General features: G+C 58.9%; 88 protein-coding genes and 1 pseudogene (2 of these 89 cut by a window edge). 54 read left to right on the top strand and 35 right to left on the bottom strand.

All coding sequences use genetic code 11. The features are described 5' to 3' along the window. The 5 genes from lipA to EGX79_07555 all read right to left on the bottom strand — a co-directional run. A protein-coding gene (gene lipA / locus EGX79_07575) for a lipoyl synthase (GenBank protein AYX82056.1) crosses the window boundary here: on the bottom strand, positions 1 to 542 show its 5' portion. It extends 517 nt beyond the left edge of the window; 542 of the gene's 1,059 nt are visible here — the first part of the coding sequence; it begins with the start codon at positions 540 to 542; its stop codon lies off the left edge, out of view. Between the two features lie 9 nt (positions 543 to 551). Beyond that, a complete protein-coding gene (gene lipB / locus EGX79_07570; GenBank protein AYX82055.1) occupies positions 552 to 1,355 on the bottom strand; it encodes a lipoyl(octanoyl) transferase LipB in 804 nt (267 codons plus the stop codon). Between the two features lie 152 nt (positions 1,356 to 1,507). Beyond that, entirely contained in the window at positions 1,508 to 3,133 is a 1,626-nt protein-coding gene (locus EGX79_07565) for an inorganic phosphate transporter (protein ID AYX82054.1), read from the bottom strand. Positions 3,134 to 3,702: 569 nt separating this feature from the next. Then, a complete protein-coding gene (locus EGX79_07560) occupies positions 3,703 to 5,733 on the bottom strand; it encodes a pyruvate dehydrogenase complex dihydrolipoyllysine-residue acetyltransferase (protein ID AYX82053.1) in 2,031 nt (676 codons plus the stop codon). 173 nt (positions 5,734 to 5,906) lie between these two features. Further along, entirely contained in the window at positions 5,907 to 7,445 is a 1,539-nt protein-coding gene (locus EGX79_07555; GenBank protein ID AYX82052.1) for a leucyl aminopeptidase, read from the bottom strand. Positions 7,446 to 7,667: 222 nt separating this feature from the next. Between EGX79_07555 and EGX79_07550 the strand changes: the two genes are divergently transcribed. Further along, complete coding sequence (locus tag EGX79_07550; GenBank protein AYX82051.1) at positions 7,668 to 8,783, top strand: branched-chain amino acid aminotransferase; 1,116 nt, start codon at positions 7,668 to 7,670, stop codon at positions 8,781 to 8,783. Between the two features lie 264 nt (positions 8,784 to 9,047). Beyond that, positions 9,048 to 11,150, top strand: a complete 2,103-nt coding sequence (locus tag EGX79_07545) for a VWA domain-containing protein (GenBank protein ID AYX82050.1) — start codon at positions 9,048 to 9,050, stop codon at positions 11,148 to 11,150. A 567-nt stretch (positions 11,151 to 11,717) separates the two neighbouring features. Here EGX79_07545 and EGX79_07540 read toward each other — a convergent pair. The 4 genes from EGX79_07540 to EGX79_07525 all read right to left on the bottom strand — a co-directional run bounded on the left by EGX79_07540 (position 11,718) and on the right by EGX79_07525 (position 15,105). Then, positions 11,718 to 12,590 (bottom strand): adenosylcobinamide-GDP ribazoletransferase, encoded by an 873-nt coding sequence (locus EGX79_07540; GenBank protein AYX82049.1) that lies wholly within the window; start codon positions 12,588 to 12,590, stop codon positions 11,718 to 11,720. A 5-nt stretch (positions 12,591 to 12,595) separates the two neighbouring features. Next, positions 12,596 to 13,633 (bottom strand): nicotinate-nucleotide--dimethylbenzimidazole phosphoribosyltransferase, encoded by a 1,038-nt coding sequence (gene cobT / locus EGX79_07535; protein AYX82048.1) that lies wholly within the window; start codon positions 13,631 to 13,633, stop codon positions 12,596 to 12,598. 102 nt (positions 13,634 to 13,735) lie between these two features. Beyond that, the gene (locus EGX79_07530) at positions 13,736 to 14,329 is read right to left on the bottom strand and encodes a bifunctional adenosylcobinamide kinase/adenosylcobinamide-phosphate guanylyltransferase (GenBank protein ID AYX82047.1); all 594 of its coding nucleotides are present in this window, start codon (positions 14,327 to 14,329) and stop codon (positions 13,736 to 13,738) included. 11 nt (positions 14,330 to 14,340) lie between these two features. Further along, positions 14,341 to 15,105 carry a DUF3043 domain-containing protein gene (locus EGX79_07525; protein AYX82046.1) on the bottom strand — a complete coding sequence of 255 codons (765 nt, stop codon included), beginning with the start codon at positions 15,103 to 15,105 and terminating at the stop codon, positions 14,341 to 14,343. 309 nt (positions 15,106 to 15,414) lie between these two features. Here EGX79_07525 and EGX79_07520 point away from each other — a divergent pair, with 309 nt between their 5' ends. Further along, on the top strand, positions 15,415 to 15,756 hold the full coding sequence (locus tag EGX79_07520; protein AYX82045.1) for an iron-sulfur cluster assembly accessory protein: 342 nt from the start codon (positions 15,415 to 15,417) through the stop codon (positions 15,754 to 15,756). A gap of 179 nt (positions 15,757 to 15,935) precedes the next feature. On the opposite strand, the gene asnB is transcribed toward EGX79_07520, so the two are convergent. After that, complete coding sequence (gene asnB, locus EGX79_07515; GenBank protein AYX82044.1) at positions 15,936 to 17,861, bottom strand: asparagine synthase (glutamine-hydrolyzing); 1,926 nt, start codon at positions 17,859 to 17,861, stop codon at positions 15,936 to 15,938. A gap of 500 nt (positions 17,862 to 18,361) precedes the next feature. On the opposite strand from asnB, the gene EGX79_07510 reads away from it, so the two are divergent. Together EGX79_07510 and EGX79_07505 are read left to right on the top strand one after the other, a co-directional pair. Further along, complete coding sequence (locus EGX79_07510) at positions 18,362 to 19,537, top strand: cytochrome c oxidase subunit II (protein ID AYX82043.1); 1,176 nt, start codon at positions 18,362 to 18,364, stop codon at positions 19,535 to 19,537. A 35-nt stretch (positions 19,538 to 19,572) separates the two neighbouring features. Then, positions 19,573 to 20,019, top strand: a complete 447-nt coding sequence (locus tag EGX79_07505; GenBank protein AYX82042.1) for a cytochrome C oxidase subunit IV — start codon at positions 19,573 to 19,575, stop codon at positions 20,017 to 20,019. A 159-nt stretch (positions 20,020 to 20,178) separates the two neighbouring features. Here EGX79_07505 and EGX79_07500 read toward each other — a convergent pair whose 3' ends face one another. From EGX79_07500 to EGX79_07480, 5 genes are all read right to left on the bottom strand, one after another. Beyond that, positions 20,179 to 21,906: an ABC transporter ATP-binding protein gene (locus EGX79_07500; protein ID AYX82041.1), complete on the bottom strand. Its 1,728-nt coding sequence runs from the start codon at positions 21,904 to 21,906 to the stop codon at positions 20,179 to 20,181. 166 nt (positions 21,907 to 22,072) lie between these two features. Next, positions 22,073 to 23,701, bottom strand: coding sequence for a cytochrome bc complex cytochrome b subunit (locus EGX79_07495; protein ID AYX82040.1), 1,629 nt, complete (start codon positions 23,699 to 23,701; stop codon positions 22,073 to 22,075). Beyond that, positions 23,698 to 24,909 (bottom strand): ubiquinol-cytochrome c reductase iron-sulfur subunit, encoded by a 1,212-nt coding sequence (locus tag EGX79_07490; protein AYX82039.1) that lies wholly within the window; start codon positions 24,907 to 24,909, stop codon positions 23,698 to 23,700. The genes EGX79_07495 and EGX79_07490 overlap by 4 nt, the downstream gene beginning before the upstream one ends. Next, positions 24,906 to 25,796: a cytochrome C gene (locus EGX79_07485; protein AYX82038.1), complete on the bottom strand. Its 891-nt coding sequence runs from the start codon at positions 25,794 to 25,796 to the stop codon at positions 24,906 to 24,908. The genes EGX79_07490 and EGX79_07485 overlap by 4 nt, the downstream gene beginning before the upstream one ends. A 75-nt stretch (positions 25,797 to 25,871) precedes the next feature. Further along, positions 25,872 to 26,486, bottom strand: coding sequence for a heme-copper oxidase subunit III (locus EGX79_07480; GenBank protein AYX82037.1), 615 nt, complete (start codon positions 26,484 to 26,486; stop codon positions 25,872 to 25,874). Positions 26,487 to 27,023: 537 nt separating this feature from the next. Between EGX79_07480 and trpD the strand changes: the two genes are divergently transcribed. Then, entirely contained in the window at positions 27,024 to 28,091 is a 1,068-nt protein-coding gene (gene trpD / locus EGX79_07475; protein AYX82036.1) for an anthranilate phosphoribosyltransferase, read from the top strand. Here the strand turns inward: trpD and EGX79_07470 are convergent. Beyond that, positions 28,088 to 29,677, bottom strand: coding sequence for a DNA polymerase III subunit epsilon (locus EGX79_07470; GenBank protein ID AYX82035.1), 1,590 nt, complete (start codon positions 29,675 to 29,677; stop codon positions 28,088 to 28,090). The two genes, trpD and EGX79_07470, sit on opposite strands and share 4 nt — an antisense overlap. A gap of 570 nt (positions 29,678 to 30,247) precedes the next feature. Between EGX79_07470 and EGX79_07465 the strand changes: the two genes are divergently transcribed. From EGX79_07465 to EGX79_07435, 7 genes are all read left to right on the top strand, one after another. Then, positions 30,248 to 30,826 (top strand): peptidoglycan endopeptidase, encoded by a 579-nt coding sequence (locus EGX79_07465; GenBank protein ID AYX82034.1) that lies wholly within the window; start codon positions 30,248 to 30,250, stop codon positions 30,824 to 30,826. Between the two features lie 316 nt (positions 30,827 to 31,142). Further along, positions 31,143 to 32,243: a cell wall hydrolase gene (locus EGX79_07460; GenBank protein AYX82033.1), complete on the top strand. Its 1,101-nt coding sequence runs from the start codon at positions 31,143 to 31,145 to the stop codon at positions 32,241 to 32,243. Positions 32,244 to 32,296: 53 nt separating this feature from the next. Beyond that, on the top strand, positions 32,297 to 33,451 hold the full coding sequence (locus EGX79_07455) for a glycosyltransferase family 1 protein (protein ID AYX82032.1): 1,155 nt from the start codon (positions 32,297 to 32,299) through the stop codon (positions 33,449 to 33,451). Positions 33,452 to 33,460: 9 nt separating this feature from the next. Continuing rightward, positions 33,461 to 34,474, top strand: coding sequence for an ROK family glucokinase (locus EGX79_07450; protein AYX82031.1), 1,014 nt, complete (start codon positions 33,461 to 33,463; stop codon positions 34,472 to 34,474). A 102-nt stretch (positions 34,475 to 34,576) separates the two neighbouring features. Further along, positions 34,577 to 35,368 (top strand): 1-acyl-sn-glycerol-3-phosphate acyltransferase, encoded by a 792-nt coding sequence (locus EGX79_07445; GenBank protein ID AYX82030.1) that lies wholly within the window; start codon positions 34,577 to 34,579, stop codon positions 35,366 to 35,368. A gap of 151 nt (positions 35,369 to 35,519) precedes the next feature. After that, the gene (locus EGX79_07440) at positions 35,520 to 36,011 is read left to right on the top strand and encodes a polyadenylate-specific 3'-exoribonuclease AS (GenBank protein ID AYX82029.1); all 492 of its coding nucleotides are present in this window, start codon (positions 35,520 to 35,522) and stop codon (positions 36,009 to 36,011) included. A 68-nt stretch (positions 36,012 to 36,079) separates the two neighbouring features. Next, complete coding sequence (locus EGX79_07435) at positions 36,080 to 37,465, top strand: 3-deoxy-7-phosphoheptulonate synthase class II (GenBank protein AYX82028.1); 1,386 nt, start codon at positions 36,080 to 36,082, stop codon at positions 37,463 to 37,465. A 71-nt stretch (positions 37,466 to 37,536) separates the two neighbouring features. On the opposite strand, the gene EGX79_07430 is transcribed toward EGX79_07435, so the two are convergent. After that, a complete protein-coding gene (locus EGX79_07430) occupies positions 37,537 to 39,909 on the bottom strand; it encodes a PASTA domain-containing protein (protein ID AYX82027.1) in 2,373 nt (790 codons plus the stop codon). Between the two features lie 79 nt (positions 39,910 to 39,988). Between EGX79_07430 and EGX79_07425 the strand changes: the two genes are divergently transcribed. Then, on the top strand, positions 39,989 to 40,363 hold the full coding sequence (locus EGX79_07425; GenBank protein ID AYX82026.1) for a DNA-binding protein: 375 nt from the start codon (positions 39,989 to 39,991) through the stop codon (positions 40,361 to 40,363). A gap of 30 nt (positions 40,364 to 40,393) precedes the next feature. Here the strand turns inward: EGX79_07425 and EGX79_07420 are convergent, their stop codons facing one another. The 4 genes from EGX79_07420 to EGX79_07405 form a co-directional block, all read right to left on the bottom strand. Continuing rightward, positions 40,394 to 41,374, bottom strand: a complete 981-nt coding sequence (locus EGX79_07420; GenBank protein ID AYX82767.1) for a phytoene/squalene synthase family protein — start codon at positions 41,372 to 41,374, stop codon at positions 40,394 to 40,396. Positions 41,375 to 41,380: 6 nt separating this feature from the next. Further along, complete coding sequence (locus tag EGX79_07415) at positions 41,381 to 42,997, bottom strand: alpha-(1->6)-mannopyranosyltransferase A (GenBank protein AYX82025.1); 1,617 nt, start codon at positions 42,995 to 42,997, stop codon at positions 41,381 to 41,383. Between the two features lie 86 nt (positions 42,998 to 43,083). Beyond that, on the bottom strand, positions 43,084 to 44,784 hold the full coding sequence (gene crtI / locus EGX79_07410; protein AYX82024.1) for a phytoene desaturase: 1,701 nt from the start codon (positions 44,782 to 44,784) through the stop codon (positions 43,084 to 43,086). An 18-nt stretch (positions 44,785 to 44,802) separates the two neighbouring features. Continuing rightward, positions 44,803 to 45,915 (bottom strand): polyprenyl synthetase family protein, encoded by a 1,113-nt coding sequence (locus EGX79_07405; protein AYX82023.1) that lies wholly within the window; start codon positions 45,913 to 45,915, stop codon positions 44,803 to 44,805. 78 nt (positions 45,916 to 45,993) lie between these two features. Here EGX79_07405 and metF point away from each other — a divergent pair, with 78 nt between their 5' ends. Next, a complete protein-coding gene (gene metF / locus EGX79_07400) occupies positions 45,994 to 46,968 on the top strand; it encodes a methylenetetrahydrofolate reductase [NAD(P)H] (GenBank protein AYX82022.1) in 975 nt (324 codons plus the stop codon). A 3-nt stretch (positions 46,969 to 46,971) separates the two neighbouring features. On the opposite strand, the gene EGX79_07395 is transcribed toward metF, so the two are convergent. Together EGX79_07395 and EGX79_07390 are read right to left on the bottom strand one after the other, a co-directional pair. Next, on the bottom strand, positions 46,972 to 47,556 hold the full coding sequence (locus tag EGX79_07395; protein AYX82766.1) for a DUF3153 domain-containing protein: 585 nt from the start codon (positions 47,554 to 47,556) through the stop codon (positions 46,972 to 46,974). A gap of 70 nt (positions 47,557 to 47,626) precedes the next feature. Further along, the gene (locus tag EGX79_07390; GenBank protein ID AYX82021.1) at positions 47,627 to 48,217 is read right to left on the bottom strand and encodes a GNAT family N-acetyltransferase; all 591 of its coding nucleotides are present in this window, start codon (positions 48,215 to 48,217) and stop codon (positions 47,627 to 47,629) included. Between the two features lie 206 nt (positions 48,218 to 48,423). On the opposite strand from EGX79_07390, the gene EGX79_07385 reads away from it, so the two are divergent. From EGX79_07385 to rsmH, 4 genes are all read left to right on the top strand, one after another. After that, positions 48,424 to 48,912 carry a hypothetical protein gene (locus EGX79_07385; protein ID AYX82020.1) on the top strand — a complete coding sequence of 163 codons (489 nt, stop codon included), beginning with the start codon at positions 48,424 to 48,426 and terminating at the stop codon, positions 48,910 to 48,912. A gap of 230 nt (positions 48,913 to 49,142) precedes the next feature. After that, entirely contained in the window at positions 49,143 to 49,586 is a 444-nt protein-coding gene (locus EGX79_07380; GenBank protein ID AYX82019.1) for a DUF3040 domain-containing protein, read from the top strand. A 708-nt stretch (positions 49,587 to 50,294) separates the two neighbouring features. Further along, the gene (gene mraZ, locus EGX79_07375; protein AYX82018.1) at positions 50,295 to 50,726 is read left to right on the top strand and encodes a transcriptional regulator MraZ; all 432 of its coding nucleotides are present in this window, start codon (positions 50,295 to 50,297) and stop codon (positions 50,724 to 50,726) included. 260 nt (positions 50,727 to 50,986) lie between these two features. Further along, on the top strand, positions 50,987 to 52,027 hold the full coding sequence (gene rsmH / locus EGX79_07370; GenBank protein AYX82017.1) for a 16S rRNA (cytosine(1402)-N(4))-methyltransferase RsmH: 1,041 nt from the start codon (positions 50,987 to 50,989) through the stop codon (positions 52,025 to 52,027). Between the two features lie 444 nt (positions 52,028 to 52,471). Here the strand turns inward: rsmH and EGX79_07365 are convergent, their stop codons facing one another. Next, positions 52,472 to 52,966, bottom strand: a complete 495-nt coding sequence (locus EGX79_07365) for a hypothetical protein (GenBank protein ID AYX82016.1) — start codon at positions 52,964 to 52,966, stop codon at positions 52,472 to 52,474. A 111-nt stretch (positions 52,967 to 53,077) separates the two neighbouring features. On the opposite strand from EGX79_07365, the gene EGX79_07360 reads away from it, so the two are divergent. From EGX79_07360 to EGX79_07280, 17 genes are all read left to right on the top strand, one after another. Beyond that, entirely contained in the window at positions 53,078 to 55,159 is a 2,082-nt protein-coding gene (locus EGX79_07360) for a penicillin-binding protein 2 (protein AYX82015.1), read from the top strand. A gap of 138 nt (positions 55,160 to 55,297) precedes the next feature. Next, positions 55,298 to 56,872, top strand: a complete 1,575-nt coding sequence (locus EGX79_07355; protein AYX82014.1) for a UDP-N-acetylmuramoyl-L-alanyl-D-glutamate--2,6-diaminopimelate ligase — start codon at positions 55,298 to 55,300, stop codon at positions 56,870 to 56,872. 132 nt (positions 56,873 to 57,004) lie between these two features. Further along, positions 57,005 to 58,531 carry a UDP-N-acetylmuramoyl-tripeptide--D-alanyl-D-alanine ligase gene (gene murF / locus EGX79_07350; protein AYX82013.1) on the top strand — a complete coding sequence of 509 codons (1,527 nt, stop codon included), beginning with the start codon at positions 57,005 to 57,007 and terminating at the stop codon, positions 58,529 to 58,531. Continuing rightward, the gene (locus EGX79_07345; protein AYX82012.1) at positions 58,532 to 59,638 is read left to right on the top strand and encodes a phospho-N-acetylmuramoyl-pentapeptide-transferase; all 1,107 of its coding nucleotides are present in this window, start codon (positions 58,532 to 58,534) and stop codon (positions 59,636 to 59,638) included. Then, complete coding sequence (locus tag EGX79_07340; GenBank protein AYX82011.1) at positions 59,635 to 61,113, top strand: UDP-N-acetylmuramoyl-L-alanine--D-glutamate ligase; 1,479 nt, start codon at positions 59,635 to 59,637, stop codon at positions 61,111 to 61,113. The genes EGX79_07345 and EGX79_07340 overlap by 4 nt, the downstream gene beginning before the upstream one ends. Next, complete coding sequence (gene ftsW / locus EGX79_07335; GenBank protein ID AYX82010.1) at positions 61,106 to 62,914, top strand: putative lipid II flippase FtsW; 1,809 nt, start codon at positions 61,106 to 61,108, stop codon at positions 62,912 to 62,914. The genes EGX79_07340 and ftsW overlap by 8 nt, the downstream gene beginning before the upstream one ends. Before the next feature lie 4 nt (positions 62,915 to 62,918). Then, positions 62,919 to 64,091 carry an undecaprenyldiphospho-muramoylpentapeptide beta-N-acetylglucosaminyltransferase gene (murG, locus tag EGX79_07330; GenBank protein ID AYX82009.1) on the top strand — a complete coding sequence of 391 codons (1,173 nt, stop codon included), beginning with the start codon at positions 62,919 to 62,921 and terminating at the stop codon, positions 64,089 to 64,091. 13 nt (positions 64,092 to 64,104) lie between these two features. Continuing rightward, positions 64,105 to 65,598: a UDP-N-acetylmuramate--L-alanine ligase gene (locus EGX79_07325; GenBank protein ID AYX82008.1), complete on the top strand. Its 1,494-nt coding sequence runs from the start codon at positions 64,105 to 64,107 to the stop codon at positions 65,596 to 65,598. Positions 65,599 to 65,602: 4 nt separating this feature from the next. Beyond that, positions 65,603 to 66,379: an FtsQ-type POTRA domain-containing protein gene (locus EGX79_07320; GenBank protein AYX82007.1), complete on the top strand. Its 777-nt coding sequence runs from the start codon at positions 65,603 to 65,605 to the stop codon at positions 66,377 to 66,379. Positions 66,380 to 66,647: 268 nt separating this feature from the next. After that, the gene (ftsZ, locus tag EGX79_07315; GenBank protein ID AYX82006.1) at positions 66,648 to 67,955 is read left to right on the top strand and encodes a cell division protein FtsZ; all 1,308 of its coding nucleotides are present in this window, start codon (positions 66,648 to 66,650) and stop codon (positions 67,953 to 67,955) included. 6 nt (positions 67,956 to 67,961) lie between these two features. Next, positions 67,962 to 68,684: a peptidoglycan editing factor PgeF gene (gene pgeF / locus EGX79_07310; protein ID AYX82005.1), complete on the top strand. Its 723-nt coding sequence runs from the start codon at positions 67,962 to 67,964 to the stop codon at positions 68,682 to 68,684. A 122-nt stretch (positions 68,685 to 68,806) separates the two neighbouring features. Continuing rightward, positions 68,807 to 69,328 (top strand): DUF552 domain-containing protein, encoded by a 522-nt coding sequence (locus EGX79_07305; protein ID AYX82004.1) that lies wholly within the window; start codon positions 68,807 to 68,809, stop codon positions 69,326 to 69,328. A gap of 63 nt (positions 69,329 to 69,391) precedes the next feature. Continuing rightward, the gene (locus EGX79_07300; protein ID AYX82003.1) at positions 69,392 to 69,691 is read left to right on the top strand and encodes a YggT family protein; all 300 of its coding nucleotides are present in this window, start codon (positions 69,392 to 69,394) and stop codon (positions 69,689 to 69,691) included. Between the two features lie 398 nt (positions 69,692 to 70,089). Next, entirely contained in the window at positions 70,090 to 71,103 is a 1,014-nt protein-coding gene (locus tag EGX79_07295; protein ID AYX82002.1) for a DivIVA domain-containing protein, read from the top strand. Between the two features lie 420 nt (positions 71,104 to 71,523). Next, positions 71,524 to 74,784: an isoleucine--tRNA ligase gene (locus tag EGX79_07290; GenBank protein ID AYX82001.1), complete on the top strand. Its 3,261-nt coding sequence runs from the start codon at positions 71,524 to 71,526 to the stop codon at positions 74,782 to 74,784. 15 nt (positions 74,785 to 74,799) lie between these two features. After that, complete coding sequence (locus EGX79_07285) at positions 74,800 to 76,266, top strand: DNA polymerase IV (GenBank protein AYX82000.1); 1,467 nt, start codon at positions 74,800 to 74,802, stop codon at positions 76,264 to 76,266. A gap of 66 nt (positions 76,267 to 76,332) precedes the next feature. Continuing rightward, complete coding sequence (locus EGX79_07280; GenBank protein AYX81999.1) at positions 76,333 to 76,995, top strand: sugar O-acetyltransferase; 663 nt, start codon at positions 76,333 to 76,335, stop codon at positions 76,993 to 76,995. 1 nt (position 76,996) lies between these two features. On the opposite strand, the gene EGX79_07275 is transcribed toward EGX79_07280, so the two are convergent. Beyond that, a complete protein-coding gene (locus EGX79_07275) occupies positions 76,997 to 77,983 on the bottom strand; it encodes an asparaginase (protein ID AYX81998.1) in 987 nt (328 codons plus the stop codon). 91 nt (positions 77,984 to 78,074) lie between these two features. Here EGX79_07275 and EGX79_07270 point away from each other — a divergent pair, with 91 nt between their 5' ends. Beyond that, positions 78,075 to 78,851 carry a hypothetical protein gene (locus tag EGX79_07270; GenBank protein AYX81997.1) on the top strand — a complete coding sequence of 259 codons (777 nt, stop codon included), beginning with the start codon at positions 78,075 to 78,077 and terminating at the stop codon, positions 78,849 to 78,851. Between the two features lie 178 nt (positions 78,852 to 79,029). Here EGX79_07270 and EGX79_07265 read toward each other — a convergent pair whose 3' ends face one another. After that, positions 79,030 to 80,097, bottom strand: coding sequence for a hypothetical protein (locus EGX79_07265; GenBank protein AYX81996.1), 1,068 nt, complete (start codon positions 80,095 to 80,097; stop codon positions 79,030 to 79,032). A 51-nt stretch (positions 80,098 to 80,148) separates the two neighbouring features. On the opposite strand from EGX79_07265, the gene lspA reads away from it, so the two are divergent. The 4 genes from lspA to rarD all read left to right on the top strand — a co-directional run bounded on the left by lspA (position 80,149) and on the right by rarD (position 83,512). Then, positions 80,149 to 80,718: a signal peptidase II gene (gene lspA / locus EGX79_07260; GenBank protein AYX82765.1), complete on the top strand. Its 570-nt coding sequence runs from the start codon at positions 80,149 to 80,151 to the stop codon at positions 80,716 to 80,718. 68 nt (positions 80,719 to 80,786) lie between these two features. After that, positions 80,787 to 81,698, top strand: coding sequence for an RluA family pseudouridine synthase (locus EGX79_07255; GenBank protein AYX82764.1), 912 nt, complete (start codon positions 80,787 to 80,789; stop codon positions 81,696 to 81,698). After that, positions 81,695 to 82,420 carry a hypothetical protein gene (locus EGX79_07250; GenBank protein AYX81995.1) on the top strand — a complete coding sequence of 242 codons (726 nt, stop codon included), beginning with the start codon at positions 81,695 to 81,697 and terminating at the stop codon, positions 82,418 to 82,420. The genes EGX79_07255 and EGX79_07250 overlap by 4 nt, the downstream gene beginning before the upstream one ends. A gap of 123 nt (positions 82,421 to 82,543) precedes the next feature. Further along, entirely contained in the window at positions 82,544 to 83,512 is a 969-nt protein-coding gene (gene rarD, locus EGX79_07245; GenBank protein AYX81994.1) for an EamA family transporter RarD, read from the top strand. Here rarD and EGX79_07240 read toward each other — a convergent pair. Both EGX79_07240 and EGX79_07235 read right to left on the bottom strand, forming a co-directional pair. Next, the gene (locus EGX79_07240; protein ID AYX81993.1) at positions 83,509 to 84,936 is read right to left on the bottom strand and encodes an FAD-binding protein; all 1,428 of its coding nucleotides are present in this window, start codon (positions 84,934 to 84,936) and stop codon (positions 83,509 to 83,511) included. The two genes, rarD and EGX79_07240, sit on opposite strands and share 4 nt — an antisense overlap. Continuing rightward, positions 84,933 to 86,222 (bottom strand): amino acid deaminase/aldolase, encoded by a 1,290-nt coding sequence (locus EGX79_07235; protein ID AYX81992.1) that lies wholly within the window; start codon positions 86,220 to 86,222, stop codon positions 84,933 to 84,935. The genes EGX79_07240 and EGX79_07235 overlap by 4 nt, the downstream gene beginning before the upstream one ends. Positions 86,223 to 86,711: 489 nt before the next feature. On the opposite strand from EGX79_07235, the gene EGX79_07230 reads away from it, so the two are divergent. From EGX79_07230 to EGX79_07220, 3 genes are all read left to right on the top strand, one after another. Next, entirely contained in the window at positions 86,712 to 90,269 is a 3,558-nt protein-coding gene (locus tag EGX79_07230; GenBank protein AYX81991.1) for a DNA polymerase III subunit alpha, read from the top strand. A 56-nt stretch (positions 90,270 to 90,325) separates the two neighbouring features. After that, positions 90,326 to 91,621 carry a threonine dehydratase gene (ilvA, locus tag EGX79_07225; protein ID AYX81990.1) on the top strand — a complete coding sequence of 432 codons (1,296 nt, stop codon included), beginning with the start codon at positions 90,326 to 90,328 and terminating at the stop codon, positions 91,619 to 91,621. 106 nt (positions 91,622 to 91,727) lie between these two features. After that, positions 91,728 to 95,408: a hypothetical protein gene (locus EGX79_07220; protein AYX81989.1), complete on the top strand. Its 3,681-nt coding sequence runs from the start codon at positions 91,728 to 91,730 to the stop codon at positions 95,406 to 95,408. On the opposite strand, the gene treZ is transcribed toward EGX79_07220, so the two are convergent. Then, positions 95,405 to 97,321, bottom strand: a complete 1,917-nt coding sequence (treZ, locus tag EGX79_07215; protein ID AYX81988.1) for a malto-oligosyltrehalose trehalohydrolase — start codon at positions 97,319 to 97,321, stop codon at positions 95,405 to 95,407. The genes EGX79_07220 and treZ overlap by 4 nt on opposite strands. 189 nt (positions 97,322 to 97,510) lie before the next feature. On the opposite strand from treZ, the gene EGX79_07210 reads away from it, so the two are divergent. Beyond that, positions 97,511 to 98,152: a YigZ family protein gene (locus EGX79_07210; protein ID AYX82763.1), complete on the top strand. Its 642-nt coding sequence runs from the start codon at positions 97,511 to 97,513 to the stop codon at positions 98,150 to 98,152. A gap of 6 nt (positions 98,153 to 98,158) precedes the next feature. Here EGX79_07210 and EGX79_07205 read toward each other — a convergent pair whose 3' ends face one another. After that, the gene (locus EGX79_07205; GenBank protein ID AYX81987.1) at positions 98,159 to 98,905 is read right to left on the bottom strand and encodes an IclR family transcriptional regulator; all 747 of its coding nucleotides are present in this window, start codon (positions 98,903 to 98,905) and stop codon (positions 98,159 to 98,161) included. A gap of 152 nt (positions 98,906 to 99,057) precedes the next feature. On the opposite strand from EGX79_07205, the pseudogene EGX79_07200 reads away from it, so the two are divergent. Both EGX79_07200 and EGX79_07195 read left to right on the top strand, forming a co-directional pair. Continuing rightward, a pseudogene (locus tag EGX79_07200) lies at positions 99,058 to 99,303 on the top strand (hypothetical protein). Next, complete coding sequence (locus tag EGX79_07195; GenBank protein ID AYX81986.1) at positions 99,304 to 99,696, top strand: RNA-binding S4 domain-containing protein; 393 nt, start codon at positions 99,304 to 99,306, stop codon at positions 99,694 to 99,696. Here the strand turns inward: EGX79_07195 and EGX79_07190 are convergent. The 3 genes from EGX79_07190 to EGX79_07180 all read right to left on the bottom strand — a co-directional run bounded on the left by EGX79_07190 (position 99,644) and on the right by EGX79_07180 (position 105,018). Further along, the gene (locus EGX79_07190; protein ID AYX81985.1) at positions 99,644 to 100,810 is read right to left on the bottom strand and encodes a GTP pyrophosphokinase family protein; all 1,167 of its coding nucleotides are present in this window, start codon (positions 100,808 to 100,810) and stop codon (positions 99,644 to 99,646) included. The genes EGX79_07195 and EGX79_07190 overlap by 53 nt on opposite strands. After that, positions 100,800 to 103,262, bottom strand: coding sequence for a malto-oligosyltrehalose synthase (gene treY, locus EGX79_07185; protein ID AYX81984.1), 2,463 nt, complete (start codon positions 103,260 to 103,262; stop codon positions 100,800 to 100,802). Before treY ends, EGX79_07190 begins: the two co-directional genes overlap by 11 nt. A gap of 112 nt (positions 103,263 to 103,374) precedes the next feature. Continuing rightward, positions 103,375 to 105,018 (bottom strand): DNA polymerase III subunit epsilon, encoded by a 1,644-nt coding sequence (locus tag EGX79_07180; GenBank protein ID AYX81983.1) that lies wholly within the window; start codon positions 105,016 to 105,018, stop codon positions 103,375 to 103,377. Positions 105,019 to 105,341: 323 nt separating this feature from the next. Here EGX79_07180 and higA point away from each other — a divergent pair, with 323 nt between their 5' ends. After that, on the top strand, positions 105,342 to 105,584 hold the full coding sequence (higA, locus tag EGX79_07175) for an addiction module antidote protein, HigA family (protein ID AYX81982.1): 243 nt from the start codon (positions 105,342 to 105,344) through the stop codon (positions 105,582 to 105,584). A gap of 148 nt (positions 105,585 to 105,732) precedes the next feature. On the opposite strand, the gene glgX is transcribed toward higA, so the two are convergent. Next, complete coding sequence (gene glgX, locus EGX79_07170) at positions 105,733 to 107,874, bottom strand: glycogen debranching enzyme GlgX (protein ID AYX81981.1); 2,142 nt, start codon at positions 107,872 to 107,874, stop codon at positions 105,733 to 105,735. 274 nt (positions 107,875 to 108,148) lie between these two features. On the opposite strand from glgX, the gene EGX79_07165 reads away from it, so the two are divergent. The 5 genes from EGX79_07165 to EGX79_07145 all read left to right on the top strand — a co-directional run bounded on the left by EGX79_07165 (position 108,149) and on the right by EGX79_07145 (position 113,472). After that, the gene (locus EGX79_07165; GenBank protein AYX81980.1) at positions 108,149 to 109,645 is read left to right on the top strand and encodes a methylmalonyl-CoA carboxytransferase subunit 5S; all 1,497 of its coding nucleotides are present in this window, start codon (positions 108,149 to 108,151) and stop codon (positions 109,643 to 109,645) included. Positions 109,646 to 109,668: 23 nt separating this feature from the next. Beyond that, complete coding sequence (locus EGX79_07160) at positions 109,669 to 111,282, top strand: acyl-CoA carboxylase subunit beta (protein ID AYX81979.1); 1,614 nt, start codon at positions 109,669 to 109,671, stop codon at positions 111,280 to 111,282. A gap of 50 nt (positions 111,283 to 111,332) precedes the next feature. Continuing rightward, positions 111,333 to 111,587: a hypothetical protein gene (locus EGX79_07155; GenBank protein AYX82762.1), complete on the top strand. Its 255-nt coding sequence runs from the start codon at positions 111,333 to 111,335 to the stop codon at positions 111,585 to 111,587. A gap of 71 nt (positions 111,588 to 111,658) precedes the next feature. After that, a complete protein-coding gene (locus EGX79_07150) occupies positions 111,659 to 112,018 on the top strand; it encodes a biotin/lipoyl-binding protein (GenBank protein AYX81978.1) in 360 nt (119 codons plus the stop codon). Positions 112,019 to 112,107: 89 nt separating this feature from the next. Then, complete coding sequence (locus EGX79_07145; GenBank protein AYX81977.1) at positions 112,108 to 113,472, top strand: TRAP transporter large permease subunit; 1,365 nt, start codon at positions 112,108 to 112,110, stop codon at positions 113,470 to 113,472. Between the two features lie 40 nt (positions 113,473 to 113,512). Here the strand turns inward: EGX79_07145 and EGX79_07140 are convergent, their stop codons facing one another. Continuing rightward, on the bottom strand, positions 113,513 to 114,175 hold the full coding sequence (locus EGX79_07140; protein ID AYX81976.1) for a TetR family transcriptional regulator: 663 nt from the start codon (positions 114,173 to 114,175) through the stop codon (positions 113,513 to 113,515). Between the two features lie 197 nt (positions 114,176 to 114,372). Here EGX79_07140 and bioB point away from each other — a divergent pair, with 197 nt between their 5' ends. Then, positions 114,373 to 115,343, top strand: partial view of a biotin synthase BioB gene (gene bioB / locus EGX79_07135; GenBank protein AYX81975.1) — the 5' portion only. Its footprint extends 37 nt past the window's final position; only the first 971 of its 1,008 coding nucleotides appear in the window; its start codon is at positions 114,373 to 114,375; its stop codon lies off the right edge, out of view.

Here is a 115,343-nt window from a genome sequence, read left to right as displayed (position 1 = left end):
AAGTTGTGGGCGAAAACCTCGGGCTTGGCGTCGAATACCTGCTGTGCTGCAGATTCGTCGCCACGGAAGTCATCGACAAGGAGCTCGACTCCGGTATTCGGGTTGAGTTCGTGGATCTGGCGGCAGGTCTCAGCGTAGAGCCAGGATGCACCGTCGGGCAGATCGTCGCGGGCGACACCGGTGATAGTGGCGTAACGAAGACCCATCTCGCGGACGGATTCCGCAACACGACGCGGCTCATCCTTATCCAATGGGTCGGGCTTGGCTGAGTTAATCTGGCAGAAGTCGCAGCGGCGGGTGCACTTATCGCCGCCGATGAGGAAGGTGGCCTCGCGGTCTTCCCAACATTCGTGAATGTTCGGGCAGCCAGCCTCCTGACAGACCGTGTGCAAAGAGGCACCCGAGACACGGTTTTTCATGTCCTTGTAGCTGGGGCCCGGACGAACCTGGTTGCGAATCCACCGGGGCTTGTTCTCGATAGGGGTCTCGGCATTTCGTGCCTCGACGCGCAGTAACTTACGTCCTTCTGGCTTAACAGTCACAGTTTCATCCTACTCTTTTGTTGATGAGTACTCGAATATGCCGGTGGTGGAGTTGTGCTTCACCCGGTGTGGCAGGTCCTTCGTGGGGTCGGGCGCGGAGCCGAAGGAATGGTCGGCAACGGTCAAACGGCCTTCCAAAGCATCTTGCAAATCTGCCAGAAGCGGCTCTGTCATCTCTGACACGCTAACATTTCGGTCAAGCTCCCGGGATAGGGCGGTCACTCCAGCATCGGAGATGCCACACGGGATGATGTAGTTGTAGAACTCCATAGAGTTGTCGCAGTTCAGACTGAGTCCGTGCATGGTTACACCATGGGTCACGCGGATTCCCAGTGCCGCAATCTTTCGGTCGCTCAGTCCGTTTGATGCGGGAACCCATACCCCCGAGCGGCCATCGATGCGGCCAGCAGCCGCGATGCCGGCTCGGCGAACGGTTTGAATGAGGGCTTCTTCCAGTCTGCGGACGTAGTCCACCACATCGACCGGCTGAGCGAGCTTGATGATGGGATACATCACAAGCTGGCCCGGGCCGTGCCAGGTGATGCGGCCACCGCGGTCGACATCGACGACCGGCAACCCATTGGTAGGACGGTCCTCCGGCTGGGTGCGCTTTCCTGCTGTGTAAAGACTCGGGTGCTCAAGCACGAGAACCTGATCTGGAATTAGGTCTTTCGCACGCTTGGCAGCAAGGTCTGCCTGTAGGTGCCAGGTCTCTTCGTAGTCGACAAGGCCGAGATGTTGAATCTCGATGTCGGAGCTTGATTCCCGAATGGATTTATCTGCGCGAGTAAAAGGTTTTCTTGGGGCAGTCATGGTGGCCTATAGGATACGCCGAAATTCTGTAGGCCTCAGATTACTTGTTACTTGGATAGCGCCAAACTTACTTGGATAGCGCCAGACGTAAAAATACCCCGGTGGTCACTAGAAAGTGACCGCCGGGGTAAAAGTGGCGTGCTTTTGTGGGCTTAGCCGAAGACGACGCGGAGGATGGAAACGGTGATTGCCGAGATACCTGCAGCGGCCGGAAGGGTAATAACCCAGGCCAAACCAATCGGCTTCATCAGGTTCCAGTTAGCGGCACGGTTAACGATACCGACACCGAGAACGGCACCAATCAGAATGTGGGTGGAGGAAACCGGCAGACCCAGCAGGGAAGCAATCATAACGACCACAGCAGCGGAAAGCTCTGCGGCAAAACCCGATGCTGGGTGAATCTCAGTCAGGCCGGATCCGACGGTCTTGATAACGAAGCGGCCGATAAACCACAGACCGGAGATGAGAGCGACACCCATGGTGGTCATGACTGCCAGCGGGACGCCGGACTCGGAAGAGATCTCGTTGGTACGGAGAACATCCAGAATTGCCACGAACGGGCCAAGCGCGTTAGCGATGTCGTTCGAGCCGTGGGAGAAAGCGAACGCAGCAGCGGTGAAGACCTGCATCCAGCTGAACAGCAGGAAGGTGGAACGATCCAAATCCTGACGCTTCAAAGTACGCGCGAAGATGTAAACGGCAAGCCACACTGCGGTGGCGATCATGCCCATAATCAGGAAGTTGTCCAGGCTGGAAAGCCCTAGGTGAAGGTTCTTCAGACCCTTGAACAGCATCATCGCGGAGATGACAATAGAGCCCAGGGCTGCTAGACCCGGAACCCAAGCTTCCAGCGCACGGTGAGCGCGGACATCATCAACCTTGGATTCGATGTGGACGAGCTTGCGGAAGTACTCAGACTCCAGGTCATCCGGAGTCCAGTCGTTGTCACGCATCGTCGTAGCGTCGCGAAGCATCGCGTTGGTGTACGAGATCTGATCGTGCTCAGGGAGCTTTTCGAAGTCGTCGCGGTGCTGCGCCTTGAGGTCCGCCTTTTCCTGGTGGATGGCCTGCAGCTGCTTGGAAGCCTTGTCGTTGTAGACGAGAATCGAGTTCTTAATGCCGCCGAACAGGAGGAACGCGACCAAACCGCCGAGGAGCGGAGAGAGGACCCAGGAAACGGCGATCTGACCAATCTGATCCCACTGGACCATGCTCCAGCCACCCTTGCCGGTGATGAAACCGACCGTCAGTGCGGCACCGACGATACCGCCGACGATGGAGTGGGTAGTGGAGACTGGCCAACCCATGCGGGTGGCAACGAGGAGCCACACTGCCGCGCCGAGAAGCGCGGACATCATGATGAAGGCGAACTCCATCGGGTCCAAACCGTGGATTGCGTTCAGGTCCACAATGCCGGAACGGACGGTGTCAGTAACCTCGCCACCAGCGAGGACGGCGCCCGAAACCTCAAAGACTGAAGCGACAACAAGCGCCTGCTTCATGCTCAGGGTGCCGGCACCGACTGAAGTACCGAAGGAGTTAGCAACGTCGTTACCGCCGATGTTGAACGCCATGAAGACGGCGAACGCGATGGTAATCAGAAGGATTGCCGTATTTGCCTGCGGGCCCACAAAGTCATAAGCCCAGAAGACAAAAATTACGATGTTGATTGCGAGAAGCCCGCCGAAGAAGAGGTGCCACCACTTATCTGAGGAGCTCGATTGCTCAGATGATGTGGTCCCGGTCGACGAACTAGTATTCGCTGGAGCCGAGGACATGCTCCACCTTTCTAAGTTACGTACAGAGAGCAAAAATAGGCACGCCAAAGAAGCCTGCTGTCTAATGATTTCTTAGATTGGTAAAGGCTAATTGCTAACTAGGTGACGGCGAGGTTAACAAATAATGAATTTAATTATCGCTATCTTCAGCTCTCGTCGGTGTAGCTGAAAGCGATAGCCGGAACTGTGTGCGGGGGTGTGTGGTGTTCTCGCATTTCGGCAGGACAAAAAGTATGCGCATTTGCTACTTGCAGCTTTGCTTTCGGTTCGACCCTCCCGCTGTCTGCTAATGGCTTAACGGCGCAATAACAGCACGTTAATTCTTTGTGCCGATGGAGCCTTTGCTAGCTATGTGTGGCTACGTGAAATCTGAGCACTAGCCAAGAATAGGGGGCCTGCGCATTTGAAGGAATCGCTGATTAGGTTCAACTGCGGGACGAATGCGGCAAAAGAAATACCCGCGTCAGCCGCAAAGTGCGACTAACGCGGGCAGGGAAGAGGCAGAACCTCCTGCTAGCAAGCCAGCTAGATTCCCGCGGCGCTACTACCCCAGGAGGGGAGCAAGCTGCTTAGAGCTGCAGATCCGATTCGAAGTTAGCAACCTCGAGGCGGTCAACAACGGTCGTCATGAAGCGACCTGCATCAGCGCCGTCGATCAGGCGGTGATCGTAGGTAATTGGCAGGAAGACCATGGCGCGAATACCAATGGCATCTGCCTCATTCTCGGTGACGACTACTGCGCGCTTCTTAATCGCGCCGGTGCCGACCATTGCGGCCTGCGGCGGAACCAGAATCGGAGTGTCGGTCAGAGCGCCCTCGGAGCCGATGTTGGTAATGGTGAAGGTGCCGCCGGACAGGTCGTTCGGGGTCAGCTTGTTGTTGCGAGCGCGGTCTGCGATGTCCGCAATAGCAGCAGCCAGCTCCGGCAGGGACATATCCTGAGCGTTGTGGATGACCGGGGAGAGCAAACCACGCTCGGTATCGACAGCGATACCCAGGTTGACCTGCTCGTGGTAGGTAATCTCCTTGGTCTCTTCGTTCCAGGAAGCGTTGACGTTCGGGTGGCTGACCAGAGCCTCAACGATTGCCTTTGCAAAGAATGGCAGGAAGGTCAGCTTTGCGCCGTGCTTCTTCTCGAACTCAGCCTTCTTAGTAGCGCGCAAATCCCAGATGGCAGTCATATCGGCCTCGTGGACCTGGGTCAGCTGTGCGGAAGTCTGCAGAGACTCGAGGGTCTTGGCAGCGGTGATCTCGCGGATGCGGTTGACACGCTGGGTGGTGCCGCGCAGCTCAGCGAGCTCAGGGCGAACGCCCTTGGTGGACCAGTTGGAGCCGGACTCAGCAGTAGTCTCCTGGCCGCCCTCGGCAGCGCGCAGAACATCCTGCTTACGAATGCGGCCGCCGATTCCAGAGCCCTCGACCTTAGTCAGGTCAACGCCGTGCTTGTCAGCCAGCTTGCGGACCAGCGGGGTGACGTAAGGAACGTCCTTGTTAGCGGAAGGCTTGGATTCAGCCTTCGGAGCCTCAGCCTTCGGAGTCTCCTTCTTCGGCTCTTCCTTCTTTGGCTCCGGCTTGGACTCTGCCTTTGGCTCTTCCTTCTTTGGCTCCGGCTTGGATTCAGCCTTTGGAGCTTCCTTCTTCGGTGCAGCCTTCTTTGGCTGGCCACTGCCAACGCGAGCGATGACCTCGCCGACGTCAACGGTGTCGTCTTCGTCGTAGAGGACCTCGAGCAGGGTGCCTGCGACTGGGGAAGGAATTTCGGTGTCGACCTTGTCGGTGGAAACCTCGAGCAGTGGCTCGTCGACCTCGACGGTGTCGCCGACCTTCTTCAGCCAGGTGGTGATGGTGCCTTCGGTGACGGATTCGCCGAGCTCCGGCATCTCAACGTCAGTAGCGTCGCCAGCGTCAACGTCAGTGGAGTCTTCCTCAGTCTCCTCGTTAGCCTTTACTGGCTCCTCGTCCTTCTCGACTGCGGCAGATGCCTCCTCGGCCTCTTCCTTGGCGGCCGGAGCAGCGTCTGCATCGCCAACGCGAGCGATGACTTCGCCGACGTCAACGGTGTCGTCTTCGTCGTAGAGGACCTCGAGCAGGGTGCCTGCGACTGGGGAAGGAATTTCGGTGTCGACCTTGTCGGTGGAAACCTCGAGCAACGGTTCGTCGACCTCGACGGTGTCGCCGACCTTCTTCAGCCAAGTGGTAATCGTGCCTTCGGTGACGGATTCGCCGAGCTCCGGCATCTCAACGTCAGTAGCGGAACCGGAGGCAGCCTTCGGTGCTTCCTTCTTTGGCTCTTCAGCGTCTTCCTTCGGAGCCTCTTCCTCGGTCTCCTCAGCGGAATCGTCAGCGCCTTCCGGCTCTTCGCCCGGCTCGCCGACCTTTGCGATGACCTCGCCAACATCGACGGTGTCGTCTTCTTCAAAGAGAATCTCGGTGAGAACACCGGCGACCGGAGATGGAATTTCGGTGTCGACCTTGTCGGTGGAAACCTCGAGCAACGGTTCGTCGACCTCGACGGTGTCGCCGACCTTCTTCAGCCAGGTGGTAATGGTGCCTTCGGTAACTGATTCACCGAGCTCCGGCATCTCAATAGAGGTCGCCATGTTTGTGCACTCCTCGAAAAGTTAAGAAATCTCGTTTTAAGACGGTTATTACAAATTAGCTTACAGGTTGAAAACTCTGCTTGCCCCGTGGGCTGCGCCCGCTTTCGACTGGTGCGTGGAATAGCTCATTCCAGCCAGGATTCCAGCCGGGCGGGGCGCAGTCGGATGACCGGCTACTTCGTTGCCAAATCCTCAATCACAGAGAACATCGTCCGAACCGGAACACCAGTGCCCCGCTTCGGGGTATAACCATACTCCCCGGTGGTGTTGAAGGCCGGACCGGCAACGTCGATGTGAACCCATTCAACATCCTCGCCAACGAATTCGCGCAGGTATGCAGCTGCAACACTCATACCGCCAAAGCGAGAGTTCGTGACATTCCGCAGGTCAGCCACCGGCGACTTCAGGGCCTCTGCTAGCTCAACTGGAATCGGCATTGCCCAACCATTTTCACCAATGCTCTGAGACAGCTCTGCAACACGGTCACGGAACTCGTCGTTACCCAGGACGCCCGGGGTGCGCTCGCCAAGAGCGACCAGCTGCGCACCGGTCAGGGTAGCGGTGTCAATCAGGTGAGTCGGCTTGTCTTCGCAGGCGCGGACAATGGCGTCTGCGAGTACGAGGCGGCCCTCAGCGTCGGTATTCAGAATCTCAATGGTCTTACCGCCGTACTGTGTGATGACATCGCCCGGACGGTACGCCTTACCGCCCGGCATGTTCTCCGCCATTGGAACGGTTGCGGTCACTGGGGTGGATACGCCTAGGCGAGCAGCCAGGACGACTGTGGCAATAACAGCCGCAGCGCCGCCCATATCGGAGATCATGTTCTCCATGCTGGCACCCGGCTTCAGCGAAATACCGCCAGTATCAAAGGTGATGCCCTTACCGACCAGGCCCAGCGAATTCTCTGCCGACTCATCGCCCTTCCAGATCAGGCGCACCAGGCGCGGCCCGCGCGAGGATCCACCACCCACGGCATTGAGGCCTCCGAAACCGCCGGCGCGCAGAGCGTCGTCGTCAAGCACCTCGACCTCGAGCCCCGCGTCACGGCCCAGCGCTGCAGCAGCGTCAGCAAACGTCTCGGGGTAGAGGTGCGACGATGCTGTATTGACGAAGTCACGCGCGGTGGCAACGGCATCTACAATTGCCGAAGCGCGCTTTACGACGTCGTCATCAGCGCCCAACACAACCACCTTCTGGGTGGCCTCGTTGCTTTCTTCGTCGCTCTTCTGACCGGAGTAAGCGTAAGCGCCCAGCGCAAAGCCCTCGGCTGCAGCCTGCGGATCGATGGCGCCGAGAGTGTTAAAGACCACCTTGGCCTTGGTCATACGGCGCGCAGCGGCGCCGCAGGCACGGCGGATGTCCTCGGCATCCAGGTCCTCAGAACCCACGCCAACGCCCGTGACACTGTCGACATCCAGGCCAGCAGGAGCCGGGATGGTGGTCACGGACTCGGCCTTAGCGTTGGCGGAGACTGCCTCAAAGGAGGCGAGCAGCTGCTCTGCAACCGAACCGATGGCCTCGGGTGCGACCAGCTCGAGGCCATCCTCGCCGTCGATAAGCGCGACGAGAACCGCGTCGGCGTCCGCGGGCAGAGAGTTGTCGGCAGCGATGACCACGCGAGTGCCGATAGCCGGCAGGTAATTGGACAAAACAGCGGCGTTGCGAGAGGCACCGAGCTGTGCCGAATCATTGTTAGCGGGGACTGACATGTAGTTGCATCTCCTTGTAGTCGTACTATGTGGTACACCACCGTATCCCTATTTGCCGGTTCGTGTCCTTCACCCCTGGACAGCGGACTGACGAGCCAGCGCCACGACTATTGGAATGTACCCGCGCCTAGTGCCCGCGACGCTGACATTGCCCTGACTAACACGGTCTTTCGGGGGCGAGTATTGATACGACTCGATCCTCGACGGTTTAGGATGAAAGACATGTCTGCTTTGGAATTTGCAATCGAACGTAACCCGAATCCACTCTCTGATGCCGAGCGCGAGGAGATTTTGGCCAACCCTGGTTTCGGTAAGCACTTCACCGACCACATGGTCCGAATTGACTGGACTGCAGACAAAGGCTGGCATGGCGCCAAGCTGCAGGCATACGGTTCGATTGAAATGCAGCCGTCTTCTTCGGTCCTGCATTACGGGCAGTCGATTTTTGAGGGACTGAAGGCGTATCGCATGCCGGATGGTTCCATTGTTACTTTCCGCCCGGAGCAGAACGCCCGTCGCTTCCAGCGCTCCGCTGACCGCATTGCAATGCCGCAGCTGCCGGAGGAGACCTTCCTCGAGGCAATCCGCCTGCTGGTTGAAGCCGATGCAGCATGGGTGCCGCCAGCTGGTGGCGAAGAATCCCTGTACCTGCGTCCAATCATGTTCTCCACCGAGAGCACCCTGGGCGTGCACCCGTCGAACTCTTACACCTTCCTGCTCATCGCTTCACCTGCCGGCGCGTACTTCTCCGGTGGCATTAACCCGGTGACCGTGTGGATCTCCCACGAGTACGTGCGTGCCGCGCCGGGCGGCACCGGTGCTGCGAAGTTCGCAGGTAACTACGCAGCTTCGCTGGCGGCTCAGCAGCAGGCAGAGGAAAAGGGCTGCGACCAGGTTGTGTGGCTGGACGCTGTCGAGCGCAAGTACATCGAGGAGATGGGCGGCATGAACCTGGCGTTCATCTACCCGGATGAGAATGCTGACGCTGGTGTTCGGCTGGTGACTCCAGAGCTGTCTGGTTCGCTGCTGCCGGGCATTACTCGGGCATCGCTGCTGCAGGCTGCTCAGGATCTGGGCATGAATGTCGAGGAGCGTCGCATTTCCACCGAGGAATGGAAGAATGATGCCACCTCCGGTGTTATGAGCGAGGCATTCGCCTGCGGTACTGCTGCAGTCATCACCCCGGTCGGTTTTGTGAAGTCCGCTGAGGGCGAGTTCGAGATCAACGGCGGCGAGACCGGTGAGTGGACTATGAAGCTGCGCGAGCGGCTGACCGGTATCCAGCACGGCGAGGTTGAGGATACCCACGGTTGGATTTACAAGCTCGTTGAGGCTTAGTTTCGGCGTAGGTCGGCTAAGAAAAATTTAATAGTGGTTACTAGAATTAGTACTTTCGCAGCCCCTGTTCAGTATTCGCTGTTCAGGGGCTGCGTTTTTGCTTTGCTGGCTCCCCAACGGCTGTGCGATTTTCTCATGGTTCATGAATTGTTCAGGCGGCATTTGTTTAGCCGTTAAAAACACCTCTAGCGTGACCGGGGTCACTGTGAAAAACTACCAACACGATTGATTTTTGTAGTTGGGAAAACAGTTTGAGGCGCTGTGATGGTGGTAGTTCAAGACTTTTTTAAAGATAGTTTTTCGTCAAGTAGTTCAAAGCGCCTAAGGGTAACCATCGTTGTCACTCTGTTGTTGGCTGCGTGGACGATTGGGTTTAGTGCGATTCCGGCTCCGGTGGCGGCAGCCCAAGATTCGCCTTCGCCGTCCGGGGTGGAACAGCCCGCTCCTACGGGCGAAGGGGGTACGGGCGAAGCAAAAGCAGAGCTAATCATGGATCTGTCTGGTTCGATGCTTGCCGACGACGCCGGAGGCACCCGCCTCGATGCGGCAAAGCGCGCATCCACGGAGCTGATTGACTCCCTCCCGGATGATGCGCTGCTTGGCATGCTGGTTTATGGCCAGCGCGAATCCAGTGATGAATCCAACCGCGAACGTGGTTGCCAGGACATCGAGGTGCTGTCGCCTGTCCAAAAGGTCGACAAAGAAGGCCTGAAGAGCAGGATTGCCGGGTTGGAAGCTCAGGGCTATACGCCGATCGGCAATGCACTGCGTAAGGCGGCTGATGAGCTTGGCCCAGACGGTGAGCGGTCAATTATTTTGGTCTCTGACGGTATCGACACCTGCGCGCCGCCACCGGTGTGTGAGGTTGCGAAGGAACTGGCAGGGCAGGGTGTTGGCCTGACGATTCACACAGTGGGCTTCAAGGTCGATGAAGAAGCTCGCGCTGAGCTGGAGTGTGTTGCGCAGGTATCCGGTGGACAGAGCATGACTGCGGACGATGCTACCCAGCTTGCAGACCACATGAAGTTCTTGACTCAGCGGTCAGTGCAGGGCTACGAAACCACGGGTACTCCTTTCGAGTTCTCCGAGACTAAGGAAGGCGCGAAATGGCTCGGCGAGGGCAAGTACCAGACGACGCTGGTGCCAGAGGTTGCCCAGCACGATCGCACCCCGCTCTACTACCGAATCGCAGTGCCGAAGGGACACAACGCGATTGTTACCTCAAAGGTGTTAGCGAATATCGATGCTGAGGGTAAAGGCCAGCAGGATGTCCGAACTGAAGTTGACGAAATCATCAATGAAACTGGCGGAAAATGCCAGGACGACGGTCGTATGGGGTCGCTGACTGGCGCCGAAGCTAGTGCCGATTCGTGGACTCCAACTTCGGCTGATGCAAGCATTCTTGCATGGGATAGTGACCGCATCGAATCCAGTTGCGATCAAACCAAGTGGCTCGTCGCAAATAACGTGTGGGTCTATGACGGTGATTCAGTAGCGGACTATCGTGATGAACCGGTGAAGGTCGAGGTTAGCGTCCAGTTTGAGCCAGTCCTGAAGAAGCAGGATGCTGACAAACTAAATGAGGGGCGGTCTTCTTCGACCGGCGACAAAGCCTACAAAAAGGCCACTTTTGGAGAGGCCAAGCCCGTAAACGGTGGCAATAACGCAGCCCAAGCGCCGGAAGTTAAATCTGGGGATAACATCTCTGACACAATCGTGCCCGGTGAACAGAAGTTCTACAAGATCCCTGTCGAGTGGGGTCAGCGACCAGTGATTGCTGCCCGCACTGGAAATTCGGAGCGCGATAATGCCGATTCCATGGGAGTTGCCCTGCTGAATCCGTTCGAGGTTTCCGTGGCGGATGGAACAATGCACTTTTATCAGGATTCCGAGGACCTGAACTTGTCAACAGATCGTCCGGTCGAATACAACAACCGAGAATCTAATGTTGGAGGACGACCTGTAGCCAACGCCGGCTACTACTACGCGACTGTCCGAATGGCTAACTATCGCCCGGATGAAGAGGTCAGTGGCATCGATCAGCCGTTCCAGCTCGCATTCCTCCTGGACAACAAGCCAACTAAGGGGCCTGACTGGCGACCGACTGACAAGAACGGCCCGACTCCATCCGATAAGCCGATTCTGGCCAAGGGAGAGCCGGAACAGGAATCGTCAAAGGACTCGTCAGAAGATGCGTCGAATGAATCTGACTCCTCGGATACGGATTCTCAGGCATCCGCATCCTCGTCGGACATGGAAGATGAGGGCATGAGCCCGTTGGTCATTGGCACCGTTGTAGCAGTGGTCGCCGTGTTTATCGGCATTGCCGGCGCAATCGTCTACCAGAACAAGAAGCGCAAGGAGTAGACAAACCGTAAGATCAGGAAGTTCCTGAGCAGGGGGGGGCAGGGTGGGGAAGGCAGCAAAATTGTGTCCGCTTGGCGTATCGCTGGCGGGCACATTTTTTGCTACTTAGCCGCAAGAACTGACAACTCCAAGAATTATGGGCTGCAGATGTGAAACTGTGTGAGTTTATGACACTTTCAAGCCATTTTTCGGACCATTTTTGACATAAACGCAGTCAGTAACTCGCATTGGCCCGCTGTCGCTAACATAACCGCAGTCACTAGCCCCACTGAACCCAAACCCCACTGAACCTAAACCCCGGGAGTGTCACCCCAACAAAGAAAAGCGCGTCCCGTGCATCGCTGCGGCGGGACGCGCTTTTTTAATTAGCTGGGAGGCTAGAAGGTGTGCTCGTTCTTGGCGCCCCGGCAAACGGTCGGCGCAAAATAATTTGGGCGAGCCCCGAAACGAGCCTCCTGTACTCCGCCTTCCCGGCGGTGTGCCCTCAGAATACGTCCGCGTCAAAGCGACCGTCAATAGTTCTTTTTAAAGAAAACCCCAACGGGGGCAATGCGCGCATTTTCCCTGCTAGAACCCTATGGCAAGTGCCACGGCACAGACAGCGCACGTTATCTCAATGACCGCACCAAACACGTCGCCGTTGACTCCGCCAAACCTCTTCACGCAATGCCGCGTCAGCAGCAGTGTAACGCCAAAGCTCAGTGCACAAGCGACTACGCCCACGAGCCCAACCACCCAGCCCGACACAGCGAGCAGCAGTATCCACCAGCAGGTCACCGTGACTGTGGACTGAGTACCGGCAGTCAGAGAGCCGAAGCCGCTGTTCGAAAAAGGCGGAAAGCCGCGCCAGCAGGCAGTCGTTGCTGCCGCGCGAGAGGCTACAAAAGGCAAGCACAGCGCAACCACACCAGGCCACATCTGACCAGCAGACCACTGCGACAGCACACTAGCCACAATCACGGCAAAAGCAGTCGTCGTCGTCAACATCGTCAGCACGATGGAGCCCACGCCCATTGGGCCGGTGCTCGGATCGCGCAGCACCTCCCGCGCCCCCTCCGGCGGCTTATACGAGCCGAGGGCATCCGCCACATCCGCCAGCCCATCCAGGTGCATCGCGCGGGTCAACATCTGTGCCGCCACCATAATCAGGGTGCCGCCGAGGATCGGGGTGACGTCGTAAAGCGTGGGCGTGCCTGACGACGACGTTGCGAACAGCGCCGCCGTGATGAGAACTGCACCCGCGGCAGGAACGAGCCCAGCTACTGGCAGTGCGGCGATAGCGCGACGGCCGGTGATGCGGTCGAACACGCTCGCGCCTTTGAAAGGCAGGATGGTGAGCCAGGACAGGGCAGTGGTGATGGCCTCAGCGACGGCATTGCCGTGAGCAGAGGGATCGCCGTCGAGGTTGTCCTGGCGAGACGGGCCGGCTTTGTCGGACAAGTCGATTAGTCCTTGGTGCTTACGCCTGCGTCGGCGAAAGTAGCCATGTTGCGCAGGACCGATACGCCGGACTTGACCAGCGGTAGGGCAGCGACGGCGCCGGAGCCTTCGCCAAGACGCATCCCGTATTCGAGAAGTGGTTCCTTATCCAGGTGTCGAAGGGCAAGCGCGTGCGCGGGCTCTGCCGACTTGTGGCCGGCGACCCACCAATCGCGGGCGCCCGGAGCGAGCTGGTCAGCCAGCAGAGCAGCGGATGTGACAACCACTCCGTCCAAAATCACAGGAGTGCGACGAACCGCTGCTTGCGCCAAGAACGCGGCCATCACGGTCATATCCGGCGAGGAAATACGACGGAGCACCTCAACCGGGTCATTGCGCAGGCGACGCACGCGGAACATGGCATCGCGTACGGCAGCGACCTTGAGCTTCCACCCCTCGTCATCAATGCCAGTGCCTCGGCCGACGACGACCACCGGTTCGGAGTTGGTCACGGCACCAATCAGCGCCGCGGCTGGAGTGGTGTTTCCGATGCCCAGGTCGCCGGCAATGAGCAGGTCAGCGCCTTCATCAACGGCGGCGTCGGCAATCGCGATGCCCGTGCGGATGGCCTTATCGACCTCCTCCTCACTCATCGCATCCTCGCGGTCGATAGAACCACAGCTGCGACGGATACGGTATGGCCCTTCGGCATCGTGGTCGAGGGAAATGTCCACACCGGTAACAGTGGCTCCCGCGATGTCAGCGATAGCGTTCACGCCGGCACCCTTTGCCTCGATATTGGCAAGCATCTGGATAGACACCTCGGACGGGTACGCGGACACCCCGCCCTGGGCAACACCGTGGTCACCAGCGAAGACATAAACACGACAATCGTCCAGGTCACGCGGAGGGCATTCTCCCTGACACGCCGAAATCCAAATGCCGAGTTCTTCCAACCGGCCAAGTGAGCCTGCGGGTTTAGTCAACTGCTCATGGCGCGCGCGGGCGGCCTGTTCAGTCTCTTCGTCAGGGCGTGCTACCGGTCCAAAATAATCCGCGTTCATACTCTCAAACGCTACCCGAAAACGATTTGTCTACCGACCATTGGTGCACAGCTATTCGCATTGCTAGGCAGACCGTCATAGGGGAAGCGGCGTGGAGTGAATCTAGTTCGCCGCCTTGACTTCCATGGGGCAGCCAGCCACAACTAGGACAACACGATCACAGACAGCTGCGAGCTGTTGGTTGAGAAGGCCAATTTCATCACGGAAAAGCCGCCCTGAGCGGTGTTCGGGAATGACACCGAAGCCCACTTCGGGCGACACAATGAACAGGTCGGAATCTGCGGGGAAGTTGCGCACGGCGTCGACAAGCGAGTGCGTCCACGGCGCGACGCTGCCCCTCGGCGCCTCCCACAGCCCCTGCGCGTCGATGATGTGCGTCAGCCAGGTGCCGACATCGTCCAGCAGCATGCGCCGCTCCGGCGACGCGAGAGCTTCCACCGCATCGACGTCATCAACCGTGTGCCAGGCCACTCCGTGCTCTTTTGCCTGTGCTTGACGACGAATGCGGTGCTCCTCGACCCTGGAGTGAAAATCGCTATCACCGGGCCAGGGCCGTGCTGTTGCGATGTAATGCAACACCGTTGAGGCTGCAGCATCTGAGGCACCGCCGGTTGAGGCTGCGGCGGTGGCCAGCAGCTCGTGCTCAGCCCATGAGGACTTGCCTGAGCGGGCGCCACCGAGAACCAAAGTGCGCATGGCAGATGAGGCTACTTGATTTCGTCGCCGATGTTGACCTGCGGACGCGGAGTACGCAGACGACGCGGCTGAGAAGCGCGGGAGTAAGCGTAGAAGCCCAGTCCCCAGGCCCCTTCGGTGGTCTTCGGGAAGCACTCACGCGTCAACTTGATGGCACGGCGGCCGATGTAAATGCCCTCGATAATCAGGGCGATGATGAGAACCATCGCGATGAGAGATGCGATGTTGGCCAGCTTCGGCAGGGAAGTGCCAATCATCATAATCAGCAGCAGAATCAGCGCGAACGGGAGGAACACGTTAGCGAGGAAGCGACGGGAATCAACCCAGTCGCGGACAAACTTGCGCTCAGCGCCCTGGTCGCGTGGCAGCATGTAGCGCGGATCGCCGGCGGCCATGCGCTCGTCGGCAATGCGACGCTGCTCACGTCGCTCTGCTCGCTCGCGTGCCTTGGCGGCCTTGAGCTCTTCCTTGGACATGGAAGCCTTGAGCTCCTTGCGGCGCTGGCGAGCTTCCTTAGCGGTCAGCGGCGCCTCGACCGGGCCACGGCGGATGCCGCGTTCGCGCTCAACCTCGTTGCGCTTCGGAGTGGGGCGCCCCTTCTTGGGAGTAAAAGCACCGCTGTGCTTCTTCTCGGGCTGCTGAGACTCCGAAGCGGTGCCCTTGGCCCCGCTGGATGCGGTCGCGTCGGTGGCTACGTCTCCGGCGTTGGTTGCGTCAGCGTTAGCTGCCTCAGCTGCCTTGGACTTTTTGTCATTCTTTTTCCACGGTAGATTCACGACCCCAGATTATAAGGTCTTCAAGGTGCTTCCCTAATTAGGTTGCAGGTTGAGGGGCAGGGACGGGGCAAGGGCGAGGTTTTGGGGATGACCGCCGCAGGGGCAGGCGGGAAGAGTGCGCTTGTGGCGTGGGAAGCCGTGGTGTGGTTGCGATGTGGCGGCAAAAAGAGACTTCCGAAAAAGAGAAAGAAAAAGAGAACCCAGAATTGGGAATTAAAGACTGGCCGGTAAGGTTGTGATAAATAATGACGTAGCCGACCTTGGGGTCGACTCGCATACTTAAACACTTCAACAAGGAGGACACGCGCTATGACTACTGCTCAGAGCACTGGCGTTACCCTGACCGAAGCTGCGGCTGCCAAGGCAAAGGCACTTCTGGACCAAGAAGGTGCCACCGACCTGGCACTGCGTATTTCCGTGGCTCCGGGCGGCTGTGCCGGCCTGCGCTACCAGCTCTACTTCGATGACCGCAGCCTCGACGGCGATGTCGCCGAAGTTTTCGGTGGCGTCAAGCTGGTCGTTGATCGCCAGTCGGTTCCGTACCTGTCCGGTGCCACCATCGACTTCGCTGACACCATTGAACAGCAGGGCTTCACAATCGATAACCCGAATGCCACTGGCTCCTGCGCTTGCGGTGACTCCTTCAACTAAGTCATTAGCTGAGCAGAGCTGTCAGCAGACGCTGTGAAAAGCGTCGGATAGTAAAAAGGCTCGGACCTCACTCTTGTTAACTGAGTGAGGTCCGAGCCTTTTCTATTGGTTGCCCCAGCGATGGTGACAGCCTGCCGGGGCAGGATGGGGCTGAATCGCGGGGACCGTCGTAAAGCGAGCTAGAGCTCGACGGGGTAGTCGCGCTGCTCGATGTCCGGAGTAATGCGGTCTTCGATGAAGATGCCGTGCCAGACCATGAAGGCCAGGATGGTCCAGAGGCGGCGGGAGTGGTCGCGCTCGGTTGGGTGGTGCTCGGCGAGCATCTTGAGCACGGCGTCCTTATTAATGAACTCTTCGGTCTGGGACTCGCGGATGATGTCCTCGGCCCAGCCGTGCAGTTCGTCGCCTGCCAGCCAGTGGCGAATCGGCACCGGGAAGCCCAGTTTGCGGCGGTTGAGCACGTGCTCCGGAACAATCTGCTCCATGGCGCGACGCAGTGCGTACTTGGTGGTGCCGTGAGAAACACGCATGTCCACCGGCAGCGTCTGTGCAACGTCGAAGACCACACGGTCGAGGAACGGCACGCGCAGCTCCAGGGAGTTAGCCATGGTGATCTTGTCCGCCTTGACCAGAATGTCGCCACGCAACCAGGTGAACAGATCCAAGTGCTGCATCCGAGTCACCGGGTCCCAGCCTTCAGACTGCGCGTAAATCGGCGCAGTGACATCGCTGTGGTCCCATTCCTTCTTGGCCCACGGCAGCACTTCCTGCAGCTGCTCAAAGTTAAAGGAACGAGCATTGCCGTAGTAGCGCTGTTCCAGCGGAGTAGTGCCTCGCTGCAGGAGCGACTTGCCGCGCATGCCCTCTGGCAGAGCTTCGCCGACCTTAGCCAGACCGCGCAGCAGGGGAGATGGAACCTTGTCGAACGGCTTCAGCGACAGCGGCTCCTTATAAATGGTGTAACCACCAAAGAGCTCGTCTGCGCCCTCACCGGACAGTACGACCTTAACGTGCTTACGAGCCTCTGCGGCCACGAAGTACAGCGGCACCAGTGCAGGGTCAGCTACCGGGTCATCGAGGTACCACATAATCTTCGGAATCGCCCCGGCGAACTCCTCCGGCGAGACGACCTTCACAATGTGCTCGACGCCAATGGCGGCGGCGGACTCGGCAGCCACATCGACCTCTGAGAAGCCCTCGCGCTCGAAGCCAGTGGTAAACGTCAGCAGGTTCGGGTTGTGGCGCTTAGCCAAAGTTGCAATCGCAGTGGAGTCGATACCGCCCGACAGGAACGAGCCCACCGTGACGTCGGCACGCATATGCTTCTCGACGCTGTCCTCCAGCGCACGGGCAATGCGGTCAAAAACGTCCTGCTCAGCGCCCTTAGCGACTGGCTGAATCGGGAAACTAGGCTTGAAGTAGCGGGTCTGCTTAACTTCGCCACCAGGCGTAACGATGGCAGTGCAGCCCGACTCCAGGCGGACGATGTCAGTGTGCAGAGACTCCGGTTCCGGCACGTACTGCAGGTCGACGTAGTGCTCCAGTGCACGCTTATTCAGCTTTTTCGCATCGATGCCCATCTCCGGCGCAGCTTCGAGCAGGGACTTCTTCTCAGAACCGAAAATTGTGCCACGCTCTGTGGTGGCGTAGTAGAGCGGCTTAATGCCGAACGGATCGCGCGCCAGGAAAAGCTTGCGCTCGACGCTGTCCCAAATGGCAATGCCGAACATGCCGCGCAAGTGCTTTACGACGTCCGCTCCCCAGTGGTGGAACCCAACGACGATAGGTTCACCATCGCCGGAGGTATTAAAGGCATAGCCTTTCTTCTCCAGCTGCTCGCGAAGTTCGACGAAATTGTAGATTTCGCCGTTGAAGGTCATGGAGTAACGATTCGGCTGATTCTCTGGTCCCCACTGCAGCGGTTGGTGGCTGTGGGCAATATCAATAATGGATAGGCGGTTGAAGCCGAAAACTGCGTCCTCATCGTGCCACGTGCCTGCATCGTCAGGGCCGCGGTGCCGCATGCAGGGCAGGGCCCTTTCGACAACGGGAACGAGCTCCGCTGCGTCAGAATTTGCAGCCAGGATTCCGAGAAGACCACACATGCTTCGTGCGCGCACCTTTCGCTTAGTGTCACTTAATGGATTTTCGACGGCTCCGTAGCTAGCGGCTCAGCGCGACTGGTTGTCGCCTTAACCGGTGGCCGTGAAGGACCGCCGCGTGGCTGAGTAGCTGGGTTGAACCCCAGATTGGCGCCACATAGAAATGCTGCACCTACTTTAATGCCTTTTGGGGAAAAGCGAGAATGTCTGAGTTTGCCGTGTCTAGGGCTCGGGGCAAGGTTGCGCGGGACGGTGTGTGCGTCAGCGCGTGGCACAAACACTAAAAAATTCATAGACTTAGGAGCGTCAACAGGGTGTAACTGGTGAGAATGCCACCCCCGATAGGCGGGTCTTTCTCAGTATTTTATTAGGGCAGATATACTCAAAGGCACCCCACAGCCATATTTATTGTGGAGAAAGCTTAAGAATCGACTACTCTGCTTGGGTAGGACGAAACCTTAATCGGTTATCGAAAATTGTGTGGATCAGGAAGGCAGACACACGTGAATCAGCGTAGAAAGTTCGGAGTCGCCCGTAAGCTCGGCGTCCTCGGCGTTGCCACCGGTAGCGCAGCCTTGCTTGCCGGCTGCGATGTTAATCCTCCGGAGAACGGCTTCTTCAAGCTGCTCCGCTTTGGTTGGCCGGAAGGTGTGACCCCGGAAGCACAGTCCATGGGTAACTTCTGGGTTTGGACCTGGGTTGCAGCTTGGATTATCGGCATCATCGTTTGGGGCGTTACCCTTTACTCGATGGCAAACTTCACAGCTAAGAAGGCTGAAAAGAAGGGCAAGGGCGAGTTCCCGCGCCAGACTGCATACAACGTTCCGGTTGAGTTGTCTCTGACCATTCTCCCGATTCTGATCGTGATGACTCTGTTCTTCTTCACGGTTCAGACTCAGGACAAGGTCACTGCCCTGGATAAGGATCCGGAAGTTACCGTCGACGTCACCGGTTTCCAGTGGAACTGGAAGTTCGGTTACGCCAACATTTCCGCTGACCTGATGGGCGGCGAGGAATACAACGGTCGTATTGAGAAGCCGGCTGATGAGCAGTTCTTCACCGAGGGCGGCCACGAGGTTCCGTCCGCTGAGGATCGCGCAAAGCAGAAGGAGCACCCGGTTCACGGACGCTCCAAGGAGAGCCTCGACTACCTGCACTACGACGAGATTGAGACCCTCGGTACCACCGAAGAGGTTCCGGTCCTCGTTGTTCCGGAAGACACTGCAATCCAGTTCGACCTCGCGTCCGCTGACGTGATTCACTCCTTCTGGGTTCCGGAGTTCCTCTTCAAGCGCGACGTGTTCCCGCACCCGGAGGCTAACAAGTCCAACCGTGTCTTCCAGATCGAAAAGATTGACTCGGACAAGATTGCCAACCGACCAGAGGACAACCCGAGCGACAAGGTCAAGAACGCATTCGTTGGCCGTTGTGCCGAGATGTGTGGTACCTACCACGCAATGATGAACTTCGAGATTCGTGCTGTCTCCCGTGAGGCATTCACCGAGTACATCAAGTTCCGCCAGGAGAACCCAGAAGCTACTAACGCTGATGCTCTGAAGCACATCGGTGAGCCGGCATTCGCAGTCTCCACTTCGCCGTTCAACTCCGGTCGTGTCGACACCCGCGACATGGGTGATCGTGGTGCTAACACCATTGACCTGAACGCGACCGCCAAGTAAACCCAGCAAGATTCTTACTTAAAGGAAGTTCTCAAATGAAGTCTGCAGCAAAGCTCTTCTACGGACTTACCGTGTTCCTGGGGTTCATGGCTGTCGTCTACATCTTCGGCACTCAGTACCTCCAGGACACCGGTAACGTCATCAACGAAAGCCAGGGTCGCCTCGAGTGGGCTGGCGCAACCGGCCTGGTCCTCGCAGCTCTGATGACTCTGATGCTCGGTGGATACTTCCACTTCACTGAGCGCCGCTCCGACATCACCCCGGCCGACTTCGAAGAGGCAGAGATTGCCGACGGTGCAGGTACCCTCGGTTTCTTCTCCGCTAGCTCGATTTGGCCGTTCGTGATGACCATGGGCATCCTCCTCATGGGCTACGGCATCGCATTCATGGCCTACTGGCTGATTGTCCTTGGCGCGGTAATTCTGATCGTCTCCGGCACCAAGCTCAACACTCAGTACATCACTCCGCCGGAGAAGCACTAGTCCGAGTGCAATCAGACTGAACCACAGTCGTAGATAACCGAAAAGTCTCTCCCACTAACAAGGGCGTTAGTGGGAGAGACTTTTTTGTTTGGACGAGTTGGGGATCCTAACTGGTGTTACCTCGCCGGTTAGGATCTTTAGTCAATATATGATTCCGCATCAGGCGAATTCGATGGGTTTCTGCCCCTTAGGTAGTTCGATGACCTCACCGTCAGTCACCTGCAGATGACGCGCTTCGAGCGAGTTGATCATGCGGTGATCGTGGGTAATCACAATAATTGTGCCCTCTGCAGATGCGATCGCGTCTTGGACCTGCTCGATTAGATCCACACTCAGATGGTTCGTAGGCTCGTCGAGCAGCAAGATCTCCGGTGGGTTGGCTACGACCAACGCTAACGCCACCCGTCGCTGCTGGCCGATGGAGAGGCTTCCTACCGGGCGATTGGCATCCTTGGGGCTAAGCAACCCAAAGTCGTCGAGAGGCACGCGGGCATAGGGCGCAAGGTCGTACAACTCACGGGCGGACTTCTTTGGGTTTTCCCAGTCTTGTTCCTGGGCCAGCATGGCTACTCGACAGTTCTCGCCGATACGCACCTCGCCAGCCTGCGTCTCAACTTGCCCCATGATCGTCTTAAACAAAGTAGATTTGCCGGCCCCATTAGGGCCGGTGATCACGACCTTGTCGCCGGGACGAATAGTCAGTGAACCAACCCGAATTCGATCTGGGACGACCACACCGCGCATCTTGATGTGAAAATCTTCATCGCTGCCCGAAGCAGCGCGCTTGGTCGGTAAGGGGGCGGTCAACGGGGCATCAAAGCCCAGTAGTGCCGGTGGACGCTCCACACCTTCCTCAATGAGTTCCTCCAGCCGTTGCTTAGCCGAACGCACGCGGCGGGCGATTTGCCGCTCTACACGACCGCCACGGCGGTCATAAGCCATCTTGTTATTGTCCGTCATTTCCCGACCCGGTGAGACCTCACGAGCGCCATTCTCGATGGTGTCTTCCAACCGATTGCGTTCATGCTCCTCCGAGCGCCACTGGTGCTCCCATAGCTCACGCTGGTGGCGACGGTGCTTCGCGTAGTCGGAGTAATTACCACGGAACAGCCCAATACCAGGGCGCCCCGGCACCAAGTCTCCAATTACAGTACAAACGGCATCCAGGAAGTCGCGGTCATGTGTTGCCACCACAACCACTCCAGGGTGGTTCTGGATGGTGTCAATCACGAGCTGGCGACCGCGTTCATCGAGATGGTTGGTGGGCTCGTCGAGAAGCAAAATCTCTGGCTTTCGAATGAGCGTAATTGCGAGCCCCAGCCGCGCCCGCTGCCCGCCGGAAATCTCCGTGGTTAGTTGCTCTGTCAGGGGAGCGCCGTCCGGAGCAGTACCGGTCAGGCCGAGATGGTCGAGCACAATCTCCGCATTATGCTCGGCGTTCCAGTCATCGTGAGCCATGACGTCCGAGAAGGCCTTCGAATACGCCTTCTCTGCCGCCTCAGACTCATCTGGGGTCTTTGCTAAGGCCATCGCCTCAGCTGCTTCTTCTAGCTCCGCTAAACGACGTTTCGAGGGGCCGAGGGCCTCATCGATAAGCATTTGCACCGTGGAGTCGAAAGGCGCTTCCAGCTCCTGAGAGCCGAGCACACGCGTGCCAATATGAGTCACCGTACCGCTCGTGGGCCGACGACGACCCGATAGTAGCCAAAGAAGTGTGGACTTGCCGGCTCCGTTGTCTCCAACCAGACCGAGGACATCGCCGTCGGAAAGCGTGAGCGAGACATCGCGCAGAACAGGCGTGGCCTCGTAGTCGAAGTTGACACCGTTGGCGACAAGCTGTGTGGCGTTGCTCGAAAGATCGGTGGTGGGGGAGGGACTGGTAGACATATGTCCATTTTAGTACTGGTAAACAGCAGATTTGGTATCCGACATATGTGGGGTCAAGGTGAAATCGGAAGAATCTGGGTAACAAAAACCACCCCGGTCGACATCCGAAGTGGATGCGGACCGGGGTGGTCTTATTTGAGCGCAGTAGAAAACCTACCGCGGAGTTTTACTGCTCGAGCTGGCGACGCTCTTCAGCGTTCTGAGCTTCGAGGTCACGGAACATCTGAGCCTGCTGCTCGTGGTTCTCGTGCTCGATACGAGCTGCCTCTTCGGCGAGCTCCGGGGAGTCCGGGCTGAAGAAGCTACCGCGACCCGGGCTACCAGCGGCGCCCAGTTCGTTCATGGTCTTCGGGACGTAAGCACCCTGGTACTCGAGCGGAACGGCGTGGCCGTGCTCGTCGACCGGACCCAGTGGCTGGTGGACCTCGATGAAGGAACCATCAGGCAGCTGGTTGATGATGCCCGTCTCGATGCCGTGCTCCAGGACAGCGCGGTCAGAGCGCTGCAGGCCGATGCAGATTCGGTAAGTGACGAAGTAAGCGATCGGAGGCAGGATGATCAGACCGATACGGCCAACCCAGGTCATCACGTTCAGCGAGATCTGGAAGTGGTATGCGATCAGGTCGTTACCACCGGACAGAGTCAGCAGGGTGTAGAAGACCAAAGCCATGGCACCCAGGCCGGAGCGAACCGGCACGTCGCGCGGACGCTGCAGCAGGTTGTGGTGGGCGTTGTCGCCGGTGATCTTCGCCTCGATGAACGGGTAAGCGAAGAGCAGGACAACCAGAACACCACAGAGCAGGGCGACCCAGAAGACTGCCGGGATCGTGTAAGAGCCCAAGTAGAGCTCCCACGGCGGCATGACACGGGCAGCACCGTCAGTCCACAGCATGTAGATATCCGGCTGGGAACCAGCGGAAACCTGCGCCGGGTTGTACGGGCCAAGGTTCCAAATTGCGTTGATCTGGAAGATACCAGCGAATAGCGCCAGGAAGCCGAACGTAATCAGGCCGAAGGAAACGGACTTGACTGCGAAGATCGGGAGAATACGAACGCCGACGACGTTGTTCTCGGTACGACCTGCGCCAGGGAACTGGGTGTGCTTCTGGTACCAGACCAGAGCCAGGTGAGCGGCAATCAGACCCAGCAGCAGGGCCGGGAGAATCAGCACGTGTGCAATGTACAGGCGCGGGATAATCATGTCACCCGGGAAGTCGCCGTTGAACATCATCCAGTGCAGCCAGGTGCCGATAATCGGCAGACCGATGATGATTGCGGACATAATACGCAGACCAACACCGGAAAGCAGGTCGTCCGGCAGGGAGTAACCCATGAAGCCCTCTGCCACGGACAGCAGCAGGAGGATGGAACCGATGACCCAGTTAGCCTCACGCGGCTTGCGGAATGCGCCGGTGAAGAAGATGCGGAACATGTGCGCCATGATGGACACGGCGAACAGGAGAGCACCCCAGTGGTGAATCTGGCGAATGAACAGGCCACCGCGAACCTCGAAGGAGATCTGCAGGGCGGTCTCGTAGGCGCGAGACATCTCGACACCGTTGAGCGGCGCGTAGGCACCGTCGTAAATGACCTTCGACATCGACGGGTCGAAGAACAGAGTCAGGTAAACACCCGAGAAGAGCAGGACTACGAAGGAGTAGAGTGCAATCTCGCCCAGCAGGAAGGACCAGTGGGTAGGGAATACCTTATTGAGCTGCTTACGCATGCCGCCAGACAGGGTGTAGCGGTCATCCATATTCTTAGCAGCGGTTGCTAGTTTCGTTGGATTACTCATGACTGACGCTCCCAGAATGCCGGACCGACGGGCTCAATGAAGTTGCCCTCTGCGTACATGTAGCCTTCTTCGTCAACGCTGATCGGCAGCTCTGGAAGAGCGCGAGCAGCTGGACCGAAGACCGGCTTGCCGTAGTGCAGTGCATCGAACTGCGACTGGTGGCATGGGCAGAGAATACGGTTCGTCTGCTGTTCGTACAGAGAAGTCGGGCAACCGATGTGTGTACAAATCTTCGAGTAGGCGAAGTAGTCGCCGTAGTGGAAGTCTTCCTGACCCTTGCGCAGGATTGCCTTTTCAGCGTCCTGGGAACGCAGACGGATCAGCATGACCGAGTTGCGGGAGCCGTGAATCGAGTGCATGTGTGCCTCGTAGACATCAGCATCCTTGGAGTACTTGTCGCCGTCGTTGACGTCCTCCTCCGGAAGAGGGAAGACGGTCTCCATGGAACCTGCGGACAGGTCCTCTGGGCGGAGGCGAACCAGGCGGGAAACGCCCTTAGTGGTGTAGCCGTGTACGCCCTCTTCAGCGATAGCGCCGGTGTCGCGACCCAGGTAAACCTTGTGGCCCTTCTCGACGAGAGTCCAGCCGGTGGTCCACAGGGTGCCGTCACCAGTGACGTCAACGTCGTGGCGTGGCTTCCACGGGTTCTTAATCATGCCGCCAAGCGGAAGGATCATGCCGATACCAGCCAGGACGGCGCCGGTACCAAGGAGGCCCTTGATAGCGGAGCGACGACCCAGGGTGGAGGTCTGCCAAGAATCGTTCAGCAGGGCAACGATGGTCTTCTGGTCGACCTCTTCGGACGGACCATCGTGGCGGCGCTGAACCGAAATTTCTTCCGGAATGAAGCGCTTGGTGAACTTAACTGCACCAATACCCAGGGTGACGATGCAGCCACCGATGGTGATCCCCAGCAGCGGGGTGTACATGGTGTACAACCACAGACCCTCTTCGCCGTGACCCTTGTAGTGCCACGGGTAGAACAGGTAGATGGCGACGAATGCCAGGCCAAGAATGACCGACAGTGCCAGCCAGATGGTGACACCACGAGCCGCGCGCTTTTCAGCCGGGTCGTTGGCAATCGGGAAGCGTTCCTTGCGGTAAGCAATGGTCACGTCATCGAGTTCAGCACCCAGACGAGCGAGATCCGCATTGCTCATCTTCGACAGCTCTTCGGAGCTGTACTTCTTGTTTTCGTTATTACTCATCGGCGGGATCCAATCCAAAGAGCGGCCGCTACGAGAGCGACAATGCCTACAATCCACATGACAAGGCCCTCAGCAACTGGGCCGATGCCACCAATGCCCCAACCACCCGGGGTCGGAGTTTCCTTGGCGTTCTTGATGTAGGCGATGATGTCCTTCTTCTCGTCAGCAGACAGCTGGCGGTCAGAGAACTTCGGCATATTCTGCGGGCCGGTCAGCATTGCCTGGTAGATTTCCTGCTCATTTGCAGGATCCAGGACCGGTGCGTACTTACCGCTGGACAGTGCGCCGCCACGACCGGTGAAGTTGTGGCAGGATGCACAGTTCAGGCGGAACAGCTCGGAACCGCGAGCAACGTCAGCCTTGTCAAGCTCACCGTTCGGGCCGGCGTTCTTACCGCGTAGCGACTCCATAGCGATGGAGCCGTCCTCGTCGCGGACGATGCCGGCGCCGCCGCCATTAGCCTGGACGTAGGCTGCGATAGCCAGCGTCTGCTCTTCGGAGTAACGCGGGGTCTTACGTGCTGCCTGAGCCTCGTTGCGGAGCATCGGCATACGACCGGAGTGAACCTGGAAGTAAACCGAGCCTTCGCCGACGCCGATCAGCGACTTGCCGCGGTCCTTAACGCCCTGAAGGTTGGCGCCGTGGCAAGTAATACAAGCAACGTCGTAAAGCTCCTTGCCCTGCTGAATCATTGCGGCTTCATCCTGCTGAGCAGTAGCCGTCTGTGCATCAGGGGTCAGAGCATTAGCGAGGAAGCCCGCGCCGGTGAGGGCGAGAGCCATAGCCATAATGCCGGAGGCAGTACGGCGCATCTTGCGGCGGCCCTTTGACTTCGGGACCGCAGCCAAGGACGTGGTGTCCTTGGTTTCGGAGGTAGTGTTTTCCATCTTTTTCCCTTTAATACTGTTCGTGGAAAGTGGATGGGCTGTAGGCCGTACTAAACAAAGGACGGCCAATACGGCCTACTGGATGAAGTAGATGGTGATAAACAGGCCAATCCACACGACGTCGACGAAGTGCCAGTAGTACGAGACCACGATGGCAGCAGTGGCCTGTGCCGGGGTGAACTTCGCCTTGGAGGTACGGATAAGCACCACAACGAAAGCCAGCACACCCGCGAGGACGTGGGCTGCGTGGAATCCGGTGGTGATGAAGAAGACCGAACCGTAAATGGAGTTCTGAATGGTCAGACCGTGGCTAACCAGTGTGAAGTACTCGTAAGCCTGGCCGACGAGGAAGATTGCACCCAGGGCGGTGGACAGTGCGTACCACTTACGGAGTGCGAAAACGTCGCCACGCTCGGCCGCGAACACGCCCCACTGGGCAGTGAACGAAGACGACACTAGGATCACGGTGATCAATAGTGCGTACGGGACATTGAGGTGGCCGGTACCCCAATCCCACGAATCGCCCTGGCCGTTCGCGCGTGACACGAAGTACATCGCGAACAGACCGGCGAAGAACATTAATTCCTGAGACAGGAACACAATCGTGCCGACACTGACCATATTCGGTCGGTTCAGTGTCGCAGCACGACGTGGTGCTGTCATACCTTGATTTTCAACTGCGCTCGTCACAACTAACAGTATGTACTGTTCTTAAGGAGTAGTCACGTTGCAACCCCCGTTTTTGTATAAAAATTCCTAAAATCCCAGGTCGCGAGGAAAGGTTTCTGAGAATTTCACTAATTTTTCCCCCTGTTGGGAACTTTCCGGTGTCTTTATCCGACGCGGGTGAATTCGAGGGTTTTGTTGTGCCGAGGTGCGTGGTGTCCATCCCCCTGGACTGCCAAGTTCGCCTCCGGTGAACCTGGGTTAGCGATACTGCGGCATCAGCTGTCGGTTAGTTTATCGCAGGTTCGGCTCTGTTTAATATCGTATTTTTCCAGTTGCCCCAATGGGGGTGAGATTTTCGGTGAACGCAAAAGGTGGACCTGGTGATGCGCTGGATATATGGGGGAGGTATCTTGTCTTATTACGTACATCACGGTGGGATTTTTTCAACAGCCCTGTGATGTGGTGCGCCTGGTGGGCGGGATAGCCAGCAGTACCTAGGTGCAGTTGTATTAATAAAGTACGAATACAGACTTGACTATCTAGTGGAAGGGAGTGGCGATGAGCGAGATCGGCGATAAGAGGGCGGTCGAAAACTGGCGCCATGTTCTCTCCACGATTGGCGCTGGCCGCGAAGTTTCCGGTGAGGGCATTCGATTCGCCATGGATCAGATCATGTCCGGTGCTTCCGGAGACGTGCAGACCGCAACGTTTGCTTTCGGTCTCCTCGCCAAGGGGATTACGGCTGCCGAGCTCGATGCTGCGGCTGAGGGCATGCTTTCATTTGCCCGCCCAGTTCATGATCCACAGCTCGCCGGTGTTATTGAGCGCGGTGCAGTCGATATCGTCGGCACCGGTGGTGATGGCGCAAATACCGTCAACATCTCCACGATGTCCATGATTGTTATCGCGGCCAGCGGTGTGCCGGTGCTCAAGCACGGTAACCGCGCGGCTTCTTCGAAGTCGGGCGGAGCTGACATGCTGGAGGCCTTTGGCATCGACATTGAGAACGGTCTCGTTACTTCTCCGGAACATCCGGATTTCTACGTGCGCTTCCTCTTTGCCGCTCGCTTTCATCCGGCCATGCGCTTCGCTGGACCGGTGCGTAAGGAGCTAGCGGTTCCGACAGTCTTCAACCTGTTGGGGCCGCTGACGAATCCAGCACGCCCGCAGGCGAGCTTGATTGGCTGTGCCTTCGAAGATCAGATGGAGACGATGGCGGACACCTTCGCCCGCCGTGGTCAGCGCGCTTTGGTGGTTCGCGGAAGCGATGGTCTCGACGAGATTACCGTTACTGGTCCCACCAAGGTCTTTATTGTGGAAAACGGAGAAGTTGCCGAAGATGTCATCGATCCACATGACTATGGCATGGAGTACTCCGAAATTGACGCGCTGCGTGGCGGTGACCCCGCTTACAACGCTGATGTTGCACGTCGCATTTGGGCTGGCGAACTCGAAGGTCCGATTCGCGATGCAGTCATCCTTAACTCCGCTGCCGCGATCGCCATTTCGCGTGGTCTGAGTGGCCGTCCACTAAAGGAAGCTATGGCCGACTCCATTGAAGAGGTCAAGGAAACGCTCCAGTCGGGGCTGTGCCTGGACATCCTTACCGCGGCGATGAAGGGTTAAGGTTCGCGTCGCGCTTCACGACGTGCTTGCTGCGCGTCAATTGCCCACTGAAGGTATTTTCCTGCGCCTAACCTAGGGTAGGAATACTCGCCTCCGGTGGGCTTTATTCGTACCTCCGGGCGCTGCAGCCATTTCCAGATAATACTGAGTTCATCAATCGATGCTCCTTTATATAAGGAATCATCTGGAGTGACTGTTTGGGCTGAACTCTCCATGAGCTCGATGATGTAGTTCATTTCCGCGCCACGTGGTGCGGTGCTGGCGCCGGCCAACCTGCCGTAGCGAATTTCCGCTAGATGCCAGCCGCCATTGCCATCGGGGAAAGCGGCTTGCAGAGATGGGATGGCTGCAAGCATGCTCAGGCGCTGCTGCTTGTCCAAGCTGATAATGAACTCCGCGGCGCGGTCACGTTGCACTGCCGCGCGTTGGAAGCGGTGTGCTTCGGCAAGTGCTGATATCTCTGCAATCATGTCTGCGATCTCGTCTGCGCCGGTGGTGGAGATCTGAGCGGTTGTTATCGCAAAGTCGTCGTTAAGCGCGGAGAACCTGTCGCGGATGGCAGTAGCGGTGTCGCGCGTGCGGAAAGGACCTAGGCTGCGGGCGTCGGTGACTGCCCGGCTAATCTTGGCAGGCCGACCGGGGCTAGTGGGGACGATGTACCAGCCGCGGGTTGGTTCGGTGCGTTGTCGGTTGTAGGGCGGACGGAGTGCAGAGATCAGACGAGCCTCGCGAATTTCTGCAGCGAAGCCGTGCGGGCACTCGATGATCTCGACGCGTTCGGCTAGAGAGACCATTTCCGTAATCTTGCGACGAGAATCAGTACCGTTGAAATACTGCAGAAGTCTACGTCGCAAATCGAGAGCTGTACCTATATATAAGGGGTCGTCATTTCTTGACCGAAAAACATAGACACCAGGGGTGTGCGGAGCTCCATCGGCAAGGTGCCGTTTAGCACGAACCTCTGGAGCGACGGTGGGCGAGTAGTGCACTAGCTCGGACGCTGTTTGTACTTCATCGCCAGCTAGTCTCTCCACGAGGTAGTGAAGGACGTCGACGGTTGCGATTGCGTCGTCAAGCGCCCGGTGGGTGGGGCGATTCGGAGAACCGACGTACCGTGCGAGCTGTGAGAGCTTGAAACTGCCAACTTGTGAGCGGTCGAGGACGCGACGCGCCAACGTGAGGGTGTCTACGACACTGGGGCTCGGCCAATCTAGGCCCAAATCTGTGCAAGCCTGGCGGAGGAATCCAATATCGAACTTGGCATTATGCGCAACCCAGACGCTTCCCCGGGCAAATTCGAGGAACTGAGTAATAACTGTGCCGAGCTGTGGGGCGGTTTCAACATCGGCGGTAGTGATGCCGGTCAGAGATGTGATGTGGTCAGGGATCTCCATACCGGGGTCGATGAAGCTGGAAAAGGTGCCAATTGTCTTACCGCCACGGGTTTTGATGGCCCCAATTTCAATGATGTGGTCGTTTTTGGCCTTCAATCCGGTCGTTTCCAGGTCTACGACGACAAAGGTGGTGTTGAAAAGAGAATCATCGACGGTGCCTTCGAGAGGGAAGTGCTGTTGTCCTGAATCCACGTCAATAATCCTATGCTGAGCGCTCCTAGTGGTGTTAAAACTGTGAAACTTGAGCAAATTGAGCTGTTGCAAGCTGGAGTGTGACATAAAACACGTTTTGAGCCCGCGATAAAAATGTGTCGACTTTAAGGCATTAAGTGTAAAGTTCTCGGCGGACTTCAAAATGCCAGGTAGTGACACGTTTATCAAACTGTTATTATTCCGCTATAGGGGGAGTGTCTAGTTGTAACAGCTTGGTAACGGTTTAGTTCTATCGATGGTAACAACCGGGCCTCGAGCGGTTTTCTGGGCAAACGGCTAGACAAAACTTGATGCCATTTCGTAACCTTATCGAGACATTGAAACGGGGCCACTGAGTTGGTGCCGGTCATTGATAAGAAAACACAGAGCCTTATCGAAGGTCCTGAGGGTCTAAGTAGTGAGAGCCTCAGGGGATTCGAGCCGGGGACCCACCTCGAACCATGGGGTGAATCCCAAAGGGAAATCCCGGAGGGTAGGAAGTCTTCCATTCTTCCGAACCCGTCAGCTAACCCGGTCGGCTAAACAGGAAGATTTTGGAGTTTCAAAACAATGGGCAAGCACCACCGCCGTTCTAACTTTGCACGCAACGCAGTCGCATTTGGCGCAACTGTCGCCGGCGTTACCGCTCTCGCAGTTCCGACCGCTAACGCTAACCCGCTGAACGACATCCAGGGCGCACTGAACGGCTTCGATACCCCGCAGGTTGCAGGTATGCAGGATGTTGTTGGCAAGTTCAACGACATCGCAGGTGAGGTTACCTCCGGCAGCGTTGCAAACGTTGCAGCACCGTCCACTGGTTCGGCTATCGTCTCCGCTGCACGTTCCAAGATCGGTTCCCCGTATGTGTGGGGCGCTACCGGTCCGAACTCTTTCGACTGCTCCGGTCTGACCTCCTGGGCATACCAGCAGGTCGGTAAGTCGATCCCGCGTACCTCCCAGGCGCAGGCTTCCCAGGGTACCGCGGTCTCCAGCCCGGCACTGGGTGACATCGTTTCCTTCTACTCTGGCGCTACCCACGTCGGCATCTTCTCCGGCAACGGCAACGTGATTCACGCTCCGCAGTCCGGCGATGTCGTCAAGGAAGCTCCGATGAACTACATGCCGGTTCACAACTTCGTCCGCTTCTAATCTGTTTGAACGGATGACAACCTGCGGGGCCTTGATACCCCGCAGAGCCTTGGCTCTCTTTTTACCGAGGGGGCACTGAGGCGAGCGCCCGGGTGCTGACGCTATGCGCGTCGTAAAGCACTATAGGGGCGCTCGCCTCATTTTTTGTTTTTCTACTGCGGTTACGCAATGCGTGGAGTCGAAGGGCTATCCTGGTTACTCCCTTTGGATACCCCTTTGCGCTGGCGGTTTGTCGGTGTGTTGTTCCGCGGCAAGGCTGCTACAATTTGCTCGAATGCGTCAAGTGGTTTGATGTTTTGTTTTTCGGGGAAGAAATTTGAATACACAACTTGAAAAGGGTTTGGATTTGTCGCGTCACCGTGTCTCTCGTCGTCGCCACAACTCTCGTCGCGGTGTAGTCGGGCTTACGGTCGTGACTGGGCTAACCTTTGGCGCCGTAGGTTTGGCGCCGATTGCCTCTGCACAGGATGAACAGCCAGCCCCGGATCTGGCTACTGCAGACGGCATTATTGCAGAGCTGGAGAAGATTTCTCGGGATACCGAAGCGGTTTCTGAGGAAGTTACCGAGCTGGATTCCCAGGTTCAGGCCAAGGAAGAGGAACTCCGGCACGCCGAGGGGGAGCTGAAGCACTCTGAGGATCAGGTTCTCCGAGCACAGGATGACCTCAAGGCGCTCTCTGGTGAGATTTCTTACTTCGCGAAGAAGCGGATGCGTGGTGAAATCGTCGACCCATTGTCGGCCGCCCTGGGATCTGCCAGTGCTCAGGACGCTATCGACCGTGCCGGTTACATCAACAAGATGTTCCGCGACAACGATGAAGTTGTCAGCCGTGCGGTGCAAGCCCGCAAGGATGCCGAGGATGGTAAGGCCAATGCGCTGCGTCTGCAGGACGATATCCGCAAGCAGCTCGATGACCTGGCCAAGCGCCGCGATGATTTGGACAAGCGCAGCGCCGAATTTGATGAGCGCGCCGAGCATGTCAAGTCCATGGTTGAATCGCTGAGCCCCGAACAGCGGGAAATTTGGATTTCCAAGAACAACCCAATTACCGAAGGGTTGGACAAACTGCTCGGATCTTCCGCCGCAGTTGATGCCGCTCTGTCGAAGCTGGGCTCCCCGTACTCGTGGGGAGCTGCTGGTCCCTCTGAGTTCGACTGCTCCGGCCTGATGTACTGGGCGTACCAGCAGATTGGTAAGTCCATCCCGCGGACCTCGCAGGCACAGCTCGCCGGTGGTACTCCGGTGAGCCGCGACCAGCTGCAGCCGGGCGACATCATCGGTTACTACCCGGGAATCACGCACGTGGGCATGTACATCGGCAATGGTCAGATTGTCCATGCTTCCGACTACGGTATTCCAGTCCAGGTCGTTTCCATCGACCAAGGTGGCCCGTACCAAGGCGCTGTCCGCTTCTAACTAGCGGCAGGTGACCTCGCGTCCTTTTAGTCAAGGTAGATAAACTCGGCTCCATGTCTGCGCGCGTACTGCTCATTACGAATGACTTCCCGCCTCGCGATGGTGGAATCGAGTCCTACCTGCGTGATTTCTGTGCTCGTTTGGATCCGGAGAACCTCGTAGTCCTCGCGTCCTCGCGAGCCCCCGAAGAAAAGCTCCGCGCCTACGACGAGTCGCTACCGTACCGTGTTTATCGCATGCGTGATTCCGTGCTGCTGCCACTGCCGCACGTAGCTCGTCGCGCCGCTCAGATTATTCGCACCGAACGCATTGACACCGTATGGTTTGGTGCCGCCGCGCCACTTGGTTTGCTTGCCGACGCATGCCGTCGCGCAGGTGCCACCCGCATCGTTGCTACCACTCACGGACATGAAGTGGGCTGGTCGATGCTGCCATTGGCCCGCCAGATGCTGAGGCGCATTGGTAAGAGCTCCGATGTTGTGACCTATATTTCCCGCTACACCCGTGGTCGATTTGCGGCAGCCTTTGGTCCGCAAACAGCATTTGAACGCCTGCCTTCCGGTGTCGATATCGAGCGATTTTCCCCGGACCCCGAGGCGGGACAGAAGATCCGGCAGCACCACGGAATCGGTGAGTCCCAGCCGCTTATCGTCTGTATTTCTCGGCTAGTGCGCCGAAAAGGCCAAGATATGCTGATTCGCAGCATGCCTAAGGTTCTTGAGCAGCACCCGGATGCCAGGTTGCTGATCGTGGGCGTTGGTCCGTTGAACCGAGAATTGAAAAAGCTGGCAGTAAAGCTCGGGGTCTCCGAGCAGGTTATTTTTGCCGGCAAGGTCTCTTATGATGACCTCCCCGCCTATTACAATGCGGCCAGCATTTTTGCCATGCCCGCCCGAACCCGCGGACGTGGCCTTGATGTAGAAGGCCTCGGCATTGTCTACTTGGAAGCACAGGCCTGCGGTGTCCCTGTCATAGCTGGCAAGTCTGGTGGCGCCCCGGAGACAGTTATCGATGGCGAAACTGGCATCGTTGTCGACGGGGCCTCGAAGCGCAGCGTCGCCACCGGGCTGGTTGAGATTTTGGATAATCCGGAGCGCGCGGCGGCGATGGGAGCCTGTGGTCGGGAGCATGTTGTGCAGTCGTGGACCTGGGAGGTCATGGCTGCTCGGGCTCGCCGAATTCTCCGAACCTGCGCAATCCCTTTATAATCAACTGTTATGTCCACCGATATTCCGATTCATCCGAACTCAGACGAGTCCGACGCCGCTGATCGCCCGGCTATCGGTTTTGATATTGGTGGAACAAACCTGCGCGCTGCAGTGGTCAGCGCTGATGGGCAGGTGCTGTATCGAGTTCAGACCAGTTCTGATGGCAGTGTGGATGCCATTGAACGTGGCATTGTCCAGACATCCGAGCGCTTGGTTGAACGCTTTCCAGATGTCAGCGCCATCGGTTTAGCTGTAGCTGGTTTTTTGGATTCTGACCGCCAGACGGTTCGTTTTGCCCCGCATCTGCCGTGGCGCGATGCGAACGTCGTCAAGCGTTTATCCTTGCTTCTCCCATGTCCGCTGCAGCTTGAGCACGATGCCAACTCGGCCGCCTGGGGTGAGTATCGCTTTGGTGCGGCTCGCGGTGCGGATAATTGGGTGCTGTTTGCGCTGGGTACGGGAATCGGCGGCGCGATGATGCAGGGGGGTGAGATTTACCGTGGCGCGTACGGCACGGCGCCGGAATTCGGCCACCTCACCGTTGTGCCGGATGGTCGTCCCTGCTCCTGCGGAAAGCGTGGTTGCTTGGAGCGTTACTGCTCGGGTACGGCGTTGGTTACCACCGCTCAGGAACTCTCTGAATCCGGTCGCTACTTCTCGCGGCTTACCGACGGGCTCGTGGCCGGCTCGGTAACTGGTACCGATGTCGTCTCGGCTGCTCGCCAGGGGGATGAATTGGCTCTAGCTGCGATTGATGACTTTGCTACCTGGCTGGGGCGTGGCCTGTCGATGGTGGGCGATGTCTTTGATCCGGAATTGATTGTTATCGGTGGCGGTGTTGCCTCGGCGTCTGATCTATACCTGGACAAGGCCAAGGCCGAGTTTGCCCGCAATCTCACCGGCGCTGGCTATCGTCCGGTAGCGGATGTGCGGGTCGCTGAACTAGGTGCGGATGCTGGGTTGATTGGTGCGGCGGATATTGCGCGCAGCGTTGTGGCTGCCGAGGGTGCGACATCGTCGTAAAGCGTCAATTTGGGGATTGCAGGGGAATTCGCCCGCGAAAAGGTGGGGGAATGGCTGCGGAGATGGATCGTCGGACCAACTGAACCTGTATAGTTTTAAACTGTGAATAATCGCTGGTACAAGTTCTTTAAGTACATCCTCATTGGCCCTTGGCTGCGGATCTATAATCGCCCGTACTACATCGGTGGTGAGAAGATTCCTCAGGAAGGTCCAGCGCTGATGGCGTCGAACCACCTTGCTGTGATGGATCACTTTTTCTTCCCACTGGTCTGCCGTCGTCAGCTGACGTTCCTGGCGAAGGCGGAGTACTTCACCACGCCGGGCTTTGTCGGCGGTATCCAGAAGTTCTTCTTCTCCTCGGTGGGGCAGGTGCCGATTGACCGTACCTCTGGTGATGCAGCTCGCGATGCGCTGAACGCCGGCTTGAAGGTGCTGTCACGCGGTGACCTGCTGGGCATTTCCTTGGAAGGCACCCGTAGTCCCGATGGTCGACTGTACCGCGGTAAAACCGGTGCGGCACGTGTCGCGCTGGAGGCCGGTGTGCCGGTGTTCCCAATGGCGATGATTGATACGGAGAAAGCCAACCCGATTGGTTCGTGGATTCCTCGTCCGGTGAAGGTCGGCACGATTATCGGTGATCCGATTGATCCGTCGGAGTACAAAGCCAAGTACAGCGATGAGTATGAAGCGGCCAGGGCACTGACGGATGACCTGATTAAGGAAATTCAGAAGCTTTCTGGTCAGGAATATGTCGATGCTTACGCGACTGATGTGAAGAAGTCCTTGGAGGCCGGCACCGGCTATCCAGCGGGAACCGAACCGGGTGGAGAGCTCACTACTCCGGCTCCGGGGCCGAAGCCGACCCCTCGTCGCTGGTTCCGACGCGCTCGCTAGAATAATTAGGCGCAGATAGTTTTCGCGACAGTGGGGCTGCACACTTCCTATGGCGATTCGGTGCATGGGTAAGATTTGCTCGGTAGGGCTCCACGGTCTTTTGGTCGCGAGGTAGCCGACGCGAGGCCGAGGCTGGAGAGGATTCCACACCGTGCGTTATTTTTATGACACCGAGTTTATTGAAGACGGCAAGACTATTGATCTTGTCTCCATCGGTGTCGTAGCTGAGGACGGCCGCGAATACTACGCGGTGTCTACCGAGTTCAATGAGAGCAAGGCCGGCCCGTGGGTGCGGGCCAACGTGCTCAATCAGCTGCCCAACCCCTCATCTCCGCTGTGGAAGAACCGGGACACGATCCGCGAGGAACTGCTGGCATTTTTCATCGAACCCGGTACGGGCAGCCCAGAGCTGTGGGCTTGGGTAGGCGCCTACGATCACATTGCGTTGGTGCAGCTTTGGGGTGATATGACCAAGCTGCCGCAGTTCATGCCACGTTATACCCGTGAACTCAAGCAGTACTGGGAGATGGCGGGCAAGCCACGGTTGCCGAAACAGACTGCAGGTAAGCACGACGCGCTGGCAGATGCCCAGCACAATCTGCTGAAGTTTCAAAAGATTGCACAGAAGTTGCCGCTTGATTAAGCAACGGAATTCGAATATTTGGTGACCTGACTAACACCCTTCTGGCAGGGGCACTACAATGAACTTCTGTGAGTTGGACTATTGATCTCCCTGTAGATGACCTGCCCGATCTGCCACCGCTTCCCGGAGACATGGCTGAGCGCTTTGCTGATGTCGTATCCCGCCAAGCCCTACAGCAGCCAAGCTGGGATGCCCGCGCCGCTGCAAACGTGCGTCGCATTCTCGAATCGGTGCCGCCAATTGTGGTCGCGCCTGAGGTTCGCAAGCTTCGTCAGGAGCTTGCCGACGTCGCTAATGGTAAGGCCTTCCTGTTGCAGGGCGGTGATTGTGCGGAGACCTTTGAGTCCAATACTGAGCCGCACATCCGCGCCAATGTGAAGACCTTGCTGCAGATGGCCGTTGTGCTGACCTACGGCGCATCCACTCCGGTCGTGAAGATGGCTCGTATCGCTGGTCAGTACGCCAAGCCGCGCTCGAAGGACATCGACGGCGACGGTTTGCTCAGCTACCGCGGTGACATGGTCAACGGTGTTGAGCCGACCGAAGAAGCTCGAGTTCACGACCCAGCTCGAATGGTGCGTGCCTACGCCAATGCCTCCGCGGCGATGAACCTGGTACGTGCACTGACAGGTTCGGGCACCGCTGACCTGCACCGTCTGCACGAGTGGAACCGTGAGTTCGTCAGCAACTCGCCGGCTGGCGCCCGCTACGAGGACCTGGCACGCGAGATTGATCACGCACTGCAGTTCATGGCTGCCTGTGGTGTTGCGGACTCGAACCTGCAGACCGCGCAGATTTACTGCTCGCATGAGGCGCTGGTTGTTGACTACGAGCGCGCTATGCTGCGCCTTTCTGAAAACGATGGCAGCCAGGAGCTGTTCAACCTCTCCGCGCATCAGCTGTGGATTGGTGAGCGCACCCGTGGCATTGAGGATTTCCACATCAACCTGGCTGCCATGATTGGCAACCCCGTCGGTGTGAAGATTGGCCCGACCACCACGCCGGAGGAGGCTGTCACTTACGCCGACAAGCTCGACCCGTTCTTCCAGCCTGGTCGCCTGACCCTGACTTCGCGTCTGGGCAATGACAAGGTTCGCTCCGTGCTGCCTCCCATCGTTGAGGCTGTGGAAGCTTCTGGTCACAAGGTCATTTGGCAGTGCGACCCGATGCATGGCAACACTTACTCGGCCTCCAATGGGTACAAGACCCGCCACTTCGACCGCATCGTCGACGAGGTTCAGGGCTTCTTCGAGGTGCACCGCTCGATCGGTTCACACCCGGGCGGTATCCACGTGGAGCTGACCGGCGAAGATGTCACTGAGTGCCTCGGTGGCGCGCAGGACATTTCCGATGTCGACCTGCCAGGCCGTTACGCATCCGCCTGTGACCCGCGTTTGAACACTCAGCAGTCGCTGGAGCTGGCCTTCCTGGTTGCCGAGATGCTGCGCAACTAGTTGCAACCAGCTCAGCTAGGTACAACTAGCCCAGCTGGTGCAGCGCCGCGTTCAGTGGAGCGCTGCACTTTTTACAGAGTGCTGACCGAAATGCGGTCGCCCGCCGTGGCCTTGGCGCCCGGTCGGGGTGACTGCAATACGATGCGATCCTCCTCGTTCGCAGAGACGTCGATGTCGAGCTGAAGATGCTGTTTCTCCGCTTCACGACGTGCCTGCGCAACAGTTTTACCCAGCAGCTGCGGAACCTTCACTGCTCTGGACACCGTCAGCGTGACAGTCGCATCATTGGGGTTAACCAAACGACCTGCACTCGGTGAGACTGCGTCGACACGGCCGTAGTCGCGCGAGGAGGAGGACGCGTCCTTTACTTCGCTTACCTCAATGCCCTCGCGCTGCAGAATTTGGCGAGCAGTATCCTCCGACTTGCCCACGACATTGGGCACTTCGATGCCGTTGTTAATGGTCAACGTCACAGAACTACCGCGTTCGAGGCCAGTGCCTTCCTCAGGAGACACGGAAAGAACCTCTTCCGGCTCAGCAGAGGAGGAGAACTCCGCCGATACCTCCCGGACTTCCAGCCCGGCCTTGCTCAACAGCTCACGAGCTTCATCCTCTTGAAGCCCCACGATTTTTGGCACCTTCACCGGTGCTGGCCCCTTGGAGTAATGCACAGTCACAACTGAGCCAACTTCGACGGTCTGTCCTGGAGCAGGAACCGCATATACCAAGCCGCCGGTGGAGACATCATCGGAAAAGACGGGGTCTCCGACCTCTTCTTTCAACGTCCGCTTAGCTAGGGCAGCACTGAACACTTCCTTTGAGTGGTTCGCGGGATATGCGGGCACAGTCGGGCGGCCGAGGCTGACCAGCACGCGAACATCATCACCGCGGACAACCCGCGCTCCAGCCAGGGGGTCCGAGCCAATAATCTGGGACACTGCGACATCGTTGTCGTAGCGCTCATCAACCACCGGTTCAAAGCCCGCCTCACTGATTGCGGTCATCGCCTGTGGTTGCGACAGCCCAGTGATAGAGGGCACTTCGCCGTAACGGCCAGAGCCCAGCCACCACGCGCCAAGCCCCATGCCCAACGTGGCAACCAGGGCGATAATCAGCCACAATGCACATCCACGGCGCGTCCGCTGTCGGGTAGCTCGACGGCTCTTAGGCGTCTGAGTCTGAGCAGATCGCGGCTGCGGATGCTGTGGGTGCTGTGGGCCCTGAGTGTCCGGCGGCAGCGGATATTCCGGAGCGCCTGGAACGTCGGCTGGTACGAGAGCTCCACCAGACGGCTCCGGGGATTCCCAGCCAGGGGGGTTGTACTCGTCATAGCGATCGAAAGTGCGTGTCCGCCCCGCATCCGGGTCGTCGAAATCATCGAAAACGTTTGGTGGTCCCGGTGGTCGGGAAGAAACGGGGCTACCGGGTGCGTCCGTCGAGAAGCCATAGCCGTCGTGACCGAAGCGCTCGGGTGCCGTCTCTGCGGTGCCGTGTCTGTCATCGAAATGGTCGTTGCCCGGTCGGTGGAAGTCCTCTGTGAGCCCCTCCATGGCGGCAGCGTTGGCGGCTGCTGAATTGACGGGCGACGGCACGCGGAATGGTGGCAGCGCGAGTTTGTCCGCAATGTCTTCGAGTGCGTCACCGAATTCCTCGGCCGTCTCAAACCGATCCTCCGGCCTGCGGGAACAAGCGCGGGCGACCAACTCGTCGAACTCCTCGGGAACGCCGTCGATGAACTCCGAGGGTGGCGGGACATCTTCGTTCAATCGCTTCATGGCAACGCCGAGCGAAGAATCGGCGATGAATGGCGTGGTGCCGGTAAGCAGCTCAAAGAGCAAAATACCCGCCGCATACACATCGGATGCAGGGGAGATGGATTCACCCGTGACCTGCTCCGGAGCCAGATAAGCGACGGTGCCGACGATGACCGAGTTAGAGGTCACCTTGGCATCAGCGGCCGCGCGCACTAGACCGAAGTCCGCCAGCTTCACTCGCCCGTCCGAGGCAATCAGCACATTTTCCGGCTTGATATCTCGGTGCACCATGCCGCGGGAATGCGCCACCGATAGGGCGCGCAGAACTGAGCGCATCACGACGGCAGCTGCATGCGGAGGCATCGGACCGCGCTGACGGAGCAGTTCGCGGAGGGTCCCACCGTCGACGAATTCCATAATGAGGAAAACATGCCCCGCCGGGTCCGTGCCCTGGTCGTAGACGTTGACAAGCGACTCGTCATTGAGGTGCGCGACCGCGCGGGCCTCACGTTCGAAGCGGATGCGGAAAGACTCGTCGTCGACAAAACGCGGATCCATGACCTTTGCGGCCACCCTGCGATCGAGCCGCAAATCGGTGGCGCAGTACACGGTGCTCATGCCACCGTGTGCGATGGTGGCTCCGATGCGGTAGCGACCATCGAGAATCTGCCCCTCGACAAGCTGCGACATAAACCAGCCTTCCCTGTTCCAATCAGTTGCTTCTAATAAGTATATGGGGACGTACCTACTGCAAGGCCAACGCGCTAAAGTGACCAGTGTGAGAAAGATTCCAACTTGCCACGATGTCCTGAGCGCCGACGAACCCACTCTTGCGCTGCCCGATGCCGCTGACCTCATTGGCGTCACCGTCACCCGAATTCACGCGTTGCTGCAGGAGGGTCGCCTTATTGCAGTCCACCGCGACGGCATTGCACAAATTCCCGCCCGCTTCTTTGAAGATGATGAGGTCGCGCGTTTTGTACCTGGCGCACTCGCATTGCTTGCCGACGGCGGCTACACGCGAGAAGAAACGCTGGAGTGGCTATTCACCGAAGATGAATCTCTGCCTGGACGTCCGGTGGACGCCCTGCACGGTCACCTTGCACGCGAAGTAATGCGCCGCGCACAGGCTATGGCGTTGTAAAGACCCGGACGGCGTCCTACGCCCGCCGTCCTACGCCCGCGATAGCTCCTGTCGTAATCGCCCGGCCACTGCTGTGAAAAGCAGCGGGAGGGCGATTTTTGCTTTTCGAGCGCGTCCCACTTGAGCGCGTTGCGCAAAGACGTTGTAGTTCATGCGCTCAATTTCGCCGAGAATGTCTGAGTAGAGAATCTCCGCGGCACGGATAGCCTGACGCCCTGGCACCTCTAACATGTCCACGCCGCTGCTGGCTTCGGCATAGAGTGCGCGGTTGCGAGCGATGAAGAAGGCCAATGCCTGACGTACCGCCGGGGTCGTCTGTCCCGTGGCGGCACAGTAGCCGATCTCCTCGGTACCCACTCCGAAGGCCTCCCACTCATTCAGTGGTAGGTAAATACGGCCACGGCGAAAATCCTCGGCGATGTCGCGGAGGAAATTCGTCACCTGAAAGGCTTTTCCCAGGAGCTCTGCGTAGGGAGTGGCTTCCTCGCGGGAGACCCCTGCGCGGGTGCCTAGGATGGGCATCATCTCAAGGCCGATGACTGCTGCGGAGCCCCACATATACGAGTCGAGTTGCTCCCATGTTTCAAAATGCGCAATGTGGCACGATGTGTCGGGCACGTCCATCAACATGGAGTGAACAAAGTCCGCAGAGAGCTGTGGATCGATGTCGTAGTCGCGAAAAGTCTGTGCGGCCGCCGAGATGACGGCACGGTCGCGGTCGCGGTGGACGTCGTCAAGCGAACCGATGACGACAGCTGAGTGGAAAAGCTCGCTTAAACGTGTGACCGTGGCTTCGATGTGCGTGGGGGAGCGGTCGGCGTCGGCGGGGCAGTCGACGTAGTCATCGACGATGCGTGCCCAGGCGTAGAGAGACCACACCGCACGCTGTTGGCGGGGTGCCAATAGTCGCGTGGCCAGGGAATACGTGCGACCGTGGGAGGCCATAATATCGCGGCAGAGCTCGTAGGACTGTGGCAGCGCGATGGTCGAGAGAGGCTGTGGGGTGGGCATGGACAACTATGCGACCTCGGTCGACCGCGACAGGGGCGCCACCGTGGAATCCGTGTCTGCGGCGGTTTTATCGTCACGCCACGGGTACTTCCAGCTGAATTTTCCAGTGGTCAGCCAGCCGACGGCCAGCCAGCCGAGAACGGTAATGATAACCATCCAGGGCACGTCGTAGAAGCGGTGATTGCCGCCGCCGGCGAAGGACAGCGACAGGATGAATGTGAACAACACGGTGCCTTGAACCACCCATCGTGGCGGGCGAATCGTTCCCATGGGAGTCAATAAGCTGGCGTAGTACCAGGGAAGTGCCACGGCATTAAATACGCAGGCCACCACGTAGGCGGCAATCATGCCAGCGACATTGTTACGAGGGGTGGCTCGGAAGTAGAACCAGGAGATCACGAGTCCCACCAGCATGATGATGGAGGAGACCACGCGTGTGTGGCTGACGATGACATTGAAACCGATGTCGTCGTTGAACCACGCCGTGACGCCCGAGATCACACCAGCGACCGCTGACGGTGCTGCCAGGGGGTTAATCACCTTGGTATTGCCACTGATCTCGGAAATCCAGCCCCAGCTCGAGCCGGTCAGCCACGTCACCACTGCAAGCGTGCCGACGCAAACTGCGACCAACACGATGCCCACACCGGCAATCGCCGGAATCTTGCGCAGCATCTCTTGAACCGTGGCGATGGGCTCGCGCCTGGTCAACACAATCCACACGACGAAGGGCAGCGCCAGGACAGCGGTGGCTTTCAGCGCGACGCCAATTCCGATGAGGACAGCAGCGACCAGGCCACCCCGCATGCGCTCCATGTGCAGTGCGGCGACTAGTGCCAGGCTGACCAATCCGACCATCAGTGCCTCGTTGTGCATACCCGCAATCAGATGCAGTAGCACCAGTGGATTGAGCACACCGAGCCACTGTGCGAAAGCCGGATTTGCTCCAAGCTCCCGGGCGATTCGCGGGATCGACCAGACAATGGCGGCGAAGCCCAGCAGACACACAATGCGGTAGAGAATCACGCCGACGGTGATGTTGTCGCCGACAATCCGCGTGATGACCTCGCCAATTCCCAGATGCAGCGGGCCATACGGGGTGGTGGTATTCCGCCAATCTGCGGATACTTCCAGCAGCATCGGCCCTGGATTGGCTGCAGCTCCCTCAGTGTAGGGATCAAACCCATCGCGGACCATCGCGCCCTGCATGAGATACGAATAGACATCGCGAGAGAACAGCGGTGCGGCCAGCGCGAGGGGAATTGCCCAGGCCATCAGGATTGAATTGAACCGACGCAACGTGGACTCATCGCCGCCAGCGTTCGCTGGAACCGCAGCGTCTGCTGCGTCGCCATCATGGGCAGAACCGGCCACAATGTCCCGGATGGTCCCCTTCGAGAACAGCAGTTCCCGCCCGATGCGCAGCCACGAGATAAGCAGCAGGGCGATACCTACCCAAATCACAATCTCACAGAAAATCTGACCGTGACCGTAGGTGATCCAGTCGAGTCCCAGAGCGTGGACAAGGCCGCCACGGTAGCGATTCGCACCGGAACCGTAGGAGCCCAGAGCAATGAGGATGCCACCGTAGACACCCAGCTGAGCACTCCGCGATAAATTCATGTCAACCTAAACAATCGATACATTGCTGATGCATTAATCCTAGTTGGTCAGTGACCACCGGCAGACATCCGGGAGACATTCATGAGCTAAGGCGTTTCAAACCGCTGTGCCGCAAGTCGTCCCGAAATCATGACCGTCGGCACGCCAACCCCCGGCACCGTCGTCGATCCCGCCAGCGTCAGATTCTTTGGCATCTTCGGAGAGAAGTTGCGGGGACGGAACGGCCCCGTCTGTCGGAACAGATGCGCCAGCCCAAACGGCGAGCCAACGCCCATGTCGCGTTCTTGCCACTGCTGAGGGGTATCGATCCGACCGACTCGCCACTTCGTAGAAATCCCGGTCAGTCCGCGCCGCTCCAGCTCAGCGGTTATTTTCGCAACGTAGTCCCCACCGATTCGTGACCAGATCAGATTGGCCGACTGCAAGTTGGGGCACGGCGCGAGCACACTGACGGGCTCCCACTGCACGCCGTTCGCATCTGTGACAATACGCTCCGGCGCGCTCACCGCAGGCCGGGTGACCAGCAATGATGGGTCCGACATTAGCTTTCCATGACGCGGTGACGAGATCTCCTCAAAGGTTTCGTTCCACTTTTCGCCAAACGAAATCAGGTGATGCCGCTTCGGCCACGTCGCAGTCTCCGAAACCGGAATCAGCCCGTGCGCCACCACCGCCGATGGAGAAAATCGAACTGGGAACAACCGTCGCGCTCCCGTCCGCTTTACGACGCTCCGAAGGCCTCGCCGCTTCGATGAGCTACCGGCGGCAGAGGTAGCCGCGTCGTGAAGCCAGCTCTGCACCACAGGTAAATCGGTCGTAGCGATGACGGCATCGGTGGGACGCTCGCCAGTTGCCGTGGTGATGGCGGAGACAAAGCCTGCTTCGTCAACTTTCAGCCCAGTGACATCAACGCCGAAGTCGATGGTTCCGCCAGCTCGACGGACGGCCTCGGCGAGCAACTCGCTGACGGCGCCTATACCCGAACCAAATGCGGGGGAGTGCGGATAGTAAACCCCCATCGAGGTATCCATGTGGGAAATGCAGCCGTAGACCGCACGGGCCTTAGCGGGAGGCACACCTGCGTAAAGCGCCTGGAAGCTGAAAACGCGAGCGAGATCATTATCTCCGAGGAAGGCACGAATCTTAGGTTCGAGGGCGCCGAAGGCACCGAGTCGGAGGAGCGTAGTGAGGTCGCGAAGCGCGCCGGGCCCGGTGAATAGGTCCGTAACGCGGTCAAAGCTGCGGGACATGAAGTTGTCGAAGCAGGCATTGAAGAGAGTTTGCAGCCACGTGCGAAGTTTGCGGTAACCGGCGACGGTGGAGTCAGAGGCACCGAAGCGCGCGAGTTCATCGGCCATCATGTCTTCGTTGGAAAACACGTCGAGTCCGCCGCGGGTGGCAAATTCCGCACGGTAGGTGGGCGTGATTGGGGAGGCCGAAAAACCCGGGTCGATATCGCGCGCGTAGAGGCCGACGGCGGCGAGGGCATCGTCGACAAGCGAGGGCATGGTCCATACAGTTGCGCCAGTGTCGAAGACTGCGGTGAGCGATTGCTCGTCGATATCGACTGTGATGGGTTCACTGGCGCAGCGTCCGCCGACGAAACTTCCCCGCTCGACAACGGTGACATCGTAGCCATCGGCGATGGCGTAGAGCGCGGCGGTAAGTCCGGACAGGCCTGCGCCGATGATGGTCAGTCGTGGTTTGGAGCCCTTATGAGGACGAGTGACCGCACGTCGCAGACGCGGGGAATTAATGGGGGCACGAGTGGGGGAAGCAGCGGGCATGACTACGCAACACCTGGTCTAATGCTGACGAGCGGTGGCGCGAACGCCCATAGCAATGAGGTTCTCGCGCGACGTTGCAGGCAGGTCGGCATTCTCGATAGTGGAGAAAGCGCGGCTGGTCAGGCGGTCAATTTCACGTTCGACGGCATCGGCAGCGCCGGAATCAGCGATGAGATTTCGTAGCTCATCAATATCTGCAGCAGACGAGACCGCTCCCAGGCGTTCATCGATAAAGCGGGCCTTTTCAGGTGCGGAATCGAGGTAGAGGCTTAAAGCCTGGCCGACCAGTACGGTTCGCTTGCCCTCGCGGAGGTCATCGCCGGCAGGCTTGCCCGTGACTTCGGGATCGCCGAAAACACCCAGCTGATCGTCGCGGAGCTGGAATGCCACACCGATATCGCGGCCGAAGCTGCGGTAGGCCTCAACCAATTCCGCTGGGGCGCCGGCAATCGCAGCACCAATGTGGAGCGGCCGCTCGATGGTGTAGGCGGCGGTCTTGAACAGATTGATTTTCTCAGCGGTCTCGACGCGACTGTCCCGGCTGGCTTCGGCCGTGATATCGAGCAGTTGGCCGCCAAGTACTTCAGTGCGCATCGCCCGCCAGGGGACAAGTGCGCGGGTTAGCGCCTCCGAGCTGAGGCCTGAAGAGTGCATCATGTCATCAGCCCAGGTCAGGGCGACATCGCCAATGAGAATCGCGGCGGAAATACCGAAGCGGTCGGCGGCTCCATTCCAGCTATTGGCCTCGTGCTTGGCCTCGAATACCTTGTGGATAGTCGGTGCGCCACGGCGCGTATCAGCGTCATCGATGATGTCGTCATGAATGAGTGCGCAGGCTTGAATGAGTTCCAAGGCACTCACCGCGTTCATCACAGCCAGGGAATCCTCGGCTGGGGAGAAACGGCCTTCGAGGCCGCCTGCCCCCAACCACCCCTGCCAGGCGAAGGCTGGACGCACGCGCTTGCCCCCATTGAGGACGAAGGAGTGGAGCGAATCTATGGCCTCGGTGTACACCGCATCGACCGACGCGACATCGTCGCCACGGCTTTTGAGGTAATTCTCCAGCGTTTTGGTAACAGTAGCTGGTACTTCGCGGGGCTGTAGCGCGGCCAAATCCAGTTCTTCGCTCATGTGAGCCTCTCGTCGATGACGGGTAATGCTGACTCAAGAATAGGACACCGCTTAGTATGAGTGACTATGTCCTCAACAATGCCACTGTCGCCAGGCCGCCAAGTGACAATCCGCCAGGCGCTTTCAATGCCGAGCGCGGGCAGTATTCCCTTCTCGGTCGAGTTCATGCCCCCGCGTGACGACGCGGCCGAGGAACGTCTTCTCCGAGCAGCTGAGGCTTTCCATGATCTTGGTGCCTCCTTTGCATCCGTGACCTACGGCGCCGGTGGTTCTAGCCGCGACCGCACCCTGCGAATCGCCCAGCGCGTTTCGAGGCAGCCGCTTACAACGCTTGTGCACCTGACATTGGTAGAGCACACTGTCGACGAGCTGCGGGAAATCCTGCGCTCTTATCTCAGCGCGGGGCTGACGAATCTGCTCGTTCTGCGTGGTGACCCGCCGGGAGACCCGCTTGGCCCTTGGGTGGAGACCGAGGGCGGTCTGCACTACGCCAGCGAACTGATTGAGCTAATTAAGGCCGAGCCGGAGTTCGAGAAATTTGAAATCGGCATTGCGTCGTTCCCGGAGGGACATTACCGCTCGCCGGATTTGGACCATGACACGCAGTACACGCTGGCCAAGCTGCGCGCGGGAGCCGAATACTCGATTACGCAGATGTTCTTCGATATTGAGCACTACTTGCGCCTTCGAGACCGCCTGGTGGAAGCCGACCCAGTGCACGGTGCCAAGCCCATCATTCCGGGGCTGATGCCGATTACATCGCTGCGCTCAGTGCGCAGGCAGGTTGAGCTCTCCGGGGCACAGTTGCCATCCGATTTGGAGGAACGCCTGATTAAGGCAGCAGATGGTGACGAGCAGGCCAATAAAGATGAGATTCGCAAGATTGGTATCGAGTTTTCGACCAACATGGCAGAGCGGCTCATCGCCGAAGGCGTGCCGGGGCTGCACTTTATGACTATGAACTTCGCTCGCGCCTCCCAGGAAGTTTTGCACAACCTCGGCATGGCGCCCGAATGGGGCACCGGCCAGGATATGCTGCGCGGCGGTTTTTAATTGCTAAAAGTCCTGCATGTCGCGAACTCTTCGCGCCCACAGGACACCTAGCACTGAGGCTAGGACACCGGCGGCTGTGGTCACACCGGCAAATAATAGGAATTGATTCCGCTTGGTGGATCCAGCCGGCGACGAAGCCCATACATTATGGTTCTCGCCACTGGCGAGCTGCCATTCCACCTTGTTCGGTTCGGTCTGGCGGCCATTGGAGTCAGTAACCTGCTCCGGGAACGCGACGACGAAATCAACCTTCGCGCCGGGCAGGTGAGTCAAATCCATGTGGCCGTTCATCGAAATCTTGCCGCCACCGGTACGGTCTAGGTCGATGTCTACGCGATCGTCGGAAAGCTGTCGGAGCGTATCGGTGAGTTCAATGAAGTGCAGCTCGTTGAACGAGACTTCCATCTTTCCTGTGGAGGAGTCGATTACTCCCTGCGAGACGCGGTCGGAGAGATCTTCCGGTACTTGCCACTGCTCAAATTGGGAACGGACTTCCTCCGTGGGTGTTACGTGAATTGTGCCCGAGACCCTGTCGTCGCCGGAAATGGTAATGCCAGCCTGTGCGTCAAAGCAGCCGCTGAGCGGCAAGATGGCGGCAATTCCGGCCATTGCTGTGGCAATGCGCAGAGGCGAAAGCCGTCGACGTGGTGTGGAAGGTTCACTCGGTGATGATGTCACGGGGAAGATCTACTCCTAGAACTGCGAAGGGACGAGAGTCCCCTGTGAAATAAAAGTTCCTTAAAACATCCTTGAAACCAAATTGGCGGTAGAGCTGCCATGCCCTATTGGCCTCATTCGGGTATTCCGGGGTTGACAACAGAACTCGCGTCTCCGGGCGGGAATCGACCAACTCGTGGAGCAACCGTTTACCGAGTCCCCGCCCCTGAAAGCTGGGGTGAATGTGAATCTCAGACAGTTCGGCGTAGTTGCCCAAGAGCTTGACGACGTCCGGTAGCGAGCGCCCGTCCATGAGCAGTCCATCTCTTACCTGGCGATACCACCAGTGCGTGTCCAATCCTGTACGGCAGTAGCCGATGCCGACCAACCTGCAGCGCGGGTCGCGGAGAGCGTGGGCAGGGGAGAGCTCTTCGGGGTGAGCTATGGCTGCAGCAGCCATGAAGCCGGGTTGAGTGGTTTGCTTCTGCCATTCGTGGAGACGACCGGGCAAGATCGCGGGGTTGTACTGCATCGCGGTGATGTAGAGAGCCACTGCTTCTTGCAGGCGGAGATTGAAGTCTCCTGCTGTCATCGGAACCACGCTGTATTTCACAGTGACCAGATTAGCGACTTAGACGAACTTAGTTGTGAGATTACTGCAATAACATCGAGTCGAACAGTTGTGCGAAAGTATGCCTGGCGTAGTCCGGGGTTGGGGATAGATTGCAGTCAATCCCGCTAAGGAGAAGCGGAAAATCCGTGCTCATGTGAATGCTGTGTGAAAGGAGAAGCAGGGTGGTGGCAAGGTCGAACGTGGTGGAGTTTAGGGCGATTTCGCAGTCGGGTTCGGTCGCCCCGGTCGGTGTCTCAAGGCAATCGCTGGAGCTGCTGGGGCGGGCAGAGGCTCTGCTAGCGAATGCTCGGAATGCCAGCTCTGATGAGATGTTGGAGCTTTCCTACTGTGCGGCGCTGCGTTGCGCAGGCGCGCTGTTGAATCGCGACGATGTGTCGGTGGCTGGGGGTTCTGGCTCGGGCGCTCGTTCGGGCTCGGTAGTTAAGCGTCGTCGTTCGGCAACACAGAGTGCCTGGTTGCGTTTAAAGAAAGAGCAGCCCGAATTTGATAGCTGGGTCACCAAGTTTGAGCAGTTCACCGCGCTGCGTGAGGAAGTCCGGTTGGGTATTTCGCGTCGCATTGACTCTCGGCGGGCGCAGGAGTTGTGGGATTTAAGTTGTGCATTCTTGGGGGCTGTCCGGGCTGAGCTGGGTGTTCTGCCCGCAGCTGCGTAAGCCGGTGGGGGCGTGTTAGAGCGTTGCTTTCCTAAATAAATGGGGGATTGTTCGGATTCATGGAACAATAGAGGTGGGTCGCCCGTTGAAGGGGTAAGAATGAAGCTAACGGACGCCGCGTTAGCAGCACGTGGCCTGTAATTAACTTTGTTGTATCGGCATTGTTAGTTGAGGGGTCAAGGCTCGCCAGTATCGCGGTGGGCAATGCTCAAGTAGGCGATGGAGGAATTGTGGGACTATCTGAGCACGAACAGCGGATGCTCGACGAAATCGAGTCTGCACTCTACGCTGAGGATCCTAAATTTAGTTCGACGATGGCCGGAAATGCGTTCAGCTTTCCGGAGGAAAACAGCGCACCTCGTGGGTTTTCCATCCAGGTTTTTGCGCTCATGCTCCTCGGTCTGCTGATGTTGATTGGCGGCGTCGCTCTTTTCTCTGTGAGCAATTGGTTCATTGTGTTATCGGTTGCCGGCTTTGGCCTTATGTTCGGTTCCGGCGTTTGGGCTCTGACCGGCGCCGGTAAGCAGGAGAAGGCTAGTTCTGCTTCGGGGCTGAGCTTTGGAAAGACTAAGTCCGGGGCGGCAAAGAGTCGTCGAGGGACCTCGGGTAGCCGTGGCTCCTCTGGTGATTCCACGTTGGAATCGCGTTTCCGTGGCCGCTTCGAGGGGCGTTAGGGGATAAGCCTCAAGAATTAACAAGTGAGGGCAAGCCAGCGATGGCTTGCTCTCACTTTTTTGTTTTTCTAGACGTGAATCGTCTCCACAAGATCTCACCCACTTTGCCCCACCCCGAGTCTCCACTTTCCCCCACTTAGCTATTGGGATGGAGGAATTCTTATCTGCGGTCGTTGTTGGTATCTCCGAAAGTTTGGCTCTGGCGACATAAAATTGCAGGTCAACGCGCTAAGTCTGGCGACCAGGTTGAATCTGGATGGTTTTTAGCAGGTAAGTGGTGGGTAGTGGGGCGTAAACTGCTTTCTGTTAACAATGTGGTTGGTGTGGCGTCGTTATCGGCGTGGTTGCGGGTGGGTGCCCCACTTTTTATTCGCGCTTTAATTGTCGAGGTGATTCTTTAAAAGTCCAGGTCAATTGGGTTAAAGTGGATGTCCTGGCGGCGGGGTTGCGCTGATTCTGTGACTATTTTTCTTCTTCTTGTGTTGATAGTGGCAGATAGTGGGGTAAAGTGGGGCGTGATGTTGATTGAGGTTGGTCAACATTGCAGAAGTGAATATCCGATTTGCGCTTAAAGTTTGGCGAGATTTTGGCACTGCGGTAAAGCACAGCCCTCCGGCTCTGCTTGAAGGCAACGCCTAAATCCCTGAATTCGGTAAGCGTTTGTGCGTTGACATTGAGGTTGACACGGGGATAGGAGGCCAGTGACGCATGTTTCTGGGCACCTATACGCCGAAGCTTGATGACAAAGGGCGCCTGACGTTGCCAGCGAAGTTCCGTGAGGATCTCGCAGGTGGCCTGATGGTCACTAAAGGGCAGGATCATTCTCTGGCGGTGTATCCGAAAGAGGAGTTCGTCAAATTAGCTCAGCGGGCTACTAAGGCCTCTCGTACGAATGCCAAGGCGCGAGCTTTCATCCGAAATCTTGCGGCGAGCACCGATGAGCAGCGTCCTGATGGCTCGGGGCGAATCACGTTATCGATGGATCACCGTCGGTACGCGAATCTCTCCAAGGAGTGCGTGGTTATCGGCTCTATTGACTTTCTGGAGATCTGGGACAAAGAGTCCTGGGAGGCCTACCAGGCGGAGCATGAAGCTGATTTCTCCGAAGGTGAGGATGACTCGCTGTTCGGCGTTTTATAAACCGCTTGGAATAACCGAAAAGAGGGAATGTCCGCATGGACTCTGCCTGATAGCCCCTGGTGTACTTCCCCGATACCAGGTTCTGTCAGGCGGGGCCCTGTGAACATCCCCGCTTTTTGTTTTAAGCACCGATAGCAGCATTCCCAGTAGTGCTCATGAGGTGCGGTCTGGTTGCTGGCGCGGCACTCGTCGTTAAGCAAACCGGGAATACACTCGATAGATTCTCTGACCAGTGCGAACATACCCGGTGAGGAGGGGAAATGAACGGATCGGCACCTGCGGATGATCGCAAGTCCGGCGAGTTTGGTCATGTCCCCGTTTTGCTTCATCGAGTAACTGATTTGTTGCGCCCGGGCATCGAGGCACTGGGTGACGACGCAGTAGTTGTCGACGGCACTCTTGGTGCCGGTGGACACACGGAATACCTGTTGGAGCAGTTCCCGAAGCTCTGCGTTGTTGGACTCGATCGCGATGACAATGCATTGCGAGGGGCAGAAGAACGTCTCGCGCGCTTCGGTGATCGCTTTGTAGGGTTCCGTGTGCGTTTCGATTCGCTCGCCGAGGTGCTCAGTGGTGAAATTTCTGCAGCCGCGGGTGGAAGTGGCGCGGAGGACATTCTCGCCCGCGCCGCTGAGAAGGGCATTGCAGGTGCGCTTTTCGATCTCGGTGTTTCCTCGATGCAGCTTGACCAAGTCAATCGTGGATTCGCCTACCGAGTCGACGCCCCGCTGGACATGCGCATGGATGCAAGCCAGGGGATTACCGCAGCGGATGTGCTCAATACCTATTCGCACGGTGATATCGCGCGCATCCTATCGACTTACGGCGACGAGCGCTTCGCCGGCAAGATCGCCTCGGCAGTCCTGCGTGAGCGGGAGAAGGAACCGTTTACGACCTCCGGTCGTCTGGTCGAGCTGCTCTACGAAACCATTCCGGCGGCATCTCGCCGCAAGGGCGGACACCCGGCCAAGCGTACGTTTCAGGCTCTTCGTATCGAGGTAAATCGTGAGCTTGAAGCTCTGGAAAATGTACTGCCACAGGTCTGCAATGCACTCGCAGTCGATGGGCGTGCAGTGTTCATGAGCTACCAGAGTCTGGAAGACCGCATCGTCAAGAAGGACTTTGCGGAGCGCGTGAAGTCGACAACCCCACCGGGGCTCCCGATGGAGCTTCCGGGGCATGAACCGCACTTTGCTCTCATCACGAGAGGTGCGGAGAAGGCGTCGGCAAGCGAGATCGAAGACAACCCCCGAGCCGCACCGGTGAGAGTTCGCTGTATCGAGCGGATTCGAGCCGATTGACCCAAACCTTTCAACCGCACCAAACGCACCCTTAACGATCTAAGTACTGGGAGAACTTTCGAGCATGGCAACGACAATCACGGAGCACGCCCCCACCCGGCGCACCTCCCGCGGCGCATCTGCAACCGTCGCCGGTGCCAAGACGAAGACTCGTCAGCGCGGTCGCAGCGCCCGCACGAAACAGGATCTTTATCAGCGCCGGCGGTTTGGGCGCACAGGTTCTCAGCAGGTCATCTCGGTGCGTGGGCGTCGCGTTACGACGTCCTCGAGGGATAACCACAAGTTTGCCGGTGCGGCCGTGATGATCATTCTCGTCGTTGCCGGAATCGTGGCGGCGATGTGGCTGTCGGGTATTTCGACCTCGACATCCTTGCAGCTGGATGCTGCGCAGACCAAGGAAAAGGAGCTGCGTAACCAGCTGGAGGTGCTCGAGCGGGATGTTGCTTACATGAAGTCAACCGGTGCTATCGCGCAGCGTGCTGTGGAAGAGGGCATGGTCAATCCGGAGCAGCCTGCCGTTTTGACGACCGATCCGGAAGGCAAGGTCGTGGAAGTGCGACCGGGCGATGAGAAGCAGCAGAAGATTGTCGACCTCAATAACGAGTCGCCGAATATTCCGCATGCGCCGTCGTCGAACCCGAAGGACACCGAGAATGTTCCGGGGATGCAGGCACCGGCCATTGAGGAAGCGCACCCACGTCCGAACGGGTTGCCGGCAACCGCTCCGTATGCGCCGCAGAACCATGAGCCCGCACCAGCACCTGCGCCGGCTCCGGCACCCGCGCCTGAGGCTGAAGCGCCAGCGCCAGCCCCAGAAGCGCCAGCCGCGGCGCCGGAAGCACCGGAAGCTCCGGCACCCGAGCCAGCTCCAGCACCGTAGGAACTTAGAAAACAAACTGGGCCAAACTGGCCAACTGTCCGATATTCTGGCGGTTCCACTGTTTCTGGTCAGTCGACTGTAGACTAATTAATTCAGTACTCGCGATGGCAGGGAATACCGCCTAACGTTATCGCGCGCGGGAGAATCGACTTAGTAGAAAGCACTAGCGCATGATTCGATCTGAAGACGACTACCCCAACCGTGGAGGGGGGTATGACTTCGGCGAACGTGCTTACCGAATTACATCCCGTGAGCGCAGAGGCCAAAGTCGCGTTCGGGATGGTCAGCGCAGCCGGGGGCTCGATGCTAAAACCAACCGAAGCGTGCCCCCGCGCGAAAAAATGCGCATTAGTAATAAGGACTTCATCCGACGTCGCAACTGGCTGCAGTTTATAGGCGCTATCGCAGTTGTAGTGCTGGTCTCCCGTTTGGCTTGGGTGCAGCTCGTCGCAGGTCCTGACCTGTCGGCGGCGGCGCAGAATCAGCGCACGGTGGAAGTTGTTGATGCAGCTCGGCGCGGTGCGATTCTCGATCGTAACGGAGCTCAGCTTGCCTTCACTATGGAGGCACGCAGTATTACCGTTCACCCGAACACTTTGCGCAAGTGGATTGGGGACGCCCATAAGCAGCGCCCGGATGATGTCGCTACCTACGATGAACGCCTCGAGCAGATCGCCAAGGATTTGCCGAAGCTACTCGACGTGGCCGACATCGACGCGGAGAAGTCGGGAAGCAGTCGCCGTCGTCAAGCGGAACCCGAAACCGAGGAGAACTCGGTGATGAGCGCGCCGTCCCGGGTGAGCTCGAAGGACATTCTGGAGAAGCTGCGCAATGAGGACAGCACCTATGAGGTGCTCGTGCGTAATGTCGACCCGGACAAGGCCGCTGCCATCGTGGAAAAGTATCCGGAACTGGTGGCGGAGCGTCAGGATATTCGCCAGTACCCGAATGGGGCGACGGCGGCTAACGTCATCGGCAAGATTGGCATGGATGGCGTCGGCCAGTTCGGCTTTGAAGCCTCTCGTGATGCCACTTTGCAGGGTATTAACGGTGGCAAGACCATTGATATCGCCTCTAACGGTGTGGCAATCCCGGGATCCACGCGCGATGTCCACGCAGCTGTGGACGGTACGACTTACGAGCTGACCCTGGACCTCGACATGCAGTACTTTGTCCAGCAGCAGGTCAACCAGGCGAAGGCCAACTCGGGAGCGAAGGATGCGTCGGCAGTCGTGCTCGACGCGAAGACCGGCGAAGTGCTTGCAATGGCGCAGGCGGACACGGCTAACCCGAATAAGGATATGGGGGCCGAGCTCGAAGAGGGGCGCACTATCGGAAACTCCGCTGTATCGAACCCATTTGAGCCGGGCTCTGTAGCAAAGATCATTACCGCCGCGGCCGCTATCGAAGATGGCAAGACCACACCGGATGAGGTTCTGCAGGTCCCGGGCACGATTGATATGGCGGGTGTCACCGTGCGCGATGCATGGGAGCACGGCACGGAAGCTTTCACGACGACCGGTGTATTCGGCAAGTCCTCCAATGTCGGCACCCTAATGCTGGCAGAGCGTTTGGGTCAGGACCGCTTCGCTGAGATGCTGCATCTCTTCGGGCTGGGGCAGTCCACGGGTATCGAGTTGCCCAGTGAATCGTCCGGCTTTGTGCCACAGCGTCCGCAGTGGTCCGGCGGTACATTTGCGAACCTGCCCATTGGTCAGGGTATGGCCATGACACTGCTGCAGATGACAGGAGTTTTCCAGGCAATCGCCAACGATGGCGAGCGCATCCCGCCGCGTATGATTCGTTCGACAATTTCCCCGGACGGCACGAAGACGGCAACAGAGCGCCCGGAAACAGTGCGTGTGGTTAGCCCGGAGACCGCCCAAACTGTGCGCGCTATGTTTGAAGGCGTTATGCAGTCTGATCCCACGGGGCAGCAGTCGGGTACCGCGGCCGGCAATAGTATTGAGGGATACTCGCTCACAGGCAAGACAGGTACGGCGCAGAAGTTTGACCCCGACACCGGCGCGTACTCGAATTCCAAGTACCACATCACGTTTGCAGGCATCGCGCCTGCCGACGATCCCCGTTTTGTCATTGGCATTATGCTTGACGAACCCCAGCGTGGTGTCCATGGTGACGGCGGTCAGTCAGCAGCCCCACTGTTTAAGGACATCGCCGCTTGGGCGCTTAACCGCTACAACGTACCGCCGTCGCCACCCCGCGAGGGCAAGTTGTTGCTGCAGCCGTAACGAGGTCACCACCACAATGAAGTTACCGCGACAGCACTAATACACAGACTTTTATTACTTTGGTTTCTGCAAAGTGAATCTCTTGAATTTTTCCAACCTGTTGTACACCAACGACTGACTTGAAAGAGGGAACAGCCAATGACCGCCACCCTTGCGAAATTGTGTAACCTCGCGCATGGCCGACTTGACGGCATTACCGAATCCGCGGCGGCAGGAGCGGATATCGCCGCAATCGAACTCAACGCTGCCGAAGTGCCTGAAGGCGGAATGTTTGCTGCCGTCCCAGGTACTCGCACGCATGGTGCGCGCTACGCGCAGCAGTCGGCTGCTACAGCGATCCTGACTGATGAGGAAGGTCTGAAAATCCTGCGGGAAGCAGGGGAGACTCGACCAGTCCTGGTTGTCGACGATGTCCGGGCCGTCATGGGGCACGTTGCTGCAGAAATCTACGATCACCCCTCGGATTCACTGACCATCATTGGGGTTACCGGCACCTCTGGCAAGACCACCACGACCTACATGCTGGAGGGCGCGCTCCTGGCAGCTGGATGCTCGACAGGCATCATTGGTACTACCGGCACGCGCATCAATGGCCGTGCCGTTCCGTCGAGCCTGACTACCCCAGAGGCTCCAGCCCTCCAGCGCCTGTTCCACCAGATGCTCTCCGAGGGTGTGACGCACGTTGTCATGGAGGTTTCTTCCCACGCACTGTCGTTGGGACGTGTAGACGGAGTCAGTTTCGACGTCGGCTGTTTCCTCAACCTCTCGCAGGATCACCTGGACTTCCACAAGACCTTGGAAGAGTATTTCCAAGCCAAGGCCAAGCTCTTTGATCCTGAAGGTCCGACACATGCACCGAAGGCTGTCGTGTGCATCGACGACGACTGGGGTGTCCGCATGGCAGATATCGCTGCCGGCGACCCGGATGTCCAAGTCACCACTGTCCATACTCAGCATCGCGTAACCGACAAGACGCCAGCTGCCGAGGTCTTTGCAGAATGGCACGCCGCTGCAGCCACTGTCGCCACTAACGGTGTCCAGCATGTGGAGCTAACGCGAAACAACACTGACACAGTTGAGGTGGAAGTTCCTCTGCCGGGTGCTTTCAACGTTGCCAATGCCGCAGTCGCATGGGCTGTGCTCGATGCGATTGGGCATGCCAATGACGCGGCCAAGAGCGGTCTGGCACAGGTGCGTGTGCCAGGCCGCATGGAGCGCATCGATCGCGGACAGGACTTCCTGGCTGTGGTGGACTATGCCCACAAGCCAGCCGCAGTAGCTGAAGTGTTGGCCACCTTGCGTGCACAGACCGAAGGTCGCGTGCTGGTTGTCGTCGGCGCCGGTGGCGACCGCGATAGTGCCAAGCGTCCAATTATGGGAGCTGAGGCTGCATGCGGTGCCGATGTCGTCATCATCACCGATGACAATCCACGCTCCGAGGTGCCCTCTGAAATCCGTGCGGCCGTGGTCGCCGGTGCGAAGGAAGCGGTTGCCAGCAGCAAGGCCAGTTCTGACACGGTTGTTGAGGAAATCGGCGATCGCGGCCAGGCAATTCGCCGTGTCGTCGAACTTGCCCACAGCGGCGACAGCATCGTGGTGGCAGGCAAGGGACACGAAACCGGCCAGGATATCGGTGGCGTGATTCACCCGTTCGATGACCGTGAGCAGCTGGCCGAAGCACTCACACAGCGACTGGAGGGATCCGCTGATTGAGATTGCTGAAATCGCTGAGGAAGCGCACCACCTGACATGCCTACCGCGAACCATTCGCGGTAAGCGAATAGAATCAAGAAATCATCCTTTACTAGGCGCCTGGAACTCTAACCAACAAGGACTATAGACATCATGATTGCCCTGACCGCCGCGGAAATCGCTCACATCGTGGGAGGTGAACTCGCCCACGTCAATGATGACGCCACAGTGACTCAGCCCGCAGAATTCGATTCCCGAAAGATTCGCGAAGGCTCGCTCTTCCTCGCCCTACCGGGCGCGCGTGTCGACGGCCACGACTTCATCGATCAGGCTGTGGCAGCTGGAGCGACGATGGCACTGGCGGCACGAGATGTTGGGCAACCTGCGGTCGTCGTCAAGCCCCTTGGTAAGCAGGACTCCAATGCCGACGCATTTGCACACGATCCGGATGGTTCCGGGGCGGCGGTGCTGGAAGCGCTTGGTAAGTTGGCGCGTTACGTCGTCGACGAGCTGAAGAAGGATCAGCTGCATGTCGTCGGTGTGACGGGTTCGGCGGGAAAGACGTCGACGAAGGACATGATGGCGACGCTGCTGCGTACCGACGGTCCGACGGTGGCGCCGAAGGGGTCGTTTAACAACGAAATTGGACATCCGTACACGGTGCTGCAGTGCACTTCGGAGACGAAGTACCTGGTTGCGGAGATGAGCGCACGCGGAATTGGGCATGTGGCCCACCTGGCGCGCATTGCGCCACCGACTATTGGTGCGGTGCTCAATGTTGGCACGGCGCACCTTGGTGAGTTTGGCTCGCGCGAGGCAATCGCGCAGGCTAAGGGCGAGCTCGTGGAAGCGCTGCCGGCTGCGGAGCAGGGCGGTGTGGCCGTACTTAATGCCGACGATGACTACGTCACTGGCATGGCTCCGCGTACCCAGGCGAAGGTGGTGTTCTTCTCTGCAGATGAGAACTCCGAACGCCACGCAACCGCGGATTACCGCGCCACGAATGTGCAGCTCGACGATCTTGCTCGTGCATCTTTTGACCTGCATGTACCGGACGGGCGTACATTCCCGATCCAACTGCAGGTCTATGGTGCGCACCAAGTGGCCAATGCCCTGGCGGCGATTGCGGTGGCAGTGGAATCCGGTATTGATGCTGAGCAGGTCGCAAAGGCGATGGCCGCGCATGTGGCAGCGTCAGAGCGGCGCATGGATGTCCAGCAGCTCACTGGCAACATCGTCGTTATTAACGATTCCTACAATGCCAACCCTGATTCGATGCGTGCGGGGATTGATGCTCTGGCACGTACAGCAGCTGGCCCAACGCACCAGGACGCCTCATCGTGGGCCGTGCTGGGACAGATGGGTGAGCTTGGTGATTCCGCTGAAGATGAGCACTCGTCGCTTGGCGAGTACCTTGTGGGCCGCGGCATCGATCGACTAATTGCAGTCGGAGAGAGTTCTAATGTGCATGCCCTGGCCGACAAAGCGGAAGAGTTGGGGTTAAATACTTCTAGGGTGCCGGATACATCCACTGCCGCGGATTTGGTGGCGGCCGAGGTGCGTCCGGACGATGTGGTGTTAGTCAAGGCCTCCTATGCGGACGGTATGTGGCGGGTCGCGGACTCGCTGGCTGCCAAGGTTGGGACTACGCCCGAAGGTGAAAGCGGAGAGGAAAAGTAAGTGATTCAACTTATTCTCAGTGGTGCGATTGCATTTCTGGTGAGTGTCTTTTTAACACCAGTGCTTATTCGCAAATTCTCTGCTGAAGGTCTTGGCCAGGAGATCCGTGAAGAAGGGCCGAAGAGCCACCTGCGCAAGCGGGGAACTCCGACTATGGGCGGCATCGCCATCATCGCCGCAATCGTCGCTGGTTATTTCCTCTCACACCTCGTTACGTATATCCAGACTGGCGTGGGGCCGTCCGCCTCCGGTCTGTTGGTGATGTTCCTGGTTCTGGCGATGGGCGCATTGGGTTTTGCCGATGACTTCATCAAACTCTACAAAGGACGCAACCTGGGGCTGAACAAGACAGCGAAGCTGGTTGGGCAGCTGGCGGCAGCGCTGATTTTCGGCGTGCTGCTGCTGCAGTTCCCGGATGCGTCTGGCTTGACTCCCGGTTCGACGAGCTTGTCGCTGATTCGAGATATTCCGTTCCTGAATCTGGCACCGGGGCCTGTGTGGTTCGGCATGATTGTCTTCCTGGTATTTGTCTTCATCGTCATTGCCGCATGGACGAATGCCGTCAATCTCACTGATGGCCTTGACGGCCTGGCCGCTGGCGCCACCGCGCTGCTACTGGCCACCTACACGCTGATTTCCTTCTGGCAGTTCCGTAACTCTTGCGAGGCTTCGCTGGGCAGCGGTTGCTACAACGTCCGCGATCCGCTGGATATCGCCGTTATTTCCGTCGCGGGTCTGGGCGCCTGTTTGGGCTTCCTGTGGTGGAATGCAGCGCCGGCAAAGATCTTCATGGGAGATACCGGTTCGCTGGCTCTTGGCGGTTTGGTAGCGGGTCTGTCATTTGTCACCAAGACTGAGCTGCTGATGGTTATCATTGGCTTCATCTTCGTGATGGAAGTTGCTTCCGTGGCAATCCAGATCGCGGTTTTCCAGACGACTGGCAAGCGCGTATTCCGCATGGCTCCTCTCCATCACCACTTCGAAAACGGAGGTTGGGCGGAGACAACTGTTGTCGTTCGCTTCTGGCTACTCGCAGGCATTTTCAACATGATTGGCGCAGCCATCTTCTACAGTGACTGGCTCTCTCAGGTAGGCGTATTTCAATGATTAACTCACCAGACCCGACCAACCTCACCGATATCCGAAATCTCGACTTAGTCGCTACGGTGCGCTCTGGTCGAGTTCTGGTGGCAGGAGCCGGAGTTTCCGGTCGCGGTGCCATTGCGATGCTCAAGGACATCGGCTGTCCGGAAGTTGTCGTCGTGGACGATTCCGCTCTCGGCGCACTGGTTGCCGCTGACTTTTCGGTTCGGCATGTCACGACCGCAGACGCTCGCGACGAGCTTGCCGACGCGGTTGCGATTGTGACCTCGCCGGGGTGGCGTCCGACCAGTCCGCTGTTCGGCGCCGCCGCTGAGGCCGGTGTCCCGGTATTCGGCGATGTGGCGCTGGCTTTCGCCGGCGACTGTGCCCAGCTGTGGGGGCCGAAACGTACCTGGCTGGTAGTCACCGGCACTAACGGCAAGACCACAACCACCTCCATGCTGGCCGCCATGCTCGGGGAGCAGGGCGCAGCTGTGGGCAACATTGGTGTGGCTCTGTACGACGCACTGACTGCTGAGCCTCGTATCGAGGTCTTGGCCGCAGAGCTGTCCAGCTTCCAGCTGCACTGGGCTCCAAACATTCGCCCAGATGCGGGAGTACTGCTGAACCTGGCGGAAGACCACATCGACTGGCACGGTTCTTACGAAAACTACGGTCTGGACAAGACCCGTGCGCTGCGCGGTACTGTCGCAATCTACGGTGCGGATGACGCAGATGTCGTCGAGCACGTGGAAAAGATGCTGAAAAACGACGAGCTCGGCAACTCCGTCGTGGGCTTTACCGATGGTCCCCCGGAGGCACACCAGGTCGGAGTTCGCGACGGCATGATTGTCGACCGCGCTTTTGGCGGCGGCGATGCCGCAGCTGACGACTCTGGTCCGGGCATTGTCATCGCACCGGTAGCGGGAATTTCTCCTCCCGGCCGGGCAGGTGTTCTCGACGCGGTGGCCGCCACTGCGATGGCGCGCAGTATCGGTACCTCACCGGAGCAAATTGCAGCGGCATTGGAGACTTTCGAAGTTCGCGCACACCGCGGTCAGATTGTCCATAAGGCAAATGATGTCGTGTGGATTGATGACTCCAAGGCCACCAACCCCCACGCTGCCGACGCTGCACTGTCCGGTCATGAGCGTGTCGTTTGGATCGTCGGTGGTCAGCTCAAGGGCGCGGAAATCTCTCCGCTAGTGGCGAAGCATGCTCATCGCCTGCAGGCCGCCGTGGTTCTGGGCGTCGATAGGCAACTAGTCAGCGATGCGCTCTCCCGCATCGCACCTGCTGTGCCGGTCGTTGTCATTGATGACACCGATAAGGTCGATGCCATGGCAAAGGTCTGTATGGCAGCTAGTGAATATGCCAACCCTGGGGATGTGGTGCTGTTGGCACCAGCTGCCGCCAGCTTGGACATGTACTCCGGTATGGCTGAACGTGGCGACTTGTTCGCGCAATGGGCGCAGAAGGTGACGTCAACTGATGGATAACTCCCGCAAGGCTCGTAATTTAAGCGCTAGCGCCGCGACGGCACAAAAGGGGACGAAGGCTACCAGTTCACAGCGGCCTTCGTCGTCAAGCTCTAGTGCTCGAGAACGGCCGGCGTGGGTGGAGCGTTTCAACGACTGGAAGTCGCGTCCGCTGTTCGACTACCACCTACTGATGATCATCGTCGCGCTGCTGACGTCGATAGGCCTGGTGATGGTGCTGTCGGCATCCATGGCCATCGCGGGTAACGACTCGGGCAGCGTGTGGTCGGTGTTCATCCGTCAGCTGGTCATGGTGGTGGCGGGTCTTATCTCCATGTGGATCGTGCTGCGAATGCGGGTGGAATTGATTCGCTCGCTATCGACAGCAGCGCTGATTTTGTCCTTTGTGCTGCTGGTTTTGGTGATTATCCCCGGTATCGGCATCGGCCTGGAGGAAACCGGTGCGCGTTCGTGGCTGAGTATTGGTGGTATCACCATGCAGCCATCAGAAATCGCGAAAATTGCGCTGGCACTGTGGGGTTCGAAGCTGCTGGCTGAAAAGGTCCGCACTGCTGTGTCCTATACCGATTTGTTCGGGCTGTTCGGTGCGGTCAGCTTCGTGGTATTGGCACTGGTGATGCTGCAGCGTGACCTCGGCATGGTTGCTTCTATGGCGTTTGTCGTGGTGGCGTTGGCGTGGTTCGCTGGCCTGCCGCGCGTATTCATCACCGGGCTGCTTGCCGCTGCGGCGTTCGCCCTGGTGATCTTCACCGTCACCGCGGGTTTCCGTTCGGCTCGAATCAGGGTCTACTTGGACTCGCTGCTTGGTAACTTCAACGACGTGCAGGGCGATGCCTACCAGTCCTACCAGGGCTTTCTTTCGCTTGCCGACGGATCTCTCACCGGTGTCGGTCTCGGTCAGTCGAGCGCGAAGTGGGGATACCTACCGGAGGCGAAGAATGACTTCATTTTCGCCATTATCGGTGAGGAGACTGGTTTCCTCGGCGCGCTGATGGTTATTTTGCTCTACGCAGCGCTCGGCTGGGTGGGACTTCGTATCGCCGGTCGTCAGAACGATCCGTTTCTCCGTCTGCTCGCGGGCACGATTACTGCTGCAACCGTGGTGCAGGCTTTCATCAACATCGGCTACGTCGTTGGTGCGTTGCCAGTGACTGGTCTGCAGCTGCCGCTGATTTCCGCCGGTGGTACATCGGCGATGGTGACGTTGTTCTCGATGGGTCTGCTGGCCACATGTGCCCGCCACGAATCGGAAGCAGTCTCTGCAATGCAGACTTCGGGACGTCCGGGGCTGGACAGGTTCCTGGGTATTCCGGAGCCAATCCCATATGACGAATCGCGTCGCCACGCGCCGAAGGTGCGTGCCCATCGCGATCCGCAACGCTTCGGTCCTCCCGTGGTGACCAGTGGAGCGCGTACTCCTCGTGGCGAGGGAGCGCAGGTGCGGGAAACCTACAGTGGCCGAGCTGACCGACCCAATCGGGCCGGCCGTAGTGGAGGCAGCCGCAGTGGTCGAGGTGCCGCCCCGCAGCGTGGCTCCCGAACCTCCGGCAGCTCCGGAAATTCGGGCAGCGTTCGTGGCCGCGAAGTGGATTATTCCCCTCGTAGTGACAACGGACGGACGCGGGGATTTACGGCGAGGTCGCCGCGGGCTGGACGGTCACAGGGCTCCTGGTCGTCGTCAAGCTCAGGCCGGGGCAGTAGGATTCGGGGCGAAGGCCGTGGCGGACAGTCGCGTTCGCGCCAGCGCCCGGGCCGAAACAATAGGAACGGCGGTTCAGCACCGCGGAGGAGGAATCGATAACACCATGGCAGACAAGAATCTGGGCGCAGCCGCTGGGGCGAAAGGCGCTTCGGAGTCTGAGCAGTTTCTCAAGGAAGATGGCTCTGCTCCGACCATTGTGGTGGCCGGCGGTGGTACGGCTGGCCATATCGAACCCGCATTGGCTGTGGCGGATGCGATTTTGAACCTGCAGCCGGAAGCCCGCGTCATTGCACTCGGTACGAATCGGGGGTTGGAGTCGACCCTCGTACCGGCGCGAGGCTATGACCTGGAGCTGATTCCGCCAGTGCCGGTGCCGCGCAAGCCGACTGCGGATTTGTTCAAGCTGCCTCTCAACGTCGCTCGTGCGGTGCGTGAGACCCGCAAGGTTTTCAAGCGTATCGACGCTGATGCGGTCATCGGTTTTGGCGGCTACGTATCGGCACCGGCCTACATGGCGTGCCGTGCGGGGAAGAAGATTCCGTTCCTGGTTCACGAGGCCAACGCCCGTGCGGGCCTGGCCAATAAGCTCGGTGTCGCACTCGGGGGCGTCGGTTTGGCCGCCGTGACTGGCTCTGGCCTGAAGGCCGAGGTCGTCGGCAATCCCGTGCGTGCCAGCCTCGCGGCGTTGGACCGCGATGCCAAGCGTGCCGAAGCCCGCGAGTTCTTCGGTTTACCGCAGGAGGGACCGGTGCTCTTTGTCACCGGTGGTTCGCAGGGGGCACGTTCCATCAACGAAGCTGTTACCGGTGCAGCCGCAGAGCTCGCCAACGCCGGTGTATCTGTACTGCATGCCTACGGCAAGAAGAATCACGTCGAGGTCGAGGCTATCCGCGAGGACGCCCCCTATGTCGCTGTGCCGTACATCGACCGGATGGATCTGGCGTACTCCGCCGCCGACCTGATTTTGTGCCGTTCCGGTGCGATGACGGTGGCTGAAGTCTCAGCTGTCGGCTTGCCTGCGGTGTATGTACCGCTGCCACACGGAAATGGGGAACAGGCGCTCAACGCCACCGATGTCATCGATGCTGGTGGCGGTATTCTCATCGCCGACGAGTCGCTGACTGCGGCATCAGTTTCGGATATCGTGATTCCGCTGGTCACGTCCCCAGAAAAGCTTGCCGACGGGCGCCGCGCCCTGGCCAACATTGGACATGGTAACGCTGCGGAGAACATTGCCCGTCGGGTGCTGTCTGCGGCTGTGAACTCTAAGAAGTAAAGCGAGCATAAACATGAACGTTAATTTCGATGACTTTCAGCCGGTAACGGGAGAGCTGCCCGCAAGTGTCCACATGATTGGCATTGGCGGTGCCGGTATGTCCGGTATCGCTCGCATCCTGTTGGCTCGTGGCATTCGTGTTACCGGTTCCGATGTCAAGGAGTCCCGCGCGGTGGTGGGACTACGTGCGATGGGAGCCACCATCGCCATTGGCCATGACCGTGCGAATCTTGAGCTTGCTGGCGAGGGAGAGCTGCCGGACGCAGTGGTCATTTCCTTCGCTGCTATCCCGAAGACGAATCCGGAGCTGGCCGGTGCACATGAGCTGGACATTCCGGTGCTCAAGCGCTCCGATGTGTTAGCGCTGTTGATGCAGGACTCCAAGGCTCTCCTGATCGCCGGTACTCACGGCAAGACCTCGACTACGTCGATGACCGTCGCGGCTTTGCAGGCAGCTGGTTTGGATCCGTCTTTTGCCGTTGGCGGTCTGATGAGCAAGGCCGGTGTCAATGCTCACCAGGGCAGTGGCGATGTCTTTGTTGCTGAGGCCGATGAGTCGGATGCCTCGCTGTTGACCTACCAGCCGGAAGTGGCCGTAATTACCAACATCGAGCCCGATCACCTTGACTTTTTCGGTGACGACGAGACCTACTACGCCGTCTTTGACGCTTTTGCAGAGCGCATTAAGGATGGCGGTCATCTGGTCATCTGTGCTGAGGATCCGCATGCGGCCGCATTGGGCGAGCGCGCGGTGGAGCGCGGCATTAACGTGCTGGCTTATGGTGGGGAAGAAGCCTTGGCTCAACACCCGACGCTGCCGGTCGGTGCCGTTTTGCACGGCTGGACTCCGGTCGGTGGTGGTGCCCGCGTGGAGGCCACTGTTGGCTCGACATCGGTGAGGTTTGAACTTCATCAGCCCGGCCGTCACATGGCGCTCAACGCGCTGGCTGCAATGGTCGGTGGCGACTGCGTCGGGGCAGATTTGGGGCGTATGGCGCGCGGTCTCGGTGAATTCACCGGTGTTCGTCGCCGCTTTGACTACCACGGCAGTATCGGCGAGGGGCCATTTGTTGGTGCTCGTATCTACGACGACTACGCGCATCACCCGACCGAGGTCTCCGCAGTTCTGGGCGCAGCTCGGGAGTTGGTCACCGAGGCCGGTCGTGGCAAGGTCATCGCTGTGTTCCAGCCTCACTTGTACTCGCGTACTCGCAACTTTGCCGACGAGTTCGCTGCCGCCCTGTCTCTGGCGGACAAGGCCGTATTGCTCGATGTCTTCGGCGCCCGCGAGGAGCCACTGCCGGGCGTCGACGGCGCGCTCATTGCCAACAAAATGACCATCCCTGTGATGTATGAGCCGCATTTCACCAGCGTCCCGGCTCGCGTTCGCGAAATCGCCGAACCGCACGATGTCATTCTGACCATCGGCGCTGGCTCTGTGACGATGCTTGCCGACGAAATCGTGCGCGAGCTCAGCGGAGACAACGACGAACAGGTGGAGTCGTAGCACTGTGAAAACCAGCCGAAAGCAATCTCAGCAGACCGATGGTGCAGGCCGGGGCACAACAGCGTCGCGGCGTCGGCGTTCAGCGCGCGCCCCGCGACGCGGCTGGCTCATCGGCGGTGGCCTGGTCGCGATTATCGCCATCGTTGCAGCGGTGGTGTGGTTTTCGCCGTGGCTGGTTGTGAAAAACATCGATGTTGAGGGCGTCGTCCACGGGGATAAAGACGCGATTGTCGAGGCCAGTGGTATCTCCGAGAATCAAAAGCTCATTCGCTTGGACACGGATGCCTCAGCGCGCTCCGTGGCGGGGCAGCCGTGGGTCGATAGCGTGACGGTCAGTCGTTCGTGGCCGCAGGGCGTGACTATTTCGGTACGGGAATTCACCCCGGTGGTGTTTGTCCGTGCCACTGACGGAGAGCACCTTTTTTCCGCAAATGGTCAGGAGTTCGTCACGGCAGCCCCGCCGCCGGGTGTCATTGAGGTTGTTGATGCACCTCGTGTGGATGAGCCAACAGACGGCAAAGTTGACCCCGAACCGCGCGTTATCAAGGCGGTTTTGAACGTCGTCAAGGCGTTGCCGGAGCCCGTCGCGCACCGTGTGGAGCGGATTAGTGCGCCTTCCGAGGCAGAAATCAAGCTATTTCTGACCGATGGATACGAGGTGTACTTCGGGTCCTCGGATAATGCGGCAGAAAAGGCACGCGCGACGGAGATTGTGTTGAACCGTGGCGAGAAGATTTGGAATGTCTCCAACCCCCGACTACCCGCTGCTAAGGGAGAGTAGAGAATGGTGGTGCCTGGAGTGATTTCTGTGGCTAAACACTATCCCTCAAGTGCAGGTTTAAGGTCGCGACACGCGCTAAAAGGTCGCTGAATTATTTGCAGTTTTCGACCACAATGGGGTCAACAGCTTTTCGGCCATGATGCACTTCTTCCGTGCGGTGTCATGGAGAGCTGTACCGCCCGGCAGTGCCAATGCTGTCGTGTGGCCCATGTGCAACGTGGCTAGATGAAATTATTTAGGACCTATAGGAAAGGGCGAGAAACGCGCAATGACCTCCCCGAATAACTACCTCGCCGTTATCAAAGTCGTCGGTGTCGGCGGCGGTGGCGTCAATGCTGTCAACCGCATGATCGAGGAGGGGCTGAAGGGTGTCGAATTTATCGCAGTCAACACCGACTCGCAGGCCCTGATGTTCTCCGACGCTGATGTCAAGCTCGACATCGGGCGTGAGGCAACTCGTGGCCTGGGAGCTGGCGCTAACCCCGAGGTTGGCCGCACTTCCGCGGAAGACCACAAGGACGAGATTGAAGAGACCCTCAAGGGCGCCGACATGGTCTTCGTTACCGCAGGTGAGGGCGGTGGAACCGGTACCGGTGCAGCTCCGGTTGTCGCGAGCATCGCCAAGAAGTCCGGTGCCCTGACCGTCGGCGTGGTAACCAAGCCGTTCGACTTCGAGGGCAAGCGCCGTGCGCGCCAGGCCGCCGAGGGCATTGAAACCCTCAAGGAGGTCTGTGACACCCTTATCACCATTCCGAACCAGCGTCTGCTGCAGATTGGTGAACAGGATCTGTCCATGATGGACGCGTTCCGCTTTGCTGACGAGATTCTTTACAACGGTGTCCAGGGTATTACTGACCTGATTACCATTCCGGGCATGATTAACGTCGACTTCGCCGACGTCCGCTCGGTAATGGCTGAGGCTGGCTCGGCTCTGATGGGCGTTGGCTCCGCGCGCGGCGACGACCGTGTGATGAACGCCGCTACTCAGGCCATTAACTCCCCGCTGCTGGAGTCCACCATGGATGGTGCACAGGGTGTGCTTATTTCCGTCGCCGGTGGCTCCGACCTGGGCCTGATGGAGGTCAACGCCGCCGCGTCCATCGTGGAGGAAAAGGCTGATCCGGATGCCAACATCATCTTCGGTACCATCATCGACGACAACCTCGGTGACGAAGTTCGCGTCACTGTGATTGCTACCGGTTTTGAGCAGGGTAACGGCAACCCGCTGGACAAGCCAGCCACAGGTGCCGCTGCACGTCCGGCTGCACAGGATGCCGAGGCGCGTCCGGCCGCTGAGCAGGCACCGCGACAGGGCAGCGCACTGCCGGGCGGTGACAACCTCGGCGCTCCGGCCCCGCGTGCGGAGGAAGAGCGCCCGGTCGCACAGCCACGCGAGCGTGAGGATCGCGACCGCTTTGTCCCGCGCACCAACCCGAACAGCGGTGGTCTGTTCACCGATAACCCGACACCGCGTACGCAGGAAAACCGCAACTACCGTGGTGCTCACCGCGATGACCGCGACGACCGTCGTGGCGGCTACCAGGCTTCCAGTGACCTGCCGGAGTGGGGCTTCTAAGAAATCATGACTGAATCCCGCCGCAGCCGAAAAATTCTGACGAATCGGCGCGGCGGGTTTTCGCTGCCACCATATGATTCCTTCAATCTTGGAGATCATGTCGGCGATGACCCGTCCGCAGTCGAACGCAACCGCCAGCGCTTGGCCGATTCTCTGGGAATCGACCGTGCCCGCTTCGTCTACATGGAGCAGCTTCACACCAACACGGTCACCGTCGTCAACGAACCACAAACTGAGCCTGTCTCGGCTACCGACGCCATCGTCACGACCACGCCGGGTCTCGCGCTGGTAGTGCTCGTTGCCGATTGCGTTCCCGTCTTGCTTTCCGACGATTATGCGGGTGTCGCCGCTGCGGTACACGCAGGGCGGACCGGTGCCCGCAACGGAATCGTTCGTAAATCTGTCGAGAAGATGATTGAGCTCGGTGCCACGCCCGAGAATATCCATGCGCTTCTCGGTGCGGCGGCTTCTGGCCACAATTACGAGGTGCCTGAGTCGATGGCCGATGACGTCGATAAGCATTTGCCCGGAGCGAAGATGCGAACGAAGCAGGGGACTGCCGGTGTCGACGTGCGCGCCGGCCTGATGCGTCAGCTCTATGACCTCGGTGTACGGCATGTCAATGTCGAGCCCAGCTGCACTATTGACAATGAGCAGTACTTTTCCTACCGGCGGGAGGGGAAGACTGGCCGTCAGGCGGGCATCGTAATCCTGCCTGAGCAGGGCTAAGTTTCAAAGTTGTAATTTTGGCGCGCCAAATTTGCGCGTGTCTATGCGATATTGCCAACCCAGCCGGTAGGTTGTGGGTAGCACAGACTTAAATTCGCACACTAAGAAGGACGTAGCAGAAGATGGCTGATTTCTTCCGTGGGGTTTCAAATTTCTTCGGTCTTACCCCGACTGATGACGCGGCTTACGACGAGCACTACGACGAGTTTGACCGCCGGGACGAGGAGCGTTTTGATGACTCCTATGCCGACTCGCGTCGTGCGGAGCGTCACCGCTACGAGCTGCGCGAAGAGGCTCCACGTGAGGCTGCAAGTGTGAACTCCCGCGAGGAGGACTACCGCTACGGCAACCTGCACTCCGTTGCTGAGACCAAGGAACCGGAGCAGGTCTTCATCAAGCCGGAAAGTGGTTTCCAGGACAAGTACTCCAAGGCTCCGGACATCGGTTCGCACTTCCGCGACGGTGACATTGTCACCTTCGATCTGAGTGAGCTTGACCCATCTGAGGCTAAGCGCTATGTCGACTTCGTTGCTGGACTGGTTTTCGGTTTGCGCGGTCGAATCAAGGCTGACGGCTCCGTGTTCACCCTGTACCCGCATGGCTGCGATGTCAACGAGGGCCAGTTCGACCGGATGTCCGGCTAGTCAGCCGGCTCGCATGGCTTGTTAGTGTTTCGTATTTCGATTAATTAGCTAGACTGTTTATTCGTGTCTTCACTACTGCTAGTTCTGCTAATCCTGCTGAAGCTTTTCACCTATCTGCTGTTGGCTCGCATTGTGATTGAAATGATTCAGTCATTTTCTCGCTCTTGGCGACCAGGCAGGGTGTTTTCGTCGATTGGCGAAGTTGTTTTTGTCATTACCGACCCGCCGGTGAAGCTGTTGCGCCGACTCATCCCGCCTATGCCGATGGGCAACGTGATGGTGGACATGTCTGTGCTTGTTTTGTTCTTCATCCTTATGATTCTGCGAATGGTGCTGCAGGTAGCTCTCGGCGCGGTGGTGTAAATATCGCTAACTGTTTGCTTGGGGTCCACAATGTGGATTTCGGTGGAGCTGTGTTGTTTTGACTGTCCCGAATGTGATGTTCTCGGGCATTGAATTGCTACCGGGGGTGTTAATCGGGGGCAATAATAGGAACCCGTTGGGGAATGTAATCCCCAATGGGTTTTTATTGTGTCGGGGGTAAAGTTCTGTGGCTAAAGGTGCAGGGTAAGGGCGAGGTTTAACGTTTTACTAGAACTTTGCCATTGGTTAGAACGTGGGGGATAGAGTCCTGCCCAAAATAAATGGGGTGAGGACTGTGACTAGAGCAGGTAGGATTGGCCGGGTAAACAGTACTACTGGAAATAATTCTCTTAAGATTTCTTAAGAACTGTCCGCTCAAAGTGTTAGGGGAACTCACCATGCCGTTGACTCCGGCTGATGTGCATAATGTGGCTTTCAGCAAGCCTCCGATTGGCAAGCGTGGTTACAACGAGGACGAGGTCGATCAGTTCCTCGACCTCGTAGAGGACGCACTGGGTGAGCTCCAGGATGAAAACGCTGAGCTGCGCCAGCGCGTTGAGGACCTTGAAGGTCAGCTAGAGCAGGGTGGCGGCGCAGACTACGCTGCTTCCGGTGCTGCCGCTGCGGCGCCGGCTGTCGATGAGGACAAGCTGCGCAAGGAAATTGAGCAGGAGCTGCGCGCTGAGTACAACGAGCGCCTGAGCGCTCAGCAGCAGGAGATTGAGGCTCACTACCAGGATCGTCTGGATGCTCTTGAGAAGCGTGCTTCTGAGGCAGAGGCTTCTGCACAGCAGGCTTCCTCCGCAGCTGCGGAGCAGCCGCAGGCAGTTGCAGCAAGCACCGGCACCGAGTCGCAGGAAGTTAGCCTCCGCGCTGCTCGTATCCTGCAGGCTGCTCAGGACACCGCTGATCGCGTCACCACTGACGCCGACGCTGAGGCCAACAAGCTTGTCACCGAGGCTCGTGAAAACGCTGACCGCACCGTGGCAGAGGCCAATGAAGAGGCCGAGCGCACTATCACCAACGCTCGCAATGAGGCAGAAGCAACTTTGGCTGATGCCAAGGAGCGCAGTGAGCAGCTGTTGGCTGATGCCCGCAACGAGTCTGAGTCGACCCTCACTGACGCTCGCCAGCGCAGCGAGCAGATGATCAGCGACGCAGACGCTCGCTCTAACGCCACCATCACCGCAGCGCAGCAGAAGGCAACCGCGCTGCAGGACGATGCAGAGCGCAAGCACCACGAGATCATGACCACCGTCAAGGAGCAGCAGACCGCTCTGGAGGGGCGCATCGAGGAGCTGCACATCTTCGAGCGCGAGTACCGCACCCGCCTGAAGACCTTCCTGGAGTCCCAGCTCGACGACCTGAACTCTCGCGAGTCGGCTGCCCCGGCCGACGGCTACAACAACTAATTACGTAGCCAACACGTAGAAAACCACCACGCTCGGCTCCCCAGAGAGGGGAGGCAGAGCGCGGTGGTTTTTGCTATCTTTCCCTGCGAACCAATCGCATTCTTTGTTCCGGTCAGGGTTGTAGTAGTTGCCTGAGACACTGCTATACTGACACCCATACGCGCAATGAGCCGGCCATCACCGGGGAGCGTTTCGGAAGAACAGTCCAGTAGAAAATGGGCCCAGTAGAACCGAACGGTTTGGCACCGTTACAAAGCCTTATTAAATAAGCGGGCTATCGCGTGAAACCGCATGGTTCTTGTTCGCAAGAACCGTCGTAAAGCGTGATGCCAAGCGGGGTGGTACCGCGCGAGACTCCTTTTCAGCGTCACCAGTAACAACGCTGAAGGGGCTAGGCATGCGTCCCCGTGGTGAGTATTAATGATGTTCGACCACGGAAGTGACGTAGAAACGGTGTCTAATTCGAACGATGTAAATGCCTCTGCTGAGGCCACTCCGGCAGGTGGCGCGTATCCGCGCACTGCTGACTTTGGTAAGTACACCTCCAGCCCGAAGTTTCCGGAACTGGAGGAAAAGGTTCTGGAGTACTGGGGCAAGGACAGCACTTTCCAGGCCTCTATCGATCAGCGTGATGGTGCTGACGAATACGTCTTTTATGATGGCCCGCCGTTCGCCAACGGTCTACCGCACTACGGTCACCTGCTGACCGGTTACGTCAAGGACATCGTCCCTCGTTACAAGACCATGCGTGGCTACCAGGTTGGTCGCGTCTTCGGCTGGGACTGCCACGGTCTTCCGGCTGAGCTGGAGGCAGAGAAGCAGCTCGGTATTAAGGACAAGGGCCAGATCGAGGAAATGGGTCTGGCTAACTTCAACAAGTACTGCGCTGAGTCGGTGTTGCGGTACGCGGGCGAGTGGAAGGAATATGTCACTCGTCAAGCGCGTTGGGTTGATTTCGACGGCGGATACAAGACCATGGACATGAGTTACATGGAGTCCGTGATTTGGGCCTTCAAGGAGCTCTACAACAAGGGCCTGGTCTACCAGGGATTCCGCGTGCTGCCGTACTCCTGGGCAGAGCACACCCCGCTGTCCAACCAGGAGACCCGCCTGGATGATTCCTACAAGATGCGGCAGGACCCGACCCTGACCGTGACCTTCCCGTTCACCGGCGCCAAGGCGGGCTCGGCAGCGGAGAAGACGCTGGCGGACAACCCGGTGCTCGCTGACACTGCGGCTATCGCTTGGACCACCACGCCGTGGACGCTGCCGTCCAACCTTGGTCTGGCCGTGAACCCGAAGGTCACCTACGCCGTAGTTAAGGTCGGCGAGGATTCCTCCGTGCCGGAGTTTGCAGGTAAGACCTTCCTGCTGGCAGAAGCACTGATTGGTGCCTACGCCAAGGAATTGGGCAAGGAACACGAGGTCGTGGCTACCTTCGCTGGTGCTGACCTGGAAGGCCTGACCTATCAGCCGATCTTCGACTACTTCGCAGATCACCTGAACGCTTTCCAGATTATGGTGGCGGACTATGTCACCACCGAGGACGGTACTGGTGTGGTCCACCAGGCGCCGGCCTTCGGTGAAGACGATATGAACACCTGTAATGAATACGGCATTGATGTCATCATTCCGGTGGACATGGACGGTAAGTTCACTTCGCAGGTGCCGGAGTACCAGGGCAAGTTGGTCTTTGACGCCAATAAGGACATCATCCGTGACCTGAAGGCCGCTGGCCGCGTCGTCCAGCACCGCACCATCGAGCACTCCTACCCGCACTCCTGGCGTTCGGGCGAGCCGCTGATCTACATGGCACTGCCGAGCTGGTTTGTGTCCGTTACCAAGATCCGCGAGCGCATGGTGGAGCTCAACCACAACGAGATTGAGTGGATGCCGGAGCACGTCCGCGACGGTCAGTTCGGCAAGTGGCTCGAGGGCGCACGTGACTGGAACATCTCCCGTACCCGCTACTGGGGATCGCCTATTCCGGTGTGGGTTTCCGACAACGACGAGTACCCGCGTGTCGACGTCTACGGTTCCCTCGATGAGCTGGAGGCGGACTTCGGCGTTCGCCCGACCACACTGCACCGCCCGGAGATTGACGAGCTGGTTCGCCCGAACCCGGACGACCCGACCGGTAAGTCCATGATGCGCCGCGTCCCGGATGTCCTGGATGTCTGGTTCGACTCCGGTTCCATGCCGTTTGCGCAGTTCCACTACCCGTTCGAGAACAAGGAGTGGTTCGAGTCCCACGCACCGGCCGACTTCATTGTGGAGTACATCGGCCAGTCCCGCGGCTGGTTCTACCTGCTTCACGTCCTGTCGGTTGCACTGTTCGACCGCCCGGCGTTCAAGAAGGTTGTCGCTCACGGCATCGTGCTGGGCGATGACGGCAACAAGATGAGTAAGTCCAAGCGCAACTACCCGGACGTCAACGAGGTCTTCGACCGCGACGGCTCCGATGCCATGCGCTGGTTCCTCATGTCCAGCCCGATTCTGCGCGGCGGTAACCTGATTGTCACCGAGCAGGGTATTCGCGAGGGCGTACGCCAGGCGCTGCTGCCGATGTGGAACGCATACTCGTTCCTGCAGCTCTACGCCTCCAAGCCGGCCGAGTGGTCGGTGGACTCCGACAACATCCTGGACAAGTACATCCTGGCCAAGCTTGCAGCAACCGTCCGTGCTGTCACTGAGTGCCTGGACAACACTGACATTGCTGCTGCCACCGATGAGGTCCGTCAGTTCTGTGACGCACTGACCAACTGGTACGTGCGTCGCTCCCGCGACCGCTTCTGGGCCGGCGATGTCAAGCACCCAGAGGCCTTCAATACCTTGTACACGGTGCTGGAGGTTCTCACCCGTGTGGCTGCTCCGCTTCTGCCGATGGCCACCGAGGTCATCTGGCGCTCGCTCACTGGCGGCCGCTCGGTGCACCTGGAGGATTGGCCGGACGTCGACAAGCTGCCGACCGATGACGAACTCGTTGAGTCCATGGACATTGTCCGCAATGTCTGCTCGGCAACATCGCGCATCCGCAAGGCCAACCAGCTGCGCAACCGTCTGCCGCTGAAGAAGCTGACCCTGGCATTCCCGGATGCCGAGCGTCTGCGTGAGTACACCGACATCGTTTCCTCCGAGGTCAACGTCGACAAGGTGGAGTTCACCTCCGACGTGGACTCGGTGGGACGATTCGAGGTCTCCGTCAACGCTCGCGTGGCCGGTCCGCGCCTGGGTAAGGACGTCCAGAAGGTCATTAAGGCTGTGAAGTCTGGCAACTACGAGGTTGTCGACGGCGCGGTTGTCGCCGATGGCATTCCGCTGCAGGAGGGCGAGTACACCCGCAACCTGGTCGCGATCTCGCCGGATTCCACCGCTGAGGTCGACGGCGTCAATGGTCTGGTCGTGCTTGACACTGAGCTCGACGAGGACCTGGAGTCCCGTGGTTGGGCCGCTGACCGCATCCGTGGTCTGCAGGATGCCCGCAAGAACGCTGGCCTTGAGGTCACCGACCGCATTTCGGTGAAGCTGCAGGTCCCGGCCGAGCGTGAGGAGTGGGCCAACCGCCACGCTGACCTCATCGCCCGCGAGGTTCTCGCAACCGCTTTCGAGGTCGTCGCTGGCGGAGAGTCGCTGAGCTACGACGTGGCGGACGGCTGCTCGGCGGATATTGCCAAGCAGTAGGGGAGAGTAATCTCTATGCCGACTTCCGGGCGGTGGGTTCTGCACATCGACATGGACGCGTTCTTCGCGTCCGTCGAGCAGCTCACTCGCCCGACTCTGCGCGGGCGGCCAGTTCTCGTCGGCGGACTGGGCGGTCGAGGTGTGGTCGCCGGTGCCTCCTATGAGGCCCGCGCGTACGGCGCACACTCGGCTATGCCGATGGCTCGCGCACGTCGTCTCATGCCACCGACCGCCGTGACGGTCAGCGCGCGCAAGGGCATCTACGGGCCGGTGTCGCGCCGCGTGTTCTCTGTAATCCGCGAGCGCGTGCCCGTGGTCGAGCAGCTCAGCGTCGACGAGGCTTTCATGGAACCCGAAGAGCTTCAGGGAGCCTCGAAGGAGCAGGTCATTGCCTGGGCGGAGCAACTGCGGGCAGATATCCGGCGGGAGACCGGCTTGGCCTCGTCGATAGGCGCGGGCGCGGGCAAGCAGTTCGCGAAAATTGCGTCAGGCCTGGCGAAACCCGATGGCGTGTACGTGCTGGACCCCGCACGCAATCACGAGCTTCTACACCCATTGCCGGTAGAGAAGCTCTGGGGCATTGGCCCTGTCACCGCTGCAAAATTGCACACGCTGGGCGTGGAGACGATTGGTGATTTTGCCGCCATGTCCCAGCGCGATGTCGAGGTTTCGCTGACATCCAAAACCGGTGTGATGCTGTGGCAGCTGGCGCAGGGGACAGATGACCGGCCGGTTAAGGAGCGCGATGTCGCCAAGTCTGTATCGGCGGAGTACACCTATCCTGAGGATTTGGAGTCGCAGGCCCAGCTCCACGCCGCCGTCGATCGCGCGGGTGAGTCCGCTTTTCGACGGCTCAAAAAAGATGGCCGTGGTGCCCGCACCATCACTTGCAAGGTGCGTCTGTCTGACCTGAGCATCCATACCCGATCTGAGACACTCGCCTATGCCACACAGGATTTCGACACCCTCATGGCCGTGGCGCACCGAATCGCGTTCACGCCCGCGGAGGTCGGCCCAGTGCGACTGGTGGGCGTCGGTTTCTCCGGGCTGGATTCGCACATACAAGAAGTCCTGTTTCCTGAGCTCGACCGCGCTATCACCGTCGAAGATCGAGTGCCAGCACCTGCGCTTTCCGACGCTCCCGCCGGCCTGGTCGAGCTATCTGGAACCGGTGCGTTGCCGACCGTTCGGCTTTCCGACTCCAAGTGGGCACCCACCTCGGACGTACACCACAGCGAGTATGGACATGGTTGGGTGCAGGGTTCGGGGCACGGGATTGTGACCGTCCGCTTTGAAAGCCGCACCAGTGGCCCCGGGCGCATGATTACGTTGAAGGAAGACGACCCGGAGCTGCGTCCGTGCTCCGCGGTGTGCAGTTTGGACTGGCCGGAGTGGCTGGCATCCGACGAAGCAGCAGCTCTCGACTTGCCGCAACCTGAGCGGGAAAGCGAAGACGATCTCGGCCCCGACGCGGATGCTTGATATGGCTGACTGCCTCAGTGCCGTTCGCGGCTCTCTGTTTATGCGCTATCCGTAAACTAGGGCACTATGACTACCGCATCCCGCATTGCAGAGCTCGAGGCAGCTCGCCGCGCCTCGTTGCGCAACACCGATCGAGATCCGAATCCGTCGACCACACTTCCCGACGACGGTCTGGATAACCGCCAGCGCATGCTGAACGGTCAGTGGTATATCGCCGATCATCCGGAATCACAGGCTCTGAACGTGCGAATTGGCCAGGTGGCCGCTGAATTTGAGGTCGCATTCCGCGAAGACCAGCAGGCAGCACAGCAAGTGCTAGCACCGGCACTGGGGTCTTTCGGAGAGAGCAGCACCGTTCGCCCGCCGATCTACCTGGACTACGGCGATAACATCCACATCGGCGACAACGTTTTCATCAACTTTGGGCTCACCGCACTTGACGTGGTGAAGGTGACAATCTGCGACTATGCGCAGCTCGGGCCCAACGTACAGCTGCTTCCACCAGTACACCCACTGGGAGCTGAGGCCCGCGCCGCTTATCTAGAGTCTGGAGATGAAATCATCATCGGACGCAATGCCTGGATCGGTGGCGGAGCCATCATCCTGGGCGGTGTTCACGTCGGCGACAATTCTGTGGTCGCCGCGGGTGCCGTGGTGACTAAGGACGTTCCCGCGGGCGTAGTCGTGGCTGGAAACCCGGCGAAAATCATCCGCATCATCGAGGCGTGAATTAGAACAGCGTCTGCGGATGCACATTCGCAGCCAGCGCGGCGGCGAGAATGATGCGCGCCTGCGGTGCATGCACGCAACCAGCGCTAATCACACCGTGCCGAGCCAGCGTCGCACCGCCACCGGCACCGCCGTAGGCGCCGTGGACATCACCGCGCGGAACGCGCGTTGCCATCACGACGGTCACATCAGCCGCAATGGCCCGGTCAATGGCAGCGGCAAACTCATCGGAGACATTGCCCGACCCCAGGCCCTCTACGACAATGCCGCGTGCACCGGCGGCGACTGCCGAATCCAGCAGTGATCCATCTGCACCCAAGTAGGCGGGGATAATCTCTACCTTCGAGCCCGCCAAAGCCGCCAGAGGCAGCGGATCTGGACGAACCGGCTCCTCCGGTGCATTAGTGGCAAAAGCCAAAGGATCGGTTGTGTGCCACTTCGTCGCACCTCGTACCGGCAAGACTGCGTGGCCAAAGACAATAAGAACGCCAATTCCCTGCGCAGAGGCATCGGAAGCAATGGTCACGGCCTCAAAGAGGTTCCCCGGTCCGTCGGTTTCCGGATGATCATAGGGAAGTTGTGCACCAGTAAAGACAACCGGACGCGAGTCAGCATGGAAAATATCGGCAGCCATGGCCGTTTCCTCCATCGTGTCCGTGCCATGAGTTACGACGACACCGTCCACGGAGTCGTCGTCAAGCACTTCGTGAATAGTGGCGAGAATACGGTCAACGTCGGTGAACGCGAGATTCGACGAGTCCAGCATCCCGAGCTCACGAACCTCCAGCTCTAACATGCCCTCTGGATAACGCTGCGCGACCGCTGCGACGAGCTCCGTGCCCGAGATGGTCGGGGTTAGCGCACCGCTGCGATCTGTGGTGCAGGCGATGGTGCCGCCGGTGGTGATGACAACGATTCGGCGAGGGGAGGCCGTGCTAGACGAGGCCGAGCTAGCCGGGGAATGATCCTGAGTCGACATGTCCACCATCTTACCTAGGCGTTGTTTTGGCCTTGTGTAGGATTATGGAAGGCGTGAAGCCAGCGAATCTTCATGCAGATTTTATTGGAGTAGTGCACATATGAAAGTCCCCTGCAACCAGCGCGTTAGCGGAATGCGTTGGCGCACAGCGCGTGGTGTGACAGTAGCGGCAATGGTCTCGGTCAGCGCACTTGGGCTCGCTGCCTGCGGTGGTGGCAATACTGCAGCGCCGACGACTGAATCGAAGACATCCAGCTCGGCGGAACCCGTCATCATGCTGCCGACGCGCGCAGAGCTTAACGACGTCCTCGCACGCCTTATCAACCCCGATTTACCTATCGAGGAAAAGGCGCTGACCATCGAGGACGGCGATACTGCCGGCGATTTCTTCGACATTGTCACCAATAGTGCCAATGAGCAGGAAATCAGCTTTGATGTCATTGATCCGATCACGCCCGGCTTCACGACGAAGCAGGCCGTGGCCGGTGTCAATATCCTCCGCCAGGAGGAAGATCCGATGCTCGTGGATCAGGTGGACTTCATCTACAGGGATGGCCGTTGGATGCTGAGCAAGGAATGGGCCTGCAACCTGGCATCGACGCTTGATCCGGAGCACAAGCCGGGGTTCTGCCTCGCGCCGGGCGAAACCCCTCCGCCGCCACCTGAGCCGGAGGAAGAAGCTCCAGTTGAAGAGGCTCCGGTTGAGGAGGCCCCAGCACCGGTCGAGGAGCCAGCCCCGGCTCCGGCGCCCGAACCACCCGCTGAGGAAGTTCCGCCTCCTGCACCTGAACCGCCGGCTGAGGAGGTCCCGCCTCCTGCGCCGGCTCCGGCTCCGGCTCCGGCGGAGGACGCGCCTCCTCCGCCTCCCCCGGCTTAGGTGCCGTTGGCCCAGGCATCACAGCCTAGCCCGGTCGGGTGCACTGGGGCAGACAAAAGAAAGTGTCTAGGTTTATGACAGTTCCGCCCATTTTTTGGGCAGAAAAGTGACATAAACCTAGACACTTTCTCGTCTTCTAACCTTGCGCTGGCCAGAGCTATTTCTTCTGGACTCTGGGCTACTTCTTCGACCCGCTGCCGTCCTTAAACTCCAGCCCGCGGTGCGTCTGCTGAGTGATGCGCACATCGGAGTTGCCGTCGCCGTAGGTCACGGAGGTCACAAAGTCGATGTTGCCCTTCATCGGAAGCGGCTTAGTCAGGTCGATGGTGACGCGGTCGGCAAGCATGTCAGTCGTGGCCTCGACAACCTTCAGTGCACCCTCGCCGCCAGTGTCCAACTCCGTGACGGTCGGCACCTGCTTGACATCGACCTTCAAATTAACAATGTCGCCCGCACGGCTGAGCAGGGTATAGGTCACCTTCTGCGTCATCGTGGTCTGGCCTTCGACCTCGCTTTCGACCGTCCAGGTTGCATCCTTTCCGATGTCCTCGGAGGGGAAGACGATAGGTACGGAATGCAGCTGTTGCAGCGCCATCTCCACACCAGCGCGAGCGGTGTCGGTCGCCTTCTCCGGCGCTCCCAGTTTGAGTTCCTTGACCTCACCAGTGGCCGTTGTTGACCAATCAGAGATAAAGCCCTGCGCGGTCGCGATATCCTCATTCAGCTCATCGTTGGAGCCGTGTGGCTTACCCACCTCTGACGTCACCACACGAGTATCGTTATCGCTGGTAACAGTGCTGGTCAGGGGGATTTCCAGGCGGGTGTCCGGGAACGTCTGGTCGCTATCGGCGTTTCCGCCACGCTGCGCGAAGCCCTGCGTCACCGCCACGGTCGACTCCTGCTCTGCACCGTCGTCCTTCCAGCGCACGCTCGCCAGCTCACCGCTACCAGCACTGGTCAATTCGACCTTGGGTTGTGCAACGTCCACGGGTTGTGTTTTCACCGAGCTTTCCGACGAGCACGCGGCCAGTGACACCACAGTGGTAGCGGCAACAACAGCGGTGCCGACCCTCGCCAGCAGGCCACGCTTGGTGTGACCAGGCTGGTCGCTGCGGCTAGGTCGACGGAACCACGAGGAGGTGGTGCCTCCTGCACGTCGTAAAGAGGAGGAGGCCGGAACAAACTGAGATTGGAAACGTCGAGTCACACCGGTTAGCGTACCGGTTTCGTGGTGGATAGGAACCACCCGGGCGGTGTCAGTTGGCTGAATATGGGTTTGTTAGGCCATTATGGGACAGTGACTAAGAAGGAAACGAGGACATATTTCCCGCGGCGGGGGATTCTCGCTGCGGTTATTGTGTCAGTTGCGATTATCGATCAGCTGACCAAGATTATCGCTTTGAAGACTCTCGATGGCCGTCCTGCGGTGCAGGTGATTGGCGATCTCTTCGAGTTGCGGCTCGTTTTTAACCCCGGTGCAGCCTTTTCCTTTGGCACGAACGCCACCTGGGTTTTTACCACGTTGCAGCTGGTTTACATCCTGGCTGTGATGTGCTTTTCCCATTGGCTGCGCAGTCCTATATCGGCGACTGCGGCGGGGCTTATTGCTGGTGGTGCGCTGGGCAACCTCATCGATAGGCTGTTTCGGGAACCCGGTTTCTACGTCGGCCACGTCGTCGATTTCCTGTCGGTTAAGGGTTTTGCCGTATTTAATATCGCGGACTCCGCGATTACAGTGGGCGTTATTATCCTCGTTATCTGGATGGTTTTTTCCAAGGAGCCGGATCTCTTCGCTGATCAGATTGCAGCGGAGAAGAAATCTTCCCAGACGGATCAGAAGCAGTCGGCGGAGGGAGGACAGCAGTGAACGACAATGCAGTAAATACCGGTGCAGCACTCGGGGGAGCGCACCAGCCCGACCGAGAAACCCGGCAGATGCCCGTTCCACCGGGCTTGGCCGGTATGCGGGTAGACGCCGGTGTGGCTAAGTTGCTGGGACTCTCGCGCACAGCGGTGGCTGATTTGGCAGCGGCTGGGGACATCACGGTCGATGGCGTGAGCGTTGGTAAGTCCGACCGATTGGAAGAAAACGCTTTCCTCTCAGTGTTGTTGCCGCCGGTGGAAAAGCCATTGGTTCCCAAAGAGGAACTCGTCGAGGGCATGGACGTGCTCTACCACGACTCCGATTTGGTGGCTGTTCACAAGCCTGTCGGTGTGGCCGCACATCCGTCGGTCGGTTGGGAAGGCCCAACGGTTATCGGCGGACTGGCGGCTGCTGGTTTCCGCATTTCTACCTCCGGTCCGCCCGAGCGAAAAGGCATCGTGCATCGCCTCGATGTTGGCACCTCTGGCGTGATGGTTGTCGCCTGCTCCGAACGGGGCTACTCCGTGCTCAAGCGGGCGTTCAAAAACCGTGAGGTGTCCAAGACCTATCACGCTCTGGTTCAGGGGCATCCGGATCCGCTGTCGGGGACAATTGATGCGCCGATTGGCCGTCATCCTTCGGCGGGTTGGCGCTTTGCCGTCCGCCAGGATGGCAAGCATGCTGTGACGCACTACGAAACGCTTGAGGCCTTCGCCCCAGCAACGCTGCTGAAGGTGAATCTAGAGACTGGGCGCACGCACCAGATTCGCGTGCACTTCTCTGCGCTGAATCACCCATGCTGCGGCGATCCCATGTACGGTTCCGATCCGGCATTGGCCAAGCGGCTGGGGCTCAACCGCCAGTGGCTTCACGCGGTCTCGCTTGGTTTCCACCACCCGGCAGATGGGCGCTGGATGGAAATCGAATGTCCATACCCAGATGATTTGAACCACGCATTGGAAGTTTTGAGGCAGAGCGCATGACGCAGACCCCATCGGGATCCAAGAACCCACCACGCCGTGAAACTCGCGCGAAAAGCACTGGTGACGGCAGTATTTCGCCAGTGATGGCACTGATCTCTGGTTTCTGTGTTGTCGTATTGGTGATTGTTTTAGCAGTCGCTTCGACCTCCGATCGGGTAAGCAAGCCGCAAAATCTCAACGGCGATGCGCTCGGCCCGGACCCGTGGGAAGCAACCGAGCAGTACGTAGAGCGTGCCGACGAGTCCCTCGCGAATATGAAGAAAGAGGACTACCGGCTAAAGACCGGCCAGCCAGTCGTAGAGGACCCGAAGTTCTGGGCGTTGGTGACTTTTGACCGGCTGCTCGATGCGCAAGAAGCGGCACAGGTCTATGAAAAAGAGCCCTCTCTGCGAGTATCGACTGCAATCATCGGCGGTGTGAGCACCCGGTATTTGCCGCAGCCGAGTAAAACAGCGAGCGAAGAAAAGCTGCTGCAAGATCAGCTGGAGTTAGCGGCTGCTTACGCAGACGTCGCGATTGACGACGAACGGCTCGGCTTCAACGGTTTACTGGTCTATGGTGACGCTGAATCGTTGATGGATGTCAAGAAAATGCCCGATGTGAAAGCTGTCGAGGCGCTGCCATCAGATGCGGCGCGTGGCCGTTTTGGTATTCGCCCGGTGCTGAGTTCCGGCTTCACGGATAAAGATCCTCTCTTTGCGCCGGGGCTGAGCCAGAACTAAGCGGCCAGAACTAATAAAAGCCAGAACCAAGCGCCCAAATCCAAACGACTAGGATGAAGCGGCTAGAACTCTGCCGTCAGTACGCAGTCAGTTTCAACAAGAACGAAAAGGAGTCAGTCAACAGTGATTCAGGCATTCGGTGCGTACCTTTTGTGGGCGCTGTTTCCGCTCTATTTCCCCTTGCTGGAACCAGCAGGGGCCGTAGAGATTTTGGCGCACCGATTCGTCTGGACCCTTGTCTTTATGGTCATTGCCCTCAGCTTCATGCGCGCATGGCCAGAGCTGAAGGCCGCGAGTGCCAAGACCTGGGGCACTATTTTTATTGCCGCACTGTTGATCTCCGTCAACTGGGGTGTGTACGTCTACCTGGTCAACAATGGGCAGGTGGCGGAGGCCGCGCTCGGCTACTTCATCAACCCGCTGGTCAGCGTTTTGTTGGCGATGATTTTCTTCCGTGAAAGCATCTCGCGGTTGCAGCTCGGCAGTGTCATCCTGGCAACCATTGCGGTCATTGTTCTCACAATCGGTGTGGGACATCCGCCGTTGGGTGCGCTGGCGCTGGCGTTCAGTTTCGGTTTTTACGGACTAATGAAGAAGCGGGTATCGCTTTCCTCCGCAGCTTCGCTGACGGCCGAGTCCGCCGTAATCACACCGATTGCGCTGGCCTACATCCTCTGGTTTACCTACAACGGGCAGAGCACCTTTACCTCCGAAGGAACTGGTCACATGCTGCTCATGATGAGCGCCGGTGTTGCTACCGCCATTCCGTTGCTGCTCTTCGGCGAAGGTGCCAAACGCCTGCCGCTGGCCACCTTGGGTCTGATGCAGTACCTCACTCCGGTTCTCCAAATCACCCTGGCAGTCACTGTGCTGGGCGAGCAGCTCGAACCGGAGCGCTGGATCGGGTTCTTCATCATCTGGGGTGCCGTCGCGCTGTTCATCTGCGACCTCATCCTGAAGATGCTCCGGCAGCGTCGGGTTCGCCGGGAACTCCGCAAGGCCGGTGTTGAACCGGCCGCGGTTTCCGACGATGCCGCCGACCAGACGGATGGGGCGGTTACCCGGGACGTCGTAAAGCCGGCAGATAATTAGCAGAAAAGTTCGCGCAGGTGCTCGTTGAGGAAGATTCCCTGCGGGTCGACCTTTTCCCGTAGTGCCTGGACCTCGCCGAACAGCGGATAACGTTCCGCGAAATCCTCCGCGCGGAGCGTGTGCAATTTGCCCCAGTGCGGGCGACCTTCGTGGGCCTTGAAAATCGGCTCGATGAGGTTGAAGTACTCTCGATAATTTTCCTTCCAGTAGCGGTGGATGGCGATGTAGGCACTGTCGCGACCGTACGCAGTGGATAGGGCCACATCATCGGCTTTCGCGGAGCGCACCTCGATGGGGAAGGAGACTTTCATCCTCTTGCGGGCAATCGCGTCGCGGATTTCCCCGAGGACATCGGAAGCGGCCTCGAGCGGGACGGAGTACTCCATCTCGGAAAAACGCACTCGGCGCGGCGAGACAAAGACCTTGTGCGCCTCATTGGAGTAGCTGCGCTCTGGCACGGTGTTGGTGGCAATCCGGTTGATGGTATCGGTCGTAGCGGGAATGGCCTTAGCAATCTCGCAGCACGCCAAGAGTCCCATGTTGTTGACGACTTCGTCGTTAAGATACGTACGCGCGCTGCCCAGGCGCTGCTTCAGGCTATTGCGGCTCGGGCGGCGGTGGCGCTGCGGTTCAATGCGAGTATTGTGCTTGACCAGCGTCTCGCGCTGTCCCGGGAACCAGAAAAACTCCAGGTGGTCAGCTTCTTTGCAGCGCTCGGCGAAACTCTTGCGCAGGGAATCAAACTCTTCGCGGTGCTCGTCGGCGTGCAGATCAAACGCTGGCACGACGGACATCGTGACCTCCGTAAGCACGCCGAAGACACCCAGTCCCAGCCGGCCGAGGCGGTAGAGCTCGCCGTCGATTCCCTCAGCGTCCGGATGGCAGTGCCTGACGACGCCATCCGCAGTGACAATCTTGAATCCCTTCACGGTGCCTGCGAAACCGGTGAATCCAAGCCCGGTTCCGTGCGTGCCAGTAGAGATAGCACCGGCCAGCGACTGCGGATCGACATCGCCCTGGTTGGGAAGTGCCCAACCGAGCGGGCGCAGAATACCTGGAGTGTCGCGCAGGCGAGTGCCGGCACGCAGCGTAGCGGTCTGGTTGACGGCGTCGAGCTCGACCAGACCAGAGCAGCGATCGAGTTGAATGCGGTGCCCATCGGTGGTGGCCACGGAAGTAAAAGAATGACCGGCCCCCAGCGGGCGCACCGTAGTCCCTTCGGTCTTCGCCGCTTTAATTACCGAGATGACGCCCTCATCATCGTGCGGCTGATGAGTGTAGGACGGGGTGCACGATTGCGTGTGCGCCCAATTGCTCCAATGCGAGTTGGCGACGGCTTTCGCCTGCGCACGCCGACGTACGCGTGGTACTCGGGACTCAACTGTAGAGACTGTGAAGCGGGCGTTGTTGTGTGAATTGCTCATGTGAAGATCAATCCCTTTCCTCGGTACGTGGGCCAGTGGGCGATGATGGTGCCATCTCGAACTGCAATGACTTCTTGTGTGTGCTCGGCTATTTCGCCGGCCTTGGCGTGGCGGAACCACACGGGATCTCCCAGCGAAATTGCGTCGGCGGTCTTGCCGAGCAGCGGAGTCTGCACCTCACCTGGTCCTTCCTCTGCCGCGTAGCGCAGGCCAGTGGGGTACCAGGGGGTTGGCAGCCGGTCATCTCCCGCCGGTCCAGAGGCAATTCGACCACCGCCGGACACCGTGACCACGCCCTTCTTAGGACGTCGCGTCGCCGGCAACACAAACCAGGACGCCGGGCGCAGATTGAATGCGCGATAGTTATCGAAGAGGGTTGGTGCCAGGAACCCCGACCCCGCCGCTGCCTCGGTGACTGCGGCCTCGGCGCACGTCGACTCCAGCGACCCCGTGCCACCACCGTTGACAAACTCCAGCGGCCCCGCCACTTTCTCGACTGCAGCGACAACCTTCTCGCGGCGCTTCGCCAACTCCTTCTTTGAGACGGCCTGCATCACTCGAATTGCGCGCGCACGCAGGGAGTCTCCGGCATCGCCCACTCCGGCAATGTGTCCCTCATACATCATGATTCCCGCCAGCTGCAGCTCCGGACGGGCAATAATCTGCTTGGCAAACGCCGCTGCCTGCTTCGGCGAGAACAGGCTTGAGCGCAGCGTACCGATATGCACGCCGGGGAGGGGACGAAAGGATGCGTCGACGTCCATGCACACGCGGATTGGCGCATTTTCGCTTGCCGACGACGCCAGCGCCTCCAGATGCTCGGGACGGTCAACCATGACGCAGATGGCGGCACGCGCTGCATCATCGTCGGCAAGCTCTGAGATAGCGCGGGCGTCAAGAGTTGGGTAGGCGACGACGATGTCGTCGCTAATGCCTTCTCGGAATAGGTACAGCGCCTCTGCCAGTGAATATGCCAGCACGCCCTGGAAACCGGGGAAGGCCAGGACGTGCGAAATAAGCTGTGGAATGCGAATCGATTTCGAGGCCACGCGGATAGGCATCCCGTTTGCACGGCGGAGCATATCGCGGGCATTGGCTTCGACCGCCGCGAGGTCGACGACGACTGCAGGAAGGGAAGTGCAGTTAAGCAGCGTGTCGGTAGCTAGTGGCGGGCGGGCTGTCTGGGGCGTCTGCGGCGGCAGCGCTTCAGGCAGGTGAGACATCGATGTCGGAGCCGGGCGGGATGTGTCCGAGGACTCCGGGGCAGAAGCTCGAGAAAGTTTCATGCCCTAAAACGTAATCATTGAAAACCTGTACTGTCTTTGATTTTGAAAAGAAAGTCAGAATTTTCCAGGTCTGCGCCCTTTTAGACCAGCCAGCTGTAGCGGGCGGCATCCATGTTGGAGGTGATGACATCGCCATCGATGAGGTAGCCGGCGGCAACTGGGCGGCGGTCGATGGTTGCAAGAACCTCGTCAAGCTCGGGCTTGGGGAAGTAGGTGAAGTGGCCATCGGAAAGTGGTGCGAACACTGTATTGCTCCTTTGGTTCTTTGCTCGAGGGCAGTGCGTTTCTTTGTGGCCGCGAGGAAAACATGAGAACTTCCTCACGAACCGTGGTGTCGAGTATTGTTAACTGGTTTTGAAAAGTAAAGGAAAAGTAAGAGTGATGTTGCACACGTCTTTAGCTATAACTGTGCAGGCATAAGGGGCTGCTTCATTTTGGGTGTTCGAAGGAATCGTGTTCAATCCGGGGGATTGTCTACAATCTGGACTCATGGCTAACTCCTCCTTCGTGCACCTCCACAATCACACCGAGTACTCCATGCTCGACGGTATGGCGAAGATCGATTTGCTTGCCGACGAGGTTGCGCGACAGGGAATGCCTGCGGTCGGTGTCACCGACCACGGCAATATGTTTGGCTCGAATGCGTTCTATCGGCAGATGAAGTCCAAGGGCATCAAGCCAATCATCGGCATTGAGGCATATATGGCGCCGGAGAGCCGTTTTAATAAAAAGCGCATTCAGTGGGGTGAACCGCATCAGCGTCGAGACGATGTCTCGGGTCGTGGCTCCTACTTGCACCAGACCATGTTGGCTGCGAATGCGCAGGGCCTGCGGAACCTGTTCTACCTGTCGTCGATGGCATCGTATGAGGGACAAATTAGTAAGTACCCGCGTATGGATGCCGAGTTGGTGGCAGAACGCGCCGAGGGCATTATCGCGACCACTGGGTGTCCGTCGGGTGATGTGCAGACGCGTCTGCGTCTGGGGCAGTTCGACGAGGCTCTGCAGGCCGCCGGGATGTGGCAGGACATCTACGGCAAGGAAAACTACTTCCTTGAACTGATGGATCACGGGCTGGATATTGAGACCCGCGTGCGCAGTGAGCTACTGGAGATTGGCCGGAAGCTGAACCTGCCGCCACTGGTTACGAATGACTGCCACTACGTCACCCGTGACCAGGCCAAGGCTCACGAGGCCATGCTCTGTGTGCAGACGGGCAAGACGCTCAATGACCCGGACCGTTTTAAGTTCGACGGTGATGGCTACTTTATTAAGTCCGCCGAAGAAATGCGCGCGACCTGGGATCACCTAGTCCCGGGTGCCTGCGATAACACGCTGCTCATCGCAGAGCGCGTCGAGGACTACGACGAGCTGTGGGAGGAGCACCCGCACGATCGCATGCCGAAGGCGGACGTTCCGGAAGGGGAGACGCCGACGACATGGCTGCATCACAACGTGATGGAGGGGCTGCGCAAGCGCTTTGAAGGGCGCGAGGTACCGGAGGAGTACATCCGGCGCGCGGAGTACGAAATTGAGGTTATTGACGGTAAGGGCTACCCGTCGTACTTCCTTATCGTTGCGGAGTTGATTCGCCATGCCCGTGAGGTGGGCATCAAGGTCGGTCCGGGGCGTGGTTCCGCTGCCGGTTCCCTGGTTGCATACGCGACGTGGATTACCAATATCGACCCGATTGAGCACGGTCTTCTCTTCGAGCGATTCCTGAACCCAGAGCGTCCGTCCGCGCCGGATATCGATATCGACTTCGACGACCGCCGCCGCGATGAGATGATTCGCTACGCGGCAGATCGCTGGGGCGAAGACAAGGTGGCGCAGGTGGTCACCTTCGGTACGGTGAAGACCAAGCAGGCTCTGAAGGACTCGGCGCGTGTGCAGTTCGGTCAGCCGGGTTACCAGATTGCAGACCGCATTACTAAGGCGCTGCCACCTGCGATTATGGCTAAGGACATTCCGCTGAGCGGCATCGTCGACCCGGAGCACCCACGCTACGGCGAGGCCGCCGAGGTTCGTCAGCTTATTGAAACCGACCCGGATGTGGCTCGAATTTACGAGACAGCCCGTGGTCTCGAGGGCGTCGTTAGGCAGACCGGCGTGCACGCTTGTGCCGTGGTGATGGCGTCGGTGCCACTCTTGGATCACATCCCGATGTGGAAGCGACAGACTGACGGCGCGATTATCACTGGCTGGGACTATCCGGCGTGTGAGGCCATCGGTCTGTTGAAGATGGACTTCCTGGGTCTTCGAAACCTGACGGTTATCGGTGACTGTATTGAGCACATCAAGTCCAACCGAGGCGAGACAGTTCTGCTCGATGACCTTCAGACCGATGATCCAAAGGTCTATGAGCTCCTGTCACGCGGTGACACCCTCGGCGTGTTCCAGCTCGATGGTGGCGGAATGCGTGAGCTGCTCAAGCGCATGCAGCCAACGGGCTTCGACGACATCGTGGCATCGCTGGCGCTGTACCGTCCGGGGCCGATGGGTGTGAACGCGCACTTTGACTACGCGGATATTAAGAATGGTCGCAAGCCTTATAACGCCATCCACGCGGAACTGGATGAGCAGCTGAAAGAAATCCTGGAAGAAACACACGGCCTGATTGTGTACCAGGAGCAGATCATGAAGATCTCGCAGAAGCTGGCGAATTACACCGCGGGCCAAGCAGATGGTTTCCGTAAGGCCATGGGTAAGAAGAAGCCCGAGGTGCTGGCCAAGGAGTTCGTGAACTTCGAAGGCGGCATGTTGGAAAATGGTTTCTCTAAGGATGCTGTCCAGAAGCTGTGGGATATTATTCTGCCCTTCGCTTCGTACGCGTTTAACAAGTCTCACGCGGCGGGCTACGGCCTGGTGTCCTACTGGACCGCGTATCTGAAGGCCAACTACACCGCTGAGTACATGGCGGCGCTGTTGACCTCGGTGGCGGATGATAAGAACAAGCTGGCTATTTATCTGTCGGACTGTCGCCACCTTGGCATTAAGGTGCTGCCGCCGGATGTCAATGAGTCGGGTATGGACTTCGAGCCGGTCGGTGAGGATATTCGCTTCGGCCTTGGCGCTATCCGCAACGTCGGCCATGATGTGGTCGCGTCGATTGTGAAGACGCGCGAGGAGAAGGGCAAGTTCACGTCGTTCTCGGACTATCTGGACAAGATTGAGACGCTGCCGTGTAACAAGCGCATCACCGAGTCGCTGATTAAGGCCGGCGCTTTCGACTCGCTGGGGCACCCACGAAAGGGCCTTGCGCTCATTCACGAAGAAGCCATTGACTCGGTGCTGTCGACCAAGAAGGCTGCAGACAAGGGACAGTTCGACCTGTTTGCGGGCTTCGGTGGGGAAGAGGACACCGGATCGGAGAGCATCTTTGAAATCCGTGTGCCGGATGAAAAGTGGGATCGCAAGCACGAGCTGACCCTGGAACGAGAAATGCTGGGCCTCTATGTCTCCGGTCATCCACTCGATGGGTTCGAAGAATCGCTGGCCGCGCAGACCGATACCGCTTTGACCACGGTCGTCGGTGGGGAAGTCGCTAACAACACCGAAATCACTATTGGTGGCATTGTCTCTAGCGTTGACCGTCGCGTGAATAAGAACGGTCAGCCCTGGGCGATTATCGGTATTGAGGACCACAACGGCGCGCGCGTGGAAGTCATGGCTTTTGCGAGGACCTACGCGATGATTGCCACCAGCATTGCTGAAGACGCCATTGTGCTTATTCGTGCTCGCGTTCAGTACCGCGATGACCGCATGAGTGTGGTCTGTGATGACCTGAAGCTGCCGGATCTTGGCCGTAATGGCTCCACTTCGGCGCCGCTGCGTTTGACCATGCGCACTGATCAGTGCACTCCGGAGATGATTGCCAAGCTGAAGTCAGTACTGCTGGACAACCCAGGCGACTCCGACGTTTACCTCAAGCTTGTCGACGGCGATTCCCACACCACTTTGGTTCTCGGCGAGCACTTGCGGGTTGACCGGGACGCCAGCTTGATTGGTGATCTGAAGGCGACGATTGGGGCCAGCATTTTGGGGTAGCTTATCGTGGCCCTGATTGTCGCAACCGGTTGTATGACCGAGTAGAGTCATAGCTCATGAGTGAGAATTCTGTGCCTGCTTCCCAGACCGAACGCCGACTTGTTCACGCGGCCGATATTCAGATTGCGCAGGCACGAATTTCTTCGGTTATTGCGGCCACTCCGCTGCAGTTCAGCCCACGTCTTTCCGAAATCACCGGTGCAAAGGTATTCCTCAAGCGGGAAGACCTCCAGGACGTGCGCTCGTACAAGATTCGCGGTGCCTACAACGCCATGGTTCAGGTTACCGACGAAGAGCGAGCAGCAGGCGTCGTTGCGGCATCTGCAGGAAACCACGCTCAAGGCGTGGCATATGCCTGCCGCCAGCTGGGTATTAAGGGGCGCATCTATGTGCCCAATGCCACGCCGAAGCAGAAGCGCGACCGTATCGCTTACCACGGCCGCGATGCCGTTGAGATTGTCGTTGTCGGGGACTCCTTCGATGAGGCCGCCGCTGCGGCGCGTGCTGACGCACAGCGCACTGGTGCCACCATGGTGGAGCCATTCGACTCCTTCAACACCATCGTCGGACAAGGCACTGTCGCAGCTGAAATTATTGCGCAGCTCTCCGGTCAGGGGTTGACTCTGGATACCATCTGCGTACCGGTCGGTGGCGGTGGTCTGCTCAGCGGTGTCACCTCTTACCTGTCGGATATGTCGCCGAACACCCAGGTCATGGGTGTGGAACCTGCGGGTGCGGCCTGCATGCGCGCAGCCCTGGAGAACAATGGCCCGATTACGCTGGGGCACACCGATCCGTTCGTCGATGGCGCCGCGGTGGCCCGTTTCGGTGACCTGCCATGGCACATCCTGGAGGCCAACCGCAACCGCGTTCATCCGATGATTGCGCCGGAGGGCGCGGTCTGTGAGGCGCAGCTGGATCTCTATCAGAACGAAGGGATCATCGCTGAGCCGGCCGGTGCGCTGTCTGTGGCAGCTCTGGAGCAGATGCAGTTTGAACCGGACGAGGTTGTTGTCTGCATCATCTCGGGCGGTAATAACGACGTGCTGCGCTATGCCGAGATCATGGAGCGCTCGCTGGTCTACCGCGGCCTCAAGCACTACTTCCTGGTCAACTTCCCGCAGAAGCCCGGCCAGCTGCGTATGTTCCTCAGCGATGTTCTCGGCCCGGATGACGACATCTCGCAGTTCGAGTACCTCAAGCGCAACAACCGCGAAACTGGCGCGGCTCTTGTCGGTATTGAGCTACGTCGTGCCTCTGACCTCGAGGAATTGCTGGCACGCATGGATGCCTCGCCGCTGAAGTGCCGCCGACTGGTACCCGGCACACCAGAGTATGACTTTTTGACCTAGACTTGCTGGGTCCAGCTGGGAAACCTCCGAGGAAGTCCTCCCAGCTTCGTTAATTAAATGAATCTTTTCGAGCAAGCTTTGTAGCGAAGGGGAGCGTCCACCCACTATGACTGGGGCAAGCAGTGTCGACCAGGGTGTCCGAGTGGAAAATACCGTGATTGTCGAAATGTGGCTGGCTGCCGCAGAGCAGGACCTGGCCACCCGGATTCCGGGTCTGCTGGAATCCGCCACACAGGCCAAAGTTGAGCCACTGTTTGTCTGGTCAGGGCTGGCGATGGACGAGGTTGAGCGTATCGACCGCTTCCTGGGAACGCTCCTGGCCCATCATCTGGTGGGTGGTACTGCTGCCGATATTGAAGCTGCGAAGAGTGTCGTTGACAATCACCCGCTGGTCACCCTTGCCTCGCTGGTAGGACGCGCCGCGCGTGTTGCGTCGGCAAGCGAAATGTGGCTGGACTGGCCAGCCGCTCTGCAGCTGGATCCAGACGCTGACACTACCGGCGCGCTCATCGAGCACCTCGCCGCCGCAGTGCCGACAATGCTGGCCAATGCTGGTTTGCCTAACGACGTCGACAGCAGCCAGGCCGACGCGGATCCGCTGCAGCGGGCAGCGCAGGTGCTTCTTCTGCACGCGGGTGTGCAGCTATCAGTGATGCCACTGATTATCGAGCGCTGTGAGGAGCTTGCGGGCGTATCGGAGCTATCCGACCCTTCATCAAATGACCTGGTACAGGCGCTGTCGAAGGTTCATCCGCTGCTCGAGGAGCTGCTGACCGAAATCGCAGAGGCGGAAGATGGTGTCTACCCACTGGCGCTGCGTCAGTTGGCCAGGACGGCACCTCGTCAGGCGCACAAGTTGTTTAAGGCAACCCTCGGCTATGCCATTGCCACCGCCGCTGATCCGGCCAACTGGGAGGCTCGGGAAGAACTCGGCCAGCTCGATGCGGGGCTGCCGCCTATTCTGGTGGCCGCTGCGCGTGAAGAGCTGCGTATGCGTCCGGCGGGTACTGCGAATCGTCGTGAAGCCGTGGGCGTGGTGGCAACGACCGGCCGCCCGCAGCTGTACTTCGATGAGCTGACGCAGACCGTTGGCGTACAGCTACCGACGCCGCTGGATCCGGCGGGACGGACCTGGCGTGTCACCTTCGGCGGCACGGTAGCAACGACGCCGGTGGTGGGCCTGCAGGATTCGCTGCCGCGTCCAGTGGTGACCATCGATGAGCCGGTGCGCGATGTGCTGGTGGAAATCGGCGATGAGAAGCACTGGCGAGTCCCCGCGATTAGCACTGAGGACCCGATTCTCATTTTCGGTGCCGACGGTCAGTCAGTCACAGACAAGGTCTCGCTACACTCGACGTCCGCTACGGTGGTCTACCCGGTTGATGCCACACTCGTTGACCCCGTCACAGGCGCTGAGGTGCCATTGCTATCGGACCCGCGCCCATTTAACTGGGAGCTGTGGCAAGTCGCTGAGATCGACCTTCGCGATGTTCATGCAGTTCAGGTTCGTCGGTCCGGGGCGGCTGGCGAGGTTCGCTCGGCATCACCGCAGCGGCAACCGCGAATGACCATGCCCCACGCACGTCTCGACGGCACGGTGTCTGCCTACGGCACCCCGGTTTACGCCGGTGGGCCGGTCGCTGTGTTCCCGCCGACGCTGTCCGGTAAGGACGAGTCCTGGCGCGCCATTGTCACCGATTTTGGTGGCTATGGTGCGTTTACCACGGATTCCGTCATGGTCTATGACCTCGAGGTGCCCGCCGCGGGTGGCGAGGTTGAGATCCTTACCGATGATGATTATCCGTGGGTCGGCGAGTTCGTGGTTCGCCTGGTCAATCCGCGTGGCCGCAGCTTCCAGAAGCACTTCGCCATTGCCGAGCAGGCAGACCTCACGATTACTTACAGCGGTGGTGGCGACGGCTTCCGCATCCCAACCATCGACGGGCTGAGCCCCGCCGACATCCGCGTTGTCTCGGGTGACAAGCCGCTTGACGCCGAGCCCGCTATCGTACGCCTCGGGGCGGACGAAGTCACAGGTACCGTCGAGCTTTCCACCGAAGAAGGCGCATGGCTGCAGTTGCAGGTCACGCCAGGCACGCTGCAGTTTGAGGTTCCGCTTGCCGACGAATCCGTCGCCCGCCGCACCACTACATTGGTCACCCGCCCGAAGCGTGTCGATGCCTTCGGCAAGATTGTCGTCAATGCCCCGGGCGAGTTGCGCCATGCGCATGTTGCAGTTTCCAGCGGTGAGCGCGACATCTGTCGTGTCCCCATCAAGCGTTTCGGCGATACTGGCTACGCGGAGTTCGGCAAGTTTGCCGACCGTATCTCCCTGCTGAAGGCCCTGCGCATCAGTTTGGACTGGACACGTGTGACGGGACGGAAGCGCCTGTCTGTACCACTGGTGGAGGCTTCCTCCCGCGATGCCATCCGCCAGATTGCCTTCAACGATGAAGCCACTGACATCATCGAGGTTGATGTCGCTGACGACGTTTCGCACTTGCCGATGACCCTGTGGCTCTGGGCCGCCGGTCAGCCGTGGCGCGAACCCGTCGCCCTGGAAGTCGTAGAGGGCGAATGCGAGCTTCCCGCCGAACTCCGCGGCCTTGGCCCATTTGTCGCGCAGGTGACTCTCGGTGTGGAAAAGGAACGCCACCCGCAGTGGCCGGCGGCCGGGTCGACCATTCTGAATCATGTCGATGATGCAGAGGCTATCGACCTCGATGGCGAGGACACCGATCCCGTTGCTCGCGCGCAGGAACTGTGGGGCGAGCTAAATCAGGATCAGCTCGCACGTTTGTGGACACTACTGGCGACCTTGCGGGCTGGTCGTGCAACCGACATGGTGCAGGCGAATCCGCTGCTGGCCGCACCTAGGTTGGGTGCGATCTTGTGTGCCGAACCACGCGCCGGTCTGGCAGCGTTGAACCGTTCAGTCATCGCGCTCGACGATCAGCCGGGTATGTTTATCGCCTCCGGACTCGTGCTGGGAGACTTCAGCGCTACTAAGCCAGTGCCGGGGCGTCGCCGTGTGCCGTGGCTCGGTGCATTGGCAGCATTGGCGGATCTCACTGATGAGAGCGTGGACCGTTCTCGTCAGCTGGATTACCTGCGCACAACTGGTGGCCAGGGACTGCTGGACATTGCTGCCAGCGGCCAGGACACCACTCTGGAGTCCGCTACTATCGACCAGAGCTCGGTGCAGATTACCTCGCTGCCTGAAGCACAGGCCAGCGCTATTTTGTCACAGGTCTTTGATCCTTACCGCATGGTCCCGGGTCCGCTGACCGACGATGACGCTCGTTTCACGGCAATCTATGAAGTGGTACGCAATCGTGCTGAGATTGTGGAATCCGGTGTCATGACCCAGCTTGCCGCCGCCTCTCGGGTGTTGTTTAAGACGGTGTCGAAGGCGTCTCCACGACTGCGCAAGGCGGTCAATGTGCGCTTCCACAAGCTCGACGGCATCGATGCGGATGATCCTTCGCTGCACTGGACTCTGGTGCCGGGAACGTCACTGCTTATTGCAGTGGCTGCCCGCGTATTGGCTCGTACTCAGGCTGAGAACTCTGATGCCAGTGTCGCCGTTGTCCGTGAGCTGATTCCGATGTGGGCTCAGCTGGCGGACCTGGTTCCGACGTTGGTGATGAGCGATATTCTCATCGCAGACGCGTTGGTGGCTCACGTCCTCCACGGTGACGTTACCGAGTTGCCGTGGCCAGCACCCGAGTTGGGTGCGGCGGATGAGGAAGAGTCCGACACCGAGGCTGAAAGTCCGGCTGACTAGCTGAGCGAGACGACAGCGTAGCCCCACGCTGGAAGCGAGATTTCGGGACCGGCAGCTTCGTCATTGACGATGCTGGCTGCTGCGTCTTCAAAAGTGTGTAGCAGGTGGGCGGAACCGAACTCGGAATCCAGGCTGACGCTGGTTTCGGCGTCGGAGAAATTCGCAACCAAAGCGACAGTTTCAAAGGCATCCGAGTTTCGGGCACCCATTTCGCGCTCATCCTGGCTGCGCACAACGACGAGGCAACGATTGTCCTCGTCATACTCAGTCACCACAGATGCCGACCAGGGAGTGCGAAGCGACGGGTGGGACTTCCGCAGCGCGAAGAGATCGCGGTAGGCCGCCAGAATAGTGGCGTGCGAGTCCTCCGAGACCTCCTGCCAATTGAGCTTCGAGTGGTGGAAGGTCTCTGGATCCGATGGGTCGGATACCTCCTTCGGATCCCACCCGGCACGGGCAAACTCACGTAGGCGTCCCTCGCGCGTGAGCCGCTGCAGCTCCGGATCTTCATGGGAACAGAAGAAAGCAAACGGGGTAGAGGCGCCCCATTCCTCACCTTGGAAGAGCATCGGGGTGAAAGGACTGCAGGCGATAACTGCTGCCTTTAAAACCTGCTGCGCCGGGGTGAGGTTCATCGACGGACGGTCACCGACAGCGCGGTTACCCGTTTGATCATGTGTGGTCGTGTACGTTACGAAAGCATGCATGGGCTGTACAGACAGGTCGAAGAGACGACCATGAGTGCGACCACGGAACGTCGACATTGTGCCCGTATGCCAGAAGCCAGTTTCCAAAGCACTAGCTAGCGCTTCCACCGACCCAAAGTCTGAGTAGTAGGCGTGGTCCTCGCCAGATACTAGCGTGTGCAGTGCATGGTGGACGTCATCATCCCACTGAGCGTTGAGGCCAAAGCCGCCGGCAGCGCGCGGGCGGACCAAACGCGGATCATTCTGGTCGGACTCTGCAATCAAAGAACGCGGAATACCAGTCTCGGCTGCGACAGTGTCTGCGACAACCTGCATCTGCTCCAGAATGTGGAATGCCCCCTCGTCATGCAGGGCATGGACTGCGTCCAGACGAAGACCGTCGACGTGGTAATCCACCAGCCATTGGCGCACTGCATCCAAAATATACGCACGCACCTCATCAGAGTTGTCGCCAGTGAGATTGACAACCTCACCCCAACCCGTCGAGCCACCAGCGGTGTAGGGGCCGAAAAATCCCACATAGTTGCCGTCTGGACCAAAGTGGTTAAAGACCACATCCAAGATGACAGCCAAACCCTTTCGGTGGCACGTATCAATCAGCTTCTGTAGACCCCGCGGGCCACCGTAGCCCTCGTGCACGCTGTGCCAGGACACACCGTCATAGCCCCAATTACGGTCACCACCGAAAGGCTGCACTGGCATCAGCTCAATATGTGTTACCCCCAGCTCAATCAGATGGTCTAGATGTTCCACCAAACCTTCGAAATCACCAGAATCGCTGAAGGTGCCCACATGCAGCTCATAAATCAGACCTCCTGGCAGAATCCGGCCCGACCAGGCCGAGTCCTTCCACTTATAGGCACCCAGGTCAACGACCTCGGAGAAACCATGCGGACCATCCGGCTGCGACTGGGAACGCGGATCTGGCAGCGGTATTGTCCAGTCACCGACAGCGGGGGAGGAGTGGTCCCCCGATTCGTCGTCAGGCGCGCCGTATCCCGCATGTGCCCGCAGCGAAAATGCGTAGCGATCCCCCGGTGTGCGAGCCACATCAGCTTCAAACCAACCAGAGTTGGCGCCGTAGTCATCGGTCGCGTCAGCGATGGGATGCATATCCAAAATCGCTGGCGCGTCAGGATTGCCCAACAGCAGACGGACTTCGGAAGCGTACGGGGCCCAGACTCGGTAGTTGCTCATGGGCACCATGGTAGGTCAGTCAGCGGATGGGCACAGGGAAACGTTTTCGAACACCGCGGATTCGAGGGGAGTCAAAGGTGAGGTCGAGAAAAGTACCGAGCGGCGGTGATTGGGTGTGCACTAAGCCCATAGGCAACAATGGACACTATGACCACCGAGCCATCCACTTCGACCGAAGCGACGCAGAATCAGCGTGACATCGAGCTGATTGTCCCCGCCGACGGTGACATCGTCACGAATGAAATCGAGATTAAGAAATCTCGCTTCATTACGTGGATCGCGCGTGCCGACGACGAAGACAGCGCCCGAGAGGTCATCAATTTGGCCAAGGCGGAGTACCCGGATGCTCGCCACCACTGCAGCGCATACATTCATGAGGTCGTCGGAGGGAATCGGGTGGAGCGATCCTCAGATGACGGTGAACCTGGTGGCACGGCAGGGCGCCCGATGCTCGATGTGCTCCAGGGCTCTGGAATGACGAATGTCACCGCCGTAGTGATCCGCTATTTTGGCGGCATCAAATTAGGCACGGGTGGGCTTGTGAGGGCCTATTCGGATTCGGTCTTAGAGTGTCTAGAAAAAGTCACGCGCATGCGACGCGTGCAAAGAGCCTTGAGGGTAGTGAGTGTCTCCGCCGCAGATGCCGGTCGCATCGAAGCGGAATTGCGTGCTCGTGGTTATGAGATCGTGGAAACGCGGTGGGGCCAGAACGTGGAGTTTTCCATCGCGGTGACTGCCGATGGGATTGCCCAGCTTGACGGCGAAATGCAGGCGCTGACTAAGGGAGCTAGCGAGCCGTCTACGGACGGTGGCGAAATCTGGTGGGAGCTGCGCGCTTAACAGCCACTAACCCTGGTTCGGGGATTCCTCGCCGTTGTGTGCGCCGCGATGGCGCTTGAGAATTTCCACCAGCTCGTCCTTATTTTCCGCAATCTTTTCTGGCCGACCGAAGACGCAGACTGCCGCGACAGTAGCACCGTCTTCCTCCACTGCGATAGAGACACCGTCAACGCCACCGCCTTCGGCAATACCCGGGGCAGCACAGACGCCGGTCTCTGCGATTTCCCCGGCCTGGCGGAGGAAATCATCCACATAGACCTGGTCTTCCGGCCGCGCGGAGTTCAGGTAGGACCACAGTTCGCGCTTTTCAAACCGACTCATCAAAACCCAACCTGCAGAGGTGCGCAACAGCGAGCGCGGCAGGAAGTTCTCCGTCAGGTACTGGTAGCGCATGGATTCACCGACGGTTTTGAGGTAGAAAAGCTTGCCACCAACCGGCAGTGCCAGCACGGTAATCAAGCCAGTTTCGTTGTGAATCGCCTCGAGCTCAGCCGTCGGAACGTTGACCATGCGACGACCGGCCATGACATTGAGCAGAAACGGCGCCATGCCGAGCGTGTAACGCTTGTTGGACTCGTCAAGGTAACCTGTCACAGTCAGACCGTTGACAAGGCCCTGCGTGGTACTGAGCGGATAGTTCAGCGTGTGGGCGATGTCAGTGAGGGTTAGACCTTCGTTAGAGCGCGCAACGAGTTCGAGGATCGCCGCAACGCGGTCGACCATGCGGTGGCGGGGGCGGACAGTTTCTGTCATAGGACTAACACTAGCAATTAACCTACGCCATTGTGTTAATTACCTACCCAAATAGGAATATCTAGCAGGTTTGCTATAGCTGTAGAAATTTTTCCCGAATTGTACGCCCTATCGACCTATGCGATGCGTCAGGGCGACCAGAACGCTCTAATATGTACTCCATGAGCTAGCTTCAGCCCCAACCTCAGAACCCCATTGAGCTCCGCAAGAACGCGGTGCGAAAGTACTCCCGCAATGCCGTTGTATGGGCAGGCAGTGGTGTCGTCGGCGGTGCAGTGCTCGGACTTCTAGCCGGAAGCATGTCTCTATTCCTCATCCTGGCAGTAGTCGGCCTGGTCGGTGGTTTTCTCAATTGGCAAAAGGTTCAGCGGATTGTGAACTACAAGGATCCGCAGTAAATGCCTGCTCAGCAGCAATTGTCTACCGAGCCAGTGCGTATTGATGCCTGGATTTGGGCGGTCAGGTTGCTGAAAACTCGCTCATTGGCCGCAGATGCGTGCCGTGGCGGCCACGTCAAAGTCAACGGCGAAGCCGTGAAACCCTCAGTTCTAGTCGTCCCAGGGGACAGAGTGCGACTGTGGGCAAACCACCGCGAACACATTGTTGAGGTCACCAAGACGGTGAAGAAGCGGGTCGGAGCTCCGGTGGCCAGGCAGTGCTATATCGACCACTCTCCGCCACCGCCTCCGAGGGAGATTCTCGCATCGATGCCGATGCGCGATCGCGGTGCCGGGCGGCCTACGAAGCGCGATCGCCGTCAGCTCGATCGTCTTCGGGGACGTCGCTCATAGGCATCCCGGCCTCCGCTAGTTGCTGCAACCGTGCGCGCAAACGGGCTGGTCGACGCTTCGGGTTATGGCTGGTATCTGCAGTGGCCTTGATGTGCTTTTCACCGCGAGCCGCTAGTAGTAGGTCATCGATAACACGCACATGGCCTGGGTTAAAGCGGTACTTCATGGCCTTGCTTACCGCACTGAGGCGCTGTGGATTAAGTAGCTCTCGCAGCTGCCCGACAGTGCGAATGCCATTGCGCTCCAGCAGTTCTTCTGCCCAGCCGTAATGCTCTGATTTCGAGCGGGGTGCATCGGGAAGCAACATCGTCAGCACTCCGGGTAGGGTTTCCTCAGTCACCACAATGTCATCGGCTGTGGTCTTTGCCGGAACTGAGGGCTGTTCGCCCTCTCCTTGCGCGGAATCGTCTGGCGTAGATTCCTCCAGCACGGCAACGACTTGGTCGAACTGCTGATCCGCGAGCTCAATAAGGCCAGCGGCCAGCGCAAAAGCTCTATCAATCCGCGGGTCTGTCGCTCCCTCAGGGGCCTTGTAACGAATATCGTGCTCAAATTCCGCCCACGCATGCTGCAGCACAGTGCGCAGTTGCACCTCAAACTGCATATCCGCATATGGAGCTAGCTCTGACGGCGCCGCCGTCGACACCTTGCAGATCAAGTGCTGGGAGCCGTATCCCAACCGGCCGCTGATTCGTGTCTCCGCGGTCTTGTCGATCGTGCGCAGCACAGTCAGCGAATCTCCCAGCGCATCCATAATCGCGGGAATCTCCGTCGAATGGTACGTGGTTACACGCACGCCGATGATGTCGTGGATATCGTGCCACGGGTCAGGGTAGACGTAGCTGCCGTCCGCTTCACGACGCAGGGCCTTCTGCCGCAATGAGCGGAAAGACTTCACCCGCGCCGTGACATTGTCAAAGGCCAAACCGGCATCGGAGAGAATCTCTTTAATCGCATCGACAAAGTCCTGTGCGGCAGTGGGGTGCCGAGTTGCCCACGAGTCGTACTTCGACTGCAGCGCACGTGTAACCTCTCGATCCTCCGCCAACTGAGCCTTGCGGGTCTGCTCGCGGGAATCGTCGGCAAGCGAATCCTTCATCCGATTAGTCGTCATCGTCCTCGCGTACCAGCAGTGCTACTGGGAAGGAGCTGAACAGAGAAGCCACGGCGATGGTGCCCGACCAGGTATGGCCGGTGAAACGGTCGGTCCAAAACCCCTTGGGAAGTGTCACTGTAGTGTCGCCCCAACCGCCTTCGCGCTGCAGCCCCAGCGGACGGCGCGTCACCAGCGCGATAACATCTTCCGGCTCGCCCTTCGGTCCACGCGCCGCGCCGACCAGATGACGCTCGCCCACACCAACGGCGAATACTGGCTGGTAGGCACCGCCGACGAAGGACTCCGGGCGCTCCGCACGTAGCTTCACGCCGTGGTGAGTCACCATCAGCTTTGCGACGTCCGCATCGGCATCCGTAAAGTCCTCCGGCAGCTCAGCTGGGTGCTCTGGACTCTTAGTCACCGACGTGACCTCATCGCGGGCAACCTTATCCAGCGCCGCGACGCGCGCATCGTAGTCGACGAAGCGGCGGTTGTCGGGATCAACCAGGGAGTCCTCGGTGAACTCCGTCCCCTGGTAGGTATCGGGGATGCCGGGGCCGACAAGCTGGAGGAGCTTGCGCGACAGAGACGTGGTCAGGGCAGCTGGCGCAATGGAGCGGACGAACTCTGTGATGGAGTCGGTCAGGGGGCCGTCGAGAAGCGCGTCAATCCAGCTGCGGATGCCGAGTTCGAACTCCTCGACCGGCTCCGTCCAGGAGGTGTGCACATCTGCCTCGCGGATAGCCTTGATGGCGTAGTCGTGGAGGCGTTCGCGCAGTTCATCGGTAATTACGCCGTCGGTCGGCCAGACTCCGATGATGTTCTGCAGCAGGAAGTAGCCGGTGGCATCGTCCGGGGCGGGGGTGATGGCCATCCAGTTGCGAACATTTTCAGCCCAGTCGCCGGAGACATCGGAGAGCTGGAGAATGCGGGCTCGGACATCTTCGCCGCGCTTGGTGTCGTGCGTGGACAGCGTGGTCATGGTTCGTGGCCAGAGGCGAGCACGTTCCGACTGCAACAGGTGGAATTCCGCTGCCGACATACCGTAGCGACCGAGATCACCGCCGACTTCGTTTAGGCTGATCAGGCGACAGGCGCGGTAGAAGGTGGTGTCTTCGACACCCTTTGCCATGACCGCACCACAGACCTGCGCGAACCGCGTGGCGGCCTCACCACCGGCTACCAAACCTGCCGAAATGAGGTCGAGAGCAAAGACGCGCGAGGGGAAACGCGCTGCCATTTCGCCAATGACCGTGGAAGCCACTCGCGACAGGGAGACATAGTCCGAACGGTAGACAGGCATGGCAGCGACCAGCTTGCAGATGGTGTCGATAAGTACCTCATCGCTGACGCTGGTACCGCTGATAGACCAGTTATCGCGGCGCAGGGCACGCGCTAGACGACGGACCTCCGCAGCCAGCTCGTGAGCAGCGACATCGTGCTTGAGAGCCTGTGCGGTTGCCTGCACGGCAGTCTTGTCCCAGGTTGAGCCGGACTGCTGCAGAGCCAACATGCTCATGGCGTCTCGGGAGTCGCGGTTGACGAAGACATTGTCGAACTCACGCAGGGCGTCGTAACCCGTGGTGCCGTCAACCTGGAGCCTTGGATCCAGTGGCTCTTCGGCACCCAGAATCTTCTCGATAACCAGCCACTTGTCATCGCCGAGTAGACGGCGCAGCTCACTGAGGTATCCGAATGGGTTGCTGAGGCCATCCGGGTGGTCAATGCGGACACCGTCAATGATGTCCGCAGCTAGCAGCTCGCGGATGATGCGGTGTGTGTGCTCGAATACCACCGGGTTTTCCTGGCGGATGCCGGCCAGACCGTTGACGCTGAAGAATCGACGGTAGCCAATGACCCCGTCCTTCCAGTACATCAGGCGATAGGCCTGGCGATCATGTACTTCCTGCGGGGTGCCGTCCTCGGTGCCAGGGCGCACCGGGAATGTGTTGTCGTAGTAGCGCAGAAGTGGCTCGTCGCCAGAGGTGTCGAGCTCCAGCTTGTCGATATCTTCCGGGGAGCCCAGAATCGGCAACCCCATCTTGCCGTTGGCACCGTTGTCCTCGTGCCAGTCGATGTCGAAGTAGGGCTCGAACTGAGAATCCTTGCCATAGGTCAGAACGTCCCACCACCAGGCATTGAGCTTGGGCTCCTCCACACCGAGGTGGTTCGGTACCAGGTCGATAATGATGCCCAGACCGGCCTTGTGCGCCACCTGCGCGAGCTTCTGCAGCTCTTCCATGCCGCCGAGCTCCGGGTTCACAGTCGTCGGATCGATGACATCGTAGCCATGGTTCGACTCCGGTACGGAAGTGAGGATAGGCGACAGATACAGGTGTGAAATTCCGAGGTCTGCCAAGTAGCCGACCTGTTCAGCCGCGTCAGCGAACGTGAAAGCGCGCCCGTTTGGATCGGCCTTGGGGCCACGGAGTTGGAGACGGTAGGTGGACGTAATTGGTCGGCGACTCATGTTCCCCTTTATACCGCCCACCAGGAAAAGCTGCTGCCTGACCGCTGTGGCAGCAGCTAGACCCAGAGCCTGCGCCCGCCGTCCGAATGGAATTTCTTTCCGTGAACGTGGCCTAGAAGGGCGGCATTCCGTCATCGCCGGGCAGGGAAGTGGAACCGAACAACGGAACCGACTCACTGGAGTTGTTTCCGTCGCTGGCGCTAGGTGTCCCTTCCGCAGTGTCTCCTGTTTCGGACGCGCCATCCTCTTCCGGATTCAGCCCGAGTGCAGTAAAGAGCTCCTTCTCGCTCCAAATCTGGATTTCCTGGCCTTCGGCCTGCAGCTGTCGAGCCCTCTTCTCCTTCGACGTCACCGAATCCCACGGACCGGCGACCAATATGGTTGTTTTCTTCGTCACACCCTTATTGATATTCGCACCTGCAAAGGCAATCTTGTCCCACAGAAAACCCTTGTCATACGGTGCAAAATCGCCCGTCAGTGTCACACGCTGCTGGTACAGAAGGCCGCTTGGATCCGCGTCCGGATTCGGGTCTGGAATGGTGTCCGGTGTCTTGGCTGCATCCCATTTCGCATTGCGACGCGGCCGACGTGACGGCGCGGAACTGCGGGACTGCGCACCAGCACTAGCACCAGTGCCCGCGTTGGTTCCGGCTCCAGTGCTGGCGACACCAGACGGGTCATAGCGCACCATCCGCACTCGTCCACTGCCAATCTGGCCCAAGCTCAGCGAGACCTTCTGACTCAAATCCTTAACAGAGGTCGCACGCTGCTGCTCCATCAACCACAGCGCCACCTCAGCACACGCGACCGCATCCGCCGTCGCATCATGATGATTCTCCAGCGACGCTCCAGCGGCCTCCGCCAACGTCGGCAGCTTCAAGTTGGGCAGCCCCAACTGCATCTGCCGAGCCCACATATAAGTACACGCAAAATTCAACTTCGGTGCTGGAATTCCTTCCGCCCGGCACGCTCGCGACAGGGCTGTGAAATCAAACCGCGCATTGTGAGCAACTACGTCCAAATCCCCGACGACGTCAACAAACTTCGCCAGCTGCTCCGGAAATGACGGCTCACCGGCCACATCTGCCGCCGTGATGCCATGAATCGCGACATTGGCTTCATCAAAATACTCCAACCCCTTTGGCGGACGGCACATCCAGGAATAACGCTCCGTCACCTTCCCGCCACGCACGACCGCAACGCCAAGCTGAACAATCGAACCGGTGTCTTCGTTCGCTGTCTCTACATCGAACGCCGCAAACGGTGCGATGTCCGACACCGCAACCGCATCCCCCGAAGGAAGCGGCGCAAAAGGCACAGAGCGCTTTACGACGTCGCCCGCGCCCTCAACCACACTCACGCCTTCGGTGACCGCCGCGCGCTGTGCCACCCACGGCATCAACGTGGAAGTAAAAGCATCAGCTGAACTGTAGAACTCCGGATTCTTGGCCATCTCCGCCATGAGGTCTGCCAGCAACTGCGCCGCTGCCTGGCGATGAGACATCACACGGGCCTTGGGCAAAGTTACTCCGAGGTCTACCGTGCCGGGGAAGAAGCGGTTGGCCGGAGTGTAGACACCGTTTTTACTTGCCGATGCGACCTCGGCAACGTCGGCAAGCGGGAGGGGCTTCGCGGGGGCGGTGCTAGCCGTGTTGATGGTGTGGGTAAGGCGGAGCCCATCTGCGGTAATAGTCACCGTGTCGCCGGTGAGCTCGAAGACGACGGCGGGCTCGGAGGATGGCGTGGTCGTAGTCATGCACTAGATGGTAGCGCCGATGGCGGATTGAGCCCCATAGAGGCTGCGGTACCTGCGGTTCTAGCCGAGTACATGTGGCTTCCGACAATGTGGAAATGTCCACAGAAATAGGAATATTTATGGAGTGTTCGGACAGTGGGGGTGTCTGTACCCCTGAAAACCACATGTTTTGGGAGGTTAAATGTCCGGATGCATTTTGAGCGGGCGCTCCTTATACTTTTCGACGAACGGCGGTAACTGGTCGTTCGAGCTTTCGAGCTCAAGCGAAGGGCAAAGCGGAAACAACGTATGCCAGTGAAGCGATGAAATAAGGAGTAAACATTTTGAGCACGCATCCTGTGCACCCTGGTTCTATCTTGAACGATAATTTCCTCGAGCCGCGACACCTCTCTATCTACCGACTGGCTCTTGCCATCGGCGTGCCAAGCTCAACTCTGGAGCGCTTTCGCACCGGCCGCACTGCGGTCACCACTGACCTCGCAAATCGACTGTCCGACTACTTTGACACCGAGCCGGAGTACTGGTTGAACTCTCAGGCGGAGTTTAATATGCGCGCATCTGCGTAAGAAGACTTCACGCCAGCTCGGCTCCCGCAGTGCTGTGTTGACCCAAACCCTGTTTTGAGTTGAACTCAGAGCCGAAAATCCCCTGTCAGTGGAAGAAAAGTCTTCCGCCGACAGGGGATTTTTTGTGTAGGATCCAACGCGGACGCGGCTAGTGGCGCTCGATCAGCACGATGGTCGAACGGGCCGGCACGCGGAGCTCGCCTTCCGGCTCAACGATGCGCTCGCGAGTCGGTCGACCCGTAATCTCTGTGGTGTCGATGATGACTTCCCAGCTGTGTGCGTATTCGGTGCCCGGAATTTGGAACATGATGTCCTCGTGGTGGGCGTTGAAGCACAGGAGGAAGGAGTCATCTTCAATCCGGTGACCTCGGCGATCAGGTTCAGTGATGGCATCGCCGTTGAGCCAGACCATCAACGACTTGCCGAAGTCGAAGTTCCAGTCATCGGTAGTCATGACACGACCCTCATAGGTCAGCCAGGCAATGTCACGATCATCGGTTTCCGCACCGAGCGGGCCACCGCGCAGGAAGCGGCGGCGCCGGAAGACTGGGTGTTCCGCACGCAGTTCAGTCAGGAACTGGGTGTATTCGACCAGTTCAGAGTTAGTACGAGTCTGATTCCAGTCCACCCATGACAAACGGTTGTCTTGACAGTAGACGTTGTTATTGCCCTTCTGGCCACGTCCCATTTCGTCGCCGTGGCTAATCATTGGAGTGCCCTGGGACAGTAGGAGAGTGGTCAGGAAGTTACGATGCTGACGGGAGCGCAGAGAAAGAACGCGCTCGTCGTCGGTCGGGCCTTCCACACCGCAGTTCCACGAACGGTTGTGGGACTCGCCATCGCGGTTGTCCTCGCCGTTGGCCATATTCTGCTTCTCGTTGTAGCTGACCAAGTCGTTGAGAGTGAAACCGTCGTGCGCGGTCACGAAGTTAATCGACGCAGTTGGGCGGCGGTCATTGTTTGCATACAGGTCCGAGGAACCGGTGATACGCGAAGCGAACTCGCCGAGCGTGGATGGCTCACCGCGCCAGAAGTCGCGGATAGTGTCGCGGTATTTACCGTTCCATTCAGTCCACTGCGGTGGGAAGTTACCGACCTGGTAGCCGCCTTCGCCGACATCCCACGGCTCTGCGATGAGCTTGACCTGGCTGACAATCGGATCCTGCTGCACCAAGTCAAAGAAGGCGGAGAGGCGATCCACATCGTGGAATTCTCGAGCCAGGGTGGAGGCCAAATCGAAGCGGAAGCCGTCGACATGCATCTCGGAGACCCAGTAGCGCAGCGAATCCATAATCAGCTGCAGGGAGTGCGGGTGGCGCACGTTCAGGGAGTTACCGGTGCCGGTGTAGTCCATGTAGTGCTGGCGGTCACCCTCGACCAAACGGTAGTAGGCCTCGTTGTCGATGCCTCGGAAGCAGATGGTTGGGCCCATGTGGTTGCCCTCAGCGGTGTGATTGTAGACCACGTCGAGGATAACCTCAATCCCCGCATCGTGAAATGCGCGCACCATGCCCTTGAACTCGCTGACTGCGCCGCCTGGCTTTTGGGAAGCCGAGTAGTCCTGGTGTGGCGCCAGGAAGCCGAAGGTGTTGTAGCCCCAGTAGTTGCGCAGCCCCTTTTCACGCAGGTGGTCGTCCTGGAGGAACTGGTGGACAGGCATCAGTTCGATAGCCGTGACACCAAGGTCCTTGAGGTAGTCAATGATCGCCGGATGAGCGAGACCGGCATAGGTACCGCGTAGCTCCTCAGGAATCTCCGGGTGAGTCATGGTCATGCCCTTGACATGGGCCTCGTAAATCACGGTCTCGTTGTACGGCGTGCGAGGTGCGCGGTCAGCGCCCCAGTCGAAGAATGGGTTGATGACCACGGAGGTCATGGTGTGCCCCAGGCTGTCCTCGGTGTTGCGCTTCGAGTGGTCATGAATGTCATAGTTGAACAGTGATGGGTGACCGTCGAATTCGCCGTCGAAAGCCTTGGCGTATGGGTCGACCAGCAGCTTGTTGGGGTCACAACGCTTACCGTTTGCCGGATCGAATGGGCCGTGTACACGGTAGGCGTAGCGCTGACCCGGCATGATGGACGGGATGTAGCAGTGCCAGATATGCGCATCGACTTCTTCCAGCGCAATGCGTGTTTCTTCGCCTTCGGCGCTAATCAGACAAAGCTCCACCTTTTCCGCAACATCGGAAAAGAGCGCAAAGTTGGTGCCAGCGCCGTCGTAGGTAGATCCGAGCGGGTAAGGCTCACCCGGCCATACTTGATAATCGCCGACTGTATTTGCTTGGTTCATGTGACTACCTTAACCGCTTTGTAAAAAACATGAGCCATTTTCAGTCCCGTGTGGGCGCGCAAACCGTCCTATTCGCCGAGCGCACTTCGCAAAAACGACCCCCAGACAAAAAGTCGAGTTGAACGGTTAAGCGTGTAAAGTTCGCGCGAAAATAAGTATTTAACCCTGCAAGTGGGCAATTTGACACTCTAAACGCACCTTGGTGGGCGCCGAATCCCCAATATTCGCGGTCACCAACGCGCGAAGATTCCCAAAGGCCTTTACTTTTGGAATTATGAGTCCACGAACCATTGGTGTAACGGAAGTAGCGTTCCGAGACGCTCATCAGAGCCTCATGGCAACGCGAATGGCTATGGAAGACATGGTCGATGTCTGTGAAGAAATGGACAAGGCCGGTTTTTGGAGTGTGGAGTGCTGGGGTGGCGCAACCTTCGACGCTTGCATTCGCTTCCTCAACGAAGACCCCTGGGAGCGACTGCGGACATTCCGCAAACTGATGCCGAACAGCCGCCTGCAGATGCTGCTGCGCGGTCAGAATCTCCTCGGCTACCGCCACTACGAGGACATGGTGGTTGACAAGTTCGTCGAAAAGTCCGCTGAAAACGGCATGGACGTATTCCGTGTTTTCGACGCCCTCAACGATCCACGCAATCTCGAGCACGCCATGCGCGCGGTCAAGAACGTCGACAAGCACGCGCAGGGCACGATCTGCTACACGACGTCTCCGCTTCACGACGTCGACGGGTACGTTAAGCTCGCTGGTCGTCTACTGGATATGGGGGCGGACTCCATTGCGTTGAAGGACATGGCAGCGCTGCTGAAACCCCAGCCGGCTTACGACATCATCCGCGGCATCAAGGAAACTTACGGCGAGGACACCCAGATTAATGTCCACTGTCACTCGACTACCGGTGTCACCATGGTGACTTTGATGAAGGCCATCGAAGCTGGTGCGGATGTCGTGGACACAGCAATTTCGTCGATGTCGCTGGGGCCGGGACACAACCCGACCGAGTCGCTGGTGGAAATGTTGGAGGGAACCGACTACACCACCGACCTGAACATGGATAATCTGATCACCATTCGTGACCACTTCCGCAAGGTGCGTCCGAAGTACGCAGAGTTCGAGTCGAAAACCCTGGTCAATACCGACATTTTCATGTCGCAGATTCCTGGCGGCATGTTGTCGAACATGGAAAACCAGCTCAAGGCCCAGGGCGCGGGCGACCGCGTCGAAGAGGTCATGCGTGAAGTACCGATTGTCCGAAAGGACGCCGGTTACCCGCCGCTGGTGACTCCGAGCTCGCAGATCGTCGGCACGCAAGCTGTGTTTAACGTACTGATGGGACGCTACAAGGTTATGACGGCTGAGTTCGCCGACCTCATGCTCGGCTATTACGGGCAGTGTCCTGGTGAGCGCAACCCAGAGCTGATTAAGCAGGCAGCGGAACAGACCAAGAAGGAAGAAATCACGGTTCGCCCGGCTGATCTCCTCGAACCAGAGTGGGACGACCTGGTCAAGCAGGCCAAGGAGCTCGACGGTTACAACGGCACCGCCGAGGACGTCCTGACCAACGCACTGTTCCCATCCGTCGCACCGGGATTCTTCACCACGCGCGGCGAAGGGCCGAAGAACGTCGGTAAGACTGCCGAACAGCTCAAGCGCGAGGCGGAGCAAGCCTCAGGTGCTGCCAATGCCATTCGCGAGCCAATTCGCTACAAGGTCACCGTTGGCGGTCGCTCACAGACCGTCCAGGTGGAACCCGCCTAGGAACATCGGGAGAAGAGATAGCAATGTCGCAAAGTTCAGCAAACCAGCCGAATTCGGCGGATGCCGTCGCGCCGGGCGTCGACGCCTCGATGGCGGAGCGCCTGGATTATTTGGATGCTCAGCGTCGCCGTGTTGAGGCCGGTGGCGGTGAAGCCCGCCAGGCCAAGCAGCACGAACGTGGGAAGATGACTGCCCGCGAGCGTATCGACAACTTCGTCGACGAGGGCACTTTCCGTGAAACCGGCATGTTCATGACTCACCGCACCACCGACTTCGGCATGGATACTGCCGACGCGCCTGCCGACGGTGTGGTCACCGGCACTGCCGCGGTTCTCGGCCGGGCAGTGCACGTGGCCTCCCAGGACTTCACGGTCATGGGTGGCTCCGCTGGTGAAACGCAGTCCCGCAAGGTTGCGGCCACCATGCGCGCTGCTGCCGACAACGGCACTCCGTTCGTGTTTATCAACGACTCCGGTGGTGCTCGCATTCAAGAGGGGATTGACTCTCTGTCGGGCTACGGCCAGGTCTTCTACAACAATGTCTGGCTTTCCGGTCTGGTGCCGCAGATTTCCATCATTGCAGGCCCATGTGCTGGAGGCGCTGCCTACTCGCCAGCGCTGACCGACTTCATCATTCAGACTCGCAAGGCACAGATGTTCATCACCGGCCCGGGCGTTATTAAGTCGGTGACCGGCGAGGAAATCACCTCCGAGCAGCTCGGTGGCGCTGATGCGCACATGGCCAAGGCCGGCAATATTGACTTCGTTGCCGACGATGACGAGCAGGCCATCCTGATTGCGCAGAAGCTCTTAAGCTTCCTGCCACAGAACAACACGGAAGAGCCACCAATCGTGGATCCGGTATTCGACGCCGAGCCGGATCCAGAGCTCCGCGACATCGTCCCCGTCGATGGCAAGAAGGGCTACGACGTCCGCGAGGTCATAATCCGTATCGCCGACAATGGCGACTTCCTCGAGTGCCAGGCGGGTTTTGCCACCAACCTAGTCGTTGGTTTTGGTCGAGTTTTGGGTCGTACCGTGGGCTTTGTCGCCAACCAACCGAACGTGATGTCCGGTGTGCTGGACATCAATTCCTCGGACAAGGGCGCAAAGTTCATCCGCTTCTGCAATGCCTTTAACATCCCGCTGGTCACCCTGGTTGACGTTCCTGGCTTCATGCCGGGCGTCACCCAGGAGCATGGCGGCATCATCCGCCACGGCGCAAAGATGCTCTACGCATACTCCGCAGCGTCTGTGCCTAAGGTGACCGTCGTCATGCGTAAGGCCTACGGCGGTGCGTACCTGGCGATGTGCTCGAAGGACCTCGGCGCGGACTACGTATTCGCATGGCCGACCGCGGAAATTGCGGTGATGGGCGCAGAGGGTGCGGTCAACGTGGTCTTCCGAAAGGAAATTGCCGCCGCGGGCGACGAGGAAGAGCAGGCGCGCGTGCGCGACGAGCGTATCGCCGAATACAAGACACGCTTCTCGACGCCGTATGTCGCCGCCTCGCGCGGACTGGTCGACGACGTGATTGACCCGGCGGAAACCCGCCTGCGTGTGGCTGACGCACTGTCGGTTCTGCGTAACAAGCGGGAGGTTCGCCCGGCCAAGAAGCACGGATTGGGGCCACAGTAATGTCTGACGGCATCGGTGAGATTAAGGAGCTGCGAGCGCTCGTCGCTGAACTGACCGACCGGTTGGATGCGACCTCGACAAGCTTGCAGAAGGCCACGGCACGACTGAATCAGGCAGAGAGCGAGTTGGCTGAACTGCGCAAACGCGTGGACGCAGATATCCCCGAGGATACTGTCATCGCCATTTCGGCAGCAGTGTCTGCGTACCTGGGCAATCGCGGCAAGGTGAAGGCAATTCGATACAACCGCCATAAGACGTGGGCTGCGCAGGGACGCCAGATCCAGCAGCAGCGCAACCTGCGTTAGTTGGAAATTTTCGATACCCGACTTAATTGAGTCTGACTCATTGACTTTTGCTACGTGAGGATTGTTGAGCCATGAAATTGAAAGTGACTGTCGGCGGCATTGCCTACGATGTCGACGTTGAAGTAGTTGAGGAGCCCAAGCGTCTTTCGCCCATCGTGTTGGGTGGATCGTCGAGCGCTTCCGTTGAGCCGGCCACCGCTAGTGTCTCGGGTGTCTCCGCCAATTCGGTGGTGGCGCCACTGGCAGGTTCGGTCAGCAAGATTTTGGTCGAGGAAGGCCAGAAGATTGAGGCTGGGGAGGTGCTGCTCATTCTCGAGGCAATGAAGATGGAAACCGAGATTACGGCCCCGGCTGCAGGCACCGTCGGCTCTATTCATGTCGAAGTCGGCGACGCAGTGCAGGGCGGCCAGGGACTCGTCTCGATTGATTAGCCGCATTAGCCGGGGTGTAAAGATTTTGGGGTGAAGTCTTTCTAGCCCCGGTTGCTGGAAATACTTAAGGTTGCCTTAATATTTTCCTTATGAATGCCGTTCTTCTCGCCGTTTTGGTGATGCTAATCCTGGCGGTCTGCCGGGTACACGTTGTGCTAGCGCTGTTTATTGGCGCCTTAGTCGGTGGTCTTTCCGCCGGTATGGGGCTCGATGCCACAATGGTTGCCTTCCAGGAAGGCCTCTCTGGTGGTGCGAAGATTGCCCTGAGCTATGCCATGCTGGGTGCCTTTGCCATGGCAGTGGCATCCTCTGGGTTGCCCAAATTGCTGGCCGATTGGCTGATTGCCAAGATCGGTACGGAGGATGAAGGCGCTAAATCTAAGGCAGAGGCATGGACCAAGTGGGGTATGGTCGCCGGCATTTTGGCCATGGCGATTATGTCGCAGAACCTCATCCCAGTTCACATTGCGTTTATCCCGCTGATTATTCCGCCGCTGTTGCCGGTATTTAACCGCCTCAACATCGACCGTCGAATGATTACCAGTGTGATGACCTTCGGTTTGGTCACCACCTACATGTGGGTTCCGGTCGGATTCGGTTCTATCTTCCTGAACGACATCCTGCTGGGGAACATCGAGAATGCTGGCCTTGATGTTTCCAATATCAACATCATGATGACGATGGGCATCCCGGCTCTCGGCATGCTGGCCGGTCTGGCCATTGCCGTATTTTTCTCCTACCGGAAGCCACGGCATTACGAAGATCGGCCGATTGCCCAGTCCTCACACGCAGAAACCCAGTCTGACGAACCGGTGTCGAAGTACCGAGTTATCGTCGCTCTCGTTGCAATCGTGGTGACTTTCGTCGTCCAGATTGTGATGAATTCTATGGAGACCGATGCCGATCCGTTGCTGATTGGTGCACTCACTGGTCTGGCAATCTTCATGCTCACCGGCGCCGTGCGCTGGCGTGAGGCGGACGACGTGTTCACCGCCGGTATGAAGATGATGGCCCTGATTGGTTTCATCATGATTTCTGCACAGGGCTTCGCCTCGGTGATGTCGGAGTCCGGCCAGATCGAGCCGCTGGTGACCGCTACTGCAGAGCTGTTTGCGGGCAACAAGCCTGCCGCTGCATTCGCCATGCTGGTCGTTGGTCTGGTGGTCACGATGGGTATTGGTTCGTCCTTCTCGACGCTGCCGATTATCGCCATCATCTATGTGCCGTTGTGTGTATCGCTGGGCTTCTCGCCGATGGCTACCGTCGCCATCATTGGTACTGCAGGTGCTCTGGGCGATGCTGGTTCGCCGGCATCGGACTCGACGCTCGGCCCGACGATGGGTCTCAATGCCGACGGGCAGCACGACCACATTCGCGATTCGGTTATTCCGACCTTCCTGCACTTCAACCTGCCGCTGCTGGCAGCTGGTTGGGTAGCAGCTCTGGTGCTCTAACGCTGGGGCTTGACCGTGAGCGTGATTGTTTCAGCGGGGCTTACTGACCTGCAATTCCCTTAGTCCCCGCAACCCCCGCAATTCCGGCGATAAAGAGCTCGGTTCCCAGTGCGATGCGCTGGCGGCCGAGCTCTTTTGCCTGTGCAGCAGCATCTTCAGAGGAAGTCTCGACCTCAACATCCTTATCATCAGCGTTCTCGCCACTGGTGTCGCCCTTGTTGGAAACGCCCTTGGCGCCGTTCAGGTCAAGCGCGATGGCTGTCTGCTGGTCGACTGTCGCGCCGAGAATGAAGTACACGAGGACGGATGCGGTATCAGCCGCTGATGGGGTGCTAATGGAGGTTTCGGGGGCATTCTCCAGGACGTCGGCAAGCAGTTGTTCGGGGCGAATCGTGGCGGTGCCCGTAGCGAGTGCGGCCGAGACGACCTCGGCGCCATCCCGGTGAGCGGTGAGGCAGGAGTAGAGCAGCTCGGCGACGGCTTCGATGTCGGCACGCCAATCGCCGGTGGCGGAAAACTCTGTGCAGGGAGCCAAGATGCGGTCAGCGACGGCACCCAGCAGTGCCTGCTTGGAAGGGTAGTGCCAGTACATTGCGCCAGCGGCGGTACCCAAGTGGCGAGTCAGGCGGCGGATCGTGAGATCGCCGAGTCCGTACTCGTTGAGAATGGTAAGAGCTGCGTCGACAATGATGTCCTTGGTCAATTGCACACTGCCTACCGTAGACGAAAGAAGAATCATCTGGAAGATGCCTCAAGGCTGAAATGTGGAGAGTAAATCCGCGCCACGACGGGAATTGAACCCTGTTCGACATTCTGTAGACGCGGTATTAAGTTTGATAACTGAACAACTTCTAAAACAGTGTTCAAGTTTTATCCCCAGCCTCAAGGAGCATCACCCCCATGACTCAACAGCAGCAGGACATTTTGGAACTCGCCCGCGAAAAGGTGCTCGGCCGCGGTGAGGGGCTGAACTATGAGGAGACCCTGGCAGTTCTGAACCTCGATGACGACAGCATCGAGGATCTGCTGGCACTGGCTCATGAGGTGCGCTTGAAGTGGTGCGGCGAAGAGGTCGAGGTTGAAGGCATTATCTCGCTGAAGACTGGCGGCTGCCCAGAGGACTGCCACTTCTGTTCGCAGTCGGGTCTGTTCGAGTCCCCGGTGCGTTCGGCATGGCTGGATATCCCGGCCCTGGTGGACGCCGCAAAGCAGACTGCAAAGTCGGGTGCGACTGAGTTCTGCATCGTTGCTGCAGTAAAGGGTCCGGACGAGCGACTGCTCAGCCAGATGGAACAGGCCGTCGCCGCCATTCAGGCAGAGGTGGACATTAATGTGGCTGCCTCGATGGGCATTCTGACGCAGGAGCAGGTGGATCGCCTGGCCAAGGCTGGTATTCACCGCTACAACCACAACCTTGAGACCGCTAAGAGCTACTTCCCGCAGGTCGTGACCACCCACACTTGGGAAGAGCGTCATGACACCCTGCGTATGGTCGGCGAAGCCGGTATGGAGGTCTGCTGTGGCGGCATCCTGGGTATGGGAGAGACCCTTGAGCAGCGTGCCGAGTTTGCTCAGGACCTGGCGGCGCTCAACCCGACCGAGGTGCCGATGAACTTCCTCGACCCCCGCCCGGGCACTCCGTTCGCCGGTCGCGAGCCGATGCCAGCCAAGGACGCACTGCGTGCCATCGGTGCCTTCCGTCTGGCACTGCCGAAGACCATCCTGCGTTTTGCTGGCGGTCGTGAGCTCACCCTGGGCGACCTGGGTGCAGAAAAGGGGCTGCTCGGCGGTATCAACGCTGTCATTGTCGGTAATTACCTGACCACTCTGGGCCGTCCGGCGGAGCAGGATCTAGACATGCTTGGCAAGGT

Source organism: Corynebacterium jeikeium, assembly GCA_003955985.1.
GTDB classification, from domain to species: domain Bacteria; phylum Actinomycetota; class Actinomycetes; order Mycobacteriales; family Mycobacteriaceae; genus Corynebacterium; species Corynebacterium jeikeium_D.
Note: the sequence above shows the minus strand (reverse complement) of the source record. Positions and strands in the feature narration are given on the sequence as shown.

What these genes read in the sequence shown, in the direction of transcription:
- EGX79_07415 (AYX82025.1), bottom strand. Translation starts at nt 42,997, where the DNA reads ATGAATTTATCGCGGAGTGCTCAGCTGGGTGTCTACGGTGGCATCCTC.
- EGX79_07220 (AYX81989.1), top strand. Translation starts at nt 91,728, where the DNA reads ATGACTGGGGCAAGCAGTGTCGACCAGGGTGTCCGAGTGGAAAATACC.
- metF (AYX82022.1), top strand. Translation starts at nt 45,994, where the DNA reads ATGCCACTGTCGCCAGGCCGCCAAGTGACAATCCGCCAGGCGCTTTCA.
- EGX79_07165 (AYX81980.1), top strand. Translation starts at nt 108,149, where the DNA reads ATGAGTCCACGAACCATTGGTGTAACGGAAGTAGCGTTCCGAGACGCT.
- asnB (AYX82044.1), bottom strand. Translation starts at nt 17,861, where the DNA reads ATGTGTGGTCTTCTCGGAATCCTGGCTGCAAATTCTGACGCAGCGGAG.
- EGX79_07180 (AYX81983.1), bottom strand. Translation starts at nt 105,018, where the DNA reads ATGACTACGACCACGCCATCCTCCGAGCCCGCCGTCGTCTTCGAGCTC.
- EGX79_07145 (AYX81977.1), top strand. Translation starts at nt 112,108, where the DNA reads ATGAATGCCGTTCTTCTCGCCGTTTTGGTGATGCTAATCCTGGCGGTC.
- EGX79_07520 (AYX82045.1), top strand. Translation starts at nt 15,415, where the DNA reads ATGACTACTGCTCAGAGCACTGGCGTTACCCTGACCGAAGCTGCGGCT.
- murG (AYX82009.1), top strand. Translation starts at nt 62,919, where the DNA reads ATGGCAGACAAGAATCTGGGCGCAGCCGCTGGGGCGAAAGGCGCTTCG.
- EGX79_07555 (AYX82052.1), bottom strand. Translation starts at nt 7,445, where the DNA reads ATGTCAGTCCCCGCTAACAATGATTCGGCACAGCTCGGTGCCTCTCGC.
- glgX (AYX81981.1), bottom strand. Translation starts at nt 107,874, where the DNA reads ATGAACCAAGCAAATACAGTCGGCGATTATCAAGTATGGCCGGGTGAG.
- pgeF (AYX82005.1), top strand. Translation starts at nt 67,962, where the DNA reads ATGACTGAATCCCGCCGCAGCCGAAAAATTCTGACGAATCGGCGCGGC.
- EGX79_07355 (AYX82014.1), top strand. Translation starts at nt 55,298, where the DNA reads ATGACCGCCACCCTTGCGAAATTGTGTAACCTCGCGCATGGCCGACTT.
- EGX79_07420 (AYX82767.1), bottom strand. Translation starts at nt 41,374, where the DNA reads ATGCCCACCCCACAGCCTCTCTCGACCATCGCGCTGCCACAGTCCTAC.
- EGX79_07550 (AYX82051.1), top strand. Translation starts at nt 7,668, where the DNA reads ATGTCTGCTTTGGAATTTGCAATCGAACGTAACCCGAATCCACTCTCT.
- EGX79_07430 (AYX82027.1), bottom strand. Translation starts at nt 39,909, where the DNA reads ATGTCGCAGCTTGTCGAGGGGCAGATTCTCGATGGTCGCTACCGCATC.
- EGX79_07230 (AYX81991.1), top strand. Translation starts at nt 86,712, where the DNA reads ATGGCTAACTCCTCCTTCGTGCACCTCCACAATCACACCGAGTACTCC.
- EGX79_07240 (AYX81993.1), bottom strand. Translation starts at nt 84,936, where the DNA reads ATGAGCAATTCACACAACAACGCCCGCTTCACAGTCTCTACAGTTGAG.
- ilvA (AYX81990.1), top strand. Translation starts at nt 90,326, where the DNA reads ATGAGTGAGAATTCTGTGCCTGCTTCCCAGACCGAACGCCGACTTGTT.
- treY (AYX81984.1), bottom strand. Translation starts at nt 103,262, where the DNA reads ATGAGTCGCCGACCAATTACGTCCACCTACCGTCTCCAACTCCGTGGC.
- EGX79_07500 (AYX82041.1), bottom strand. Translation starts at nt 21,906, where the DNA reads ATGTCTACCAGTCCCTCCCCCACCACCGATCTTTCGAGCAACGCCACA.
- murF (AYX82013.1), top strand. Translation starts at nt 57,005, where the DNA reads ATGATTGCCCTGACCGCCGCGGAAATCGCTCACATCGTGGGAGGTGAA.
- treZ (AYX81988.1), bottom strand. Translation starts at nt 97,321, where the DNA reads ATGGTGCCCATGAGCAACTACCGAGTCTGGGCCCCGTACGCTTCCGAA.
- EGX79_07195 (AYX81986.1), top strand. Translation starts at nt 99,304, where the DNA reads ATGCCTGCTCAGCAGCAATTGTCTACCGAGCCAGTGCGTATTGATGCC.
- EGX79_07290 (AYX82001.1), top strand. Translation starts at nt 71,524, where the DNA reads ATGATGTTCGACCACGGAAGTGACGTAGAAACGGTGTCTAATTCGAAC.
- mraZ (AYX82018.1), top strand. Translation starts at nt 50,295, where the DNA reads ATGTTTCTGGGCACCTATACGCCGAAGCTTGATGACAAAGGGCGCCTG.
- EGX79_07250 (AYX81995.1), top strand. Translation starts at nt 81,695, where the DNA reads ATGACGCAGACCCCATCGGGATCCAAGAACCCACCACGCCGTGAAACT.
- EGX79_07465 (AYX82034.1), top strand. Translation starts at nt 30,248, where the DNA reads ATGGGCAAGCACCACCGCCGTTCTAACTTTGCACGCAACGCAGTCGCA.
- EGX79_07160 (AYX81979.1), top strand. Translation starts at nt 109,669, where the DNA reads ATGTCGCAAAGTTCAGCAAACCAGCCGAATTCGGCGGATGCCGTCGCG.
- EGX79_07450 (AYX82031.1), top strand. Translation starts at nt 33,461, where the DNA reads ATGTCCACCGATATTCCGATTCATCCGAACTCAGACGAGTCCGACGCC.
- EGX79_07530 (AYX82047.1), bottom strand. Translation starts at nt 14,329, where the DNA reads ATGCGCACTTTGGTTCTCGGTGGCGCCCGCTCAGGCAAGTCCTCATGG.
- EGX79_07150 (AYX81978.1), top strand. Translation starts at nt 111,659, where the DNA reads ATGAAATTGAAAGTGACTGTCGGCGGCATTGCCTACGATGTCGACGTT.
- EGX79_07495 (AYX82040.1), bottom strand. Translation starts at nt 23,701, where the DNA reads ATGAGTAATCCAACGAAACTAGCAACCGCTGCTAAGAATATGGATGAC.
- EGX79_07205 (AYX81987.1), bottom strand. Translation starts at nt 98,905, where the DNA reads ATGACAGAAACTGTCCGCCCCCGCCACCGCATGGTCGACCGCGTTGCG.
- EGX79_07295 (AYX82002.1), top strand. Translation starts at nt 70,090, where the DNA reads ATGCCGTTGACTCCGGCTGATGTGCATAATGTGGCTTTCAGCAAGCCT.
- ftsW (AYX82010.1), top strand. Translation starts at nt 61,106, where the DNA reads ATGGATAACTCCCGCAAGGCTCGTAATTTAAGCGCTAGCGCCGCGACG.
- EGX79_07405 (AYX82023.1), bottom strand. Translation starts at nt 45,915, where the DNA reads ATGAGCGAAGAACTGGATTTGGCCGCGCTACAGCCCCGCGAAGTACCA.
- EGX79_07270 (AYX81997.1), top strand. Translation starts at nt 78,075, where the DNA reads ATGAAAGTCCCCTGCAACCAGCGCGTTAGCGGAATGCGTTGGCGCACA.
- rsmH (AYX82017.1), top strand. Translation starts at nt 50,987, where the DNA reads ATGAACGGATCGGCACCTGCGGATGATCGCAAGTCCGGCGAGTTTGGT.
- EGX79_07565 (AYX82054.1), bottom strand. Translation starts at nt 3,133, where the DNA reads ATGTCCTCGGCTCCAGCGAATACTAGTTCGTCGACCGGGACCACATCA.
- EGX79_07490 (AYX82039.1), bottom strand. Translation starts at nt 24,909, where the DNA reads ATGAGTAATAACGAAAACAAGAAGTACAGCTCCGAAGAGCTGTCGAAG.
- EGX79_07325 (AYX82008.1), top strand. Translation starts at nt 64,105, where the DNA reads ATGAACGTTAATTTCGATGACTTTCAGCCGGTAACGGGAGAGCTGCCC.
- ftsZ (AYX82006.1), top strand. Translation starts at nt 66,648, where the DNA reads ATGACCTCCCCGAATAACTACCTCGCCGTTATCAAAGTCGTCGGTGTC.
- EGX79_07285 (AYX82000.1), top strand. Translation starts at nt 74,800, where the DNA reads ATGCCGACTTCCGGGCGGTGGGTTCTGCACATCGACATGGACGCGTTC.
- EGX79_07505 (AYX82042.1), top strand. Translation starts at nt 19,573, where the DNA reads ATGAAGTCTGCAGCAAAGCTCTTCTACGGACTTACCGTGTTCCTGGGG.
- lipB (AYX82055.1), bottom strand. Translation starts at nt 1,355, where the DNA reads ATGACTGCCCCAAGAAAACCTTTTACTCGCGCAGATAAATCCATTCGG.
- EGX79_07235 (AYX81992.1), bottom strand. Translation starts at nt 86,222, where the DNA reads ATGAAACTTTCTCGAGCTTCTGCCCCGGAGTCCTCGGACACATCCCGC.
- EGX79_07255 (AYX82764.1), top strand. Translation starts at nt 80,787, where the DNA reads ATGCCCGTTCCACCGGGCTTGGCCGGTATGCGGGTAGACGCCGGTGTG.
- EGX79_07360 (AYX82015.1), top strand. Translation starts at nt 53,078, where the DNA reads ATGATTCGATCTGAAGACGACTACCCCAACCGTGGAGGGGGGTATGAC.
- EGX79_07280 (AYX81999.1), top strand. Translation starts at nt 76,333, where the DNA reads ATGACTACCGCATCCCGCATTGCAGAGCTCGAGGCAGCTCGCCGCGCC.
- EGX79_07390 (AYX82021.1), bottom strand. Translation starts at nt 48,217, where the DNA reads ATGACAGCAGGAGACTTCAATCTCCGCCTGCAAGAAGCAGTGGCTCTC.
- EGX79_07560 (AYX82053.1), bottom strand. Translation starts at nt 5,733, where the DNA reads ATGGCGACCTCTATTGAGATGCCGGAGCTCGGTGAATCAGTTACCGAA.
- EGX79_07545 (AYX82050.1), top strand. Translation starts at nt 9,048, where the DNA reads ATGGTGGTAGTTCAAGACTTTTTTAAAGATAGTTTTTCGTCAAGTAGT.
- trpD (AYX82036.1), top strand. Translation starts at nt 27,024, where the DNA reads ATGAGCGAGATCGGCGATAAGAGGGCGGTCGAAAACTGGCGCCATGTT.
- EGX79_07485 (AYX82038.1), bottom strand. Translation starts at nt 25,796, where the DNA reads ATGGAAAACACTACCTCCGAAACCAAGGACACCACGTCCTTGGCTGCG.
- cobT (AYX82048.1), bottom strand. Translation starts at nt 13,633, where the DNA reads ATGAACGCGGATTATTTTGGACCGGTAGCACGCCCTGACGAAGAGACT.
- EGX79_07305 (AYX82004.1), top strand. Translation starts at nt 68,807, where the DNA reads ATGGCTGATTTCTTCCGTGGGGTTTCAAATTTCTTCGGTCTTACCCCG.
- EGX79_07190 (AYX81985.1), bottom strand. Translation starts at nt 100,810, where the DNA reads ATGACGACTAATCGGATGAAGGATTCGCTTGCCGACGATTCCCGCGAG.
- EGX79_07340 (AYX82011.1), top strand. Translation starts at nt 59,635, where the DNA reads ATGATTAACTCACCAGACCCGACCAACCTCACCGATATCCGAAATCTC.
- EGX79_07275 (AYX81998.1), bottom strand. Translation starts at nt 77,983, where the DNA reads ATGGTGGACATGTCGACTCAGGATCATTCCCCGGCTAGCTCGGCCTCG.
- crtI (AYX82024.1), bottom strand. Translation starts at nt 44,784, where the DNA reads ATGCCCGCTGCTTCCCCCACTCGTGCCCCCATTAATTCCCCGCGTCTG.
- EGX79_07455 (AYX82032.1), top strand. Translation starts at nt 32,297, where the DNA reads ATGTCTGCGCGCGTACTGCTCATTACGAATGACTTCCCGCCTCGCGAT.